The 83,243-nt window shown below is 63.5% G+C and carries 73 protein-coding genes and 1 tRNA gene; 37 read left to right on the plus strand and 37 right to left on the minus strand.

Features of this window, described 5'->3' with window-relative positions:
- Window positions 1-125: 125 nt before the first annotated feature.
- The 5 genes from ACTS1Z_RS09385 (at window position 126) to ACTS1Z_RS09405 (ending at window position 5,252) form a co-directional block, all read left to right on the plus strand.
- Window positions 126-1,454 (plus strand): methyltransferase family protein, encoded by a 1,329-nt coding sequence (locus ACTS1Z_RS09385; protein WP_442624193.1) that lies wholly within the window; start codon window positions 126-128, stop codon window positions 1,452-1,454.
- Between the two features lie 135 nt (window positions 1,455-1,589).
- Window positions 1,590-2,735: an acetylornithine deacetylase gene (gene argE, locus ACTS1Z_RS09390; RefSeq protein ID WP_442624263.1), complete on the plus strand. Its 1,146-nt coding sequence runs from the start codon at window positions 1,590-1,592 to the stop codon at window positions 2,733-2,735.
- 178 nt (window positions 2,736-2,913) lie between these two features.
- A complete protein-coding gene (locus tag ACTS1Z_RS09395; protein ID WP_442624194.1) occupies window positions 2,914-3,594 on the plus strand; it encodes a class I SAM-dependent methyltransferase in 681 nt (226 codons plus the stop codon).
- Window positions 3,594-4,304 carry a helix-turn-helix domain-containing protein gene (locus tag ACTS1Z_RS09400; RefSeq protein WP_442624195.1) on the plus strand — a complete coding sequence of 237 codons (711 nt, stop codon included), beginning with the start codon at window positions 3,594-3,596 and terminating at the stop codon, window positions 4,302-4,304. Before ACTS1Z_RS09395 ends, ACTS1Z_RS09400 begins: the two co-directional genes overlap by 1 nt.
- Before the next feature lie 66 nt (window positions 4,305-4,370).
- On the plus strand, window positions 4,371-5,252 hold the full coding sequence (locus ACTS1Z_RS09405) for a sterol desaturase family protein (RefSeq protein ID WP_442624196.1): 882 nt from the start codon (window positions 4,371-4,373) through the stop codon (window positions 5,250-5,252).
- A gap of 348 nt (window positions 5,253-5,600) precedes the next feature.
- Here the strand turns inward: ACTS1Z_RS09405 and ACTS1Z_RS09410 are convergent, their stop codons facing one another.
- The 3 genes from ACTS1Z_RS09410 to ACTS1Z_RS09420 all read right to left on the minus strand — a co-directional run bounded on the left by ACTS1Z_RS09410 (window position 5,601) and on the right by ACTS1Z_RS09420 (window position 9,871).
- Complete coding sequence (locus ACTS1Z_RS09410; RefSeq protein ID WP_442624197.1) at window positions 5,601-6,974, minus strand: glutamate--cysteine ligase; 1,374 nt, start codon at window positions 6,972-6,974, stop codon at window positions 5,601-5,603.
- Between the two features lie 79 nt (window positions 6,975-7,053).
- Window positions 7,054-8,937, minus strand: a complete 1,884-nt coding sequence (locus ACTS1Z_RS09415; RefSeq protein ID WP_442624198.1) for a proprotein convertase P-domain-containing protein — start codon at window positions 8,935-8,937, stop codon at window positions 7,054-7,056.
- A 184-nt stretch (window positions 8,938-9,121) separates the two neighbouring features.
- Window positions 9,122-9,871: a 16S rRNA (uracil(1498)-N(3))-methyltransferase gene (locus tag ACTS1Z_RS09420; RefSeq protein WP_442624199.1), complete on the minus strand. Its 750-nt coding sequence runs from the start codon at window positions 9,869-9,871 to the stop codon at window positions 9,122-9,124.
- A 67-nt stretch (window positions 9,872-9,938) separates the two neighbouring features.
- Between ACTS1Z_RS09420 and ubiA the strand changes: the two genes are divergently transcribed.
- The 3 genes from ubiA to ACTS1Z_RS09435 are packed head-to-tail and all read left to right on the plus strand — an operon-like array spanning window position 9,939 to window position 13,001.
- Window positions 9,939-10,850, plus strand: coding sequence for a 4-hydroxybenzoate octaprenyltransferase (gene ubiA, locus ACTS1Z_RS09425; RefSeq protein ID WP_442624200.1), 912 nt, complete (start codon window positions 9,939-9,941; stop codon window positions 10,848-10,850).
- A gap of 35 nt (window positions 10,851-10,885) precedes the next feature.
- The gene (locus ACTS1Z_RS09430) at window positions 10,886-12,232 is read left to right on the plus strand and encodes a TldD/PmbA family protein (protein ID WP_442624201.1); all 1,347 of its coding nucleotides are present in this window, start codon (window positions 10,886-10,888) and stop codon (window positions 12,230-12,232) included.
- Window positions 12,225-13,001: an inositol monophosphatase family protein gene (locus ACTS1Z_RS09435; RefSeq protein WP_442624202.1), complete on the plus strand. Its 777-nt coding sequence runs from the start codon at window positions 12,225-12,227 to the stop codon at window positions 12,999-13,001. The genes ACTS1Z_RS09430 and ACTS1Z_RS09435 overlap by 8 nt, the downstream gene beginning before the upstream one ends.
- Here ACTS1Z_RS09435 and ACTS1Z_RS09440 read toward each other — a convergent pair.
- Window positions 12,998-13,414: a CoA-binding protein gene (locus tag ACTS1Z_RS09440; protein ID WP_442624203.1), complete on the minus strand. Its 417-nt coding sequence runs from the start codon at window positions 13,412-13,414 to the stop codon at window positions 12,998-13,000. The two genes, ACTS1Z_RS09435 and ACTS1Z_RS09440, sit on opposite strands and share 4 nt — an antisense overlap.
- A gap of 23 nt (window positions 13,415-13,437) precedes the next feature.
- Entirely contained in the window at window positions 13,438-14,433 is a 996-nt protein-coding gene (locus tag ACTS1Z_RS09445) for an Mrp/NBP35 family ATP-binding protein (protein WP_442624264.1), read from the minus strand.
- 70 nt (window positions 14,434-14,503) lie between these two features.
- Between ACTS1Z_RS09445 and hflK the strand changes: the two genes are divergently transcribed.
- The 4 genes from hflK to ACTS1Z_RS09465 all read left to right on the plus strand — a co-directional run bounded on the left by hflK (window position 14,504) and on the right by ACTS1Z_RS09465 (window position 19,883).
- The gene (hflK, locus tag ACTS1Z_RS09450; RefSeq protein ID WP_442624204.1) at window positions 14,504-15,652 is read left to right on the plus strand and encodes a protease modulator HflK; all 1,149 of its coding nucleotides are present in this window, start codon (window positions 14,504-14,506) and stop codon (window positions 15,650-15,652) included.
- The gene (hflC, locus tag ACTS1Z_RS09455) at window positions 15,649-16,521 is read left to right on the plus strand and encodes a protease modulator HflC (protein ID WP_442624205.1); all 873 of its coding nucleotides are present in this window, start codon (window positions 15,649-15,651) and stop codon (window positions 16,519-16,521) included. Before hflK ends, hflC begins: the two co-directional genes overlap by 4 nt.
- A gap of 115 nt (window positions 16,522-16,636) precedes the next feature.
- A complete protein-coding gene (locus tag ACTS1Z_RS09460; RefSeq protein ID WP_442624265.1) occupies window positions 16,637-18,190 on the plus strand; it encodes a Do family serine endopeptidase in 1,554 nt (517 codons plus the stop codon).
- A 100-nt stretch (window positions 18,191-18,290) separates the two neighbouring features.
- Window positions 18,291-19,883 carry a helicase HerA-like domain-containing protein gene (locus ACTS1Z_RS09465; protein WP_442624206.1) on the plus strand — a complete coding sequence of 531 codons (1,593 nt, stop codon included), beginning with the start codon at window positions 18,291-18,293 and terminating at the stop codon, window positions 19,881-19,883.
- Here ACTS1Z_RS09465 and ACTS1Z_RS09470 read toward each other — a convergent pair.
- From ACTS1Z_RS09470 to queF, 3 genes are all read right to left on the minus strand, one after another.
- Entirely contained in the window at window positions 19,880-20,296 is a 417-nt protein-coding gene (locus tag ACTS1Z_RS09470) for an acyl-CoA thioesterase (RefSeq protein ID WP_442624207.1), read from the minus strand. The genes ACTS1Z_RS09465 and ACTS1Z_RS09470 overlap by 4 nt on opposite strands.
- 91 nt (window positions 20,297-20,387) lie before the next feature.
- Window positions 20,388-21,473, minus strand: a complete 1,086-nt coding sequence (locus tag ACTS1Z_RS09475) for a glutathione S-transferase family protein (RefSeq protein WP_442624208.1) — start codon at window positions 21,471-21,473, stop codon at window positions 20,388-20,390.
- 2 nt (window positions 21,474-21,475) lie between these two features.
- On the minus strand, window positions 21,476-21,922 hold the full coding sequence (gene queF, locus ACTS1Z_RS09480) for a preQ(1) synthase (RefSeq protein WP_442624209.1): 447 nt from the start codon (window positions 21,920-21,922) through the stop codon (window positions 21,476-21,478).
- Between the two features lie 123 nt (window positions 21,923-22,045).
- Here queF and ACTS1Z_RS09485 point away from each other — a divergent pair, with 123 nt between their 5' ends.
- The 5 genes from ACTS1Z_RS09485 (at window position 22,046) to ACTS1Z_RS09505 (ending at window position 28,336) form a co-directional block, all read left to right on the plus strand.
- Window positions 22,046-23,311 carry a hypothetical protein gene (locus ACTS1Z_RS09485; RefSeq protein WP_442624210.1) on the plus strand — a complete coding sequence of 422 codons (1,266 nt, stop codon included), beginning with the start codon at window positions 22,046-22,048 and terminating at the stop codon, window positions 23,309-23,311.
- Between the two features lie 48 nt (window positions 23,312-23,359).
- Window positions 23,360-24,895, plus strand: coding sequence for a cryptochrome/photolyase family protein (locus ACTS1Z_RS09490; RefSeq protein WP_442624211.1), 1,536 nt, complete (start codon window positions 23,360-23,362; stop codon window positions 24,893-24,895).
- A 71-nt stretch (window positions 24,896-24,966) separates the two neighbouring features.
- A complete protein-coding gene (gene sseA / locus ACTS1Z_RS09495) occupies window positions 24,967-25,812 on the plus strand; it encodes a 3-mercaptopyruvate sulfurtransferase (RefSeq protein ID WP_442624212.1) in 846 nt (281 codons plus the stop codon).
- Entirely contained in the window at window positions 25,767-27,011 is a 1,245-nt protein-coding gene (gene metC, locus ACTS1Z_RS09500) for a cystathionine beta-lyase (protein WP_442624213.1), read from the plus strand. Before sseA ends, metC begins: the two co-directional genes overlap by 46 nt.
- Entirely contained in the window at window positions 26,999-28,336 is a 1,338-nt protein-coding gene (locus ACTS1Z_RS09505) for a mechanosensitive ion channel family protein (RefSeq protein ID WP_442624214.1), read from the plus strand. Before metC ends, ACTS1Z_RS09505 begins: the two co-directional genes overlap by 13 nt.
- Here ACTS1Z_RS09505 and ACTS1Z_RS09510 read toward each other — a convergent pair.
- Window positions 28,333-28,578 (minus strand): hypothetical protein, encoded by a 246-nt coding sequence (locus ACTS1Z_RS09510; protein ID WP_442624215.1) that lies wholly within the window; start codon window positions 28,576-28,578, stop codon window positions 28,333-28,335. The genes ACTS1Z_RS09505 and ACTS1Z_RS09510 overlap by 4 nt on opposite strands.
- Window positions 28,579-28,928: 350 nt before the next feature.
- On the opposite strand from ACTS1Z_RS09510, the gene ACTS1Z_RS09515 reads away from it, so the two are divergent.
- Complete coding sequence (locus tag ACTS1Z_RS09515; RefSeq protein WP_442624216.1) at window positions 28,929-29,636, plus strand: TorF family putative porin; 708 nt, start codon at window positions 28,929-28,931, stop codon at window positions 29,634-29,636.
- Here ACTS1Z_RS09515 and nikE read toward each other — a convergent pair.
- From nikE to ACTS1Z_RS09570, 11 genes are read right to left on the minus strand one after another with little or no spacing between them, the layout of a single operon-like run.
- Entirely contained in the window at window positions 29,633-31,180 is a 1,548-nt protein-coding gene (nikE, locus tag ACTS1Z_RS09520; RefSeq protein ID WP_442624217.1) for a nickel ABC transporter ATP-binding protein NikE, read from the minus strand. The two genes, ACTS1Z_RS09515 and nikE, sit on opposite strands and share 4 nt — an antisense overlap.
- A complete protein-coding gene (locus ACTS1Z_RS09525) occupies window positions 31,177-31,968 on the minus strand; it encodes an ABC transporter permease (protein ID WP_442624218.1) in 792 nt (263 codons plus the stop codon). The genes nikE and ACTS1Z_RS09525 overlap by 4 nt, the downstream gene beginning before the upstream one ends.
- The gene (locus ACTS1Z_RS09530; protein ID WP_442624219.1) at window positions 31,965-32,888 is read right to left on the minus strand and encodes an ABC transporter permease; all 924 of its coding nucleotides are present in this window, start codon (window positions 32,886-32,888) and stop codon (window positions 31,965-31,967) included. Before ACTS1Z_RS09530 ends, ACTS1Z_RS09525 begins: the two co-directional genes overlap by 4 nt.
- 26 nt (window positions 32,889-32,914) lie before the next feature.
- Window positions 32,915-33,328 (minus strand): DUF3035 domain-containing protein, encoded by a 414-nt coding sequence (locus ACTS1Z_RS09535; RefSeq protein WP_442624220.1) that lies wholly within the window; start codon window positions 33,326-33,328, stop codon window positions 32,915-32,917.
- Window positions 33,328-33,843, minus strand: a complete 516-nt coding sequence (gene lspA, locus ACTS1Z_RS09540; RefSeq protein ID WP_442624221.1) for a signal peptidase II — start codon at window positions 33,841-33,843, stop codon at window positions 33,328-33,330. The genes ACTS1Z_RS09535 and lspA overlap by 1 nt, the downstream gene beginning before the upstream one ends.
- 51 nt (window positions 33,844-33,894) lie before the next feature.
- The gene (locus ACTS1Z_RS09545) at window positions 33,895-36,999 is read right to left on the minus strand and encodes an isoleucine--tRNA ligase (RefSeq protein ID WP_442624222.1); all 3,105 of its coding nucleotides are present in this window, start codon (window positions 36,997-36,999) and stop codon (window positions 33,895-33,897) included.
- Window positions 37,000-37,059: 60 nt separating this feature from the next.
- On the minus strand, window positions 37,060-38,028 hold the full coding sequence (locus ACTS1Z_RS09550) for a glycerophosphodiester phosphodiesterase family protein (RefSeq protein WP_442624223.1): 969 nt from the start codon (window positions 38,026-38,028) through the stop codon (window positions 37,060-37,062).
- Between the two features lie 7 nt (window positions 38,029-38,035).
- Window positions 38,036-38,971, minus strand: a complete 936-nt coding sequence (locus tag ACTS1Z_RS09555; protein ID WP_442624224.1) for a bifunctional riboflavin kinase/FAD synthetase — start codon at window positions 38,969-38,971, stop codon at window positions 38,036-38,038.
- Window positions 38,972-39,025: 54 nt separating this feature from the next.
- Complete coding sequence (locus ACTS1Z_RS09560) at window positions 39,026-40,195, minus strand: dipeptidase (RefSeq protein WP_442624225.1); 1,170 nt, start codon at window positions 40,193-40,195, stop codon at window positions 39,026-39,028.
- Window positions 40,192-40,680, minus strand: coding sequence for a dihydrofolate reductase (locus ACTS1Z_RS09565; protein WP_442624226.1), 489 nt, complete (start codon window positions 40,678-40,680; stop codon window positions 40,192-40,194). Before ACTS1Z_RS09565 ends, ACTS1Z_RS09560 begins: the two co-directional genes overlap by 4 nt.
- Window positions 40,677-41,471, minus strand: a complete 795-nt coding sequence (locus ACTS1Z_RS09570; RefSeq protein ID WP_442624227.1) for a thymidylate synthase — start codon at window positions 41,469-41,471, stop codon at window positions 40,677-40,679. Before ACTS1Z_RS09570 ends, ACTS1Z_RS09565 begins: the two co-directional genes overlap by 4 nt.
- A 204-nt stretch (window positions 41,472-41,675) precedes the next feature.
- On the opposite strand from ACTS1Z_RS09570, the gene ACTS1Z_RS09575 reads away from it, so the two are divergent.
- The 3 genes from ACTS1Z_RS09575 to ACTS1Z_RS09585 all read left to right on the plus strand — a co-directional run bounded on the left by ACTS1Z_RS09575 (window position 41,676) and on the right by ACTS1Z_RS09585 (window position 44,647).
- A complete protein-coding gene (locus ACTS1Z_RS09575; protein WP_442624228.1) occupies window positions 41,676-42,065 on the plus strand; it encodes a JAB domain-containing protein in 390 nt (129 codons plus the stop codon).
- 93 nt (window positions 42,066-42,158) lie between these two features.
- Window positions 42,159-44,198, plus strand: a complete 2,040-nt coding sequence (locus ACTS1Z_RS09580; protein ID WP_442624229.1) for a putative bifunctional diguanylate cyclase/phosphodiesterase — start codon at window positions 42,159-42,161, stop codon at window positions 44,196-44,198.
- Window positions 44,195-44,647 (plus strand): BLUF domain-containing protein, encoded by a 453-nt coding sequence (locus tag ACTS1Z_RS09585; RefSeq protein ID WP_442624230.1) that lies wholly within the window; start codon window positions 44,195-44,197, stop codon window positions 44,645-44,647. The genes ACTS1Z_RS09580 and ACTS1Z_RS09585 overlap by 4 nt, the downstream gene beginning before the upstream one ends.
- Window positions 44,648-44,684: 37 nt before the next feature.
- Here ACTS1Z_RS09585 and ACTS1Z_RS09590 read toward each other — a convergent pair whose 3' ends face one another.
- The 4 genes from ACTS1Z_RS09590 to ACTS1Z_RS09605 form a co-directional block, all read right to left on the minus strand.
- Entirely contained in the window at window positions 44,685-45,377 is a 693-nt protein-coding gene (locus ACTS1Z_RS09590; RefSeq protein WP_442624231.1) for a class I SAM-dependent methyltransferase, read from the minus strand.
- Complete coding sequence (prfB, locus tag ACTS1Z_RS09595) at window positions 45,377-46,504, minus strand: peptide chain release factor 2 (RefSeq protein WP_442624232.1); 1,128 nt, start codon at window positions 46,502-46,504, stop codon at window positions 45,377-45,379. Before prfB ends, ACTS1Z_RS09590 begins: the two co-directional genes overlap by 1 nt.
- 114 nt (window positions 46,505-46,618) lie before the next feature.
- The gene (locus ACTS1Z_RS09600; protein ID WP_442624233.1) at window positions 46,619-49,168 is read right to left on the minus strand and encodes a penicillin-binding protein 1A; all 2,550 of its coding nucleotides are present in this window, start codon (window positions 49,166-49,168) and stop codon (window positions 46,619-46,621) included.
- 95 nt (window positions 49,169-49,263) lie between these two features.
- On the minus strand, window positions 49,264-50,472 hold the full coding sequence (locus ACTS1Z_RS09605) for an N-acetylmuramoyl-L-alanine amidase (RefSeq protein WP_442624234.1): 1,209 nt from the start codon (window positions 50,470-50,472) through the stop codon (window positions 49,264-49,266).
- A gap of 541 nt (window positions 50,473-51,013) precedes the next feature.
- On the opposite strand from ACTS1Z_RS09605, the gene ACTS1Z_RS09610 reads away from it, so the two are divergent.
- The 3 genes from ACTS1Z_RS09610 to ACTS1Z_RS09620 all read left to right on the plus strand — a co-directional run bounded on the left by ACTS1Z_RS09610 (window position 51,014) and on the right by ACTS1Z_RS09620 (window position 55,649).
- Entirely contained in the window at window positions 51,014-53,395 is a 2,382-nt protein-coding gene (locus ACTS1Z_RS09610) for an Rne/Rng family ribonuclease (protein ID WP_442624235.1), read from the plus strand.
- A gap of 67 nt (window positions 53,396-53,462) precedes the next feature.
- Window positions 53,463-54,866, plus strand: a complete 1,404-nt coding sequence (locus ACTS1Z_RS09615) for a M48 family metalloprotease (RefSeq protein WP_442624236.1) — start codon at window positions 53,463-53,465, stop codon at window positions 54,864-54,866.
- 21 nt (window positions 54,867-54,887) lie between these two features.
- On the plus strand, window positions 54,888-55,649 hold the full coding sequence (locus ACTS1Z_RS09620; protein ID WP_442624237.1) for a DsbA family protein: 762 nt from the start codon (window positions 54,888-54,890) through the stop codon (window positions 55,647-55,649).
- Here ACTS1Z_RS09620 and ACTS1Z_RS09625 read toward each other — a convergent pair.
- From ACTS1Z_RS09625 to ACTS1Z_RS09635, 3 genes are read right to left on the minus strand one after another with little or no spacing between them, the layout of a single operon-like run.
- A complete protein-coding gene (locus tag ACTS1Z_RS09625; protein ID WP_442624238.1) occupies window positions 55,646-56,452 on the minus strand; it encodes a hypothetical protein in 807 nt (268 codons plus the stop codon). The genes ACTS1Z_RS09620 and ACTS1Z_RS09625 overlap by 4 nt on opposite strands.
- 10 nt (window positions 56,453-56,462) lie before the next feature.
- A complete protein-coding gene (locus tag ACTS1Z_RS09630) occupies window positions 56,463-57,104 on the minus strand; it encodes an RlmE family RNA methyltransferase (RefSeq protein ID WP_442624239.1) in 642 nt (213 codons plus the stop codon).
- Entirely contained in the window at window positions 57,101-58,174 is a 1,074-nt protein-coding gene (locus ACTS1Z_RS09635) for a Ppx/GppA phosphatase family protein (protein ID WP_442624240.1), read from the minus strand. Before ACTS1Z_RS09635 ends, ACTS1Z_RS09630 begins: the two co-directional genes overlap by 4 nt.
- Window positions 58,175-58,319: 145 nt before the next feature.
- Here ACTS1Z_RS09635 and ACTS1Z_RS09640 point away from each other — a divergent pair.
- Window positions 58,320-58,393: transfer RNA gene (locus tag ACTS1Z_RS09640), tRNA-Gln, on the plus strand.
- A 49-nt stretch (window positions 58,394-58,442) separates the two neighbouring features.
- Here ACTS1Z_RS09640 and ACTS1Z_RS09645 read toward each other — a convergent pair.
- Entirely contained in the window at window positions 58,443-59,075 is a 633-nt protein-coding gene (locus ACTS1Z_RS09645) for a class I SAM-dependent methyltransferase (protein ID WP_442624241.1), read from the minus strand.
- On the minus strand, window positions 59,072-59,719 hold the full coding sequence (locus ACTS1Z_RS09650) for a class I SAM-dependent methyltransferase (protein WP_442624242.1): 648 nt from the start codon (window positions 59,717-59,719) through the stop codon (window positions 59,072-59,074). Before ACTS1Z_RS09650 ends, ACTS1Z_RS09645 begins: the two co-directional genes overlap by 4 nt.
- A gap of 102 nt (window positions 59,720-59,821) precedes the next feature.
- Here ACTS1Z_RS09650 and ACTS1Z_RS09655 point away from each other — a divergent pair, with 102 nt between their 5' ends.
- The 3 genes from ACTS1Z_RS09655 (at window position 59,822) to ACTS1Z_RS09665 (ending at window position 62,482) form a co-directional block, all read left to right on the plus strand.
- A complete protein-coding gene (locus tag ACTS1Z_RS09655; RefSeq protein WP_442624243.1) occupies window positions 59,822-60,712 on the plus strand; it encodes a LysR family transcriptional regulator in 891 nt (296 codons plus the stop codon).
- A 94-nt stretch (window positions 60,713-60,806) separates the two neighbouring features.
- Window positions 60,807-61,712 (plus strand): cytochrome b/b6 domain-containing protein, encoded by a 906-nt coding sequence (locus tag ACTS1Z_RS09660; RefSeq protein WP_442624244.1) that lies wholly within the window; start codon window positions 60,807-60,809, stop codon window positions 61,710-61,712.
- Window positions 61,712-62,482 (plus strand): molybdopterin-dependent oxidoreductase, encoded by a 771-nt coding sequence (locus ACTS1Z_RS09665; protein ID WP_442624245.1) that lies wholly within the window; start codon window positions 61,712-61,714, stop codon window positions 62,480-62,482. The genes ACTS1Z_RS09660 and ACTS1Z_RS09665 overlap by 1 nt, the downstream gene beginning before the upstream one ends.
- A gap of 174 nt (window positions 62,483-62,656) precedes the next feature.
- Here ACTS1Z_RS09665 and ACTS1Z_RS09670 read toward each other — a convergent pair whose 3' ends face one another.
- Together ACTS1Z_RS09670 and ACTS1Z_RS09675 are read right to left on the minus strand one after the other, a co-directional pair.
- Window positions 62,657-63,388, minus strand: a complete 732-nt coding sequence (locus ACTS1Z_RS09670) for a hypothetical protein (protein ID WP_442624246.1) — start codon at window positions 63,386-63,388, stop codon at window positions 62,657-62,659.
- A gap of 8 nt (window positions 63,389-63,396) precedes the next feature.
- Window positions 63,397-64,608: a toxic anion resistance protein gene (locus ACTS1Z_RS09675; protein ID WP_442624247.1), complete on the minus strand. Its 1,212-nt coding sequence runs from the start codon at window positions 64,606-64,608 to the stop codon at window positions 63,397-63,399.
- Between the two features lie 154 nt (window positions 64,609-64,762).
- On the opposite strand from ACTS1Z_RS09675, the gene ACTS1Z_RS09680 reads away from it, so the two are divergent.
- The 4 genes from ACTS1Z_RS09680 to cydB all read left to right on the plus strand — a co-directional run bounded on the left by ACTS1Z_RS09680 (window position 64,763) and on the right by cydB (window position 69,270).
- Window positions 64,763-65,686 carry a glutaminase gene (locus tag ACTS1Z_RS09680; RefSeq protein WP_442624248.1) on the plus strand — a complete coding sequence of 308 codons (924 nt, stop codon included), beginning with the start codon at window positions 64,763-64,765 and terminating at the stop codon, window positions 65,684-65,686.
- A gap of 47 nt (window positions 65,687-65,733) precedes the next feature.
- On the plus strand, window positions 65,734-66,744 hold the full coding sequence (locus ACTS1Z_RS09685) for a zinc transporter ZntB (RefSeq protein ID WP_442624249.1): 1,011 nt from the start codon (window positions 65,734-65,736) through the stop codon (window positions 66,742-66,744).
- Between the two features lie 88 nt (window positions 66,745-66,832).
- Entirely contained in the window at window positions 66,833-68,269 is a 1,437-nt protein-coding gene (locus ACTS1Z_RS09690; RefSeq protein ID WP_442624250.1) for a cytochrome ubiquinol oxidase subunit I, read from the plus strand.
- Entirely contained in the window at window positions 68,266-69,270 is a 1,005-nt protein-coding gene (gene cydB, locus ACTS1Z_RS09695) for a cytochrome d ubiquinol oxidase subunit II (RefSeq protein ID WP_442624251.1), read from the plus strand. Before ACTS1Z_RS09690 ends, cydB begins: the two co-directional genes overlap by 4 nt.
- A gap of 117 nt (window positions 69,271-69,387) precedes the next feature.
- Here cydB and ACTS1Z_RS09700 read toward each other — a convergent pair whose 3' ends face one another.
- Together ACTS1Z_RS09700 and ACTS1Z_RS09705 are read right to left on the minus strand one after the other, a co-directional pair.
- On the minus strand, window positions 69,388-70,362 hold the full coding sequence (locus tag ACTS1Z_RS09700; RefSeq protein WP_442624252.1) for a bile acid:sodium symporter family protein: 975 nt from the start codon (window positions 70,360-70,362) through the stop codon (window positions 69,388-69,390).
- A 74-nt stretch (window positions 70,363-70,436) separates the two neighbouring features.
- On the minus strand, window positions 70,437-71,339 hold the full coding sequence (locus tag ACTS1Z_RS09705) for a universal stress protein (RefSeq protein WP_442624253.1): 903 nt from the start codon (window positions 71,337-71,339) through the stop codon (window positions 70,437-70,439).
- A 212-nt stretch (window positions 71,340-71,551) separates the two neighbouring features.
- Between ACTS1Z_RS09705 and ACTS1Z_RS09710 the strand changes: the two genes are divergently transcribed.
- Entirely contained in the window at window positions 71,552-72,613 is a 1,062-nt protein-coding gene (locus ACTS1Z_RS09710; protein ID WP_442624254.1) for a TIGR00341 family protein, read from the plus strand.
- A 72-nt stretch (window positions 72,614-72,685) separates the two neighbouring features.
- Window positions 72,686-74,503, plus strand: coding sequence for a translational GTPase TypA (typA, locus tag ACTS1Z_RS09715; protein ID WP_442624255.1), 1,818 nt, complete (start codon window positions 72,686-72,688; stop codon window positions 74,501-74,503).
- Here the strand turns inward: typA and ACTS1Z_RS09720 are convergent.
- Window positions 74,500-75,978: a PQQ-dependent sugar dehydrogenase gene (locus tag ACTS1Z_RS09720; protein WP_442624256.1), complete on the minus strand. Its 1,479-nt coding sequence runs from the start codon at window positions 75,976-75,978 to the stop codon at window positions 74,500-74,502. The genes typA and ACTS1Z_RS09720 overlap by 4 nt on opposite strands.
- 139 nt (window positions 75,979-76,117) lie before the next feature.
- Here ACTS1Z_RS09720 and ACTS1Z_RS09725 point away from each other — a divergent pair, with 139 nt between their 5' ends.
- Complete coding sequence (locus tag ACTS1Z_RS09725) at window positions 76,118-76,642, plus strand: hypothetical protein (RefSeq protein ID WP_442624257.1); 525 nt, start codon at window positions 76,118-76,120, stop codon at window positions 76,640-76,642.
- A 9-nt stretch (window positions 76,643-76,651) separates the two neighbouring features.
- Here ACTS1Z_RS09725 and ACTS1Z_RS09730 read toward each other — a convergent pair whose 3' ends face one another.
- Together ACTS1Z_RS09730 and ACTS1Z_RS09735 are read right to left on the minus strand one after the other, a co-directional pair.
- A complete protein-coding gene (locus ACTS1Z_RS09730) occupies window positions 76,652-77,191 on the minus strand; it encodes a CHAP domain-containing protein (protein ID WP_442624258.1) in 540 nt (179 codons plus the stop codon).
- A 166-nt stretch (window positions 77,192-77,357) separates the two neighbouring features.
- The gene (locus ACTS1Z_RS09735) at window positions 77,358-79,289 is read right to left on the minus strand and encodes a M1 family metallopeptidase (protein ID WP_442624259.1); all 1,932 of its coding nucleotides are present in this window, start codon (window positions 79,287-79,289) and stop codon (window positions 77,358-77,360) included.
- A 201-nt stretch (window positions 79,290-79,490) separates the two neighbouring features.
- On the opposite strand from ACTS1Z_RS09735, the gene ACTS1Z_RS09740 reads away from it, so the two are divergent.
- The gene (locus ACTS1Z_RS09740) at window positions 79,491-80,678 is read left to right on the plus strand and encodes an acyl-CoA dehydrogenase family protein (protein WP_442624260.1); all 1,188 of its coding nucleotides are present in this window, start codon (window positions 79,491-79,493) and stop codon (window positions 80,676-80,678) included.
- 164 nt (window positions 80,679-80,842) lie between these two features.
- On the plus strand, window positions 80,843-82,363 hold the full coding sequence (locus tag ACTS1Z_RS09745; protein WP_442624261.1) for an AMP-binding protein: 1,521 nt from the start codon (window positions 80,843-80,845) through the stop codon (window positions 82,361-82,363).
- A gap of 5 nt (window positions 82,364-82,368) precedes the next feature.
- Here ACTS1Z_RS09745 and ACTS1Z_RS09750 read toward each other — a convergent pair.
- The coding region (locus ACTS1Z_RS09750; RefSeq protein ID WP_442624262.1) for a TIR domain-containing protein at window positions 82,369-83,243 on the minus strand (875 nt) is incomplete at its 5' end.

Below are 83,243 nucleotides of genomic sequence, written 5' to 3' on the forward strand. Positions count from 1 at the left end.
AGAGCACTAGCCTTCCAAGCTTGTGATGCGGGTTCGATTCCCGCTACCCGCTCCAGCTCCGCACGTGCCGCGCCTCGGCGCGCTCTTCATCTTTAAGTTACCAATTTTCCTTAGATTTGCGCCATATGAACGCGCATCGCGACATCGAGCGCCCCGCTCCGGCGGCCGGCGCGGATCCGCGGCCGCCCTCGGCGGTCTCCAGCGGCGTGGGTTTTGTCGGCCTCGCGGGCCTGTTCGCGGCGATCATCGTCGGCCGGATGACGGGGGCGAACGGACCGGTTTCGGGCATGATCGCGGTGGTCGCGTGCGGCCTGCCGATGGTGCTCTGGACCATCTTCGTCGACAAGGCGTGGAAGAACGAGACGACCGGTATCGAGTGGGATCGCCCGCTCACCCCGCATGACGAAACGCGCGAGATCAGCATCGCCAAGCTCGCCGGGCTCTGGGCGACCTGGGGCATCATCGCCGCGCTCTATTGCATCGCCCGCTGGTATTGGGACGGCAACTATCTCTTCGCGATGCGCGTGCTGGCCTGGTCGGCGCCCGTCATGTTCGTGGTCTCGATCCCCTATATTTTCTGGATCGACCGGCGGCTGAAAGAGCCCAAGGACGGCTGCTACATGTTCGGCGCCTGGCTGACCGGCGAGCGCGCCGATATCGACCGCGAAAAGGTGATCGAGCATTTCCGCAGCTGGGCGGTCAAAGGTTTCTTCATCGCCTTCATGATCTCCATCGTGCCGGGCAACTGGTTCGAGGTGCTGCGCTGGACCAATGCGGAGATCGTCTCCGATCCGGTGGCACTGGCGCGCTTCCTGATCGCGCTGCTCTTCCTCGTCGACGTCGCCTTCGCGACGGTCGGTTATGTGCTGACGCTGCGGCCGCTGGATTCGCATATCCGCTCGGCGAATCCCTATGCGCAGGGCTGGGTCGCGGCGCTGATCTGCTACCCGCCCTTCATCCTGATGAATCCCGGCGGGCCGCTCGATTATCACCAGAATACGGCGGACTGGACGCTCTGGCTCGACGGCTGGCCCGTCGCGCTGGCCGCGATGGGCGCGGTGCTGGTCATCCTCACCGCGATCTATGCCTGGGCGACGGTCGCCTTCGGCATCCGCTTTTCCAACCTCACGCATCGCGGCATCCTGACCCACGGTCCCTTTCGCTGGACGCGCCACCCGGCCTATCTCTCGAAAAACGCATTCTGGTGGCTGGCGACGATGCCGTTCATCGCGACGAGCGGCAATCCGGTCGACATGATCCGCAACACCATACTCCTCGCGCTCGTCAGCGCCGTCTATTACTGGCGCGCCAAGACCGAAGAAAAGCATCTGATGGCCGATCCGGCCTATCGCGAATATTGGCACTGGATGGAGCGCAACGCGCCGGTGCCGCGCTTCTTCGCTTGGGCCACGGGCCGCAAGGGCAAGCCGGGCGAGATGGTGCCGGCCGAATAAGCGCCTCCCGCCCGTCAATCGCATTTGGACGCGGTTCGAATTCACGGATAGGATCGCCCCGCAACTAGGCGGAGCAGGATAGTGGACGGATCGCAGTCAGTGCGCGCGACAGATGGCGTATCCGGCGGCCGCCCGATGGATACCGCGCGCGATATCCTTGCAACGCTGATTGCCTTCGACACAACCTCGCGGAACAGCAATCTGGCGATGATCGCGTGGATCGAGGAGCATCTCGCGCATCATAGCGTTCGCGCGACGCGGGTCGCCGATGCGGAGGCGCCCAAGGCCAGCCTCTATGCGACGGTCGGCCCGCCGGTCGAAGGCGGCGTCATCCTGTCCGGCCATAGCGACGTCGTGCCCGTCGATGGCCAGGATTGGGCGACCGATCCCTGGACGGTGACGGAACGCGCGGGCCGGCTCCACGGGCGCGGCACCTGCGACATGAAGGGGTTTATCGCGCTCGCCCTGGCGGCGGTGCCGATGTTCAAGCAGGGCAAACGCCCCGTGCATCTGGCGATCAGCTATGACGAGGAAATCGGCTGCAAGGGCGCGCCCGCGCTCATCGCCGAGATCGCGGACGCGCTTCCCGCGCCCCGCCTCGCCATCGTCGGCGAACCCTCGATGATGCGGATCATCAACGGTCACAAGGGCATCTGCGTCTACCAGGTCGATGTCTGGGGCCATGAGGCGCACAGCTCGCAGACCCATCTCGGCGTTTCGGCCAATATGGTGGCGGTCGATCTCATGCACGATCTGGCCGAACTCGCGCGGGAGCTCGAAGCGTCGGCCGACCCGGATAACGGCTTCGATCCACCCCATGCGACGCTGACCATCGGGCGGATGCATGGCGGCACGGCCGACAATATCCTGGCCCGTCACGCCCGCTTCCATTTCGACCTGCGCTGCCCGCCGGGCGAGGACGCGCGTGTACTGCTGGCGCCATTCGCCGAAAAATGCCAGGCGCTGGACGCGCAGCTCAAGGCCGCATTTCCGGATACAGGCGTCACGATGACCGAACTCGCCAACGCCCCGCCGATGACGCCGAGCGGCAGCGCCGATGCCGTGGCCTTCGTCCGCAAGCTGACCGGCGACAACCGCCCCGCTAGCGCCGTCGCCTTTGCCGCCGAGGGCGGCCAGTTCCAGCAGGCCGGTTTCCCGACCGTGATCTGCGGCCCCGGCTCCATAGAGCAGGCGCATCAGCCCAACGAATATCTGTCGCTCGACCAGTTCCAGCGCGGCGCGGATTTCATGCAGCGGCTGGCGGAGGAGCTTAGGAGGTGAGAGTCAGCGACGCAAAGAGATGCTAGCAGCGGTACGGGCTATGACTGTTCTCGACCAAATTGCCGACATTGGCAGTCCATCGCATGGCTCTCACAAGCGGAGGATGAGAAAACAGCGACTGATTTTGCAGCCGAAATATTCAAGACTGCCGTCTTCGCAGCTGCTTAGGTCGCCGGTCATGATCGATCCGCGCAAGGCATACGAAGATACCGAGACGCCGTTCACCCCCGCCCTTGGGACGGCCGAGCATACGTCAGACTATGATCGCGTCATTGCTGTCATGACGCGCGAGAGAAAATGGCGCCGGCGGATGCTCGAAGAGCTGTTGCCCCGCGACGGCCAAACCATCGTTGATCTCGGCGCAGGGACAGGCACCTTCGCGATCATGGTGAAGCGCTTCGAACCCGACGCGCGAGTCATCGCAATCGACCCCGATCCCGAAGTCCTTGCCATAGCAGAATCAAAAGCTGCCGGTCTCGATATCGTCTTCGAGGAAGTCATGGGCGACCTGCCACCCTCTTCAGTGGATTGCGGTACGGTCGATATGGTCACCAGTTCCCTCGTTCTGCATCAATGCCCGATGGCGATGAAGAAAGGAATTCTCGCAAACGCCTTCTGCCTTTTGAAGCCGGGCGGGCGCTTTCTGATCTCCGACTATGGTGAGCAGCGCGATCTCTTAATGCACATCCTCTTTAAGCAGGTGCGCGAACTCGACGGCTACGAAAACACGAAGGCGAACAAGGATGGCTTGCTTCCGCAACTGATCGAAGAGGCAGGCTTTGTCGACGTTGCCGAACGATATGTGACGAAAACCCCGACCGGGTCCATTTCACTCTATACCGCCTCGAAGCCCGACTGATGCCTTGGTCAGGTCAGTTCGCATTCGGCGAAGCGATCGCCGCATATGTCGGGCTTCCCGACAGCAACGATCTTCATGCCCATGCGGCGTATCAGCTCGTTATCGGTCATGGGAACGATATCTGCCTGACGGATGAGAGTGGAACAGTCCATCGGGGCCTCGCCTTCATCATTCGCCCATCGGTGCCACATGCGATAGATAGCGATGGTCCGCTGACAATCGTCTATTTCGATCCGCAGGCGTCTCAGGCGCTCGACCTGGCGGACCATCTCGGTACTGACGATTTTGTGTGCGTCGATCCGACCGTTTTGCAACTTGCACATTCACAAAGCCCAACCGAACTCGTGTCCGCCCTCGAAGGGCTTGCGAGGGCTCAATGCCCTATGCTTGACCAAAGACTATTAAAGGCGCTGGACAGATTGCGTGCAGAGCCGGGCGAAGTGACCATCGCACAGGCGGCGCGCCTTGCCGGCTTATCGGAATCGCGGTTGCGTACCCTCACACGCGAACAGTTCGGCGTGCCGCTGTCGAGTTGGCTGATATGGCGAAAACTCGAAACCGCAGCGCAGACCCTGGCGCGCGGCGAAGGTCTGGCCGAAGCGGCCTATGCTGGCGGGTTTTCAGATCAGGCCCACTTCTCGCGCGCGATGCGCCGCATGCTCGGCATCACGCCGAGCGCAGCGGCAAAGTCGCTGGGCAGCCGAAGTTAGCAACCGCTTTGTTCAAGAACGGCGTTACGGGACGGAATACATCGCTTCCATCACAGGAGGCAGACAATGGATACAATCCAACCGGTCGTTCGCTACGCGTATGCACCGCTTTTCTTCATCTTTTTCATCGGACTTGCACTATCGCTAGTTGGTGAGGGCTACAGTAAGATTTGGCTTGTCGCCCTGCTGTTTCCGGCGATCGGCCTTTCTTTCCTCGCCGAACGGATCGCGCCGTTTGAGAAGGTCTGGAACACATCGAAAGGCGATGTGTGGCGGGACACAATTCATGCCATAGTAAACGAGCTATCCAATATCGTTGCGATCGCGGCCATTCCGGTGCTGGCGGCGCTCACCTATGGTTTTGATGTGTGGCCGACAGAATGGCCGCTCTGGGCGCAGCTCGCGATGGCGATCCTCATTGCCGATTTCGGGATCACGATGGCGCATTACGCGAGCCATAAGATCGAGGCGCTCTGGTGTCTGCATGCCGTGCATCACAGCGTCGAGCGCATGTATGGTTTCAACGGGCTGATGAAGCATCCCCTGCATCAGGCGATTGAGCTGACAGTTGGGACAACCCCGCTTCTACTGATAGGCATGCCGCTTGAAATAGGTGCGTTGCTAGGCTTCGCCGCGGCTATCCATTTGCTGCTGCAGCATTCGAATGTCGACATGCGCGTCGGACCGCTAATTTACTTATGGGCGGTCGCGCCGGGTCACCGTCACCACCATCTGGCGCGCAAGGTCGAGGGCGATGTGAACTTTGGGCTCTTCACGATGATCTGGGACCATATGCTCGGGACTTTCGTGAAGGATCGACCGCAACCCCGCGAAGGCGATCTGGGTGTGGCAGGGCGGCCCGACTTTCCGGTCGGCTACATGGCGCAGCTGATCGATCCATTCCGCAAGCGGCCAGATAGCTATGGCAACATCGAACCGGCGGAGTGACATGCCATAGACGTCCGTCCTAACGGTAGAGCACCGACCTGCAATATCGTAGGAAATACGATGGAAGCCGCGATAGTCTATAGATCGCTAGATCCTATTTCCTGTCCTACAGGCGCACGCTTATGATATCGTTATGCCAGCGGTAAAACTGCCGGCTCTTTGACCCCGTCGATTCCCAGGACGGCATGTCCTGTTGCACACGCTACTGTCATCTTGTGTGGCGAATAGGACGCAGGTTTTGCCGGGCGTGTGTCAACGAGTGTCAACCGGGACCCGACTGGCCACCGCGCTGCGCGTCTACTTCGTCAACTTATTCAGCAAGGCCATGCTTTTCCTGAACGCGTGCGCCTAAAAACTCTCTTCCGCGTATACCCGCGTCACATCGCCGGCCCATGCGCCGTGATAGCGCTCGAGCAGCCTCTCCGCCGGCGTCTTGCCGCTGGCGACGATTTCGCGGAGCGGATCGAGGAAGCCGCTTTCATTGTCGCCGCTGCCATTGAGGCGGGCCCGCGCGCTCAACCCCGCGGTTGCGATATCGAGGATTTCGGGGGCGAGTTCGCCGAGCTGGCGCCCATTGGGCAGCGGCGCCCTGAGGCCGAGTTCGGGCACCGCGTCGCGCAGCTTCTCCCGGCCTTCAATCGTCCAGTTCTTGACGATATCCCAGGCCGCATCGAGCGCGCTCTGGTCGTAGAGCAGCCCGACCCAGAGCGCGGGGAGGGCGCAGATCCGGTTCCACGGGCCGCCGTCCGCGCCGCGCATCTCGAGAAAGCTTTTGAGGCGGACCTCGGGGAAGATCGTCGAGAGATGGTCGTTCCAGTCGTCCAGCGTCGGCTTTTCGCCGGGCAGGATCGGCAGTTCGCCCTTCAGGAAATCGCGGAAGGAAAGGCCCGAAGCGTCCAGATATTCGCCGTCGCGATAGGCGAAATACATCGGCACATCGAGCGCATAGTCGAGATAGCGCTCATAGCCGAAACCGTCCTCGAAGACGAAGGGCAGCATGCCCGTGCGGTCCGGATCGGTGTCCGACCAGATATGGCTGCGGAAGGAGAGGAAGCCGTTGGGCTTGCCTTCGGTGAAAGGCGAATTGGCGAAGAGCGCGGTGGCAAGCGGCTGGAGCGCAAGTCCGACGCGGAACTTCTGCACCATGTCCGCCTCGCTCGCATAGTCGAGATTGGTCTGGATGGTGCAGGTGCGCAGCATCATGTCGAGGCCGAGATTGCCTTTTTTGGGCATGTAATCGAGCATGATCTTGTAGCGGCCCTTGGGCATGATCGGCAGCTCGGCGCGCGTCTTGTCCGGCCACATGCCAAGGCCAAGAAAGCCCTTGCCGGTCTTTTCGCCGATGGCTTTGACCTGTTCGAGATGCCGTCCCGTTTCGGCGCAGGTTTCGTGCAGATTGTCGAGCGCGGCGCCGGATAACTCCAACTGCCCGGCCGGTTCGAGACTGACCGTGCCGTCCGCGCCGCGCATTGCAATGACCTTGCCCTTTTCCTCGATCGGCTCCCAGCCGAACTCGGTCAGTGCGAGGAGGAGGTCCCGGATGCCGCCCGGTTCGTCATAGGAGGGGGCATGCAAATCGTTGCGGCAATAGACGAATTTCTCGTGCTCGGTGCCGATCTTCCATTTATCGGCGGGCTTTTCGCCCCCCGCAAAGACTTCGAGCAATTGCTGGCGATCCTCGATGACCGGCGCGTCGCCCGCAGAAGCCGTCTTCGTGCTCATGTCCCGCCCTTAGCGGCCTGAGCCGTCCAGCGCCAGTATAGCAGCGCTTGGGGGGCGTGAAGAAATGTGCGGGGGCGGCTCAGTCTACGGTCGTGCGGAATTTGAGCGCGAACGTGTCGGTCGGTCCAAGTGCGGCGGCCGTTGCCGTTATCGTGGTGCCGCTGATCGACGCACCGAACGGATCGCTCTCGTCCGCGCCGGCGGCATCGTCGTCTTCGGCAGTCGTGGCGCTGGCGCAATTCGCGCCACTCGTCATGCTGCCGGCACTATAGCTCATATTGGCCGGAATCGCGTCGGTCGCCGTGATCGACGTCGCCGTGGCCGAACCCGGATTGGAGACGAGGATGCAATATTCGATCACCGCGCCCGGAATCCGGTAGGGATCGGTTTCGTCGTTGACCGGATCGCTGATCACCGAGCTGATCTTGGTGACGCTCAACGTCGTTTCCGGGTTGCAGAAGAGGATGTCGTGGATCGAGGCGGCCTGGCCGTCCGGATCGGCCGGCGCGGTCGTATGGTTGCCATAGACGATCGTCACCGTGTCGACGGGCGAGAGGAAGGTGATCACGACATTGCCGTCGGCCGACGATCCGCCCGACCCGGCATCGCCGATCGCGACATTGCCGACGACATAGTTCGCAACGCCATTGGTAAGCACGGGCATGACGGTCGCGCCGTTGAAGCTGCCGGTGATCGTCAGCTTGTCGGCGAAGTCATTGGCGGCGAAGTCGATATCGAAGACACGGAATTGCAGGCCCGGCACGGCGGTCGGCAGGGTCAGCACGGTCGTCGCGGCCTGGCTCTGCGTCGTATATTCGAGGAACTGGTAGAGCGCCTGCTCCGTTGATCCGAACCCGCCGGTGTTGTTGGTCGTGTCGTCGGGTGTGGAGTTGACGAAAGTGCCGTCGGTGCTGATCGCGAAGTTGATCGTGCCGATATTGGTGACGGCATAGCTGGTGTTCAGCGCCCCGGCGGTCCAGGCCCGGTTGTTCCAGTCGAACAGCGTCTGGTTGATTGCGGGGCAGACCGTCGTGAGGCTGGGCGGCGTGCCGGCGGTGCGGGTGCCCGAGACGCTGAATGTCGCGCTATCGTAGTCGTCTTCGCCGGCTGCGCCGTTACCGGGCGTGGAATCGGGATCGACGGCCGATGACGTGCTGACCTCGCCGATATTGGTAACCGTCGCGCCCGCGGTCGCATCGACGGTGGCGGTAATGGTCAGCGTCCGTGTCTGCCCGGGCGAAATCGAGGGAACGGTCCACACGCCGCTGCCGCTATTGTAACTGCCATCGCCCGAGGCGCTGACGAAGATCGTACCGAGCGGCAGGCTATCCTGCACCGTGACGCCGGTTGCCGTCTGGTTCGAGGCCGCCGAATTGGTCAGCGAAAGCGTATAGGTGATGCTCGTGCCGTTGGCGGGGCTCGAATTGCTGACGGTCTTGGCGAGCGAGAGATCGGCGAAATTGGCCGGCGTGTCCGTTAGATAAAGGTCCGCGCGCCGAAAGCTGCCATCGTCCTGCGAAGGGAAGATATCGCAGATTTCGAGCCGCCATGTGCCGGCCGAGTTTTCGCCGTCGAAAGCCGACAGCGCGTTGTTCGGCACGAAATCATGCTCATAGGGCGGGGCGGTTGTCGAATGCGTGGCGGTATTGCCGTCGGTATTGACGAACTGCGTGCCTTCGTCGTTGAGGCGGACGTTGAAATTGTCGCCCGAAACATTGTTGGCGTCGCCATTGACCAGCTGGACCCGCGTTCCAGCGGGCGATTGGAGGGTGAGGCGGATATCGCCACGCCATGTATGGGTTGCCAGCAGCGCGAGATCGACGTCGGACACGGTGAAGGACGCGCCGACGCTGAAGTTGCGCACGAGCGGGGCCGTACACGTCGTGCCCGAATTGATGGCGCCGGTCGTCGTGTTCGAGAAGGTCGTGGTGGTCTGGGCAAAAGCGGGCGACGTGCTCAGCATGGCAATGGACGCGACGAAGCACGCGCCCACGGCGCGGCATAGCCGTCCGGCCCAACCGGCTTTCGGCAATTCGCCAACCCCACTCATGAGGGAAAGATTAACCAAACACGCTGAATATTTCGTAAAAGTGGAAGTCCGTTTCGGGACGCCGCCAAGCCCTTGGAAACAATGGCATTGGAGCGGCTCAGTCGCCCCAGTCGCCGCGCTCGGCCATCCACACGCTGATCGCGGCTATGGCGGCCGTATCGGCGCGCAGAATGCGCGGGCCGAGGGATATCGGCACGGCGTTCGTCATCGCCTGGATCGCCGCGTCCTCGTCTTCGCTGAACCCGCCTTCGGGCCCGATGAGGATGGCCGCCGGGCCGCCATGATTGGCGAGGGCCGTAGGGAACGCATCGCCGCCGCGCTCGGCGGCATAGAATAGCGTGCGATCCGACGGCCATTCCGCCAGCAGCGCGTCGAGCGTTGTAAGCTCGGTCAGTTCAGGCAGAGCGGTGCGTTCGCACTGTTCGGCGGCCTCGATCATGTGCGCGCGCAGTCGGTCCGGCTTGATCTTGTCGACGATCGTCCGCCGCGTGCGCACAGGCACGAGCCGTGCCACGCCCAGCTCGCATGCCTTCTCGACAATCCAGTCGATCCGGCCTTTCTTGATCGGCGCGAAACAGAGCCAGAGGTCTGGGACGGCCTCGCGCTCCCTCAGCTGCCCTTCGATTCGCAGCACGGCGTCGCGCTTGCCGATATGGGCGAGTTCGGCCAGCCACTCGCCGGTCCGGTCGTCGAACAGCTTGACCTGCGCGCCCGCTTTCAGCCGCAGGACGCGCACCAGATAATTGGCCTGTGCCGCGTCGATCACGATTTCGTCGTCGGCTTCGAGCCGCGCATCGACGAAGAGGCGCGGCAGGCTGTCGGGCGGCCAGGCGGGCGTTGCAGGCATAACAGGCTCATATGCCGCTATCGCGGAGCTTGTCCAAGCCCGTATCGAGCGGATAGGGCGGTGCGCGATGGAAGCGCAATCCTCTCTTCCCGATACCGAGCGGCACTGGCTGATCGCCGCGCTGCCGCCGGCGGCGCGCCCGTTCGGACTGCTCGCCCGGTTCGACCGGCCGATCGGCTGGTGGCTGCTCTTCTGGCCCTGCGCGTGGAGCGTGGCTCTGGCCGGTGGCGCGGCAGAGCGCTGGGATCTGCTACTCTGGTTCCTGGTCGGTGCGATCGCGATGCGCGGGGCGGGATGCACCTATAACGATATCGTCGACCGCGATCTCGACCGGAAGGTGGAGCGAACGCGTGGGCGGCCCCTTGCGAGCGGGCGGGTGTCGCTTCGTGCCGCCTGGATCTGGCTCGTGCTGCAATGCCTGATCGGCCTCGTCGTATTGCTGCAATTGCACTGGGAGGCGCAGCTCGTGGCCCTCGGTAGCCTGGCTCTCGTCGCGGCCTATCCGTTCATGAAGCGGATTACCTGGTGGCCGCAGGTCTGGCTCGGTCTCGTATTCAGCTGGGGTGTGCCGGTGGGCTGGGTCGCGATCACCGGGGAGGCGGCGCCGGCGATGTTCTGGCTGTATGCCGGCGCGGTTTTCTGGGTCATCGGCTATGATACGATCTATGCGCTGCAGGATATCGAGGACGATGCGCTCGCCGGCGTGAAGAGCACAGCCCGGCGGCTGGGCACGCATGCGCGGTCGGGTGTGGCAATCTTCTATCTCCTGGCGCTCGCCTGTTGGGGGATCGCGATCTGGCAGGTCCGGCCGCAATGGCTTGCCGTCGCTGCGTTGATCCCGGCGGCGCTGCATCTTCTCTGGCAGGTTGCGACGCTCAAGCGGGAAGACGGCGCGGACGCGCTCGCCAAGTTTCGCTCGAACCGCGAAACCGGATTGCTGGTTGCGCTGGCCTGTTTGGTCATTGGTGCCACGGCCTAGGTGACAAGGCTCGCCCGCGCCCCTAAATCGCCCCCATGCTGACCGTCACCGAAGCGCAGACGCGCGCCGCCGATCTCGTAACCGCCGCAAAGAAAGCCGGAGCAGATGCCGCGGACGTCCTCTATTCGGGCGGTGTTTCGACCGAAGTACAGGTCCGGCTCGGCGAACTCGAGGACGTCCAGCGATCCGAAGGCGAGGAAATCGGGCTGCGCTTCTTCGTCGGAAAGCGCTCTGCCAGCGTCTCCTCGTCCGACCTGTCCGACGACGCACTCGCCACGCTGGTCGAGCGCGCGGCCGCGATGGCGCGCGAGGCGCCGGAGGACGCCTATGCCGGGCTCGCGCCCGAGGACCGGCTGTTTTCGGGCGACATGCCTGATCTCGATATCGACGATGGCGGCGATGCCGAACCCGAAGCGTTGCGCGCCAGCGCGCTCGAAGCCGAAGATGCCGCCCGCGCGGTGGACGGCGTTACGAACAGCGAAGGCGGCGGCGCATCGGCGAGCCGCTCCATCATGGCGCTTGCCACGAGCCATGGCTTTTGCGGTGGCTATCAGGCGTCGAGCCATGGCGTATCGGCGAGCGTGATCGCGGGCGAGGGCAGCGGTATGCAGCGCGACTATGCCTATCGTACCGCCCGCCATCTCGAAGATCTCGACAGTGCGGCCAGCATCGGCCGCCGGGCCGGCGAGCGCACGGTTGCCCGCCTCAATCCGGCTAAGATCGATAGCGGCGCGATGCCGGTCGTCTTCGATCCGCGTGTATCGGGCGGGCTGCTCGGCCATCTGATCGGCGCGATCACGGGATCGGCGATCACCCGCGGCACGAGTTTTTTGCGCGATTGCCTGGAGGAGCAAATCTTCGCCGACGGTATAACCGTGCGCGACGATCCCTTGCGCAAACGCGGGCTGCGCTCCCGCCCGTTCGACGGTGAGGGCCTGCCCATCGCGGAGCGTGCGATCATCGATGACGGCATCCTGACCGGCTGGCTGCTCGACAGCGCGTCGGCACGGCAGCTGGGGCTGGAGCCGACCGGCCATGCGAAGCGCGGGATCGGCGGGCCGCCGGGCGCGGGCGCGAGCAATCTGCACCTGGAAGCGGGTGCGCAATCGCGCGACGAACTGATCGCGGATATCGATAAGGGTGTGCTCGTCAACGAACTGATCGGCATGGGTGTCAATCCCGTGACCGGCGATTACAGCCGTGGCGCATCGGGTTTTCTGATCGAAAACGGCAAGATTGGCGCACCGGTCGCCGAGATCACGATCGCCGGCAATCTCAAGGACATGTTCCGCGCGCTGATGCCGGCAAGCGATCTTGAATTCATCCGCGGCGTCAACGCACCGACCGTAAGGATTGAGGGCATGACGGTGGCGGGTGCCTGACGTCACGCCCGATGCAATCGCCGCGATCGCTGCCGAAGCGGCGGAACTGGCGCGCGAGCGCTGGCGCGGCGAGCTCGAAATCTGGGAAAAATCGCCCGATCACCCGGTGTCCGATGTCGATCTGCTCGTGGACCGGTTCCTGCGCGAACGGCTGACGGCGCTTGATCCCGATGCCGGCTATCTTTCCGAGGAAACGACCGACACCGCCGCCCGGCTCGGCAAAGCTCGGCTCTGGGTGGTCGATCCCATCGACGGCACGCGCGACTTCATTCGCGAACGCGCAGGCTGGTGCGTATCCGTTGCGCTCGTCGAGGATGGACAACCGATTTGCGGCGTGCTCGAAGCGCCTGCCCGCGAAGAACGATGGATGGCCGCCGCCGGCATGGGCGCGACGCGCAACGGTTTGCCGATCGCGGTCAGCGGCCGGACCGAACTGCCGGGCGCGCGCGTACCATTCGCCAACCTGCCGAAGGATTCCGATCTCGTCGCGGTCGCACAGCCCAATTCGATCGCGCTGCGCATCGCAATGGTCGCGGCCGGCGAGGCCGATCTCGTCGCAACCTTGCGCTGGGGCCATGAATGGGATGTGGGCGCGGCCGCGCTGATCGCGCGCGAGGCCGGTGCGACGGTGACCGATGCGTTGGGCGTGCCCCTGGAATTCAACACGCATGCTGCCGAAGCGTTCGGCGTGCTGATATCCACGCCCGCCATCCATGCTGCCGCGGTCGAGCGGCTGCGTGAACGCGCGGAGCAGCTATCGGTGCGCTAGAGGCCGAGCCGCGGCATTTCCTGCGCCGGGCATTTGTCCATCACGACCTTCAGGCCAGCTTCTTCAGCCCGCTTCGCCGCGTCCTCGTTGATCACGCCGAGCTGCATCCAGACCGATTTCGCGCCGGCGGCAATCGCTTCGTCCACCGCATCGCCTGCCGCTTCGCTGTTGCGGAAGATGTCGACCATGTCGATCGGCACGTCGATATCGGAGAGCGAGGCACGGACTTCGACGCCGTGAATCGTCTGGCCCGCGATGCCGGGATTGACCGGAAACACGGTAAAGCCGCGACCGATCAGAAACTTCGTGACCCCGTTGCTTGCCCGTTCGGGCTTGGCCGAGGCACCGATCACGGCGATCGTCTTCGTTTCGGTCAGCAGGGTTTCGAGTTCTTCGTCGGTCGTCAGTAGCATGGATAATTTCCCTCGGCGGCTTCTTATCCGCTCATCCAGTCGGCGAGTTTTCCGGCGACCGCGTTGAAGGCATCTGCGCCGCTGCCATTGCTGGCCGCGGGCGGAATGCCCTCGTCCGACGCCGTCCGGATGCCGAGATCGAGCGGGATGCGGCCGAGAAAATCGAACCCGAGCTCATTCGCCGCCGCTTCCGCGCCGCCCGTGCCGAACGGGTCGGAAACCGCGCCGCATTCCGGGCATTCATAGCCTGCCATATTCTCGACCAGTCCGATGATCGGTACGCCGGCTTCCTCGAACAGGTGGATCGCTCGTTTTGCGTCGATCAGCGACAGGTCCTGCGGCGTGGAGACGATGACCGCGCCCGCCGGCTTGTATTTCTGCACCATGGTGAGCTGCACATCGCCGGTGCCGGGGGGCAGGTCGATGATCAGCGTTTCGGTATCGCCCCATTCGGCATCGATCAGCTGGCCGAGCGCCTTGCCGGCCATCGGCCCGCGCCAGGCGATCGCCTGGCCGGGTTTCACCAACTGCCCCATGCTGAGCATCCCGATCCCGAAATCGGTCGGCACGGGTACGAGTTTCTTGTGCTCGGTGGCGGTCGGCTTGCGATCCTCCACGCTCAGCAGACGCGGCTGGGACGGCCCGTAAACATCCGCATCGATCAGTCCGACCCTGAGGCCCCGGCGCGCCAATGCGATGGCGAGATTGGCGGACAGCGTCGACTTGCCGACACCGCCCTTGCCCGAGCCCACTGCGATGATCCGTCGTGTCGTTCGCTTGCTCGTCATGGCGACACGCACGGTGTCGACGCCTTCGACCGCGCCGAGCGCGCGATTGATATCGGCTTCGATCAGTGCGCGCTTGTCGGCGTTGATGTCCGTGACATCGAGGATAACGCTCGCAATGCCGTCGGCAAAGCGCGGCGCGGGCGCGCGGCCGGAATCGATGAGGCCCTTGCCCGATAGCGGATCGGCAATGGCGTTGAGTCCGGCGGATAGCTGGTCGGCAATATCTGTCATGACGGTCAAATAGGAAGCCCGACACCAAATGACACTGTTTTTCCGGACAAGGCTTCCTATAAAGAGCGGTATGAGCGTTTTTACAGGTCTGGGCGCCAGAATCGGCTCCCTTTTGAAGAGCGAGGGCCGCGGCCCTTGGGGTGGCCGCGGTGGCGGCGGATCGGGCGGCAACGGCTCCGGCGGTAACGGTTCGGGGGGTGGCGGCAATGACGGCCCGAAAAACCCCTGGTCCCAACCTCCGCGCAAGCGCCCCTCCGGCGGACAGGGCGGCCCGACCGCACTCGACGAGCTTCTGAAACGCGGCCGCACGCAGTGGGGCGGTGGCGGGGGCCGCGGTCCGGAACTTCCGACATTCGGCGGCCGGCCGATCTGGTTCTGGGCCATCATCCTGCTCGTGGCGCTGTGGCTGTTCTTCACCTCCTTCCATCTCGTCGGCCCGCAGGAACGCGGCGTATTGACGCGTTTCGGCAATTATGTCGGCACCTATCAGCCCGGGCCGAACTTCTCCTTCCCGGCGCCGATCGACCGGGTGCAGATCATCGATGTCGACAATATCCGCACGATCGATATCGGCGGAACCGGCGCGGACGCGGAAAACCGTGTGCTGACCGGCGACCAGAATATTGTCGATCTCGCCTATCAGATTCGCTGGAACATCAAGGAACCGCAGAATTACCTGTTCCAGATCGTCAATCCCGAAGAAACGATCCGCGAAGTTGCGGAGAGCGCGATGCGCGCCGTGATCGCGCGCGTAACGCTGGATGACGCGATCGGCGCCGGCCGTGGCGAAATCGAGCAGCGGGTGCAGGCGTTGATGCAGGAATTGCTCGACGGTTATGGCGCGGGCGTGCTCGTGCAGGGTGTTGCGATCGAAGAGGCTGATCCGCCCTCGGCCGTGGAAGAGAGCTTCCGCCGCGTGTCCGCCGCGCAGCAAACCGCGCAGACCTATCTCAACAACGCGCGCGCCTATGCGCAGCAGCTGACCGCCCGCGCGCAGGGTGAATCGGCGGCCTTTACGCGGGTCTACGAGGAATATCGGCTTGCGCCCGAAGTGACGCGGCGCCGCATGTATTATGAAACGATGGAGCGCATCCTGGGCAGCGTGAACATCACCATCGTCGAGGCGGACGGCGTGACGCCCTATCTGCCGCTGCCTGAAGTCCAGCGCCGGGTACGCCAGCAGGCGACGCCCGCGCCCGAGGCAGGAGAGACGCAATGAGCATCGCAACACGCGTCGCGCGTAATCCCATCGCCTATGCCGTTCTCGGCGTTGTTCTTCTGGTCCTGATCCTGAGCAGCTTCTCGATCGTTCCCGAAACGCGCCAGGCCGTCATCGTGCGCTTCGGCGAACCCGACCGGATCGTAAACCGCTACCAGCCAGGCGAAACGTTCGGATCGGGCAGCGCGGGCCTCATGGCGCATATTCCGTTCGTGGATCAGGTCGTGTGGATCGACCGACGCATCCAGAGCGTCGAGATGGAGCGGCAGCAGGTGCTGTCGACCGATCAGCTCCGGCTGCAGGTCGATGCGTTCGCGCGCTACCGGATCGTCGATCCGCTGCAGATGTATATCTCCGCGCGGACCGAAGAGCGGGTCAGCGAAGCGCTTCGGCCGATCCTCGCCTCGTCGCTCAGGAATGAACTCGGCCGGCGGCCCTTCGCGGCGCTGCTGAGCCCCGAACGCGGCCAGGTGATGGACAATATCCAGGAAAGCCTGAACCTCGCCGCGCGGCAATATGGCGCGGAAATCGTCGATGTGCGGATCAAGCGGGCCGACCTGCCCGAAGGCCAGCCGCTGGAATCGGCCTATCGCCGGATGCGCTCGGCGCGTGAACAGGAAGCGCTGACCATCGAAGCCCAGGGCGCGAAACAGGCGCAGATCATCCGCGCGGAAGCCGATGCGGAAGCGGCACGGACCTACGCAGAAGCGTTTGGCGCGGACCCCGATTTCTACGATTTCTACCGGGCGATGGAATCCTATCGCGCGACATTCGGGATCGATCGGCCGGCCGGGCCCGACGATGGCGAGGCGGCGATCGTGATGTCGCCGGATAACGAATATCTGCGTCAATTCCGTGGACTGCGCTGACGGTTCGACCAACGACAGCCAGACACCCTATGTTCAATATGTGTTAAGGCGCTATTCCGCAGCTCACAGACAGGTGTCGTAAAGGATATAGCGAAGAGATTGGAGAATTATGACCGTGCGTTACGCTTATGCGATCACAGGGATTCTTCTGGCCGGCGGAACGGCCGCGACATTGGCGCTGCAACAACCCGTCGGCGCGCAGGTGGCGCAGAACGCGCCGACCACCATGCCGCAGGTCAGCGCGCCCGGCAGCTTTGCCGACCTGACCGAGCGGCTGGCGCCGGCCGTCGTCAATATCTCGACGACCCAGACGATCGAAGTCCAGCGCCGCAACCCCTTTGCCGGCAGCCCCTTCGACGATTTCTTCCGGCAGTTCGGCCAACGCGGCAATGACGGCCCAATCACGCGTGAAGCGACGTCTCTCGGCTCGGGTTTCATCATTTCGGCCGACGGCTTCGTCGTTACCAACAATCATGTGATTTCCTCGCGCGGCCGCAACGGCCAGCCGGGCTCCGATCCGGTGGATACGATTACCGTCACCCTGTCGGACCGCACCGAGTATGAGGCGCGGATCGTCGGCCGCGATCCGTCTTCGGACCTCGCGGTGCTGAAAATCGACGGCAACAACCTGCCCTTCGTTCAGTTCGGCGATTCCGACAATCTACGCGTCGGCGACTGGGTGATCGCGATCGGCAATCCCTTCGGTCTTGGTGGCACCGTGACGGCCGGTATCGTTTCGGCGCTCCAGCGCACGATCGGGCAGGGCGGGGCCTATGACCGCTACATCCAGACCGACGCGTCGATCAACCAGGGCAATTCCGGCGGCCCGATGTTCGATATTCAGGGCAATGTCGTCGGCATCAACAGCGCGATCTTCTCGCCGACCGGTGGCAATGTCGGCATCGGTTTTGCGATCCCGGCAACCGAGGCCCGGCCCATTGTCGAAACGCTGATGCGCGGCGAACGCGTGCAGCGCGGCTATCTCGGCGTGAGCATTCAGCCGATGACAGATGCGATCGCCGATTCGCTCGGCCTGCCGGCCAATCGCGGCGAGATCGTAGCGCGGGTCGAACCGGGCGAGGCGGCCGAAGCCGCCGGGATCCGCCGGGGCGATGTGATCGTCAGCGTGAACGGCCGGGATGTGACGCCGGACGATACGCTCTCCTATATCGTGGCGAACTTGCCGGTCGGATCGCGCGTGCCGATCGTGCTGATCCGCGATGGCGAGCGCATCCGCGTCACCGCCACTATGGGCGAGCGCCCGAGCGATGAAGAGCTGATCCGCCGCGCCCAGCAGGGCCAAGAGGACGAAGACGTGCTCGAAGAGCCGACCAAGGAAGAGCCGGGGAGCGACGAGTCCGAAGCGACGATGGAGGCCATCGGCGTCGGCTTCCAGACGCTGACCCCGCAGATCGCCCGCCAGATCGGCGTGCCGAGCGGCGTGCGCGGTCTGGTGGTCAACCAGGTCGATCCGTCGAGCGATGCGGCCCAGCAGAATATCCGCCGCGGCGACGTGATCCTGTCGATCAACCGCACCGCCACGCTGCAGCCTTCCGATGCGGTCCGTATCATTCGGGAGGCCCAGCGGGCCGGGCGGCCTTCGGTGCTGCTGCTGCGCCAGCGCGGCAATACGCCGCCGGCCTTTATCGGCGTCGATTTCCTCGACTAGCCCATTCCGCCCCGCCACCACCGGGTGGCGGGGCCGCATAGCCCGCTTGCATCGGCGCTTCCGCCCGGTATCGTTTTCCCGACTATGAGGGGACGTATCCATGGCTGAATCGGCTGGTATATTTCTGGGCCTAGGCGGCGGCGAAAAGCAGTATCTCAATCTCGCGCGCACCAATCGGCACGGGCTGATCGCCGGCGCGACGGGCACCGGCAAGACGGTCACCGTGCAGGGCCTGTGCGAGAGTTTCTCCAATGCCGGCGTTCCGGTGTTCGTCGCGGACGTGAAGGGCGATCTGTCGGGCGTCGCCATGCCCGGGAGCGACAGCTTCAAGCATCACGACAAGCTCGTGGAGCGCGCCGAGACGATCGGGCTTGAGGACTATCGCTATGCCGATAGCCCGACGATTTTCTGGGACCTGTACGGCAAGAAGGGCCATCCGATCCGCACGACGATCAGCGAGATGGGGCCGCTGCTGCTCGGTCGCCTCATGGACCTGACGGACGCACAGCAGGGCGTGCTGGAAATCGCGTTCCGCTATGCCGACGATGAAGGGATGCTGCTGCTCGACCTCGAAGACCTGCAGGCGATGATGGTCGCGACGTCGGAAAATGCGAAGGACCTGTCCGCGCGCTACGGCAACGTGTCGCGACAGAGCGTCGGCGCGATCCAGCGCAAGCTGCTGCAGTTCGACAATCAGGGCGCGGCCGAGTTTTTCGGCGAACCCGCGCTCGACATTGATGATTTCTTCCGCACCGACGATCAGGGCCGCGGTTTCGTCAACATGCTGATGGCGGACAAGCTGATGGAAAATCCCAAGCTCTACGCCACCTTCCTGCTGTGGCTGATGAGCGAATTGTTCGAATCGCTGCCCGAGGTCGGCGATCCCGATAAGCCGAAGCTCGTCTTCTTCTTCGATGAGGCGCATCTGCTGTTCGACGATGCGCCCGACGCGTTGCAGGACAAGATCGAGCAGGTCGTCCGCCTGATCCGGTCCAAGGGCATTGGCGTGTTCTTCATCACCCAGAACCCGATCGACATTCCCGAAAAGGTAGCCGGACAGCTCGGCAACCGGATCCAGCATGCGCTGCGCGCTTTCACGCCGCGGGACAAGCGGGCGATCAAGGCGGCTGCGGAGACCTTCCGTATCAATCCCGATCTCGACGTCGAAACGTCGATCACCGAACTCAAGGTCGGTGAGGCGCTGGTTTCGACGCTGATGGAGGATGGCGCACCGTCACCGGTCGAGCGGACGCTGATTCGGCCGCCTTATTCGCGCATGGGGCCGATATCGACCGGTGAGCGCGCGGCACTCATCGCAGCCTCGCCGGTCGGCGATGTCTATGCCGAGCGCATCGACCGCGAATCAGCCGCCGAGCTGCTCGAACAGAAGGCGCAGGACGCCGCCGAAACAGCGCAAGAGGCGGAAGAGGAGGGCGAGGAAGCCGTCCGGAAACGCTCGCGCAAGTCCAAGGGGTTGATCGAACGGATGCGCGACGCGGCCGTGCGCTCGGGCATGTCGTCCGCCGGACGCAAGCTGGGCCGCACGCTGACCGGCCGGTCGAGCCGCGCCAATCCGACGCGCACGGCGGCGTCGGCGGCGGGCGGCGTGCTCAGCCGGGAGATTGCCGACAAGCTCGGCGTGCCGGGGGCCTCGGGCTTTATTCGGGGAATATTGGGCGGATTGCTGCGCTAGTCTTCGGATTTGCCGGGCAGGAACAGCGCGGCGATTTCTTCCGCGATGCGGGCGGGGCGCAAAGTTTCGGCGTCGATGCAGCACCAGCGCGATTTGACCTCGGCCAGCACTTCCTCGCCGCGCTTGATCACTGTGTCGTAGAACGCGCTCGCGCCCTGCACCTTTTCGACCACCACCGACGCGATCACCGTATCGTCCAGAAAGGCGGGCTTGCGATAGGTAATCTCGTGCTTCAGCGCGACCCAGAGATGCGCGGCCACGGCCTGGGGCGGGGCGATCTTCTGCCAATGGGCGAGCACGGCCTCCTGCACCCATTTGAGATAATTGGCATTATTCACATGACCCATGAAATCGATATCGTCGGATTCGACGGCGATCGGATGGTCGTGGCGGGGCAAAGCGGTGTCTGTCACGGTTTCGCTACTCGGTTACGCGTATCGCATCATTTATAGTTTACATTCATGTCAGTAAAGCGACAATGAACGAGTTGCGGCAAGCCGAGCGTCAGGCCTGTACGACCCGATGATTTTCGAAACGGACGCGGCGTGCGAGATCGAAATTCTGGAAATCGCCGCCGTCGACAGAGTCGAGCAGCGCGTTGGCAGCGCTTCGCGACTCGCCCTCCAGACCGCGATAGAAATCGAGCGGTCGTTGCAGCATCCAGAGCGAAAAGGTGGAGGCGAAACGCTGGCCCACAACGCTCTCGATTTCGTAAGGCGCCATGCCGACGGCGCGCGGGACGTCGGCGTCCGGATTGTCGTTGGCCCAATCGGCATAGAGCTTCGCGACCGCCTGCAGGTGCGGGAGCTGCTCGGCCATCATGCGCCGCAGGATCGGGATCAGCGTCTCGGGAATCGCGTCATCGCTCAGAAACTCGCCGGACAGCGGCGCGGGCGGATCAATCATGCGCTCGACCCATGATGCGACATTGGGCGCGAGGCGTTTCATCAGCTTGCCGGATTCCGGGTCGCGATAGAGATGCGCGTAGAGCGGGCCGATCAGCCCATAATCGCCGATAGAGGGCCGTATGCCGAACAGATAGTCATGGTCCGCGAAATGCGCGTCGAGATCGGCGAGCAGCGCCTCGTAGCTCTTCTCGATCGCGGGTATCGTCGCGTCGTTGATGCCCAGCATCGGGACGAAGCCTTTGAACCGTTCGCCCGTCTGCCTGCCGCGCGCGACCTGTTCCTCCGGCGTACCGTCTGGCAGCGCGCTGCGGCCGAACTCGCCGTAGATCCACTCCTCATTGTAATTCCAACGATAATGCATGGCCGGGATTACCAGCCATTCGTCGCCATAAAGTTCGAAGAGCAAGGCTGCGAGCCTCTGCGCCGGCGTGTCGGGATAGACGGACGGGCCGCCCGCTTCGGCCTCGAAATGATCGATGATCACCGTCGTATCCTGCAGGATCGTGCCGTCCGATTTCTCGACTACAGGCACGACCGGATAGCCGACATTGGGGATGATGATTTCCTGCATCACCTTCGGCGAGGGCGGTCGTTCCTCGTAATCGATCCGTTTCCAGTCGAGATAGGCGCGCGCTTTGCCCGAAAAGAGCGACGCCGGTGCGCCGTAAAGAATATGCGACATGCTCAGCCGCGTCCGCGATAGGGGGCGACGCCCTGGTCGGGCAGCCACAGCCCCTCGGGCGGCGGGCCGGATTGCCAGAAGACGTCGATCGGAATCCCGCCGCGCGGATACCAATAGCCGCCGATGCGCAGCCATTGCGGCTGCATCTCTTCGAACAGGCGTTTGCCGATGCCGACCGTGCAATCTTCGTGGAATGCCTGATGGTTACGGAAGCTTCCGAGAAACAGTTTTAAAGATTTGCTCTCAACTATCGTCTCGCCGGGTGCGTAATCGATGACGAGATGCGCGAAATCGGGCTGGCTCGTAACCGGGCACAGCGAGGTGAATTCCGGCGCGGCGAAGCGCACGAGATAGAGTTCGCCAGCGCGCGGGTTGGGGACATAGTCGAGCGCTGCCTCTTCGGGAGAAGCGGGCAGCGCGGATGTCTTGCCGAGATGGGTAGGTTCCATGACCGCCCATCTAGGCTATCTGCCGCTTCATGTCATTCCTGCTGCACGGTTCATCGGCGATTAACGCAGAGGCGCTTTGATCCGGGTCGCTATCGAGCGGGGAACAGGATAGGGACGCAACCCGTGAAACGGTTATTGGCATATGGGCTCGGCCTGGCGATCGGCGCGATGACGCCGATGGCGGCGGCCATGGCGCAGGAAGCGGACGACCGGGAGGCTGTTGCGCGTCAGGCGCCGGTCTTCGATTTGCAGCCCGGCGAGCGCCGCCCGCAGCCGCAACCCGATGTTCAAGGCCCGCGTGCGCCCGGCATGCCCGCGCCCCGGCTGCTGGGCCAGGAGGAGGATAGGCCGCCGCCGACTACGGCGCGTCCCGCACCCGGTCCCACGCAAGCCGATCCGGTTCGAGAACCGAGCCTGGGCGATCCACGCCCGGTTGCCGAACGACCGGCGGCTGCGTTGCCTCCGGCTGCCGAGCAAACGGGTTCGGTACCCGCCCAGGCGGCTCCGCAAGAGACAGCCGACCAAGCGACAACCGATGCCGTACCGCCCGCTGTTGCCGAAAGCGACGTCGTCCAGCCGGTCGCGCCAACGGAGGCCGCACCCGAATTCGCCGTTACCGCCGCTGAGGAAAGCGGATTGCCTTGGTGGATCTGGCTGGCCGGAATGTTGGGTGTGGCGATGCTCGGTGCCGCGGTCATGGCTATCCGCAAACGGTCGGCGCGGATGTCCGGCCAAGAACGCGCTCTCGAGCCGGCTGGCACGGCGGTACGGGTTCGGCCCGCAGACGATGAGGGCGCACGCCCGGCAACCGCTGTTCCCGCCGCCAAAGGGCCGCCAACCGTTCTACCGCCAGCCGGTCCGCCGCCGGCGATGCCGGAACCGGCGCCAGCGCAGGGCGATGGCCCGTCCCGGATTGAGATCGATTTCGTGCCGCTAACCGCACGGCTGTCCACGCTCGGCCTTACGCTCGCCTATCGGCTCGTGCTCACAAATGTCAGCGACGAGACGCTGACCGACATCGCCGTACGGCTGGGCATCCGTTCGGCGGACGATGCGGCTATGGAGACTGCGCCGGATACCGGGGAAGCATGCGTCAGCCTCGACAGTCTGGAGCCCGGCAAGACGCATACGCACAGCGCGCAGATCCGCCTCGATCCGAAGACGTACAAGCCCGTTCAGTCGGATGGGAAGGCCATGCTCGTGCCGATCGTCGACATGATGCCGCGCTATCGCGATGCGGACGGCATGGTGCACGAGATGCACGCGACGATGCTGGTCGGGCGAGAGCTCGAACCGCCGCGCCCGAAAATGCAGCCCTTCTGGCTCGAGCGCGGTTTCGGTCAGTTTCGCGGCATCGGGTGCCGGATGCTCAACGTCCGCACGACATGATCATACGGACGGGTTGATGCACGGGCTCTTCCGCGCGACCCGCTGACCATGGCAAACTCCAAGCCCGTCTTGATACCGATCCTCGGCGACCAGTTGAGCCGCGACCTGTCGTCTCTGGCTGGCGTTGACGCCGAGAATGCCGTGTTGCTCATGATGGAGGTCGACGAAGAGACGACTTATGTGCGGCATCACAAAGCGAAGATCGCCTTCATCCTCGCCGCGATGCGGCATCATGCCGAGGATATGCAGGATCGCGGCTGGACCGTCGACTATGTGAAGCTCGACGATCCGGACAATAGCGGCAGCTTTTCTGGCGAGATTGCGCGCGCCATCGAACGCCATGATCCGGCCTCGATCTGCGTGACCGAACCTGGCGAATGGCGCGTCCGCGCGATGATGGAGGAATGGGAAGAGAAGTTCGGCATTAAAGTCGAGATATGCCCGGACAGCCGTTTCCTCTGCGATCATGCCGAATTCGAGGAGTGGGCCGAGGGCCGCAAACAGCTGCGCATGGAGTATTTCTACCGCGAGATGCGGCGCAAGACGGGCCTGCTGATGGACGGCGACGATCCCGAAGGCGGCAAGTGGAACTACGATCAGGACAATCGCAAGCCGGCCGACCAGGACCTGTTCATGCCGAAGCCTATCGCCTTTCGGCCCGACGAGACGACGCAGGAAGTACTCGATCTCGTCGCCGACCGGTTCGCCGATCATCCGGGCGGCCTCGACAATTTCCAGTTCGCTATCACGCGCGCGGAGGCGCTGCGCGCCCGCCGCCACTTCCTCGACGAGTGTCTGGCGCGTTTCGGCGACTATCAGGACGCGATGCTGACCGGCGAGCCGTTTCTCTATCACTCGCTGCTTTCGCCATACCTCAACATAGGCCTGCTCGATCCAGTTGATCTGTGCCGCGAGGCGGAGAAGAAATACGCCGAGGGCGACGCGCCGCTGAACGCGGTCGAGGGTTTTATTCGCCAGATCATCGGCTGGCGCGAATATGTGCGCGGCATCTATTGGCGCGAGGGGCCGGACTATGCGGAGAACAACTTCTTCGACGCGGCCCGCGATCTGCCCGATTTCTACTATTCGGGCGATACGGACATGCACTGCCTGTCCCAGGCGATAGGACAGACGCTCGACTATGCCTATGCGCATCATATCCAGCGCCTGATGATCACGGGCACGTTCGCCCTGCTGGCGGGCGTCGATCCGCACCAGCTCCATATCTGGTATCTGGAGGTCTATGCCGACGCCTATGAATGGGTGGAAGTGCCCAATACCGTGGGCATGAGCCAGTTCGCCGATGGCGGCCTGCTCGCGTCCAAGCCCTATGCGGCGTCCGGCAATTACATCAACAAAATGTCCGACTATTGCAGCCATTGCCGCTATGATGTGAAGGCGAAGACGGGCGAGGATGCCTGCCCGTTCAATGCGCTCTATTGGGATTTTCTCGCGCGCAACGAGGAAAAGCTTGGCGACAATCGCCGGCTCGCCATGCCGTACCGGACCTGGGCGAAGAAGGAGAAGGGCGAGAAGATCGCGCTCCGCAACAGCGCGCGCAGCTTTCTGGAATCACTGGACTAGGCGATTGCCCAACGCCGAGGCCAAAGCTAAGGATTGCGGGACTCGACACTCACGGCAGGAAATCATCGCCCATGGACATGCTCGTCTCGACCGAATGGCTGGCCGGAGAACTCGGTGCCAGCGATCTGCACATCATCGATGCGACCCAGTTTCTTCCGGATTCCGGCCGCGATGCGAAGGCCGAATACGGGTTCGAACATATTCCCGGCGCCGTGTTCATGGACCTTGAGGAAATCCGCGACACATCGAATCCCGTACCCGGCATGCTGCCTTCGGCGGAGAAATTCGCGAGCCGGATGCAGTCGCTCGGCGTCGGCGATGGCAGCCGCATCGTGATCTACGATAATTCACCGCTTCACAGCGCGGCGCGGGCGTGGTGGATGACGAAGGATGTGTTCGGCGCGCACAATGTTGCCGTACTCGATGGCGGCCTCGCCAAATGGAAGACGGAAGGGAATGCCGTCGAACAGGGCAAGCAGCAGGTCCGCCACCGCCATTTCACGCCGTTCCATGACGACAGCGCCGTGCGCGATCTTGAGGCGATGAAGGAACTGGCGGGTTCCGACGAAGTCGAAATCGTCGATGCGCGTCCCGAAGAACGGTTCAAGGGCGAAGGCCCTGAACCGCGGCCGGATATCGCGCCGGGCCACATTCCAGGTTCGAAAAACGTGCCGCATGCCAATCTGTTCAACGAGGACGGTACCTGGAAGCGCGGCGCGGCGCTGCGCGCGGCTTTCGAGGATGCGGGCGTTGACCTCGACAAGCCGATGGTGACGACCTGCGGCGGCGGCACGACGGCGGCGGTTCTGCTGTTCGGCGCGAAGCTGCTGGGGAAGACCGACGTCGCGCTCTATGACGGCAGTTGGGCTGAATGGGGCAGCCAACCCGATACCGAAAAAGCGACGGGAGCCGCGTGAGCGGCGGCTCATCGGATAACAAGCCACCGACCCGCCTCGTAACCGGCGGTCGGCGTAAGGAATGGACGGGCGCGGTGGTCAATCCGCCGATCTGGCGGGCTAGCACCCATCTCTACGATAACGTTGCCAATCTGCGGGCGGCAAAGAGATCCAATGAAGATGGCCGCTTCTTTTACGGACGGCGCGGCTCGCCGACCCAATGGGCGCTCGCTGAAGCGCTGACCGAGATGGAGCCCGGCGCGTGCGGCACCATGCTCTTCCCGTCGGGCGTGGCCGCCATTGCCTGCGCGCTGTTGGCTGTTCTCACGCCGGGCGATGTCCTGCTGATGACCGACAGCAGTTACGATCCGACGCGCAGCTATGCCGACGCATTCCTCAAGAAATGGGGCGTCGAGACGCGCTATTACGATCCGCTGGTCGGCGCCGGTATCGCCGATCTTATCTGCGAAAAAACCCGCGCGATCATGATGGAAAGCCCGGGCAGCCTGACCTTCGAGGTGCAGGATGTGCCGGCGATCTGCAAAATTGCGAAAGAGCGCGAGATAACGACGCTGCTCGACAACACCTGGGCCGCTGCCCATTTCTTCCGGGGGATCGAACAGGGCGTCGATATCGCGATCCTTGCCGGCACAAAATATATCGTCGGGCACAGCGATGTGATGCTCGGCTCGGTTACGACGCATGACAAATATTGGGCGCGTGTGCGCCGGACTGCGCAGCAACTTGGGCAGGTCGTATCGCCGGACGATGCCTATCTCGCGCTGCGCGGCTTGCGGACGCTGGACGTGCGCCTGCGCCAGCATGAAGCGGGCGGGTTGAAAGTCGCGCGCTGGCTGGCCGAGCAGCCGCGGGTCGCCCGGGTCCTGCACCCGGCGCTGCCTGATTGCCCCGGTCACGACATCTGGCAACGCGACTTTTCCGGGGCGGCTGGCCTGTTCTCCTTCGTCATGGACGGCGGGGGCGAGGAGGCGGTGGCGGCGCTGATCGACGATCTTGCGCTATTCGGTATCGGTTACAGCTGGGGCGGCTATGAAAGCCTCGCACTGCCCGTCGATCCGACGCCTGACCGTACGGCGACGTCCTGGGACGCTGAAGGCCCGGTCATCCGCCTCAACATCGGTCTCGAAGACCCCGACGATCTGATCGCCGATCTTGCGAAGGGCCTGGAAAGGTACGAGAAGGCGGCATGCAGGAAGTAATCGCACTGCTGACGCGCGCGGGAATCCCGCTTCCCGCCGACCTCAACTGGCTGGCGGCGATACTCGGCTTTGTCATCGTCGGCATCGGTATGGCGCTCGGCTGGGTGATCAGCAGGCTCGCGGGCGCTAACCTGAAAGGCTTCTGGGAACGCATCGCCGGCGAACGCGCCGAAGGCCTGGCCAGCCGCATGGTCAAGATCATCTATCATGCGTCGGTTTCGATCGTCCTCGCGATCGCCTTTTTCTCCTTCGATTGGTGGACTTATACGGACCTGATCATCGGTGCGGGCTGGGGGCTTTGTGCGGGCTATCTGGTCTGGCACATCATCCGGGCGACGGGCTTTGCCCGGTGGATAGCCGTTGCAGCGGGCGTGCTCACCTTCGCCGTTATCCTGTCAAACGCCGTGGGCGGGCTCGAACGCGTTACGCTGGTGCTCGACCGTATCGGCGTCGATGTGGGCGATACGCGCATCTCGCTCCTGACGTTGCTGACGATTGCGATTACCGGTCTGGTGCTATTCGCGATCGTGCGTATCGTGCGCCGCGTCATCAGCCATTCGATCCAGCGCTCCTCCGCGCTCGATCCCGCGCAAAAGCTGCTTGCCGACAAGATCGCGATGATCGTCATCATCGTCGTCGCCTTCTTCGTCGGTATCGATATTCTCGGTATCGACCTGACCGCGCTCGCCTTTTTCGGCGGTGCATTCGGCCTCGCCATCGGCTTCGGCATGCAGAAGACGATCGGCAACCTGATCGCCGGGATCATTCTGCTCATGGACCGCTCGATCAAGCCGGGCGACGTGATCGCCGTCGGCGACAGTTTCGGCTGGGTCAACAAGATCGGCATCCGCGCCGTTTCGATCATCACGCGGGACGGCAAGGAACATCTCATCCCGAACGAAATCCTGATGACCGAAGAGGTCGAGAACTGGTCCTATTCCAGCCTCGAGGTACGCGTGAACATCCCGATCGGAGTCTCCTACAGCGCCGATCTCGATCTTGCGCACAAGCTGATGCTGGAAACCGCCGACGAGAGCGACCGCGTGCTCAGCAATCCGAAGCCGCGCTGCTGGATCGTGGAGTTCGGCGATTCATCGGTGAATTTCGAGCTGAGGATCTGGATCAAGGATCCCGAAGGCGGCGTCGGCAATGTCCGCGGCGATATCTATGCGCGCGTGTGGAACAAGTTCAAGGACAACGATATCGAAATCCCGTTCCCGCAGCGCGACCTGCATATCAAGGAATGGCCGAAGAACATGCCGGATGCCCCGGAGCCGCAAAGCGCGACGATCAAGACAGCGACAGCTTCGGGAAAACTGGACTAGGCATCGAGGATGTCGCCGAGCAGGGCGAGCCGTTCGCGGAGGTGACGCGCGAGCCGGTCAGCGGCAACAGAGGCGGCCTCGCCTTTACCGAGCAGGACCTGCGCACCGGCACTCGCCGCGAGCGCTGCATCCGCAGCCACGGCATCGAAACAGCGTCTCGCTATTCCCGATGCTCGCGCATAAGCCGCGTTAAGCGCAGTCTCATCTGCGATCGATGCGGCGTCGCCTCCGGTTCGCGCCATTTGCTCTATAATTTGCAGAATCGTATAGATTTGCGAAACCTGTCCGGGCTCAGGCGTATCCGGCTCTACGGCGATCTGGTGCTGCGCGGTCATTTCGGTCTTTCTCCGTACGCCCGCGATTCTGGCGCATAGCTGCTAAGAATTGCCTAAACCGCTTTGCGGCGCACCAAATTGTTGCAGTGCAGCAACATACAGTTACGAATTTTCGATAATCTGAGTAATATCGTTGTGTGCAGATGCGAAACTATGCATGATCGCAACCATACGCTTTATCGATCCGCCATTTCGGGACAGAGATCGGGGAGTGCGCAGGGACGAATGTAGATGCATTCGACTATAAAGGACATATTATGCGCAACTCCATTCTCGGCCTCGCTCTTCTCGCGTCGACAGCGATAGCGGCGCCCGCTCACGCCAACGACCTGGGCGGCGGCTTCAGCGTCTCCGGCAACGCCGCACTCGTCACCGATTACCGGTTCCGCGGCGTTTCCTTCTCCGACGAAGATATCGCGATCCAGGGCGGCATCGATATCGAGCATGAGAGCGGATTCTACGTCGGGACATGGGCGTCGTCGATCGAAGACAGCCCGGTTTTCGGCCACACCGAGCTCGATATCTATGCCGGCTGGTCGGGCGAAATCACGTCCGGTCTCACGCTCGACGTGGGCGTGCTCGCCTATATCTACCCGAACGGCAATGTCGGCGATGCCGATTATGTCGAGCCCTATGCGTCGCTCTCCTATGCGATCGGGCCCGCGGAATTCACGACTGGCGTCGCCTGGGCGCCGAGCCAGCGTTCGATCGGCAATGACGACAACGTCTACGTGTATACGGAGGCCAGTGTCGGCATTCCTGAGACGCCGCTCACCGTCAGCGGGCATCTCGGCTACACGAATGGCAGCCTTTCGATCGACAATGACGACGATTATGTCGATTGGTCGCTCGGCGTGGAGGCAGCCTTCGGCATATTGTCGATCGGCGTCGCCTATGTGGACACGGCAGTGAACAATCCGCTGAGCGACGGCACGGTGGTCGGTACGCTCGGCGTCGCCTTCTAGGACGCCGCAACCAGTTTTTGTGTAACCGGATGGGCCGGCGCGGCAATGATCTGCTGCGCCGGCCCTTCTTCGACGATTGCGCCGGCATCCATCACGGCGATCCGATGGCAGAGGCGCCGCGCCACTGCGAGATCGTGGGTAATGAAAAGAAGCGCAAGATCGCGCTCATTCTGGAGCTTTTCGAGCAGGTCGAGCACGCGGCCCGCAACGAGCACATCGAGCGCCGAGGTCGCCTCGTCCAGCAGCAGCATTTCGGGCTCGACGGCGAGGGCGCGCGCAATCGCGACGCGCTGCGCCTGACCGCCCGATAGCTCGCGCGGGAAACGGTCGGCGAAATCCGCGGGCAGGTCGACCTCCTGGAGCAGCTGTTTCACCGTGCCTGCGCGCCCCCATTCCGCAAGATCGGGCCGTAGATGTTTGAGTGGCTCGGCGATGATGTGGGATACGCGCCATTGCGGATCGAGACTCGCCACCGGGTCCTGAAAGACCGGTTGGATCAACCGGCGATGGCTCGCGGTCATGCGCTTGCGCTCGGGCAGCGGCTCGCTCCGCCACGTGACGCTGCCAGCGTCGATCGGGCCGATCCGCGCGATGGCGCGCGCCAGGGTCGATTTGCCCGAACCCGATCCGCCGACCAGGGCCAGCGCTTCGCCTTCGGCAATCGACAGGTTCGCGTCGCTGACAGCTTGCACCCGGCCTTTGCGCCAGCCGGGACGCGCAAACGATACATCGATGGCGGTGGCGGCCAGCAAGGGCGCGCCGGTTTCCGGCAAATCGGGCGGCGGATCGGAAAGTTTCGGCGTGGCGGCGACCAATGCCCTTCCATAGTCGCTGCGGGGCGTTGCGAGGATATCCACGGCCGGGCCGCTTTCCGCCACCCGGCCATCGCGCAGCATTACCACGGTATCGGCATGGTCGGCGACGGCCGCCAGATCATGGCTCACCAGCAGCAGCGCCATGCCCTGCTCGCGCCGCAGTGTGTCCAGCAGCGCCATGATCTCGGCCCGCAGGCTGGCGTCGAGCGCGCTCGTCGGTTCGTCGGCGATCAGCAGTTTCGGGCGATGCGCGACGGCCATGGCGATGAGCGCGCGCTGTCGCTGCCCGCCAGAAAGCCGGTGCGGAAACTGATCGAGACGGTCTTCGGGGGCATCGAGGCCGACACGTCCCAGCGCCGCAATCATATCGGCGCGCGATGGCGCCGCCGCGCCGCCGCGCGCCCAGCTTTCCGCAAGTTGCGCACCGATGGTGAGATGCGGGGTGAGCGCGGTCAGCGGGTGCTGGAAGACGAACCCGACGTCGCGGCCGCGGATTGTCCGTACTACGTCCGGGTCTGCGCCGATAAGCTCGACGCCATCGAGGCGGGCCGAGCCGCTGGGTATCGCCGGCGATAGGCCGAACGGCGCAAGGCACGTCTGGCTTTTGCCCGATCCCGACGCGCCGACCAGCGCGACGCACTGACCCGCTTCGACCGTGAAAGAGACATCGTCGACGATAACTTTGTCACCGATTCGCGCACTCAGGCCGTTCACTGCGTAAAGGCTCATTGCGAGAGCCTGTCGCGCAGCCGCTCGCCCGCGATGGTGAGGCAGACGATGACCAGCACTAGCACGCCGCCAGGAATCAGCAGCGCGTGCGGCTGGATATCCATATCGTCGGCGCCTTCCTTGACGAGGATTCCGAGCGAGGTCAGCGGCTCCTGCACGCCCAAACCCAGAAAGGAGAGGAAGCTCTCGACCATCACGACCTGCGGCACGGTGAGCAGCAGATAGGCGAGCGCCACGCCCGCGACATTGGGCAGGATATGGCCGGTCAGGATACGGCTCGGCGGTGCGCCGGCCGCTTCCGCCGCCGTCACGAACGGCCGCTGTTTGAGCGCGATGACCTGCCCGCGCACGACGCGCGCCATCGTCAGCCATTCGACCGCGCCGATGCCGATGAAAACCAGCACGATATTGCGGCCGAAGACCACCATCAGCAGGATCACGACGAACATGAAGGGCAGAGCGTAGAGCCCGTCGACGATTCGCATCATGATCTCGTCGGTGCGTCCGCCGACCCAGCCGGCGATCGCGCCCCAGGCCGTGCCAATGACGAGCGCGACGAGCGCGGCGGCGAGCGCCACGGCCAGCGTGATCCGCGTGCCGACCAGCGTGCGGGCGAGCAGGTCTCGGCCGACAGAGTCGGTGCCGAAGAGATGGCCGGGCGAAAAGAGCGGCGCACGGACCGCGTCCCAGTCGATCGCGCTGTGCGTCCATGGCAGGAAGGGCGGCACGAACAGCGCGGCGAGCGCGATGATGGCGACGATGCCGAGCGAGATGCGCGACGCCGTCATTCCGCCCGCATCCGCGGATCGAGCCAGCCGTAGATCAGGTCGGCCACGAGATTGAACAGGATGATGAGGCCCGCATAGAGCGTCACCACGCCGAGCACGAGCGGATAGTCCCGGTTAAGCGCGCCCTGCACGAAGTAGCGGCCGAGGCCGGGCAGCGCGAAGACGGTTTCGATGATCACCGCGCCGGTGAGCAGGCCCGCCGCTGCCGGACCCAGATAGCTGGCGACGGGCACCAAGGCGGGCCGCAGGGCGTGGCGCGCGATCACCTGTCGCTCGGCAAGGCCGCGGGCCCGGGCCGTGCGCACATGATCCTCGTTGAGCGCCCTGGCGAGCCCCGCGCGGGTCAGCTTGGCAATAGCACCGGCGAAGGGCAGGGAAAGCGCCACGACGGGCAGCACGAGATGCGACGGGCTACCCGGCTCCCAGCCCGATACCGGCAGCCAGCCGAGACCCAGCGCGAAGATCAACACGAAAAGCGGTCCGGTGACGAAGACGGGCAGGGCGGTCAGGAGGGTCGCCAGCCCCATGATCACCTCGTCCTGCCAGCGCCCGGCGCGCACGGCGGCCCACAGTCCGCCGCCGATACCGAGCGCGCAGGCCAAGAGCAGCGCGAGGCCGCCGATCGTCAGCGAAACGGGCAAGCCTTGCGCGATGAGTTCGCTCACGGTGAAGTCCCGATAGACGAGGCTGGGCCCGAAATCGCCGCGGATCAGCCGGCCAAGATACAGCGCGATCTGTTCGCCGAGCGGGAGGTCCAGCCCATAGGCGGCGTCCAGCGCGGCGCGCGTGTCTTCGTCGAGCGCGCGCTCGCCATCGAACGGGCCGCCCGGTGCAAGGCGCATTAGCACGAAAGACAGGATCACGACGCCGAGCAGCGTCGGGATCGCGGTGGCCAGCCGTCTAAGGAGAAGGGCGCCCACCGCGTGTCCGCCCCGCCGCTATCGCCTTATTGCGGCGTAGAGACCGTCGCTTCGGGGGCGTCGCCCTCGGGCGCGTTCAGGATATCGCGCGTCGTCGAGCCATAATCGACGGCCTGGGTGTCCGGATCGCCGACCGTGCTCCGGATGCCGGCACTGGCCGATTCCGGATCGGCCTGGTTGACGAGCGCCGCTTCGGCCGCGCTGCGCGGCGCGGGGCCGCCGAACATCGCCTGCAGCGCCTGGGTGCTCGAATCGGCGCCGCGGGCGGCCGGTTCGCCGGGGCGCGGCGGGGTCAGGTTGAAATCGGGCGGGATTACGAGCGGTGCGGAGCGCGATACGAGGAATTCGTCGGGCCGGTCCCGCCCGCCGCCGAAAATGCTGCAGGCCGAAAGGGTTGCCCCCATCACCACGAGGCTCGTCGCCACCATCACTTTACGCATTACTCTGTCTCCGCCGGTTCAGGCGTGTCGCGTAGCAGAAAAGCCCGCAACACCAAAATCACGACCCCGATGGTAATCGACGCATCGGCGACATTGAAGACCAAAAAGGGCTGGAAGTCTCCAAAATGCAGATCGATGAAATCCGCGACATAGCCGAAGCGGATGCGATCCACGATATTGCCGAGCGCCCCGCCCAGCACCATGCCGAGCGCGAATACGTCCCAGCCGCGTTTTTCGCGCCAGATCCAGATCGCGACGCCCAGCGATATCGCGGCGGTCAGCGCCACGAGCATCCAGCGCTGGCCATCGGAGGTGGCGGCCAGCATGCCGAGCGATACGCCGCGATTTTCGACCCAGGTGAAGTTGAGGATCGTCAGCAGCTCGATCTGCCCGCGCTGGGGCAACTGGAGCAGGGTGATGATCCAGTATTTCGATATCTGATCGACGACGAAGATGGTCGCGGCGAGCAGATAGCCGAGCATCGTGCTGCGGCGTAAGCCCTTGGTTTCGCTCATGCCGCGACCGTCCGGTTTACACTGGTTGACACTGGTCCGGGGTAAAGCGCGCTATGCACCGATCACCTCCGCACAGCGATCGCACAGCGCCCCGTCCACCGAGACGTCAGGCAGATGGCGCCAGCAGCGGCCGCATTTGTGATAGTCGGTCTTCTTTACCGACACTGAGATACCGCGCGGGCCATCGCTGTCTGCCGCTTTACGCGTCTCAAAAACAGACGATTTCACTTCAGCCGTTATCGAGATTTCGGCTAAATCGACGTCTTGAATCCGACGCATCAACAATGGGTTGCCCAAATCTACTTCCAGTTCAGCTTCCAAGCTTGAACGAATTGTCTTCTCCCGGCGAAGTGGCTCGATCGCTTCGTTTATTGTGTCGCGGACAAGTCTCACATCTGACCACTTCTTCGATAGCTCATCATCGGCCCATGCCGCATCGATCTCCGGCCATTCCTCCAGATGCACCGATCCGGCGTCCGGATAGCGGGTCTGCCACACCTCTTCCGCCGTGAAGCAGAGGACCGGCGAGGCATAGCGCACCAGCGCGTGGAACAGGGTGTCGAGCACCGTGCGGTACGCCTGCCGTTTCGCTGACCCCGCTGGCAGGGATTCTCCAACATCGCAATAGAGGCAGTCCTTGCGGATATCGAAGAAGAAGGCGGACAGGTCCTCGTTCGCAAAATCGGTGAGCGCGCGGACATAGCGGTTGAAGGCGTAGTCGTTCACCGCGTCCTTCAGCGTCGCATCCAACTCGGTGAGCAGGTGGAGCACATAGCGCTCCAGCTCGGGCATATCGGCAACGGCCACACGCTCGCTCTCGTCGAAATCCGAAAGCGCGCCGAGCATGTAGCGAAAACTGTTCCGCAGCTTGCGGTACATGTCGGTGACGCCCTTGAGGATTTCCGGGCCGATCCGGTGATCCTCGGTGAAATCGACGGTCGACGCCCAAAGGCGCAGGATATCGGCGCCGTTGACGTCCATGATCTTCTGCGGATCGAGCGTGTTGCCGAGGCTCTTCGACATCTTCTTGCCGTTGGCGTCGAGCGTCATGCCATGGGTCAGCACTTCCTTGTAGGGCGCCCGCCCGCGCGTGCCGCAGCTCTCGAGCAGGCTCGACTGGAACCAGCCGCGATGCTGGTCCGAACCTTCGAGATAGAGATCGGCAGGGGATTCAAGATCCGGCCAGTTATCGCTTTCGAGCACGAAGGCATGGGTCGAGCCGCTGTCGAACCAGACATCGAGAATGTCGGTCACGACCTCATAATCCTCGAGATCGTGGCGATTGCCGAGCAGCGCCTGGTGATCGGCGGCGAACCAGGCATCGGCCCCACCTTCGCGCACCGCCTCGACGATGCGGTTATTGACCTCGGCGTCGTTCAGATAATTGCCGGCTTTATCCACGTAGAGCGTGATCGGCACGCCCCAGGCGCGCTGGCGCGAGAGCACCCAGTCGGGCCGCCCTTCGACCATCGAGCGCAACCGCTTATGCCCGCGTTCCGGGATGAAACGGGTCTTGTCGATTTCGGACAGGGCGATTTCGCGCAGCGTCGGTCCGATGCCCTTGGCATGGCCCAAATCCTCATCCGTTAGCCCTGGTGTGCGGGCCGCCAAGCCCCCGGCTTGGCTATCGGTTGCTGGGGGCAACCGATACCCGCTCACTGTCGAAGGGCGTTCTTCGGCCGAGAGACGTGCTTCGACAGGCTCAGCACTAACGGGTGTGGCGGGATCGATGTCCAACGCCTCATCCATCCGCACAAACCATTGCGGCGTGCAGCGATAGACGACCTTGGCTTTGGAGCGCCAGCTATGCGGATAGCTGTGCTCGAAATCGTCGGACGCCGAGAGCAGCGCCCCGGCCTCGCGCAGGTCTGCGCAGATCGGGCCTTCGGCCGAATTGAACCGCTTGTTGATGACGCTGCCCGCCCGCTCGTCGCCGCGCGGCAGCCAGAGCCAGTCCTCGCGATAGACGCCGTCATCGTCGACCGCGAAGACCGGGTCGATGCCATGCTCCTTGCACGCGAAGAAATCCTCCTCGCCATGATCGGGCGCCATATGGACAAGGCCGGTGCCGGCCTCGGTCGTCACATGGTCGGCCGCGATAAAGGGGCGAGGGGCGGCGAAAAAACCGCCGAGATGATGCATGGGATGGCGGGCGATGGTGCCGGCGAGCTCGGAGCCTTTGAACGACGCAAGGACTTTCAAGCCAACACGCTCGCCAGCCTGAACATCGCGCTCCAATCTATCTGTAACCGATTTTCGGAGAGCTTCAGCCACCAGCAGCCGTTTGGCCTCAATCGCTACCTTGCTGTGGTGTTTCAGAACTGAGTCCAATGAAGCATCACCGCCGACCGTCGCACCGAGCTGCACCTCGACAAGAGAGTACTCAACATCCTCGCCAAACGCGATCGCCTGGTTGACCGGGATCGTCCAGGGTGTCGTCGTCCAGATGACGGCATGCGTGCCGACCAGCTCGTCGATCGGGCTTTCGATGATCTCGAACGCGACATCGATCTGCGTACTTGTGATATCGGCATATTCGACTTCGGCTTCGGCGAGCGCCGTCTTTTCGACCGGGCTCCACATCACCGGCTTCGCGCCGCGATAGAGCTGGCCGCTTTCCGCGAATTTCAGGAACTCCGCGACGATCACCGCTTCGGCGTCGAAATCCATTGTCAGATACGGCTTGTCCCATTCGCCGAGCACGCCGAGCCGCTTGAATTCCTCGCGCTGCACATTGACCCAATGGTCGGCATAATCGCGGCATTCCTTGCGGAACTCCTCGGTGGGTACGTCGTCTTTCGACCGCTTTTTCTTGCGATACTGTTCCTCGATCTTCCATTCGATCGGCAGGCCGTGGCAATCCCAGCCCGGCACATAGGGCGCGTCCTTGCCGAGCAGCGACTGGCTGCGCACGACGAGGTCCTTGAGGATCTTGTTGAGCGAATGGCCGATATGGATAGTGCCGTTCGCATAGGGCGGCCCGTCATGCAGGATGAACTTCTCGCGGCCTTTCCGAGCCTTCCGAAGCTTGCCGTACAGGTCCTGCTCTTCCCAGCGCGCGAGGATGCCGGGCTCTTTCTGGGCGAGCCCCGCCTTCATCGGGAAGTCGGTCTTCGGCAGGAAAACCGTGTCTTTATAGTCGGGCTGTTCGGACATTTGGGGCGATGTAAGGGGGAAGGGCGGGGGCGTCTAGCGGGAAATCGCGCCTTTCGGCGGTCACGACCGGATCGATGGCCCCATGGTGTCGATATCGGCGAGCCAGAGAAGTCCACGAAAGTCCTGCGGCACATCGGTGATCTCGTCGAACGTTGCGAGCGGGGTCGGCACGCGATCGCCGTCATTGGCGCGCACGATCATCGGTCGGACGTTGGCTGCGTGCATGCGGGCGTTAAACCGGTTGGGCCAACCCCAGATCATCCATTGGCGTGTAACTGGGATCGAGATGAAGCCGCCCCTGCATTCCTCGGGCACGCGGCCGAGCCAGCCGATGCGGATATAGCGGTCGTAACAGGCTTCGGCGGCCGGGACGTCCAGAATATCGGCCTGGGGGAAGCGCGCGGCGATCCGTTCGAGCAGTTCGGGCGCGCCGATCACGATCACATCCTCGCGCATGTCCATGCCGGCAAGCGCATATTCGGCTGCCAGCATGTCTGCCTGCTCGGGATCGTCTTCGGCGAAATGATAGATGATGCCGCCGTCGCCCGCCTGGTCCAACATGGTCGCGACACTCGGCATCAGGCCGACGCCGCGCCCGCGCAGCGCAAAATTTTCGCCGTCATGGGTCAGACCGTAGCCGATATCGAGCTGCTCAAGCTCTTCGAGGGTGCGATCGGACACCGGGCCCGTGCCGTCGGTGCGGCAATCGAGCGTTTCGTCGCCGAACAGCACGAGACGGCCGTCTGCCGTAGGCCGCACCATGACCTCGACAAAGCTTGCGCGGCGCGATCGGGCATAGTTGATGCCGACAACGCTGTTGGCGATAAAACTGTGCGGCTGAAGCGGCGCGATCCGCGCACTGGGACAGGGCGTATCGGCATCGATCTCGCCGGGCTTTTGATAGATGCCGCCCTTCGCCACGAGATCGAGCCGGCCCTGAGGCTGGCCCGCGAGCCACGATGCGTTGAACAGGCTGAATCCGGCCAGCAAGATTGCGACGACGATAAGAGCGATGTTGAGGACTCTCATCCGCCGATCACAACACGTGCCGCGTCAGGCGGCGTTCGGCTTCGGCGCAATCCTCGGCCATTTGCGCCTTGAGCGCGTCGAGCGTGTCGAACTTCGCCTCGTCGCGGATGAAGCTCACCAGCTCGACTGCGATGGTTTCGCCATAGAGGTCGCCGTCAAAATCGAAGAAATGCGGTTCGAGCAGTTCGACGGGCGGATCGAAGCTCGGCCGGATGCCGAGATTGGCCGCGCCGTTCAGCAGGCGCCCGTCCGGCAGGCGGCCGCGCACCGCGTAAATCCCGTATTTGGGGCGGATATAGCTGCCGAGCCGGATGTTGGCGGTCGGATAACCGAGTTCGCGGCCGTTCTTCGCGCCATGCTCGACCATGCCTTCGATGGTGAAAGGCCGGGTGAGCAGATGTGTCGCCGTCTCGCAATCCCCGGCCTTCAGCGCCTCGCGGATGCGGCTCGACGAAATGATCGCCTCGCCCTCGTTCACCGGCGCGGCGATCTCGGTGAAGAAACCGTGGCTTTTCGCAAACTCGGCGAGCATCACGACATCGCCCTTGCGGCCCTTGCCGAACACGAAATCGTTGCCGGTTACGACGCCAGCGACGCCGAAGCGGTCGAGCAATATGTCCTCGATGAAGCTTTCCGCCGCGGTCCCGGCCAGCTCGTCGCCGAATTCGAAGACCATCATCGCGTCCGCGCCCGCCTCACCGAACAGCGCCTCGCGCTGGTCGAGCGTCGTCAGGCGGAAAGGCGGGGCGTCGGGCTGGAAATGCCGGACCGGGTGCGGATCGAAGGTGGCGACGATAACGGGGCGCTTGTCGTCATGCGCATGATGCACGGCGCGGCCGACGACCGCCTGGTGCCCCCGGTGAAAGCCGTCGAAATTGCCGAGCGCGATAACGCCGCCCCGTAGATCTTCGGGCACCGTATCGCGGTGGAAAAGCCGCTGCATGGCAAGGCCTATAGGCGGGGCGGCCCGGGGCGGCAATGCGCCGTTGCCGTGCGATCAGCGCTCGGGCAGTCCGTCCCGCAACAGCCGGATGACGTTGCCGCCCATGATCTGCGCGATCTCGCCCTCGCTCAGCCCTTCGTCCATCAAGAGCTGCGTGATGATGGCCAGTTCGCTCGTGTCGAAGCCGACGGTCGTCGCGCCGTCATAGTCCGACCCCAGTCCGACATGGCGGATGCCGACCAGATCGCGGACGTGGAGGATGGACGCGACGACATCTGCCGGTTCGTAGGAACAGATCGCCCCGTCCCAATAGCCGATCCCGATCACGCCGTCGGTCGCCGCGACGGCCGTGATCTGCTCGTCGGTGAGGTTGCGATTGACGTCGCACACCGCTTGGACGCCGCCATGGCTGGAGACGACGGGCCGCGTCGCCATGGCGAGGATATCGTCGACCATGGCGGGGCTCGCATGCGCGATATCGACGATCATGCCGTCCTGCTCCATGCGGCGGACGATCTCGCGGCCGAATTCGGTCAGCCCGCCTTTTTCGATGCCGTGCATCGACCCGCCAAGCTCGTTGTCGAAGAAATGGGTCGGGCTCGCCATACGGTATCCGGCGTCGAACAACCGGTCGAAATTCGCGGCCTCGCCCTCCAGATTGTGCAGCCCTTCGATCGACAGTAGCGCGCCGGTCACCGGCTCGCCGCGCTGCCGGTCGGCGAGCAGCGCATCGATATCGGCGCGGGTGCGCACGATGCGCAGTGCGCCCTCGCTGTCGGCTTCGGCGCGGACGAGGCGGTCGGCATGGTAGAGCGAGCGTTCGAGCAGCGAGAACCAGGTGCGGACCGGCTGGAGCTGGCCGATGGCGAGCCAGATAATCGTGTCGCTGTCGGACGGGTTGGAATCGTAATTCTGGCCGGATGGCGATTTGGTGACCGAGGAAAAGACCTGCAGCGCGACATTGCCCTCTTCGAGCCGCGGCAGGTCCATATGCCCGCGGCCCGCGCGGTTCAGCAGGTTGCGGTCCCAGAGCAGGGTGTCGCTGTGCAGATCGGCGACGATCAGCCGCTCGTGCAGCGCCTCGGCCTGTTCCGAGATCGCCGGCAGCGCGACATCGGCGCGCTTGTTCATGTCCCGCTCGATCCAGATCGGGCCGAGCGTGAAGAAGAGCGCGAGCGCGCCGCCGATAAGCAGGATTAGGCCGAACAGGATTTTGCGGATCATGATTTGCGTTCCAAGGTCACGAAACTATAGGCGGGCCGGTCATTCTCGGCCGGATGGTCTTCGCGCGCCGTCTCCACCCAGTCGTCCGGGTCGAACGGGTCCATCCGCGTGTCCCCCTCGGCTTCGACATGCACTTCGGTGAGTTCGATCCGGTCGGCATGGTCGAGGAAAAGCGCGTAAATTTGCGCACCGCCGATAATCGCGATCTCCTCGCTGTCATCGTCAGCCAGTCGCAAGGCCTCTTCGCGCGAACGCGCGATCTCTGCGCCTTCCGGCGACCAATCTGTGGAGCGTGTGAGCACGATATGCCGGCGGCCGGGCAGGGGTGCGGGAAAGCTTTCGAACGTCCGGCGGCCCATGATCATCGGGCGGCCCATTGTGTTCGCCTTGAAGCGCTTTAGATCGGCGGGAATGTGCCAGGGCAGCTTTCCATCCCGCCCGATCACGCCGTTATCGGCGCGCGCGAGATGGAAGACGATCGTCACACCGCCACCGGCGCGGGGATATGCGGGGCGGCCTCGTAACCGACGATCTCGAAATCTTCATATTCATAGCCGTCGATACTGCCCGGGTCGCGCAGGATGTTGAGCGTCGGCAGCGGGCCCGGCGTGCGGCTGAGCTGTTCCTTCACCTGTTCGAGATGGTTGGAATAGAGATGGCAGTCGCCGCCGGTCCAGATGAAGTCGCCCGGCTCGAGCCCGCATTGCTGGGCGAGCATATGCGTAAGCAGCGCATAGCTGGCGATGTTGAACGGCACGCCGAGGAAGACGTCGCAGCTGCGCTGGTAGAGCTGGAGCGAGAGCCGGCCGTCCGCGACATGGGTCTGGAACAGGCAATGGCAGGGCGGCAGCGCCATGTTCGGCACGTCTGCCGGATTCCAGGCCGAGACGATCTGGCGGCGCGAGGCGGGGTTGTTCTGGATCTGCTCGACGAGCCCCGCGATCTGATCGATATGGACGCCGCCCGGGCCGACCCAGTCGCGCCACTGCTTGCCGTAGACGGGCCCGAGATCGCCATTCTCGTCGGCCCATTCGTCCCAGATGCTTACCTTGCGGTCCTGCAGCCAGCGGACATTCGTGTCGCCGCGCAAAAACCATAACAATTCTATAATGATAGAGCGGATATGGAGCTTTTTCGTGGTCAGTAGCGGGAAGCCGTCCGAAAGGTCGAAGCGCATCTGATGGCCGAACACCGAAAGGGTGCCGACGCCGGTCCGGTCGTCCTGCCGCACGCCTTTGTCGAGAATCCGCTGCATGAGATCGTGATATTGCTGCATCCTGCGCGCCTTATGGCCGAGCGCGCGATATGCGCCAAGCGATAGAATTCGGTCCGATGTGGAAGTTTCCCACCCTAATCACTGCTATCCCCAAATTATCTTGATCCGATATGGACCGGACCGCGTTTTCATCCGATTTCGAGCCTGTATGAATTTGTGTTCGAGAATTCAGGGTCTCGGACAAATCGGAAAGGGGGGTGGCGAATGGTCATCCAGGGGTCGCCGATGGTCGGCGGGTTCAGCAATGAGGACTTTTTCGCACCCCTGGTGCTCGGCCGCGACATCGAACATGCGGTCGTCGCCCATCTCGATGCCGATGGCCGGCTCGTCGCGATCAGTAGCGCCGAAGGCAATCGCGATTGCATCATCCTGCCCTTCCGCCAGATCGTGGCCGACGCGCTCTCCCACGAAGGCCATGCCGTGCTGATCGCCCATAACCATCCGAGCGGCGATCCGACTCCGAGCGAAGCCGATATCGAGACGACGCGGAAGCTCGCGGACCTGCTCCGCCCGTTGAGCATCCGCATCTACGATCACCTGATCCTGACGAGCGCAGGCGATTCCACGAGCTTCCGGAAGCTGGGCTGGCTTTAGGAAATCAGTCGCCGAAAATTAACAGATTGTTGACGTTCGGATGCCAATCAGCCCCGAGCGGTCGGGGCAGTGTGGGGGACGTGGAGATTATGCGTGCGCGTGCTCACATGTCTGGTCGAGGACCACAATCTGTCGCTGGTGCTGCTGGCCGTGCTGATGTGCCTTGTCGGCTCGTACGTTTCGGTAAGGCTCTTTCATCGCACGATCGTCGAGAAAGATTCTGCTAGATTCTATTGGTGCTTTCTTTCCGCGCTAACGGCCGGTGCGGCGATTTGGGCGACCCATTTCATCGCCATGCTCGGTTACAGGCCGAACGCGCCGGTCACCTTCGACGGTCCGCTCACAATCTTCTCGGCCTTGATCGCGGTGGGCGGCACTGCCATCGGGCTTCTCTTCGCGATGCACCGCAACAGGCGGATTGCCATTTGGTGCGGTGGAGGCACGATCGGATTGGCCATCGCCGCGATGCATTATGTCGGCATGTTCGCCTATCGCGTCGATGGCATGGTGAGCTGGATTCCCAGCTATGTATTCACCTCTATCGCGGTCGCCGTTCTTCTGTGCGCGGCACTCGTCGGTCGGTTGAGCAAGATGTCCGGGCCGCTGGATGTGATGGCGTCGGTCGCGCTGCTGTCGGCGGCAATTGCGGGCCTGCATTTCACTGGGATGGCGGCCTTCGTCGTAACGCCGCTAGCGGGGGTCAGTGTTGGTGCGGATAGTGCGGCATTCACGGCGATGGCCACGGCGATAGCGCTTGTCGCTTTTCTCATCGTCGGTGCTGGCATCTCGACGCATTTGCTCGAGCGCAAAACGCAATCCGACTCGCAGGCGCGGCTGCAGCATATCGCCTTGCACGACGCATTGACCGAGATCGCCAACCGCCGCGGTTTCACGGCAGCGTTGGAGGATGAGTGCCAGAAGCTTCGCCGGTATGGCCGGCCGTTCGCCCTGATGCTCATCGATCTCGACCGCTTCAAGCCGATCAACGACACGCTGGGCCATCCAGTCGGAGATGAAGTGCTGCGCCGGGTCGCGGCGCGCATCAAAAGGGCTATTCGTCACGGCGATTTCCTGGCCCGTCCCGGCGGCGATGAGTTTGCAGTCATCGCCTATGGTATCGGCGAGGAAGCCGATGCAGTTCATATGGCGGAACGGATCGTCGAGATACTCGACCGCCCCTACATCGTCGATGGCAACGTGGCCGAGCTGGGCGCAAGCGTCGGCATTGCGCTCGCCCCGGACCATGGCTCAACCGCCGATGAGCTTGTGCAGCGGACGGATGTCGCGCTCTATACCGCGAAGCAGGAGGGCAAGGGCCGGTCCTGTATTTTCCGGCACGAGCTCAGCGATGCACTCGAACGCCGGCGGTTGATCGAAGCCGATTTGCGGCGCGCGTGCATGCGCGACGATTTCAACCTCGTCTACCAGCCGATCACCGATACCGCGACCGGGCGTATCACGGGCGCGGAGGCCCTGTTGAGGTGGACCTGCGCGGATCGCGGCGAGGTTTCGCCTGCGGAATTCATCCCCATCGCCGAAGAGCTTGGCCTGGTTTCGCGGATCGGCGCGGGTGTGCTCAAGCAGGCCTGTCTCGATGCGGCCGAGTGGCCCGATACGATCGATCTTTCGGTCAATATCTCGCCCGTTCAGCTTCTCGACCCCCGCCTGCCGCAGCTTGTGTCGCAGGCACTGGACGAATCGGCGCTGGATCCAGCCCGCCTCGAGCTTGAGATCACCGAGACGGCCCTGCTGGGCAATGACGAGATCGCAATGGAGATCCTGCAACAGATCAGGGATCTCGGCGTGCGTATCTCCCTCGATGATTTCGGGACCGGATACTCGTCGCTCAGCTATCTGCATCGGTTCCCGATCAGCCGCATCAAGATCGACAAGTCTTTCGTTAGGCAACTGCCGGGCGATCAGAATAGCGTTTCGATCATCCGCGCCATTTCGCAGCTCGGCCGGAGCATGGACTTGAGGATCACCGCTGAAGGCATCGAGACGCAGGACCAGCTCGACTTCGTGTCGCAGCAGGGTTGCGATAACTTGCAGGGCTTCCTGATCAGCCATCCCATCAGCTCGACCGATCTAGTGAATATGTTGAATCCCGCCGTCGAAAGATCAGCCGCATGACCATCGAAACCCAGGACGACACACTGTGCAGATTGCTATATACCAGCCGGCTCGCGGCCAAGGAGCCCGAGGATGCTGCCGCCACGGTACCGGCAGCAATCGCCGAACACGCCACGCGGCGTAATGCTGCATCCGGCATCACCGGCATCCTGCTTTTTGTCGACGGGCAGTTCATCCAGATTCTGGAGGGACCGGCCTCGGAAGTCGAGGCCACGTTCGAGAGAATCTGCCAGGATTTTCGGCATGAAGACCTGAAGCTCATCGATCTGATCAATGTCGACGAGCGCATCTTTCCCGAATGGCATATGGCGTTTCTCGGTACCGATTCGGAAACACGGATCGCGTTGCTGAACGAACTCGAGGAGATCAAATTTCTCGTGGGGGTCAATGCGCGCCAGGCGGTCGAGCAGATGCGGAACTTGCTGGACGAACAGCTCGAAGCGGCTTGACAGAATATCGAAAGACCGGCGCGACCCTCGCTTTGCGTCAATCCTGCCCGCAGGGCTCAATATCGCCGGGTTCCGGCCGTTCGCCGACCGTTTCGAACATCGCGAAATAGCCCCCGATATTGGGCATCGCGCGATAGACGACGCGACGATAGCCGACGGCTTCGAATTCGCAGTTGAGCAGGTCTGGCGGCGTGCCGTGGCGGTTCGTGGGCCTGTCGGCATCGACAACGACGACGCGGCCGCCGTCGCGCAGCGCGGGGCGCATGTTCCAGAGAAATTCGTACGGGCTTTCGATCTCGTGATACATATGGACCATGAAGATCCGGTCGAAACTGTCGGGCGGGAGTTTCGGATCGGCGAATTCACCTAGCCGCACGCTGACATTGTCGAGCTGCTCGCGCGTCACGCGTTCGGCGAGCCGGTCTCGCGTTTCGGGGATGACGTCCTGCGCGAGCACCCGTCCGCTATCGCCGACGCGCGGGGCGAGGCGGATCGTGTAATAGCCATTGCCCGCGCCGATATCGGCGACGGTCATGCCTTTCTCGATATCGGCCATGTCCATGACGGTTTCGGCCTCGTTCACCCGGTCGCGCGATTCCTCGTCCGAAAACTGGCTGGCCGTGATGTCGGAGACCGGCCGGTCGGCAGGCGGGAAGGTCGATTTGTCGTCGCGCGAAACGATATCGCAGGCTCCGACGACCAACAGCAAAAGACATGCGGCCAAGCGCATCACTCTATATCCTCGACCTCGACTTGTTCCCCTGTCACGCGCTGGGATAGCGCCGCGGCCATGAACTTGTCGAGTTCCCCGTCGAGCACGTCGGACGGGGAGGAGGAGGTGACGCCGGTCCGCAGGTCCTTCACCATCTGATACGGCTGGAGGACATAGGAGCGGATCTGGTTGCCCCAGCCGATATCCGTCTTGCTGGCTTCGACGGCATTCGCTTCTTCCTCGCGACGCCGCAGTTCCGCTTCGTAGAGCCGTGCTTTCAGCATGCTCATCGCTTCGGCCCGGTTCTTGTGCTGGGAGCGCTGCGATTGCGAGGCGACGACGATGCCTGTCGGTTCGTGCGTGATGCGCACGGCGCTATCGGTCGTATTCACATGCTGGCCGCCGGCGCCCGAGGCGCGGAACGTATCGACGCGCAGATCGCTCTCGTTGATCTCGATCTCGATATCCTCGTCGATCACCGGATAGACCCAGACGCTCGAAAAACTCGTATGGCGGCGCGCGGAGCTGTCATAGGGCGAGATGCGGACGAGCCGGTGGACCCCACTCTCGGTCTTCGCATAGCCATAGGCGTTCTCGCCCTTGAGCAGCAGCGTGACCGCCTTCACGCCCGCCTGTTCGCCCGCATGATAGTCGACGATCTCGACCTTGAAGCCGCGCCGCTCGGCCCAGCGCTGGTACATGCGCTGAAGCATTTCGGCCCAGTCCTGGCTTTCGGTGCCGCCGGCGCCCGCGTGAATCTCGAGATATGTGTCATTGCCATCGGCCTCGCCGGCGAGCAGCGCCTCGGTCTTGTCGCGCTCGGCCCGTTCGGCCAGCGCTGCCAGCGCGGCCACGGCATCGTCGACCAGCCCGTCATCGCCTTCGGCTTCCGCCAGTTCGATCATCTCGGCGGCATCGTCGCGCTCTTGGCTGATCTTGCGGACGGCCGTCATCGCGGCATCGAGCCGGCCGCGCTCGCGCATCACCTCGCGGGCCGCCTTGGGATCGTCCCAGAGCGATGCGTCCTCCACCTTGGTATTCAGTTCGTCGAGCCGCTCCTTCGCGACATCCCAGTCGAGAAAGCGGCGGAGCAGGCCGACGGCCTGATTGATCTGATCGATATAGGCTTGCGCTTCGGCGCGCATGAGATTCTCCGAACTGTGTGGGGGACCCTCTAGCCGCTCGCCCTGAGCTTGTCGAAGGGCGTTTTGCGGCGTGCGGGACGGGCGTCGATACGCTGCGCCCTGACGGTTCAACGGCTAATAAATACCGCCTTCGGACTGCAGGAATTCGCTGTCGTTACGCGGTGCGTCGACTTCGACGGTATTCTGCTCCGCTTCGTTCAAGACCGGACGCGCCGGGCGGCGCGCGAGGACGTCGCGGCGGATCGTGCGCGTCGGCTCGCTATCGGGCCGGAAGGCCTCCCAGATGATCGCGCTTCGCGGATCCTGGCTCGGCCAGCCACCGAAGACGCGCCGGCCGCTGCGGCGGTCGATACGGACCATGCGGATGCCGCGCGGGGCGCGGAACGGGATGACAGCCTGGCCCTCAAGCGTTTCGGCCATGAACTGACGGAAGATCGGCGCGGCGAGCGTGCCGCCCGCGCCGAAGCCGATACTGCGGGCCTGGCGGTCGTAACCCATATAGACGCCGGCCACGAGGTTCGCCGTGCCGCCGACGAACCATACATTGGTCGGCCCGGTCGTCGTACCCGTCTTGCCGAAGATCGGATGGCCGAGATCGCGCAGGATCGTCGCCGTGCCGCGCTGGATCACGCCTTCGAGGATGTGCACCATCTGGAAGGCCGTCATCGGATCGATGACCTGGCGGCCGGGGACGGGCGGGCGCGGCATACGGCCGCCGTCCCAATCGTCGGCGTTGCAGCCTTCGCAGGCGCGCCAGTTGGCCGGATAGATCACTTCGCCGCGCCGGTCCTGAACGTAATCGATCAGCGAGGGCCCGACATCGCGGCCGTGATTGGCGAGCATGCCATAGGCGTTGACGAGACGCAGGACCGATGTGTCGCCCGAGCCGAGCGAGGTCGAGAGGAAGGGCTCATGCTCGCCGATACCGGCATTGCGGATCAACTCGACGACATTCTCCATGCCGGTTTCGGACGCGGTGCGCACGGTCATCAGGTTGCGCGACTGTTCGAGGCCCCAGCGCAGCGTCTGCGGTCCCGCGACGCCGCCGCCCGAGTTGCGGAAGCATTTGCGGCCCAGGGTCGCGCCCTGATACACGCAGAAGGGCCCGTCGACGATGATCGATGCCGGCGTCATCCCGTTTTCGAGCGCCGCGGCATAAACGAAGGGCTTGATGCTCGATCCGGGCTGCCGTTCGGCCTGGGTCGCGCGGTTGAAAGCTTCGAGGCCCGCGCTGAATCCGCCCTGCATGGCGTAGACGCGGCCCGTCTGGACGTCTTCGACGACCATGCCGCCCGATATGTCCGGCACCTTGGTGAAGGCATAGCCGTTGCCCGAGGGGCGCACGGTGATGATGTCGCCGGGCTGCATCGTCGAGAAGGCCGTGCCTCCGCCGCGCCGCGCGACCGAGGCGGAACCGCGCGATAAGGTCGCCGTTTCGCCGTCGGCAAAGCCGATCTGCGCGGCGTTCGCGTCTTTCGAGATGACCACCGCGACGCGCCAGTCCTCATAATCGACCGAGAGGTTTGCGCTGGCGAGCCGCGACTGCCATTCGCCGTCGTCCATCGGGATCGTGGCGACCGGGCCCGCCCAGGGGCGGCCGCGATCGAACCGCAACAGGCCGTCGCGCAACGCGTTTTCGGCGCTCGCCTGCATTTCGGGATCGTAGGAGGTGCGGACCCACAGCCCGCCCGAATAAACCCCGTAAGGGCCGTCCTCGGCATCGCTGCCGAAGCTGTCGACCAGGATCCGGCGGACTTCTTCCATGTAATAGCCGCCGACATTATCGGTCACCGACTGGGTCGATCGCGTCGTCCCCAGCGGCTCGGCGCGGGCCGCCGTATATTCGGCCTCGGTGATCCAGTCATTGTCGCGCATCAGATCGAGCACGACATTGCGGCGGCCGATCGCCGCATCCGGATTGCTGATCGGATTATAGCGCGAGGGCGCTTGCGGCAGGCCGGCGAGGAATGCGGCCTCGTGCAGTTCGAGGTCGGCGACATCCTTGTCAAAATAGGCGCGCGACGCGGCTTGCACGCCATAGGCGTTCCGCCCGAGGAATATCTGGTTGAGATAGAGTTCGAGGATACGCTGTTTGGTCAGGGCGCCCTCGATCCGGGTGGCGAGGATCGCCTCACGGATCTTGCGGGTGATCGAATATTCGTCGGTCAGCAGCAGATTCTTCGCGACTTGCTGGGTAATGGTCGATCCGCCCCGGGCGCGCTCCTCGGCACCCGTGACCGCGATGCGCACATAGTCGATCGCGGCGGCGGCGAGGCCCGGATAGTCGAGCCCGTTATGGGTGAAGAAATCGGCGTCTTCCGCGGCGAGGAAGGCACGGATCAGTTGCGGCGGATATTCCTCGAAGGCGAGCTCCACCCGCCGTTCGCGCGCGAAACTCTGCACCGGCTCGCCATTCACGTCGCGTACGAAGGTCGGCAGGGCGGGTTCGTAATCGAGCAGCGTATCGGTCGACGGCAGATCGCGCATGAAGGTGAACCAGAAGGCGATCAGGCCGAGTATTGCGATGCCGAGCAGATAGAGCGGCCAGCGGTAGCGCCGCTTGCTCCATATCCGACGCACGCTCGCGAGAAATCCCGTCGTTTCCCGGCGGAGCTTCACGTCCATGCTGGTTTCGCCAGTATCGTTCTGGGCAATGTCCGTCATCGTGCGACGGTTTACCAGCTTTGGTTACCGATGCCAGTCGGTTTTTCCTCTCACGTCGGCGTACGACGCGATTGCTCCAGGCTATATCGGCGAGGTCAGTCGGTGCTGGTCAGGCGGCGCGCGAAATGCGTTTCGATCGCTTCGGCCAGACCGCGGGCGACGGCGCGCTGGCCGTCGCGCGAGAACAGGCGGCGGGCGTCGGCCGCATTGGTCAGATAGCCGGACTCGAACAGAACCGACGGCATATCGGGCGCCTTGAGCACGGCAAACCCGGCGAAACGGTGATAATCGCTGCGGAACGGCATGTCGTCGCCGGCCTCGCGCCGGAGCAGCGAGGCGAACCGTGCGGAGATGTTCATGGTTTCCCGCTGGGTCAGGTCGATCAGGATCGAGCGCACATCGTCGTCTTCCCCGCCGAGATTGACGCCGTTGATGATGTCGGCCGCATTTTCGCGCCGTGCGAGGCGCGCGGTTTCGCGGTCGGACGCCACTTCGGAAAGCGTATAGATGGTCGCGCCGCGCGCTTCGCTATTCTCCGCGCTATCGGCATGGATGGATATGAACAGTTCGCCGCCGAGGCGCCGGGCGATCTCGTAACGCTCGCGCAGCACGAGGAAACGGTCGGTGTCGCGGGTCAGCGCCACGCGGACGCGGCCGGATTCCAGCAACGCGTCGCGGGTTGCCAATGCGATCGCCAGCACGACGTCCTTCTCGTAGACATTGCCGAAGGGCGAGATCGCGCCCGGATCATGCCCGCCATGCCCGGCGTCGATGACGACGAGCGGGCGGCCGCGCGGGCCCTGGATTTCCGGCAGCTCCATCTGGCCCGCGGGCGTCGCGCGCGGGAGGCGCACCGTCAATTCGCCCCGGCCACGCGGTGGACGGGCGCGAAACGCGGCGGGCGGCAGGAAGCTCGCCCGCCCGGCGTCGGCCGCATTGGCGAACTGCACACGGCTCGCAGGCCGGATGTCGAGCGAGAATTCGCGGCCATTGTCCGAGAAACGCCCATTCTGGAAGATCGCCGGACGCGCGAGATCCAGCACGAGACGCGCGGTTTGCGGCGTATACTGGCCCTGCCGCACGGCGCGGATCGGCCCGGCCTGTCCGGTATCGGTACCGGCGCGCGCACCGTCGATATCGATCGCGATACGATAGGGATCGTCGAGCACGAAGGCGGATGCGTTTTCGACCGTGTCGTCGAACTGCACGGTGATGCGTTCAGGCGTGACGTTCACCGCCTGAATGGCGGTCGCCAATGCCGGTTGCCAACCGAAAATCGCGAATATGGCGAGCAACAGGGACATGGCCCCATATTGCCGCGCTACCCCCCCATAGGTCCAGCGCAAACACATGATTAAGGTTACCCTTGTTCTTTTTCCTTGGGTGCCGTGGCTAAGGGCTGCGCTTCAAAACGAGGTGAAATAGTCCGGTTAACAGCGGCTTCACCATGTTTGTCCGGGCTTTGTCCGCCATGACAGCGCTGCTTTTTCTTGCTGTTGTCGGGTCGCGATGCTAGCGATTTGGGGTGCAGGGGTTGATTGTGCCGCATGGCATGGCAACTTTAGCTGTCACAGATGGCCGGTGCAGTTCCGCCCGGCTCACCAGGTTGAAGCTGCATGAGGCATTCACTTCCAGGACATGAGACGATGCGCGGTTCGCGCCGTTCCATGGCCATGGACAGTCGTCCCGCCCCCGAGGCCGGACATGCCGATGCAGCAGACGCAATTTTTTCCAATTCACCGAGAATGGGCGCGACGCCGCACGCGATCGCAATCCGCCCATTCCCATCAGTTTTCATGTCCGCACCGCCCGCATGGACGGTCCGGCATGATCGGAGACTCATAAATGGCAACGCGTATGTTGATCGATGCGCGCCACCGGGAAGAAACCCGTGTGGCCGTCGTCCAAAACAACCGGATCGAGGAATTTGATTTCGAGTCCGAAGAGCACAAGCAGCTCAAGGGCAATATCTATCTAGCCAAGGTTACCCGCGTCGAACCGTCGCTTCAGGCGGCATTCGTCGATTATGGCGGCAATCGCCACGGCTTTCTCGCCTTTTCGGAAATTCACCCCGACTATTACCAGATTCCGAAGGAAGATCGCGACAAGCTGCTTGCCGAGGAGGTCGAACAGGCCAAGGAAGAGGCCAAGCTGCGCGAGGACGAAGATGCCGAGCAGGAAAGCGGGGATGCCGACGAAGAGGGCGACGAGCCCGAAGTCGAGGAAACGGGCGATGCCGATGCCGATGAAGAGCATCATGACGAGCCCTCGGTAAAGAATATCCGCAAGCGGCGCATGGACCTGCGCCGCCGCTACAAGATCCAAGACGTCATCAAGCGCCGCCAGGTGCTGCTCGTGCAGGTCGTCAAGGAAGAGCGCGGCAACAAGGGCGCGGCGCTCACCACCTATCTGTCGCTTGCCGGCCGTTATTGTGTGCTGATGCCGAATACGTCGCATGGCGGCGGGATCAGCCGGAAGATTTCGAACGCGTCGGACCGCAAGCGGCTGAAATCGGTTATCTCCGAACTCAACCTCCCCGATACGATGGGATGCATCGTCCGCACGGCGGGCATGACGCGCACCAAGACCGAGATCAAACGCGATTTCACCTATCTGGCCCGGCTGTGGGACGAAATCCGGGACGCGACGCTCAAGGCGACCGCGCCGGAAAAGATCTACACGGATAGCGATCTCATCAAGCGCGCGATCCGCGACATCTACAATCGCGATATCAATGAGGTGATCGTCGAGGGCGAGGAGGGCTACAAGGCGGCCAAATCCTTCATGAAGCTGCTGATGCCGAGCCATGCGCGCCGCGTGCAGCAATATGCGGACGCGACGCCGCTGTTCCAGCGCTACAAGGTCGAAGATCAGCTCGGCGCGATGTACCAGCCCCTCGTCCAGCTGAAATCGGGCGGCTATCTCGTCATCAACCCGACCGAGGCGCTGGTGTCGATCGACATCAACTCGGGCCGCTCGACGCGCGAACACAATATCGAGCAGACGGCGCTCAAGACCAATATCGAAGCCGCGCGCGAGATCGCGCGTCAGCTGCGCCTGCGCGACATGGCCGGGCTCGTGGTGATCGACTTTATCGACATGGATCACCGTTCGAACAACCGGAAGGTCGAAAGCGCACTTAAGGACGCGCTGAAGAACGATCGCGCGCGCATCCAGGTCGGGCGGATTTCGTCTTTCGGTCTGCTCGAGATGAGCCGCCAGCGTCTGCGCACCGGCGTGCTTGAAGCCTCCACCGTCGACTGCCCGCATTGCGAGGGCACGGGCCTCATGCGCACGGCATCCTCGGCGGGGCTTTCCGCGCTGCGCATGCTCGAAGAGGAAGCGGCCAAGGGCAAGGGCTCGAAATTGTCGCTGACCTGCTCGCGCGACGCGGCTGTCTATGTGCTCAACTCCAAGCGCAAGGAGCTGGGCGAGATCGAGGAGCTGTACGGCGTGTCGATCGAAGTCATGCCCGAACGTACGCTCGAAGGTGCGGCGATGGAGATTTCGGCGTCCGGGCCGGCGCCGACGAAGAAGGTCGAGATCGTTCCGCTCGAACTCGATGATGATGACGATGAAGATATCGTCGACGACATCGAGGAGGAAGAGGACGAGAAGCCCAAATCCCGCCGTCGGCGCGGGCGGCGCGGTGGACGCGGTCGGCGCGGCAAGCCCAAGGCGGACGATGCGAAAAAGGCCGACGATGCGGACGAGAGCGATGCGGACGACGACGAAAAGGATGGCGAACAGGCGGCCGAACCGGAGCAGAAGGCCGATGACGGGGACGATGCGCCCGCCAAGAAGACGCGCCGCGGCCGCCGCGGCGGGCGGCGCCGGAAATCCGCCAGCGATGCCCCGCAGTCGGACGGTGCGGACGCCGGTGAAGACAGCGCAGATGCGGCCGAAGCGGAATCCGCCGATACAGCATCCGACGAGGCCAAGCCGGAAAAGCCCAAACGCCGCCGGACACGGAAGAAAGCGGATGACGATGCCAAGGCGGATGCCGAATCGGCAAATGCCGAGAAAGAGGCCGTCGAAGCGCCCGAAGCCACGGAAGCCAAACCCAAACGCGGCAATTCGCGCAAGAAAGCCGAGCCGGCCGACGCCAATGGCAGTGGAGCGCCGCCAGAGGTTGCGGCGGAAGCCGCCGAACCTGCGGACGATGGCGGTGGCGGAGAGACACAGCCCGCGCGGCGCGGTTGGTGGCAGCGGACGTTCGGCGAATAGACGAATGACGCGTTCCGGCCTCTCTCTTTCATGCCGGGTTCATATGTCGGACCCGAAAAGAGACGGGATGGCCGGTTCCATGCCCCATTCCGGGATTTCGGCGCGCGCCTTGTCGCGCGTGGCGCTCGTGCTGTTGCTGAGCCTGCTGATGGCCGTGCGGCCGGTCGCGGCGCAGTCGATCTTGCGCGACGCGGAGACCGAAGCCTTGCTCAACGACATGGCCGCGCCGCTGGTCGAGGCGGCTGGACTGGAACCCAACGGTTTCGAGATCGTGCTGGTCAGCGATACGAGCATCAATGCTTTCGTCGCCGGCGGACAGCGCGTCTTCATCCATTCGGGCCTCATCATGGCCGCGGACAACGCCAACGAAGTGCAGGGCGTGATCGCGCACGAGATCGGCCATGTGACAGGCGGCCATGTGATCGCGATCCAGGATGCGATGGGTAGTGCGGGCGGGATCAGCATTCTCTCGCTGATCCTCGGCGCGGCGGCGATCGCCGCGGGGGCAGGCGAGGCGGGTCTTGCGATGCTCTCCGCCGGCTCGCGTGCTGCGATCGGCAATTTCCTCGCTTTCAGCCGGACGCAGGAATCGGCGGCCGACCTCGCCGGCGCGCAATATCTTTCGGATGCCGGGATCAGCGGCCGCGGCAGTCTCGCCTTTTTCCGGCGGCTCCAGAATCTCGAATATCGGCTGAATATCCCGCAGGACAACAGCTACGACCGCACCCATCCGTTGACCGGTGAGCGGCTGGCGATCCTCGAGGAACTTTATCAGAACGACCCGGCCTGGAATGCCGAAACCGATCCGGCGCTCGAAGCGCGCTTCCAGCGGGCGCGGGCCAAGCTGATCGGTTTCGTTCAGCAGCCGCAGCAGACATTGATCAACTATCCCGAGAGCGACACGTCGGTACCCGCGCGCTACGCCCGGGCCTATGCCTATCACAAACAGGCCTTTCCGGACCGCGCGCTGGCCGAGGTGGATTCGCTGCTCGCGGGTGCACCCGACGATCCCTATTTCCTCGAGCTGCGCGGCCAGATCCTCCTTGAGTCCGGGCGGCCCGACGAAGCGTTGGCGGATTTGCGGACGGCGCTCGCCAATTCGCGCAACCATCCGCTGATCGCTTCGCTCTTCGGACACGCGCTGATCGCGACCGAGGATGAGGAACATCTGGCCGAGGCTCGTCGCGTATTGCGGACCGCCGTGCAGCGCGACAATCGGAACCCGTTCGCATGGCGCCGGCTCGGCTATATCTACTCGCAGGAGGGCGATATCGCGCGTGCCTATCTGGCAACCGCCGAATATGCGACATTGGCGGGGTCGCCGCAGGAAGCGCTGATCAATGCGCGCCAGGCCATGCAGGGGATTCCGCAGGGGACGCCGGACTGGCTGCGCGCGCAGGATATCGCGTTGATCGCCGAGAATTTCCTTGAAGAGCATGGCGACCGGCGCCGCCGGATTCAGGCAGAGTAGAAACGGATACAGGACAAGAGCATGAACCGCTGGATCATGGCTGGCCTTATCGCGGCAATCGCGGCCGCCGCGGCATTCTTCTTCTTGCGCCCCGACGGTTCGGCGGCGGCGGATGGACAGACGGAAGTCGATTTGCCCGCCGGGCTTGACCGCGCCGATCTCGAAATCGTGATCCGCGAATATATTCTCGCCAATCCGGAGATCATTCCAGAGGCGATGGAACGGCTGCAGGAACGCCGCATGGTCCAGATGATCTCATCGGTGCGCGACGAACTCGAAACGCCGTTCGAAGGCGCATGGATCGGCGCGGCGGACGCCGATGTTACGGTCGTCGAATTCTTCGACTATGCCTGCGGTTTCTGCCGCACGAGCCTCCCCGATATCGAGCGTCTGGTGGCCGAAGACCCGAACGTCCGTGTCGTGTTTCGCGAGCTGCCGATCCTGAGCGAGGAAAGCGTGGACGCCGCACGGGTCAGCCTGTCCGCGGCCAAGCAGCGCGAATATTTCGAATTCCATCGGGCGATGTATGCGGCGGGCCGGCCGGGCGCGGCGTCGATCGCCGAAGCGCAACGCAGCGTCGGGCTCGATCCCGCGCAGGTACGCCGGGATCTCGATGACGCCGCTATCGAAACCGAACTGCGCCGGAACCGCGATCTCGCGGTGCAGCTCGAGGTAAACGGCACGCCGGCCTTCGTGATCGGCGATCGCATCCTGGCCGGCGCGGTCGGTTACGACCGGCTGCGCGAAGCGGTGGCGGAGGCCAGAGCTTCGTCCGGAGACTAGGCCTTCGCCAGATCGGCGAGCGGGGTCATATCGGCCTCATTGTAATTGTCGGGCATCAGGATCACCGAGCGCGACGGCGGGAGGAACCATAGCACGGCACGGGCGAAATTGTCCGCATGCTCGTCGCTGCCGAATGCGTCTCTCGAGACATTGAGGACCAGCGAACGCGTAGGCCGCATCCCGGCCGACATCATGACAGACGCGCGCGGCACTTCGACCTTCCATATCTCCTTGAGATGGCGATCCAGCGCACGTGCTGCTGCGGGCGAGAGATAATCGGCCGACGGGGCACCCTGCACGATCTTCGTACCGGCCTTTACCGTAACGGTACCGCTATCGGCGCCGTCACCGGCTTCATCGCGGTCGATTGGGTCGCCGCGCCAGTCGCGATAGCGCAGCACGCTCTCGATCACGCCCATCGGGATCACGTAAATCGGCTCTTCGGCCCGTGCGGCTGCGAAGAGGACGGCACCCGAGCCCGCATCGAGGCAGGACCTTGCCAGTCCCGCGAAATTATGCGCGACGAATTCGTCCGATGAGGGCATGTCCAGCCGCAGATAGGCGAAGCCGTCCGGCCCGATGAACGGCGTCGAGGACGGGATTTCGATCGCGGCCGACCAGAGTGCGGAAAAGAAATCATGCTGCCAGCGCTCGTCGCGCTGCTCGGCGGGCACTCCGGCCAATTGTTCGAGCCGTCGCGTCATGTCCGGATCGGGCAACAATTCGATTGTCGGGTCGATCGACAGGGGCGGCACAGCGGATGGCGCTTCGTCCTTGCCGAAGAGTTTTCCGAACAGGCCCATTCCTCCCTCCTCAGGGTCGACCCTTAAACCCTTTCGCTATCACATACCATTCGGACGATCCCTTACGGCTGGCCGGCGGCTTGGCGTGTTTGACGCTGGCGAAGTTTCGCTTGAGCTCGGCGACGAGCCTATTGTCTGCGCCGCCCGCCAGCACTTTGGCGATGAACGTCCCGCCGGGCCGCAGCACTTCGGTTGCAAACAGGGCGGCCGCCTCGACGAGCGCCATGGTGCGCAGGTGATCGGTCTGTTTGTGGCCGACCGTGTTCGCCGCCATGTCGGACATGACGAGATCGGCCTCGCCGCCGAGCGCCTCCTCCAGCTTTTCCGGCGCATCGTCGTCGAGAAAATCCATCTCGAAGATGGTCACGCCTTCGATCGGATCGGTCGGGAGCAGGTCGATGCCGACGATCTTGGCGTTCGGCGCCCGCTGTCGCGCGACCTGCGACCAGCCGCCCGGCGCAATGCCGAGATCGACGATCCGTTGAGCACCCTTGAGGAGCTCGAACCGCTCGTCCAGCTCGATCAGCTTATAGGCCGATCGCGCGCGATAGCCGTCGGCTTGGGCGCGTTTGACATAGGGATCGTTGATCTGCCGCTCGATCCAGCGGCGCGAAGATTCGGATCGCCCGCGCGCCTTGCGGACTCGTTTCATCGGTCGTTCGCCATCATCGAGCGCAGGATGCCCTCGCGGATACCGCGATCGGCGATCCCGATACGCTCGGCCGGCCAGATATCGAGAATCGCTTCCAGTATCGCGCAGCCGGCGACGACGAGATCGGCGCGCTCCGCACCGATACACGGTATCTCCGCGCGCTCCGCGACCGACCTATGCGCGAGATCGGTACTCACCGCGCGCAGCGCTTCCGAGGGTAGGACGAGCCCGTCAATCTTGCTGCGATCATAGCTCGGCAGTTCGAGGTGGACGCTGGCCAGCGTCGTCACCGTGCCGCTGGTGCCGAGCAGGCGCGGCTGGTAGCCGATGGTTGGCAGGGTGGATGCGAAATCGGCGAAGCTCTTCGCGACCCGGTTGCGCATCCGTTGGTAGGTATCGAGCCGGTCCTCGAGCGTGGTGAGATCGTTGAACTCCTTCTCCGCCAGGCTGACCACGCCCCAGGGCGCGCTGTACCAGGAGAGGATCTGCGGCTCGCCTTCGCGTTCACCGAGGCCGTTCGGCTCGATCAATACGAGCTCTGTCGAGCCGCCGCCGATATCGAAGATCAGCGCCGGGCCGTCGCCCGGTTCCAGAAGGATATGGCAGCCCAGTACCGCTAGCCGGGCTTCCTCGCGCGGGCTGATGATGTCGAGCGCGATGCCGGTTTCCTCACGGACCCGGCGGACGAAATAGCGGCCATTGGCGGCCCGCCGGCAGGCTTCGGTAGCGACCGAGCGCGCGAGACTCACATGGCGGCGGCGCAGCTTGTCCGCGCAGATCGAGAGCGCGGCGATCGATCGGTCGATCGCGGCATCGCTGAGCCGGCCCGTTTTGGAGAGGCCTTCGCCGAGCCGCACGATACGCGAAAAGGCGTCGATCACGGTGAAGCCGTCTTCGGCCGGCCGCGCGATCAGCAGGCGGCAGTTGTTGGTGCCGAGGTCGAGCGCGCCATAGCTCCGGCGGCTGTGATAGACGTGTCCGTTGCGATGATGCGGTTTGGGCTGCCGGTCAGTGGCGGCGCGCGGCCGGGCGCCGGTATCTGGTCTGGGGCTGGCGAATTTGTCGTCCACGCCGGTTACTTCTTCTAATGCTTATGTTTTCCGAAACGGCTTGTGCCGCCGGTACTTGCGCACAGCCTAGCGCAAAGCCCGGCAAAAGAGCAAGCAGCCCGGATTGACAGGATTTGCAGCGCTGCCTATGTCGCCGCCTCCCGGTTGCCCCGTCGTCTAATGGTAAGACTACGGACTCTGACTCCGTCAATCGTGGTTCGAATCCACGCGGGGCATCCAGCCTTTCTGCCATGATTAGTCGAAGCCGCACCCGGCGGTGTTCCGTCATCTATTGTTTGCCGGCAAACAGCGCGGCCGCGGGTCCCCGACATGGCAGCCGGCAGGTCGTGAACTCGCCGGTCCGTGCGATCGTTTCCTCCACCGTCTCGGACGACAGGAAAGTGCCGGTCTTTCGACCTTCGACGATGCGGCGCAGCAGCCAAGGCGCAAAACCGCCTGCATCACGGTCCGAACAGAATGCGATACAAAGCGCACCACCTTTCTTCACGACGCGGCACATCTCCGCGATGGCGCATTTCGGGTCGATCGTCGTTTCCAGGGCCCAGGCGCAGGTTACGATGTCGAAAGCCCCGTCAGGAAGCGGGAGCGTTTCGAGATGGCCGCATATCTGGCGAGCGCGGATGTCGCCGCACCGGGCGAGCATCGCCGGGCTAGGGTCAAGCAACGTCAGTTCGATTTCCCCGTCGCTCTGTTGGAGGAGCCGGCGGGCGAACGCCCCGGTGCCGCACCCGGCATCGAGAAGACGCATGCCCGGGCGCAGCGCGACCCGGATCGCGGCCTCCAGCGCGCTCTGCGCTTCGCCGCCCGCATGGCGTAACCATAGGGCGTGCGACCGGTCGTAGCGCGGCGCCAACCGGTCATAGATTGCGACGGTGGCGCGCGATGGTGCAGATTCCGTCATCGCTTGCGCCGGGCAATCAGAAACAGACTGACGCCCTTGTCCGGTTTCCAACGATGGTCGATCTTGAAGCCGCGCGTTTCGATGTCCCGTTCCAGTTCACGGGCCTTTATCATTTCCACATGAGGGATCAGGCCCGCCAGCCGTCCGGCCGGTGCAAACAGACCAAACCATGCCATCGTGTCGGCCAGGCAGGCCGTACTGGTCACAAAAAGGCCACCAGGGGTCAGCATCCGGTGAACCTTGTCGATAATGCCGTTGCGGTCCTTCAGGAGATGCAAAACGTTCAATCCCAATATGGCGTCGAAGCTGCCGTCTGGCGCCTCAAAATCTGCGATGTCGGCTCGCGAGAAAGTGACGTTGTCAACGCCCGTGCTCCGTTGTTTCGCGCGAGCAATTTCGATCATTCGTTCAGAGATATCCGTCGCGAGTACATGGCGGACATGAGGCGCATGTTCGAGCGCGGTAGACCCTGTTCCGCAACCGAACTCCAAGATTTTCGTCTCCGGCGCAAAATTGGTCTGTGTGAGCCAGAGCTTGGTGCGATAGCTCGCTTCGTCGGCGACCGGCTTTTGCGCGTAGCGATCGGCCACCTTGTCCCAGAATCGCGCTTCGGCAGATGGTTTCTTCATTGTCAGGTCGGTCATTATGCTTCGTCCGCAATGTGTTCCATAATTCGCGGACCGAAATAGCTGTACGTTTTCGTCTGATAAATTGACTAAAAATGCGGGTTGTTTATGCAATAATGCATGGATTGGCGCTCGGTGAAGTTCGACTGGAACCGCGCACGAGCGTTTCTCGTGACGGCTGAAGAGGGGTCGCTTTCGGCAGCCGCACGAGCGCTTGGCATGTCCCAGCCGACGCTTGGCCGGCAGGTTAGCGCGCTTGAGCAGGAACTTGGCGTGGTGCTTTTCGAACGGATCGGTCGCAGCCTGTCGCTGACCCCGAGCGGACTGGAGCTTGTCGATCATGTACGCGCGATGGGAGAAGCCGCCACCCGCTTTTCGCTCGGCGCGTCCGGCCAGTCGCAAGCGATCGAAGGGAAGGTGACGATCACCGCAACCGAGATCGCGGCGGCTTTTGCGCTACCGCGGATGATTCACGATCTGCGCCGGGCGGAACCCGGGATTCAGATAGAAATCGTGGCGTCGAACAGCATCAGTGATCTGCGCCGAAGAGAAGCCGATATTGCCATACGGGGATTGCGGCCTACCGATCCGGAACTCATTGCGCGCAAGGTCCGCGAGGATACGGCTTTCCCGTACGCGGCAGAAAGCTACATCGCCGACAACGGCGAATTAGCGACTCCAGAAGAATTCTCACGCGCGGAATTCATCGGCTTTCAGGACAACAAACCGTTTCTGGAGGGATTGAAGGCAATGGGACTGACGGTCACCCGAGATAACTTTCCGGTCATCTGCGAGACCCATCTGGTGCAGTGGGAGTTGTTGAAGGAAGGGCTCGGGGTAGTGTTCATGCCCCGCTACATTGGCGATCGCGAACCCGGTATTCGCCGGGTTGCGAATTGGATGCCCCCGTTCGAGTTCGAAATATGGCTCGTTGCGCATCGCGAGCTGAACACCAGCCGCAGGATCAGGCTCGTTTTCGACTGGCTCGTCGACGCTTGGAAGAAACTGTAGCGCTTGAAGCGCGGCGGGTAAGAAGCGCCTATCGTCGTCTCATTATTGTCGAAGCCTGTAACGTCATCGCCATCGTGCGCGAATGGGCGTATGGATGGCTTTGAAAAAGGGGCAGGAAATGGCGAGAGACGATGTAGAGGCGGCCGAGCCGCAACCGGGCGAGCTGGTAAAGCGGCACAGGATTTCCACCCGTCTTTGGCACTGGACCAATGCCGTCGCGATCATCGTCCTGCTGATGAGCGGCCTCTCCATCTTCAACGCGCATCCGCGGCTCTATTGGGGCAGCTATGGCGCGAATTTCGACGAGGCCTGGCTCGAAATCTACAGCGAGGACGATCGCGGTTATCTCGAAATCGGCGACTGGCGCTGGGACACCACCGGCGTGCTCGGCCGCTGGACCGAACCCGACGGCGATATTTCGACCCGGGCCTTTCCGCACTGGTCGACCATTCCTGGTTATTACAGCCTCGCGACTGGCCGGCTCTGGCACTTTTTCTTCGCCTGGATCCTCGTGCTGGGCGGGCTCGCTTACTGGTTCTGGAGTTTCGGCAACCGCCATGTGCAGCGCGATCTCACGCCCAAGCGCAAGGAATTATCGGTCAAACATATCTGGCACGACATCAAGGATCACGCGCGGCTGCGCTTTCCGACCGGGGCCGAGGCGTTGAAGTACAATATCCTGCAAAAGCTCAGTTATCTGATCGTGCTGTTCGTGCTGCTGCCGCTGATCGTGCTGACGGGGCTCACCATGTCGCCGACGATGAATGCGGCCTGGCCCTGGTTGCTCGATATATTCGGCGGGCGGCAATCGGCGCGGTCGATCCATTTCATCGTCGCGTTCCTGATCGTCGGCTTCATCGCCGTGCACCTGATCATGGTGGTGCTCGCGGGGCCCTATAACGAGATCCGCTCGATGATCACGGGCCGCTTCCGCCTGCCCAAGGAGAAGGCGCCGAAAGCCGCACCCGCCACCGACACGCCCGCCGAGGAGTCCGCATAATGGCCATCATGACGAACCGCCGCAAACTTCTCGCCGGGCTGGGTAGTTCTGTGCTGCTCGCGGGATGCGACAGCTGGAGCCGCAGCGAGCGCGTCAGAAACGTCCTCGCTTCGGCCGAGGGGCTGACTATGCGCGCCCAGCGGCTGATCACGGACCGCGAGGCGCTGGCGCGCGAGTTCACGCTGGCCGAGATTTCGCCGCGCTTCCGCGCCAATGGCAGCCGCACCGCCGAGACGGCGCAGGGCCGGGACTATCAGGAGATGCTCGCGAACAATTTCGCCGATTTCCGGCTGCAGGTGGACGGGCTGGTGCAGCGCCCGCTGTCGCTGTCACTGGCCGACCTGCGCGCCATGCCGAGCCGGACGCAGATCACGCGGCACGATTGCGTCGAAGGCTGGAGCGCGATCGGGCAATGGCGCGGCACGCCGCTCTCCCGTATCCTCGATCTGGCCGGATTGCGCGACAATGCCAATTACATCGTCTTCCACTGCGCGGACACCTATGGCGCGCAAAACCGACCCTACTATGAAAGCATCGACCTGATTGACGCCTTCCACCCGCAGACGATCCTTGCCTACGATATGAACGGTGACGTGTTGCCCGAAGCCCATGGCGCACCCCTGCGTGCCCGGATCGAACGGCAGCTCGGCTACAAGCACGCCAAATTCGTGATGCGGCTGGAGGCCGTCGAGAGCTTCGACGACATCTACGGCGGCAAGGGCGGCTATTGGGAGGATGTCGGCGGCTATGCCTGGTATGCGGGGATTTGAAACCTTCTCCCCTTGTGGGAGAAGGATACGAAGCTTTGGGAGCGAAGCGAGCTAAGCGTAGTTGGATGAGGGGTTGGGCCTATCGAGAGGGCATTACCCCTCACCCAGCTCCGACTATGTCCGCGCCACGCGCAGACCAAGTCTGCACATCCCTCTCCCACAAGGGGAGAGGATTTAGCCGGTTTCCTCATCCCGCATATCCTCATCGCCACGATATTTGAGCTTGAGGAACGTTTTCTGCGTCGCCAGCGCATCGAGCTCGCCGCTGGCGAGCTGACGGGTCATGCGGCTGATCTCGTCATTAACGATGTCCAGACCTTCGACGAGCTGCTTTTCGGGCGTGCGGCCGCCATGGCTTTCCTCACGGCGCAGGTGATCGGGCACGCGTTTATAGCCTTCGACGAGTTCGGGAAGCTCCACGCCGACGAGGCGGCGCACCTCGACGGCCGCCGGCTCGCGCGGGTCGAGATTGGCGAGCTGCGGGCGCAGTTCCTCGAGCCGCACGGCGATCTGGTCGAGCTTGCGATTGGCGGGCGCGGGCAGGGCGAGGCGCTGTTTGGCCAGCCAGTTTTCGGTGTTGGAGGGCAGGGCGGGCAGCTCGCTCTCCATCAGTTTTTCCTGCGTCACGTCAGGCTCGCGGCTGCCCGCGATCAGCACCGTCAGCATCACGAAAAAGGTGACGAGCACGGTCAGCATCATCCAGGCGAAACCGAAGCTGCCGATCAGGAGGCCGGTGGCCGTCATCCCGATAATCGCGGCGAGCGCGAACAGCACGCCGCGCCGCAGCCGTCGTACGAACGCTTGCTGGCGGCGCTGGCGCTGGCGGCGTGCCAGCTCGCGCGCCTGTGGCGATACGCGGCGGAGCAGTTCGTCAGCCTGGGCGAGGATACGGTCGCTGGTAGTCACTTAGGTCTTTATCCCTCCAGCGCTTCGAACGGGGTAGCCTGGCTTTTTGATGCACCTTCGGCCCGCGCGATATAGCCTTTCGACTTTTCCACCTCGTCGGAGAGGACGGTCACCGTCTGCTTCATCGAGCCGAGTGCTTCGAGCTTGAACCGGTCGATCTCGTCCATCGTATCGTAGATATTCTGGAAGGCGCGTTGCAGCGTTTCGAGCGGGATCGTCGAAGAGGCGGCCTGCTGGTGCACGTCCGCGGTGGTCGTGCGCAGCATCTCGCCGGTCGAATCGATCATGTTCGCGGTCGTCTCGTTGAGTGCGGTAATCTGGCCGAGGACGAGCTTCTGGTTGGTCATCGCCTGGGCGACGGTGACCGCCGTGCGCAGCGCGCCGACAGTGGTCGTCGAGGCACGGTCGACGCCCTTGATCAGCTCGACATTGTTCTTCTTGACGAGATCGAGCGCGAGATAGCCCTGCACCGATACCGCCATTTGCGTCAGCAGATCCTGCGTCCGCTGGCGGATATAGAAGAGCGCGGTTTCCTTGATTGCCTTCGATTTTTCCGGGTCGGTGACTTCGAGCTCGACCGCTTTCTCCTCGAGCTTCGCATCGAGCGCCTTGGCGACATAGATCATCTGCTCGAGCCGGCCCATCGCGTCCCACAGCTTCTGCCGCTCGACCGAGATCGCCGCATTGTCCTTGATCAGCTCGTCCTTGCCTGAGGCGAGGCGCTTGAGGATCGCCGCGATATGGCTCTGTGCCGATTTGTAGGAATCGAAATAGTTGCGGAGCTTGCTGCCCCAGGGGATGATCCCGAAAATCTTGCGCTTCGACGTCAGGTCGCCGCGCGAGCCCGGATCGAGGTCTTCGACCGTGCGGCGCAGCTCGGACAGGTCGGTCCCGATCGCGCTATTCTCGTCCATCGAGCGGACGGGCCGGTCGAGGAAGCGGTTGGACTGGCCGGCCGCATCGGCGATTTCCTTGCGGCCCATATTGGTGATCTGATCGACCTTCTCGCCGAATTCTGGGCTGTTCGCATCGAGTTCGATCAATTCGCCGACAAAGCCGTTGACCTTCTCGTCGAGCTTCGCCTGCTTTTCGGGTTCCACGGGCACAAGCCCGGCCGCCTTTTCCGCCGTGACCGCGGGCACCGGATCGGGTGCGTCGAGCGTGAGGCCCGTATCGACCTTGGTGGCTGTTGTGGTTTCATTTGCCGGTGTCGTGGCCATGCCTGTTTCCCTTCTCCTCGGACTGCCTCCTAAATGCCGTCCAAGCGTGACTTTTTCAAGGTGCGTATTACAGATATAATACACTTGATCCGATATGTCACCTAGCCGTTGATAATCCGTGGCTTTTGGCCGGATTTACCGGCATGAGGGGCGGATGGACCTCGACAAAATTCTGCGCATCGTGGGCGAAGCGGTAGAGCCGCATCGCGGCAGCGGCAAGGTCGCCGATTATATCCCCGCGCTCGCCTGCATCGATCCGAACAAGTTCGCCATGGCGATCGCGACGCGCGACGGCGCGTGCCACACGATCGGCGATGCGGACGAATGTTTCTCGATCCAGAGCATATCGAAGGTCTTCACTTTCTCGCTGGCGCTCCAGAAAGTCGGCGATGCGCTGTGGCAAAGGGTGGGGCGGGAGCCGTCCGGCACCGCGTTCAATTCCATCGTCCAGCTCGAACATGAAAGCGGCATCCCGCGCAATCCGCTGATCAATGCCGGGGCGATCGTCGTTACCGATCACCTGATCGAGGATGGCGATGCCGACGCGACGATCGAGATGCTGCTGCGCGTCCTGCGCGACCATGCCGAGGACCAGAGCATCGATATCGACTATGCGGTCGCCAAGTCGGAAAGCGAGACCGGCGCGCGCAACAGGAGCCTTGCCCATTTCATGGCGAGCTTCGGCAATCTCGATAACGAGGTCGAAGTCGTGCTCTCCGCCTATTTCCGCCATTGCGCGCTGGCGCTTTCCTGCGCGCAGCTGGCGCGCGCCGCGCTGTTTCTGGCATTCGACGGCAAGGACCCGGTGACGGGCGAGCGTATCCTGACACGCCAGCGTTGCCGCCGGATCAACGCGGTGATGATGAGCTGCGGTCATTACGATAACTCCGGCGACTTCGCCTTCCGTATCGGTTTGCCGGGCAAGAGCGGCGTTGGCGGGGGCGTATTGGCGATCGCCCCGGGCGAGGGCGCCGTCGCGGTCTGGTCGCCAGGCCTCAACGAGGCCGGCACTTCGACGGTCGGCGCCATCGCGCTTGAAACGCTTGTCGCGGAAACGGGCTGGTCGGTGTTCGGCTGATCCTTCCGCACTTGGCGTGATCGCCATGCCTGTTCTACTAATCTGGTATGGCCGAAACGCACCCAGCCGCCGATCGCGCGCCGCTCGAAGACGATGACGGGCTGATCTTCGCCTGCGCGCTCGATGGCAAGGGAGGGGCGGAACGGCTGGGCTGGGAAGCCGCCGAGCGCTGGCTGGAGAGCGACGCGCCGCTCTGGCTGCATGTGAACGGCGCGTCGGAACGGGTGCAGCGCTGGCTGCCGGAAGGTGGCGGTCTGACCGAGCCGACCGCCAGCGCGGTACTGACGGCCGAGTCCCGGCCGCGCGTCTTTTTCGGTTCGAAAGGCTATGTCGCGATCCTGCGCGGTATCAATCTCAATCCCGGCAGCGATGTCGAGGATATGGTCGCGCTTCATATGTGGTGCGACGGCAAGCGCCTGATCACCGTGCGCGAGGAGAAGCTGCGGACCGTCCGCGACGGTTATGAGATGCTGATCGCGGGAAACGGCCCTGCGACGATTCCGGAACTCTTCCTGCAGCTCATCGACATGCTGACCGGACGGATCGGCTCGGTCGTGCTCGAATATGACGACCGGCTCGATGCGATCGAGGCCGAAGCGGAGAAGGGCGACCCGGAGGATTTGCGGCATGAGCTCGCCGACCTGCGGCAGGAACTGGTCGGCCTGAGGCGCTATCTGGGGCCGCAGCGCGAGGCGCTGAAACGGATGATGGCCGATGCGCCCGACTGGCTCGACGAGAGGCTGCGCCTGATCCTGCGGGAGACGACCGACCGTTCGCAGCGTCATATCGAAGAGATCGATGCGGCGCGGGAACGGGCGATCGTGCTCAAGGACGATGTCGCCAACCGGCTCAACGAACAGCTCAACCAGAACCTCTATGTCCTCTCGATCGTCGCCGCGATCTTCCTGCCGCTGAGCTTTCTCACAGGGTTGCTCGGCATCAATGTCGGCGGCATGCCGGGCGTCGACGATAGCGACGCCTTCTGGATCACCTGTGTTGCGCTGACGGTCTTGCTGGTGATCGAGCTGCTGATCTTCCGCAAATTGAAATGGCTGTGACGGGGAGTTGCGCGAGCTGCAATCGAACCGGTTGATTCTGCACATTTACCGGGCTGCAATTTGCCGTAGCGCGCGCTAGATAAAGCACATGGCCGATGCCGAACTCGCCCTGCTTCTGGCGCGAATCCAGTTCGCTTTCACGGTCAGTTTCCACTTCATATTCCCGGCTTTTTCGATCGGCCTGGCGAGCTTTCTCGCGGTCCTCGAGGGGCTGTGGCTGAAGACGAAGAACGATGTGTATCTGCGCCTCTTCAAATATTGGCTGAAGATCTTCGCGATCACCTTCGCGATGGGCGTCGTTTCCGGGATCGTCATGTCCTACCAGTTCGGCACCAACTGGTCGGTGTTCTCCGATCGCGCCGGGCCGATCATCGGGCCGTTGATGGCCTATGAAGTGCTCACCGCCTTCTTCCTCGAAGCGGGTTTCCTCGGCGTCATGCTGTTCGGCATGGACAAGGTCGGCAAGAAGCTGCACTTCGCCGCGACGCTGATGGTCGCGATAGGCACCGTGATCTCGGCCTTCTGGATCCTTTCGGTCAACAGCTGGATGCAGACGCCGGTCGGCTATGCGACGAACGACGTCGGCCAATATGTGCTCGACGGCAGCTGGTGGGACGTCGTCTTCACGCCGAGCTTCCCTTACCGGCTGGTCCACACGGTCATCGCCGCCTACCTCACGACCGCGCTCGTCGTCGGCGGGGTCGCCGCCTGGCATATGCTGAAGGGCCGCGATTTCCCCGCCGTGAAGAAGATGTTTTCCATGGCGATGTGGATGGCTGCACTCGTTGCCCCGGTGCAGATTTTCGCCGGCGACCTGCACGGCCTCAACACGCTCGAGCATCAGCCGATGAAGGTCGCGGCGATGGAAGGGCATTTCGAGAGTTACGAGCGCGCGGCACCGCTCATCCTGTTCGGCATTCCGGACAGCGAGGCGGAAGAAGTGCGGTATCAGATTGCGATTCCCGGTCTTGGTTCGCTGATCCTCAAGCATGACATTAACGCGCCGCTGGACGGGCTCGATACGGTCGCGCGCGAGGACCGGCCGCCGGTCGGCATCGTCTTCTGGTCGTTCCGGATCATGGTAGGGCTGGGTTTCCTGATGTTCGCGCTCGGCCTGTGGAGCCTTTGGGCACGCTGGCGCAAGACGCTGTACGACAGCCGCTGGCTGCACCGCTTCGCGCTCGTGATGGCGCCGAGTGGCTTCGTCGCGGTAATCGCCGGCTGGATCACAACCGAAGTCGGCCGCCAGCCCTGGGTCATTCACGAGGTGATGCGGACGTCCGAGGCCGTATCCGACATCGCTGCGCCCGCGGTCGCCGGATCGCTGATCGCCTTCGTCGTTGTCTATTTCTTCGTGTTCGGGGCGGGGACGCTCTATCTGCTCAAACTGATGAGCCACGCGCCCGCGCCGGGCGAGAGCGACGTGGCCGACGCGCCGATCCGCTCGGCCGGCATCACCCCGGCCTCGGGCCTCGAAAAGGACGGCATCGATCCCCGGCCGGACAAGGAGGAAGGCGCGGCATGAGCGATCCCACCCTCACCATCATCTGGGCCGGCATCATCGCTTTCGCGATCGGGGCCTATGTCGTGATGGACGGTTTCGATCTTGGCATCGGTATCCTGTTCAAGCTGTTTCCGGTGGGGCAGCAGCGCGACACGGCGATGAACGCGATCGCGCCGGTGTGGGACGGCAACGAGACCTGGCTCGTTCTCGGCGGCGGCGGGCTGATGGCGGCCTTTCCGCTCGCCTATGCCGTGATCCTACCGGCGCTCTATGCGCCGTTGACCGCGATGTTGCTCGCGCTCGTCTTTAGGGGCGTTGCGTTCGAGTTCCGCTGGCGCGATCCCGGCCATCGCCGGTTCTGGGATTTCAGCTTCTCCGCCGGTTCGGTCGTCGCGACCTTCGCACAGGGGATAACGCTCGGCGCGCTGCTGCAGGGCATCGCCGTCGCGGACCGGACCTATGCCGGCGGCTGGTGGGACTGGCTGACGCCGTTCAGCCTCTTATGCGGCGCCGCGCTGGTCGTCGGTTATGCGATGCTCGGCGCATGCTGGCTGGTGATGAAGAGCACGGGCAAGCTGCACAACCGCGCGCGTTCCATCGCCTTGAAACTCACGCCCATGCTGCTCGTCGCGATCGGCGCGGTGAGCCTCGCCACACCGTTTGTCGAGCCGCAATATTATGACCGCTGGTTCCAGATGCCCGGCATGCTGGTGACGATCCCGATGCCGCTGCTGGTCGCGTTCTTCGCCTTCATGCTGTGGCGCGATCTGGAGAGCAATTACGAGACGCGCCCCTTCTTCTGGGCGCTCGGACTTTTCCTGCTCAGCATGATCGGGCTCGCCATCTCGATTTGGCCCTATGTGCTGCCCGGAAGCGTCACCATTTTCGACGCCGCAGCACCGCGCGAGAGTCAGATCTTCATGCTGATCGGCGCGGCGATACTCGTGCCCGTCATCCTCGCCTACACCGCCTGGGCCTATTGGGTGTTCCGCGGCAAAGTCGACGAGGCCGGCTATCACTGACGCGGACCATGCTCCCGAGCGCCCGCTCTGGCAGAAACTCGCCTGGTTCGTCGGGCTGTGGCTGGCCGGCGTCGGGACTGTCGCAGCGGTCGCCTATATCCTGCGGCTATGGATCGCCTAGCCTGGTTCTCCAGCGCTACCCATTCGCGCCGCCATGATCGCCGAAACCGTCATCATCGGCACATAATAGACAAGCAGCGGTACTATGATCAGCCCGGCCTCCGCGCCGGGAAACAGGATGCGCGCCATCGGCGTACCGGAGATCACGCTCTTCTGCATCGCCGCGAAGAGCAGAGCCGTGCCGTCGCCATAGTCGAAACGGAAAAGGCGTGCGATAAGCATCGCGGTCGCGATCACCAGCGCCAGCAGCACGAGCATCGCCGCGAGCAGCCACAGGAACCGGTCGAGACCGAGTCCGGCGAGCAGCCCGCCGCCGACAGCCGCCGACAGCGCTACGTAGATGGCGAGCAATATGGTCAGCCGGTCCAGCGACCGGCCGAGACCCGGATGCGCTTCGATCCACGCGCCTGCGAGCGGGCGGCAGAGCTGCCCGATCGCGAAGGGCACGGCGAGGATCAGCACGACCTTGCCGATGCCCGACAGGTCGATCGGCGCGCCGGACGTAGATAGCAGCGCCGCGAACATCAACGGCGTGAGCACGACGCCGAGCATCGACGACAGCGCCGCGGCGATCACCGAAGCCGCGACATTGCCCTTGGCCATCGACACCATCGCGATCGACGAGGCGACCGTTGTCGGCAGTGCGCAGAGGAAGAGGATACCGGGCACGAAGCTTGGCTCGATCCAGGGCGCCGCGATCCCGGTCAGCGCGAGCCCGAGCAGCGGGAAGACGAGAAATGTGAAACCGATAATGACGAGGTGGAGCCGCAGCCGGGTGAAACCGCCGATCACGGCCGAGCGGCTGAGTCGCGCGCCATGAACGAAGAATAGCGTCACGATGCAGATCGTTGAAATCGCGGCCAGCCAGTCGAGGGCCGATCCGCGCGCGGGCAACAGCGCGGCGACGCCGACCATCGCCAAGAGGACGATGATGAACCGGTCGGGTATCAGGAGCGAGGCGAGGCGCTGCATCGCGCCGCCATACCGCGTTATCGCCGAAACGCGAATCCCGACGCCAGATCAGATCTAGCGCAGGCTGCGCCGGATCAGGCCAGCTGAGAGAGCCGCGTACCGCCGGTTTCCTTGGCTTTCTTGCGCGCCTTCTTCGCCCCGCGGATCATCAGCACATCGCCGGGCAGTGCCTCGAGCAGCGCCTCGGCGACGCTGCCGATCATCGCGGCGCGGATGCCCGTTCTGCCATGCGTGCCGACCACCGTCAGGCTGTTCTTCAGGGTGCGGGCGTGACCGGTCACGGCCTCGCAGGTCGTGCCATCAGCCAGAAGCTTGAGCGTAAGCCGCTTGTGGTTGTCGGGATCGAGTTCGAGGCGCTTGATGAACTTGTCGGCATATTCGCCCTGTTCCGCCCGCACTTCATCGAGCGCATCCTTGGCCTTGATGAAGCCTTCGAACGGCACGTGAAAGGCATGGACGAGATCGACGGGAAGGTCCGCAAACAGGTCGAGCGCGGTTTCCAGAGCGTTTTGCGACGGCTTGGAGAAATCCGTCGTCACCAACAGCTGCTGATAGGGCGCGCGCGGTTTCGACTTGACGATCAGCACCGGGGTTTCGGTTTTGCGGATGAGCTTGTCGACCTCATGGCCGAGCACGAAATCGCCGAACGTGTTGAACCGCGCGACGCCGGTGACGATCAGGTCGGCATCATATTCCGCCGCCTTCGCCTCAACGGTTTCGGCGACCTTGCCCTGTGCGATATCGATCTCGAACTTGATGCCCGCATCCTCGATATCCTGGCGGACACGCGCCTCGGCGGCCGCGATATTCTCCGGCGTGTCGGACTGCGATTCCAGGACGTGGAGGAGCACCAGTTTCGCGTCCCATTCATCGGCAAGCTGGATCGCGCGGTCGAGCGGACGGTCGCAGCGGGCCGTCAGATCGGTGGCGAACAGGATGGTCTTTTCGTTTGGCTCTTGGGAGGTGGGGTCAGTCATGGGAGTGCCCTTATTTCGTTCATGCAATTCGCTACTTTATACCAAAAATCATGGCGATAGCGCAAATCGCAACGGCGGGAGCGTTGCGATAGCCGGGTTCTATAGGCTTGGCTCGCGCCAGATCGTTGCGCGGCGGGTCGGAAACCTTCTCCAATCGGTTCGACACGGAGCGCGAAACGGCTAGACTGTACACGGGTAAGCGGTGAGGCAGCATGTCCGCACGATTGGTCGACATCATTGTGTCCGACACCGAAGTCAGCGCGGTGGAAGCGGTCATCCGCCGGCATTGCCGGCGCTTCTGGCAGGAAACTGTGCCGAATGGGCGCGAGAAATTTTCCTGCATAGTCCAGCCGCGTTATGTCGAACGATTGCTCGACGAACTGGACAGCCGTTTCGGCTCCTCCGCCGGATTTTCGGTGACCGTTTCCGCGCTCGAAGCGGTATTGCCGCCGCTCGAAGAGACACCGGAAACCGCACTGCCGGTCGCCGATCTGCCCCCGCCGACCCGGCTCGAGGCCTTTTTCAGCCGGGACCGGATCAGCACGGACGAAATCCACGACGATATTGCGGAGAGTATCGCGATCCGGCCATCCTATCTGCTGACCGTCGTCCTGTCGGCGGTCATCGCCGCGCTCGGGATGCGCAGCGGGCAGGTGGCGGTCGTGATCGGCGCAATGGTCATCGCGCCGCTGCTCGGCCCGACCATGGGCATGGCCTTGGCCGCAACGGTCGGCAATGCCGAGATGGCGAAACGGGCGACCGCAACGCTGATTGTCGGTGCAACGGCCGCGCTCGCTGCGACCTATGGCCTCGGCTTTCTGATTGCTGTCGACCCCACCGTTCCGGAGCTTCTGAACCGCTCGATCGTCTCGCCGGCGGACGTCACACTGGCGCTCGCCTGCGGCGCGGCGGGCGTACTCGCATTCAGTCGCGGCGCGGCATTGTCGCTCGTCGGCGTGATGATCGCCGTCGCGCTAGTGCCGCCGCTGGCGGCTGCCGGACTCTTTTTCAGCAAGGGATATGAGACGCTTGCTTTTAATGCGCTCTTTCTCTTTGCGACGAATCTGGTGTGCGTGAACCTGGCGGGGATCGCCATGTTCCTCTTTCAGGGCCTCCCGCCGAAAAGCTGGCGGATGACCGGCGGCGTGATGGCCGTCTGGGGGTTCGTACTGCTGCTCTTTCTCGGCGTAATGGCCGGCCGCATCGCGTTCGGCATCGGCTCGGAAAGCTTGGTCGAGCAGGTGCTGGATATTATCATCCGCCCGCTCGGCTAGTCTCTTGTTGCGCCGCACAAAGCCCTCTATATCGCCACCAGTCCGACGCTCCTGACAATTGAGAGATTTTCCATGGGCCTTCGCAATGTGGCCATCATCGCCCATGTCGATCACGGCAAGACGACGCTGGTCGACGAGCTTTTTCGCCAATCCGGCACCTTCCGCGAGAATGAGCGCGTCGAGGAGCGGGCAATGGATTCGAACGAGCTCGAAAAGGAGCGGGGGATCACGATCCTCGCCAAATGCACGAGCGTCGACTGGAACGACCATCACATCAATATCGTCGATACGCCGGGCCACGCCGATTTCGGCGCAGAGGTGGAGCGCATCCTCTCGATGGTCGATGGCGTGATCCTGCTGGTTGACGCGGCCGAAGGGCCGATGCCGCAGACGAAATTCGTGACCGGCAAGGCGCTCGCATTGGGCCTCAAACCCATCGTCGTCGTCAACAAGATCGACCGGCCCGATGCGCGCCCCGCCGAGGTGCTCGACGAATGTTTCGAGCTGTTCCTCGCGCTCGACGCCAATGACGAGCAGCTCGATTTCCCGACCCTCTATGCGAGCGGCCGGTCGGGTTATGCGGGGCGCGAAGACAGCGTGCGCGACGGCGACCTGACGCCGCTGTTCGAGACGATCGTCGAGCATGTCCCCGAGCCCGACGCCGATCCGGACGGCGAGTTCAAGATGCTAGCGACGCTGCTTGATCGCGACAATTTCATGGGCCGTGTGCTCACAGGGCGGATCGAATCCGGCCGGCTCGAAATGAACATGCCGATCAAGGCGATCGACGCCGAGGGCAAGGTCGTCGAGAGCGGGCGCGCGACCAAAATCCTGGCGTTCGAAGGGTTGGAACGGGTTCCCGTGGAATCTGCGAAAGCCGGCGATATCGTCGCGATCGCGGGCCTGACGGAGGCGACCGTCGCGAACACGATCTGCGCGCCTGAGGTCGAGACGCCGATTGACGCCCAGCCCATCGACCCGCCGACCCTCGCCATGACATTCGCGGTCAATGACAGCCCCTTTGCCGGCAAGGATGGCGACAAGGTGCAATCGCGCGTCATCCGCGAACGGCTCGAGCGCGAGGCCGAGGGCAATGTCGCGATCCGGATCAGCGAGAGCGCCGAGAAGGATGCCTTCGAGGTTGCCGGGCGCGGCGAACTCCAGCTTGGCGTGCTGATCGAGACGATGCGGCGCGAGGGTTTCGAGCTGTCGATCAGCCGCCCGCGTGTCCTGTTCCGCGACGGCGAGAGCGGCCGCGAGGAGCCGTACGAAACCGTCGTCGTCGATGTCGACGACGAATTCTCGGGCACGGTCGTCGAGAAGATGGCGCTGCGCAAGGCCGAGATGACCGACATGTCGCCCTCGGGCGGCGGCAAGACGCGGATCACCTTCTCCGCCCCCTCGCGCGGCCTGATCGGCTATCATGGCGAATTCCTGTCCGACACGCGCGGCACGGGCATCATGAACCGGGTTTATGAGAAATACGGGCCGTACAAGGGGCCGATCGAGGGCCGGCAGAACGGTGTGCTGATCTCGATGGAGCAGGGGGCTGCCGTCGCTTATGCGCTGAATTCGCTCGAGGAGCGCGGCATATTGTTCATCTCACCGGGCGATGCACTGTATCAGGGCATGGTGATCGGCGAGAATGCGAAGCCGCAGGATCTCGAGGTCAATCCGATCAAGACCAAGCAGCTCACCAATATCCGCTCGGCCGGCAAGGACGACGCCATCCGCCTGACCCCGCCGCGCCGGATGACGCTCGAACAGGCCATTGCCTATATCCAGGACGATGAACTGGTCGAGGTCACGCCCAAGGCTATCCGCATCCGCAAACGTCATCTCGATCCGCACGAGCGCAAGAAGGAAGCGCGCAAGGCGGAGGCGGCCTAGTCCTCTTCGACGATAAAGATGTCGCCGTCGAAATCGACGATATAGAGATCGCCATCTTCGTCCGCGACGATGGCGACGATCTGATCGATGGTGCCGGTATCGGGCGCGAAATCAGCATTGCGCAATTCATACTCGCTCGACGGGGCGATCGCCGAGCCGTCGAGCCGGCCGACCGGGATCGACCAGATGCTGCCGCTGATGAAATCGGCGAACACATATTTCCCGAACAGGTCGTCGATCGGCCCGTCATAGACCACGCCGCCGATCACCGAGGCGCCCTCGCGCGGGCCGGTGCCGTTCGCATATTCGGTCACCGGATCGGTCAGGCCACCCGGCGGGTTACCGCGAAAAGCCGCGCCGCCCTCGCGGAACGGCCAGCCGAAATTGGTGCCGCCACCAGTTACCGATGAGAGCCGGTCGACCTCCTCGAAGCTGTTCTGCCCGACATCGCCGATAAACAGGTCATCACCGGAGAAATAGGCGCGGAACGGATTGCGCAGGCCGAGCGCGAAAATCTCCGGTGCGCCGCCGCCGCCAGCAAAGGGGTTATCCGGCGGGATCCTGTAGATCGGTTGGGTCGAGGCGCCGCAGGTCGCGCAGGGTACGATCTCGATCCGCAATATCTTGCCGAGCAAGGAGTTCCGGTCCTGCGCGTTATCGTCCGGATCGCCGGAACCGCCGCCGTCGCCCGTTGCGATATAGAGATAGCCATCGGGGCCGAAATCGATCCAGCCGCCATAATGGTTGGTAAAGTTGGGGTGGGGGATGGTCAATTTGGTTTCGAATTGCGCGCCCGTGCCAAAAAGCGACCGGATATTGATCGCGCCACTTGCGTCGACGACGAACACATGAACGGTGTCATTGTTTTCGAAGTCGGGATCGGGCGCGATGCCCAGCAAGCCGCCTTCACCGGCTGCGGAAATATTGGTTACCGTCCGGTAGAGCGCGCTTTGCCCGGTGTCGGGATCGAGCGTCAGTATCCGCCCGCCTTTTTCGATCACGAACAGATCGTCGTCTCCGGGAATTTCCGCGATATAGGTTGGCTGGTCGAAACCGGTTGCGATGCGGCGCACTGCGATGCCTTCGCGGTCATTGGAAACGGTGATCGTCAGGTTGACCGTGTCAGAGGCCTGGCCGTCGCTGACGGTTACGTTGACGCGGTAGACATTGTCCAGATTGGCATCGCCCGGGAGTTCGAAATTGGGCGGTGCGTTGAACACTAGGCTGCCGGTACCGTTTATCGTGAACAGGCTCGCATCGGCGCCGCCTGAAATCGAAAAGGTCAGCGGATCGCCGTCCGGATCGGTCGCCTGGGTCTGATAGGCGCCCTGATTGTTTTCGGTTACCTGGGATGTGGCGGCCGAGGTGATCGTCGGCGCGCTATTGCCGGCCGGAGGCGGTGGCGGTGACGGGCTGCCGTCCCCGCCACAGGCGGCGAGCGCGAATGTACAGGCAGCGGCAGCCGTCAGACGCATGGGGCTGGACTCCGATTGCAAAGGCAGTGCATTCGTACCACGCGAACATCGTGGCTGCACATATCTTTCGTTTCAAACGGAAATATCGTGAACGGTTTCTTGACCCGGTTTTTGCGTAATCGACGGCGGGAGAGACCGATTGACCGCCCCGCTCAAATCCCTATCTCCGGGGCAGGTCGTTTTTGGAGGTTATGTGAAGCACGGGTCGGTTTTCGCGATGGTGATCGGTGGGCTGGCGCTGGCCGCCTGCAATCCCGATGTGGAGCAGACCAGCGGATCGGGTACCGCGCCACTTAATCGCGGCGAGGTCGAACGGTCCGATGAGCTGGTGCAGCCCGTCGTGGTCGGCCAGTTCGGGCCGCGCTTCAATGCGTGCCAGGCCACAGGGCAAGTCCGGTCGCTGGGCGGGCAGGCGGCGCTCGCCGTCCGCGCCGCGCCGTTCGATCGCGCGCGGCAGACCGACAGCATCACGGTCGGCATGCGGGTGTTCGTCTGCAATCGCAGCCACGACCAGAGCTGGCTCGCCATAGTCTATACCGAAGAGGGCGAGTTGAGCCGGACCTGCGGCGTGTCCGAGCCGATCGGGTCCCGGCGCGCCTATGACGGCCCGTGCCTGAGCGGCTGGGTGAATTCGGCCTTTATCCAGCTGCGCGAGGCGCGCTGAGCAAGAGCGCTAGTCGAGGTCTTCGATAAGCTGACCGATCCGGTCCGCATCGCCGGGCTGATAGCTGGCGAGCAGCGCGCGATTGGCGTCGACCTCGGTCGCCGCGATCCGCACTTCGGGCTCGGCCTCGATCTCGTTCGGATAGATGAACCCGTAGACCGGATAGCGCGTAATGCCGAGCTGGCCGGTCGGCGTGTGCCAGACGCGGACGATGCTCCAGTCGTTGTTCGGCGAAACGTCTTCTGCGAGCACATCGCTTTCGATCATGCCGCGGCGCGACCAGTTGGCGTGGTTCAGGCGGATCTGCCGATCATTGACGACCTCGCGGACCATCGCGACATGGCCAAGCCGCATGCGTCCATGCGAGCGGAGCACCATTACGGAGCCCGCTTCCGGCGTGCTGCCACGCTCGTAACGGCCCTCTGCCGACGCCCACCAGGTATGCGCGTTGCCGCGGATCTGAACGTCCGACACGCTGCGCGCATAGGTCACGCACTGCCAGCGCGGGTCGCGCGCTTCGGCCGGCGTGGCGATGGTGGAAATGAGCATGGCGACAGCCATCAGGCTCAGAAGAGCCCGGAAACGACCCGGAAACATGTGCGACCCCCGAAAGGCATGAATGTAAACTACCCATGCTGCTTTCCCGGAATCGCGCCGTCTTGGAAGAGTTAAGCGATAAGCGGTGGGGAGTCGGCGCTAAGCTGCGGAACCTTATCTAACCATCCGACAGGGGCACCGTTTCGTCGACGGTGCCCGTCGTGATCGCGTGATAGCGCGGCCGGGCTTCCCGATAGACTCGGCGCGCGAAGGGCTGGCCCCATTGCCCCTCGGCCATCAGCGCTTCGAACAAGGGAGCGACGAATTTGCGCCGGCCCATCGACAGCAGGAACGCTTCGGTGGAGTCCCGCGCCGCGTCGTAACGGTTCGCGATGGCGAGCTTGAGCCAGGCGAAGCGGATTTCGCTGTTGCGCGCGGCATTGAGCGAGAAGGCCTCGTCCAGCGCGTCGAGCCGGTCGTCCGCCAGCTCGCGCGGCAGACCGTTGAGGAAGCGCAGCCGCTCCTGCGTTGTCCATTCCGGCCAGTTGATGACGGTCACCTCGCCGCTTTCGGCGAAATTGGCGATTGCCTGATCGACCGCGCGGAAGCGGTTGGACTGCACATGGACGGCGTTTTCGGGCAGGCCGGGTTCGTAGATCCAGGCTTCGAGCCCGATTTCCTCGGCCTCGTCGCCCTCGAACAGATTGGCGCGCATATCGGCGATCAGCCCCGCACTGGTCTGCGGCTGGAAGGCGTTGCGATCGAAATAGTCGCGCAACCAGGCATCGAAGCGCGCGCGGCCGACCGTTTCCTCGATCGTCCGCAGGAATACCGCGCCCTTTTCATAGGCGATATTCGTCATGCCGTCGTCCGGATCGCGGCCATCAAGATCGAGATGCAGGCGGGTGTCTTCCGATGTCAGCCCGCCGACCGCCTCGACATCTTCCATCATGTCCGCCCAGCCGAGATCGGCGAGCATTTCCGCCTGTTCGCGGCCGTAAACGGCTTCCATGATGCGATTCTCGAAATAGACGGTGAAGCCCTCGTTGAGCCAGAAATCGTCCCAGCTCGCATTGGTCACCAGATTGCCGGACCAGCTATGCGCCAGTTCGTGCGCGACGAGACTGACCAGCGATTTGTCGCCCGCGAGGATCGTCGGCGTCACGAAAGTGAGCCGCGGATTTTCCATACCGCCGAACGGGAAGGCCGAGGGCAGCACGAGCAGGTCGTATCGGCCCCAGCGATACTCGCCATACAGCTCTTCCGCGGCCGAGATCATTTCTTCAATATCTTCGAATTCGCTGGCAGCCGCGGCGAGCATCGAGGGTTCGGCATAGACGCCGCTGCGATCGCCGAGCTCCTGGAAGGCGAGATCGCCCGCGGCGATGGCGATGAGATAGGGTGCGATCGGCTCGTCCATGCGGAAGCGGAAGGCGCGGCGGCCCGGCTGACCGTCGATCAGCTCGCCCTCTGGCGTCAGCATTTCCGCGCTCATAACGACGCGGATGCCTTCGGGCGCGGTGATGCGCGCGTCCCAGGTCTGGCGGATGCCGGGGCTGTCCTGCGTCGGGATCCAGCTGCGGTTGAGGATCGCCTGGCCCTGGCTAAAGAGGAACGGCTCTTCGCCGCCTTCGGTCTGTTCGGGTTCCAGCCATTGCAGGGCCGCGGCGCCCGGCGCGGACGCATAGGTGATCTTGACCTGCTCGGCGCCGTCCAGCGTGATCGTGAGCGGCGCGCCATGCACATCGCCGCTATCTTCGCCCATCTCCCAGCGCAGGGCCTCACCCTCGCCATTGACGACTTCGCGGATTTCGAGGTCCTTGCTGTCGAGCACCACTTCCTCGCCATCCTCGGCGACGTCCAGATCGAGCGTGGCCGAGCCGACCATCCGCCGTTCCTCGAAATCGGCATTGAGATCGAGCGAGACATGCGTGACCCGGGCTTCGAGCGGGTTGGCATGGCTGTGCGTATCACGCCCCTCCTCGGTCGCGTAGATGCTCTGCCCGTCGATCATCGGCGCGGCATTTCTGTCGCGCAGTTCGGGCTCGCTGCCGCATGCCGCGAGCAGGGTCGCCGCTGCCAGCGGCGCGATCAAATTGGCGATTTTCATAGTCTTGCTCTCCGAACATGTCCGGCATTCGCAGACGGCCTAGACAATCCGGCCATCCGCGTCACCCCGCCGATTTCTCTCGTAAGGCATGGCCGAGCTTGCGCTAACCCAAGCTGAACGCGTTTCCACGGCTTGACCTTGGCCGTCCTTTCCCCGACAATTGACGTGAACGTAAAGCAGCGCATTTTCAGGAGAGCAGAAATGGCCGACGTCGAACCCTTGGAAGCCTTCCGGACGGAGGTGCGTGACTGGCTGGCGGACAATTTCGATCCGGCGCTCAAAGGCCGTCACAACCCGATGGGCATGGTCGACGGGCCGACCGACATGTCGCCGGATATGGTGGAATGGCGCAAGGCGCTCGGCGAACGCGGTTTCGGCACGCCGACCTGGCCGAAGGAATATGGCGGGGCAGGGCTCTCCTCCAAGGAAGCGGCGATTCTTGACGAGGAAATGCGGAAGATCGGCGCCTACAACCCGATCGGCGGGCTGGCTGTCGGTATGTTCGCGCCGACGCTCATGGAGTACGGCACCGAGGAGCAGAAGCGCAAATGGCTCCCGCCGCTCTCCGACGGCTCGCTGCGCGGCTGCCAGGGCTATTCCGAACCGAATGCGGGGTCCGATCTCGCCAATGTGCAGAGCTTCGCAGAGGACAAGGGCGATCATTATCTGATCAACGGTCAGAAGACATGGCAGTCCGGTGGGCAGTGGGCCGATTTCTGCTTCGGCCTGTTCCGTACTGACAAGGAACACAAGCATGACGGGATTACCTTCCTGATCGTCGATATGGACCAGCCGGGCGTCGAGCGCCGCCCGATCAAGATGATCTCCGGCCTGTCGCCTTTCTGCGAGACCTTCTTCACAGATGTGAAGGTGCCGAAGGAAAATCGCGTCGGCGAGGAAGGCAAGGGCTGGACGATAGGCAAACGCCTTCTGCAGTTCGAGCGTGCCGGGATCGGCGGCGGCGGGGCGCGCGCGATGATGCGCTCGCTGGCCGATCACGCGAAGCAATATGTCGAGGTCACCGACGACGGCGAGATTGCCGATCAGGAACTGCGGCTGAAGATCATCAAGCACGAGATGTCGGTGCGCAATTTCATGGGTACGGTCGGCCGCGCCCAGCGCGAAGCGCGCGAACAGGGCGGGCCGAGCGCAACGAGTTCGGTGCTCAAGAATGTCGGCGCGAAACTGGCACAGGAACGCACGGACCTGATGGTTGAGGTGATGGGCATGCAGGGGCTTGGTTGGGAAGGCGAAGGCTTCGAGGCGGACGAGCTGAAGACGACGCGGACCTGGCTCTGGAACCGCGCGGTCACGATCTATGGCGGCTCGACGGAGATCCAGAACAACATCATCTCCAAGCGCGTGCTCGGGATGCTCGACCACCAATAGCGAGTGCGTGTCGAACAGCTGCGTCATTCCCGCGAAAGCGGGAATCCTGCTTCTTGCTTTTCCTTGTCAGCCTGACGCCCTTTTTAGGCCGGGTCGAAAGCGGGATTCCCGCTTTCGCGGGAATGACGGTAAGGGGTGAAGAGAATCAAACGAGAGGGTAGCCCATGACGACCGCCGCCGAGATGCTGCAAAGCGAATTCGCGTCCTATGCCGATGTGATCTGCGCCCATGCGACCGAACGGCCCGACGATGTCGCGGTGGTGGCCGGCGATCGGCGGCTGAGCTTTGCCGAGTTCGACAGCTATGGCGACCGGATCGCGGCGGGGTTGCAGCGGGACGGCGTGCCGGCAGGGGAGGCGGTGTCGATCTGCGGCCTCAACGGCTGGGCGTATGCGGTACTCTGGCTCGGTATCCTGCGCGCCGGATGCACGGTCGCGCCGCTGGCGCAAAGTTCGACGCCCGAAGCGCTGGCGCTGATGGTCGAGGATTGCGGTGCGCGGCTGTTTTTCGCCGATCAGTCCATCCTCGATACGGTAACGCTGCCGGACGGGGTGACACCTGTCGCGCTGGACGACGATGCGGCGTTCGAAGCCTGGCTACCCGAGGAAGGCACGAAGCCCGAGCCGGTGGAGATCGATCCCGAGCAGGGTTTCAACATCATCTATTCGAGCGGCACGACGGGGACGCCCAAGGGCATCGTCCATTCGCACCAGATGCGCTGGCGCCAGATCACGGCGTTCGGCGGGCTGATCTTCACCCCGGCGACCGTCGCCTTGCTCTCGACGCCGCTCTATTCGAACACGACGCTTGTGAGCTTCCTCCCGTGCATCGGCAATGGTGGCAAGGCCGTGCTCATGCAGAAATTCAATACGAAGGAGTTTCTGGAACTCAGCGAGCGGGAAAAGGTGACGACGGCTATGCTCGTGCCGGTCCAGTACAAGCGGCTGATGGAAGAGCCCGATTTCGATCAATTCGATCTCTCTTCCTATCTGATGAAATTCTGCACGAGCGCGCCCTTTGCGGCGGAGCTGAAAGCCGACATCCTGAAACGCTGGCCGGGCGGGCTCGTGGAGTTCTACGGCATGACCGAAGGGGGCGGGAGCTGTGCGCTGCGCGCACACGAATTCCCCGACAAGCTGCACACGGTCGGCCAGCCCATGCCGGGCCATGACATCCGGCTGATCGGCGAGGACGGCAAGGAAGTGCCGCAGGGCGAGATCGGCGAAATTGTCGGCCGTTCGGGCACGATCATGAAGGGCTATCACAACCGTCCCGAGCAGACGCGCGATACCGAATGGTATGACGAAGAGGGCAACCGTTTCATCCGCACCGGCGATGTCGGGCGGTTCGACGAGGACGGGTTCCTGACCCTGATGGACCGCCGCAAGGACATGATCATATCGGGTGGATTCAATATTTACCCCAGCGACTTGGAGGCGGTCGTTGCCGAACATCCGGAAGTCGACGAGGTCGCGGTGATCGGGGTGCCGAGCGAGGATTGGGGCGAAACGCCGGTCGGCGTCGTGGTCGGCCCGAGCGATGCGGAGGCGATCAGGGAATGGGCCAATGCCAAGCTCGGCAAGACCCAGCGGCTCTCGGCAGTCCATATCGTCGACGAGCTGCCGCGCAGCGCGATCGGCAAGGTTCTCAAGCGCGAATTGCGGGACAGCCTGAAGCTGGCCTGACCCGTTCAGCGCGCGGGATCGCGTCCGGTCTCGATAGCGTCGCTCACGCCCTGCATGGCGCCCGCGATATCGTCGAGCGCCTGTGCCTGCGACCGGACGGCGTTTTCGGCATTGGCCTCGAGCGCGATCCGCTCTTCCTCGGCGAGGATGCGGATGCGCGATTCGTGCATGTAGCCGCGGGTGCCGTCCGCGGCCATGATCTCCCACCAGTCGGCGACCTGTTCCCGAGTCGAGAACATCTCCCCGGCCGAAATCGCGCGCAATATGGCCGCGCCGCGCGCCGGCGCGTTGCGCATATAGGTGAAGCCGTCCGGGTCATCGATCACCGCACGTAGCGGAAACTCCTCGACCGGCTCCGCTTCGTCCTCGGTCGCGACGATTTCCTCGCTATCTTCTTCGACCACCGGTGGTTCGCGATCGGGAAGCCAGAGGAACAGCGCGATGGCGAGTGCGGCACCCGCCGTGCCGATCCCGGCGATCAGCGGCAGGCGGTTCGATCGCGCGGCGTTGTCCGCTTCCGTCCATTCCGGCTCGGGCGGCGGGTCGCTCGGCATGGCATAGGCGGGTTCGGCGGCTGTTCCGGGTGGGCCGCATAGCTCGGCCAGGCTCTCCCGGATCTTGCGCCATCCCGAATGCTCGTCCTCGCCCCGCCAGTCGTCGAGCATCACATACTGGATCTGGTTGAAGGGCAGGGGCGGCGGCGTGTCGTCGAGTGCGCTCTGGATCAGCTTCTTCTGGTTGCGCGCGATATCGGCCTCGGCGCGCACCCATTCCGATGCGACGGCGCTTCGCGACCAGACGACGATAGCCGCCTTGGCCGCGCCGATCTTCTCGGTGATCACATCGCCATAGGATTTGTGCGGCGGCAGTTCCTCGTCCC

It is taken from the genome of Parasphingopyxis sp. (assembly GCF_052168295.1).
In the GTDB taxonomy this organism is placed as follows: Bacteria; Pseudomonadota; Alphaproteobacteria; order Sphingomonadales; family Sphingomonadaceae; genus Parasphingopyxis.

What these genes read in the sequence shown, in the direction of transcription:
- ACTS1Z_RS09385 (WP_442624193.1), top strand. Translation starts at nt 126, where the DNA reads ATGAACGCGCATCGCGACATCGAGCGCCCCGCTCCGGCGGCCGGCGCG.
- argE (WP_442624263.1), top strand. Translation starts at nt 1,590, where the DNA reads ATGGATACCGCGCGCGATATCCTTGCAACGCTGATTGCCTTCGACACA.
- ACTS1Z_RS09395 (WP_442624194.1), top strand. Translation starts at nt 2,914, where the DNA reads ATGATCGATCCGCGCAAGGCATACGAAGATACCGAGACGCCGTTCACC.
- ACTS1Z_RS09400 (WP_442624195.1), top strand. Translation starts at nt 3,594, where the DNA reads ATGCCTTGGTCAGGTCAGTTCGCATTCGGCGAAGCGATCGCCGCATAT.
- ACTS1Z_RS09405 (WP_442624196.1), top strand. Translation starts at nt 4,371, where the DNA reads ATGGATACAATCCAACCGGTCGTTCGCTACGCGTATGCACCGCTTTTC.
- ACTS1Z_RS09410 (WP_442624197.1), bottom strand. Translation starts at nt 6,974, where the DNA reads ATGAGCACGAAGACGGCTTCTGCGGGCGACGCGCCGGTCATCGAGGAT.
- ACTS1Z_RS09415 (WP_442624198.1), bottom strand. Translation starts at nt 8,937, where the DNA reads ATGCTGAGCACGTCGCCCGCTTTTGCCCAGACCACCACGACCTTCTCG.
- ACTS1Z_RS09420 (WP_442624199.1), bottom strand. Translation starts at nt 9,871, where the DNA reads ATGCCTGCAACGCCCGCCTGGCCGCCCGACAGCCTGCCGCGCCTCTTC.
- ubiA (WP_442624200.1), top strand. Translation starts at nt 9,939, where the DNA reads ATGGAAGCGCAATCCTCTCTTCCCGATACCGAGCGGCACTGGCTGATC.
- ACTS1Z_RS09430 (WP_442624201.1), top strand. Translation starts at nt 10,886, where the DNA reads ATGCTGACCGTCACCGAAGCGCAGACGCGCGCCGCCGATCTCGTAACC.
- ACTS1Z_RS09440 (WP_442624203.1), bottom strand. Translation starts at nt 13,414, where the DNA reads ATGCTACTGACGACCGACGAAGAACTCGAAACCCTGCTGACCGAAACG.
- ACTS1Z_RS09445 (WP_442624264.1), bottom strand. Translation starts at nt 14,433, where the DNA reads ATGACAGATATTGCCGACCAGCTATCCGCCGGACTCAACGCCATTGCC.
- hflK (WP_442624204.1), top strand. Translation starts at nt 14,504, where the DNA reads ATGAGCGTTTTTACAGGTCTGGGCGCCAGAATCGGCTCCCTTTTGAAG.
- hflC (WP_442624205.1), top strand. Translation starts at nt 15,649, where the DNA reads ATGAGCATCGCAACACGCGTCGCGCGTAATCCCATCGCCTATGCCGTT.
- ACTS1Z_RS09465 (WP_442624206.1), top strand. Translation starts at nt 18,291, where the DNA reads ATGGCTGAATCGGCTGGTATATTTCTGGGCCTAGGCGGCGGCGAAAAG.
- ACTS1Z_RS09475 (WP_442624208.1), bottom strand. Translation starts at nt 21,473, where the DNA reads ATGTCGCATATTCTTTACGGCGCACCGGCGTCGCTCTTTTCGGGCAAA.
- queF (WP_442624209.1), bottom strand. Translation starts at nt 21,922, where the DNA reads ATGGAACCTACCCATCTCGGCAAGACATCCGCGCTGCCCGCTTCTCCC.
- ACTS1Z_RS09490 (WP_442624211.1), top strand. Translation starts at nt 23,360, where the DNA reads ATGGCAAACTCCAAGCCCGTCTTGATACCGATCCTCGGCGACCAGTTG.
- sseA (WP_442624212.1), top strand. Translation starts at nt 24,967, where the DNA reads ATGGACATGCTCGTCTCGACCGAATGGCTGGCCGGAGAACTCGGTGCC.
- metC (WP_442624213.1), top strand. Translation starts at nt 25,767, where the DNA reads ATGGGGCAGCCAACCCGATACCGAAAAAGCGACGGGAGCCGCGTGAGC.
- ACTS1Z_RS09505 (WP_442624214.1), top strand. Translation starts at nt 26,999, where the DNA reads ATGCAGGAAGTAATCGCACTGCTGACGCGCGCGGGAATCCCGCTTCCC.
- ACTS1Z_RS09510 (WP_442624215.1), bottom strand. Translation starts at nt 28,578, where the DNA reads ATGGCGCGAACCGGAGGCGACGCCGCATCGATCGCAGATGAGACTGCG.
- ACTS1Z_RS09515 (WP_442624216.1), top strand. Translation starts at nt 28,929, where the DNA reads ATGCGCAACTCCATTCTCGGCCTCGCTCTTCTCGCGTCGACAGCGATA.
- nikE (WP_442624217.1), bottom strand. Translation starts at nt 31,180, where the DNA reads ATGAGCCTTTACGCAGTGAACGGCCTGAGTGCGCGAATCGGTGACAAA.
- ACTS1Z_RS09525 (WP_442624218.1), bottom strand. Translation starts at nt 31,968, where the DNA reads ATGACGGCGTCGCGCATCTCGCTCGGCATCGTCGCCATCATCGCGCTC.
- ACTS1Z_RS09535 (WP_442624220.1), bottom strand. Translation starts at nt 33,328, where the DNA reads ATGCGTAAAGTGATGGTGGCGACGAGCCTCGTGGTGATGGGGGCAACC.
- lspA (WP_442624221.1), bottom strand. Translation starts at nt 33,843, where the DNA reads ATGAGCGAAACCAAGGGCTTACGCCGCAGCACGATGCTCGGCTATCTG.
- ACTS1Z_RS09545 (WP_442624222.1), bottom strand. Translation starts at nt 36,999, where the DNA reads ATGTCCGAACAGCCCGACTATAAAGACACGGTTTTCCTGCCGAAGACC.
- ACTS1Z_RS09550 (WP_442624223.1), bottom strand. Translation starts at nt 38,028, where the DNA reads ATGAGAGTCCTCAACATCGCTCTTATCGTCGTCGCAATCTTGCTGGCC.
- ACTS1Z_RS09555 (WP_442624224.1), bottom strand. Translation starts at nt 38,971, where the DNA reads ATGCAGCGGCTTTTCCACCGCGATACGGTGCCCGAAGATCTACGGGGC.
- ACTS1Z_RS09560 (WP_442624225.1), bottom strand. Translation starts at nt 40,195, where the DNA reads ATGATCCGCAAAATCCTGTTCGGCCTAATCCTGCTTATCGGCGGCGCG.
- ACTS1Z_RS09570 (WP_442624227.1), bottom strand. Translation starts at nt 41,471, where the DNA reads ATGCAGCAATATCACGATCTCATGCAGCGGATTCTCGACAAAGGCGTG.
- ACTS1Z_RS09575 (WP_442624228.1), top strand. Translation starts at nt 41,676, where the DNA reads ATGGTCATCCAGGGGTCGCCGATGGTCGGCGGGTTCAGCAATGAGGAC.
- ACTS1Z_RS09585 (WP_442624230.1), top strand. Translation starts at nt 44,195, where the DNA reads ATGACCATCGAAACCCAGGACGACACACTGTGCAGATTGCTATATACC.
- ACTS1Z_RS09590 (WP_442624231.1), bottom strand. Translation starts at nt 45,377, where the DNA reads ATGCGCTTGGCCGCATGTCTTTTGCTGTTGGTCGTCGGAGCCTGCGAT.
- prfB (WP_442624232.1), bottom strand. Translation starts at nt 46,504, where the DNA reads ATGCGCGCCGAAGCGCAAGCCTATATCGATCAGATCAATCAGGCCGTC.
- ACTS1Z_RS09600 (WP_442624233.1), bottom strand. Translation starts at nt 49,168, where the DNA reads ATGACGGACATTGCCCAGAACGATACTGGCGAAACCAGCATGGACGTG.
- ACTS1Z_RS09605 (WP_442624234.1), bottom strand. Translation starts at nt 50,472, where the DNA reads ATGTCCCTGTTGCTCGCCATATTCGCGATTTTCGGTTGGCAACCGGCA.
- ACTS1Z_RS09610 (WP_442624235.1), top strand. Translation starts at nt 51,014, where the DNA reads ATGGCAACGCGTATGTTGATCGATGCGCGCCACCGGGAAGAAACCCGT.
- ACTS1Z_RS09615 (WP_442624236.1), top strand. Translation starts at nt 53,463, where the DNA reads ATGGCCGGTTCCATGCCCCATTCCGGGATTTCGGCGCGCGCCTTGTCG.
- ACTS1Z_RS09620 (WP_442624237.1), top strand. Translation starts at nt 54,888, where the DNA reads ATGAACCGCTGGATCATGGCTGGCCTTATCGCGGCAATCGCGGCCGCC.
- ACTS1Z_RS09625 (WP_442624238.1), bottom strand. Translation starts at nt 56,452, where the DNA reads ATGGGCCTGTTCGGAAAACTCTTCGGCAAGGACGAAGCGCCATCCGCT.
- ACTS1Z_RS09630 (WP_442624239.1), bottom strand. Translation starts at nt 57,104, where the DNA reads ATGAAACGAGTCCGCAAGGCGCGCGGGCGATCCGAATCTTCGCGCCGC.
- ACTS1Z_RS09645 (WP_442624241.1), bottom strand. Translation starts at nt 59,075, where the DNA reads ATGACGGAATCTGCACCATCGCGCGCCACCGTCGCAATCTATGACCGG.
- ACTS1Z_RS09650 (WP_442624242.1), bottom strand. Translation starts at nt 59,719, where the DNA reads ATGACCGACCTGACAATGAAGAAACCATCTGCCGAAGCGCGATTCTGG.
- ACTS1Z_RS09655 (WP_442624243.1), top strand. Translation starts at nt 59,822, where the DNA reads ATGGATTGGCGCTCGGTGAAGTTCGACTGGAACCGCGCACGAGCGTTT.
- ACTS1Z_RS09660 (WP_442624244.1), top strand. Translation starts at nt 60,807, where the DNA reads ATGGCTTTGAAAAAGGGGCAGGAAATGGCGAGAGACGATGTAGAGGCG.
- ACTS1Z_RS09665 (WP_442624245.1), top strand. Translation starts at nt 61,712, where the DNA reads ATGGCCATCATGACGAACCGCCGCAAACTTCTCGCCGGGCTGGGTAGT.
- ACTS1Z_RS09675 (WP_442624247.1), bottom strand. Translation starts at nt 64,608, where the DNA reads ATGGCCACGACACCGGCAAATGAAACCACAACAGCCACCAAGGTCGAT.
- ACTS1Z_RS09680 (WP_442624248.1), top strand. Translation starts at nt 64,763, where the DNA reads ATGGACCTCGACAAAATTCTGCGCATCGTGGGCGAAGCGGTAGAGCCG.
- ACTS1Z_RS09685 (WP_442624249.1), top strand. Translation starts at nt 65,734, where the DNA reads ATGGCCGAAACGCACCCAGCCGCCGATCGCGCGCCGCTCGAAGACGAT.
- ACTS1Z_RS09690 (WP_442624250.1), top strand. Translation starts at nt 66,833, where the DNA reads ATGGCCGATGCCGAACTCGCCCTGCTTCTGGCGCGAATCCAGTTCGCT.
- cydB (WP_442624251.1), top strand. Translation starts at nt 68,266, where the DNA reads ATGAGCGATCCCACCCTCACCATCATCTGGGCCGGCATCATCGCTTTC.
- ACTS1Z_RS09700 (WP_442624252.1), bottom strand. Translation starts at nt 70,362, where the DNA reads ATGCAGCGCCTCGCCTCGCTCCTGATACCCGACCGGTTCATCATCGTC.
- ACTS1Z_RS09705 (WP_442624253.1), bottom strand. Translation starts at nt 71,339, where the DNA reads ATGACTGACCCCACCTCCCAAGAGCCAAACGAAAAGACCATCCTGTTC.
- ACTS1Z_RS09710 (WP_442624254.1), top strand. Translation starts at nt 71,552, where the DNA reads ATGTCCGCACGATTGGTCGACATCATTGTGTCCGACACCGAAGTCAGC.
- typA (WP_442624255.1), top strand. Translation starts at nt 72,686, where the DNA reads ATGGGCCTTCGCAATGTGGCCATCATCGCCCATGTCGATCACGGCAAG.
- ACTS1Z_RS09720 (WP_442624256.1), bottom strand. Translation starts at nt 75,978, where the DNA reads ATGCGTCTGACGGCTGCCGCTGCCTGTACATTCGCGCTCGCCGCCTGT.
- ACTS1Z_RS09730 (WP_442624258.1), bottom strand. Translation starts at nt 77,191, where the DNA reads ATGCTCATTTCCACCATCGCCACGCCGGCCGAAGCGCGCGACCCGCGC.
- ACTS1Z_RS09735 (WP_442624259.1), bottom strand. Translation starts at nt 79,289, where the DNA reads ATGAAAATCGCCAATTTGATCGCGCCGCTGGCAGCGGCGACCCTGCTC.
- ACTS1Z_RS09740 (WP_442624260.1), top strand. Translation starts at nt 79,491, where the DNA reads ATGGCCGACGTCGAACCCTTGGAAGCCTTCCGGACGGAGGTGCGTGAC.
- ACTS1Z_RS09745 (WP_442624261.1), top strand. Translation starts at nt 80,843, where the DNA reads ATGACGACCGCCGCCGAGATGCTGCAAAGCGAATTCGCGTCCTATGCC.